Genomic DNA, 115,343 nt, shown 5'->3' with positions numbered 1-115,343 from the left:
TTTCTTCACTGATAAAAGTATATAGGATAATCATTTTTCTAATTTTCTTTTGATAACAGAGCAATTACTTTTCACGTTAAAAATAAGCTTTTTTCCTGCCTTTTTAATTAAGTTATAAACCTTCGGGATATTCTCTATAATATAACAATTAAAACTGCCATAAACGGTGGTTTCTCAAAAAAAGACCGGAATCATAAAGTGCTTTGGAAAATCTTTTTTAATTTTATAGATAAAATCACTTTAAATCATTTAAAAATGAAAGTACAAACATTAGCATTATTGGCAGGGTGTGCGTTTTTAGCAGCTTCATGCGGAACAACAAAAACGTACTCTGTAAATGCCAAAAGCGGAACACAGACAGGAGGAACAGCAAAGTTTACTCAAAACGGAAATGAAGTAACCATGAAACTGGATATTACCAATCTTACCCCCGGAATTCATGCGGTACATATTCATGAAAAAGGAGACTGTTCTGCTGCGGATGGGACATCTACCGGCGGACACTGGAATCCTTCCAAGAATGATCACGGTAAATGGGGTGCTGAGCATTTTCATATGGGAGATATAGGAAATCTGGTTGCTGACCAGAGTGGTACCGCAACATTGACTTTCAAGACAGACAAATGGTGCCTGGGATGTACAGATGAGTCTAAGAACATTATCGGAAAAGGCCTTATTGTACATGCTGCAGCAGATGATTTTCACACTCAGCCTACCGGAAATGCAGGAGGAAGAGTGGGATGTGTAGAAATCAAGTAACCCTATTACTCAATAAAAAAACCGCTGATCAAAATATCAGCGGTTTTTTTGTATTTATGATTTAGTACCCATATCTGCTACAATATTCATTGCTTCCTGCAGGTAAAGATCTTTTCTCAGATTTTTGATCCACATTTCAGATTTTTTCTTGAAAGCTTCGTCTTTTTTCTCTCTTTCAATTTCGCTTGGATACATGATAAACTGAAGTCCATTCTCGAATTTAGTTAAAGCTTTAAACTTTTCGATCTGAGATTTTCTGTTTTTCATCAGCTCATTGAACTTCGTTATATTCAGGGTAATTGTTTCTTCTTTATCCAGCTTCTCTCTCCACTGAGCAGACTCCAATAACAATTGGTAGTTGTTGTTTTTAGCCATTCTGTCTGCACTTGCTTTCTCCAGTGCCTGAATATTGAAGTAATTCAGCTTCTGGAATTTTGTAGGAGAAATCTTATCCCATGCCAATGCATAATCATCATATCTCTCTCCTACCTCTGCATACGTAAAGAAGTCCTTCATCTGAATATCAGAAACAATTCCTTTTCTCTGGGTAGATTCTCCGGTGATTCTATAGAATTTCTGGATAGTAAGCTTTAAAGATCCGAAATCATCTTCTGTGTTCAGGAATCTGTTCAGATCTACAAAGGTCTGAACGGTTCCTTTTCCGAAAGACTGCGGAGATCCGATAATCATTGCTCTTCCATAGTCCTGCATCACTCCTGCAAGGATTTCTGAAGCGGAAGCTGAAAGCTCATTCTGCATGATTACCAATGGACCTGTCCAGATAGGCGTTTCATTTTTATTCTTAAGCGTCTGTATTTTTCCGTTTCCGTCTTTTACCTGAACATAAGGTCCGGCTTCCATGAAAAGCCCCATAATATCTCCTACTTCAGTTAAAGATCCTCCTCCGTTATTTCTGAGATCAAGAATAATCCCTTCAATATTCTGAGCTTTAAGCTTAACAATCTCATTTTTAATATCATCAGAAGCATTTCTTCCTTTGGCATTTTCAAAATCTGCATTAAAACTTGGAAGATTGATGAAGCCATATTTCTTACCGTTTGGAGCATTTACAACAATACTTCTTGCAAAAGTATCCTCAATGGCTACTTCCTCACGGATCATTGTTACATCCTTGATCGTCCCGTCTTTCTTCTGAACAGTCAATGTTACCGGAGTTCCTTTTTCCCCTCTGATCAGTCTTACCGCTTCGTCAGAAAGCATTCCTACAACATTTACCGCATCTTCTTTCGGTTTGGATTTTACTTTCAGGATCTTGTCCCCTTCTGAAAGCTGCTTAGACTTCCACGCTGGTGCACCGATGGTAAGGGCTCCAAGATAAAGGTTTCCTTTTTTCTCCTGAATAAGCGCACCGATCCCGATTACTTTTCCGGTAAACTGAGTATCAAAATCCTCTTTATCTTTTGGAGAATAATAATTGGTGTGCGGATCAAATACTTCTGTATAGGCATTCATATAAACCGTAAACCAATCCATCTTTTTTCTCTTTTTGAATCTGGTAAAGGTATCTTTTACAAGATCTTTTACTTCATCAGTTGCTTTTTTGATCTTTTCGTCCTGGGTAAGAACTTTCAGTTTGATCGTATCTTTAAGTTTATACTTCTGAACAGAATCTTTCTTTTCTTTCTGCGCTTCTTCTTTACTGTTCATCGACTCAACTTCCTGAAGAATATTGTATTTGATGAATTTTTTCCACTCATTATACTGCTCCTGTTTGTTGGCAGGTACTTTTTTAAGCTTTGGCTCAAGAGTAAGGGTTTCATCTTCCTGAAGATTGATCGGCTTACTGAAAATATCCTGAGTGATTTTATCAATTTCATCCACTCTCTGGTATAATCTGTCAATCGTAAGTTTATAGAATGTGAGATCACCCTGTCCGATATAATCATCAAGCTTTGTTTCATGCTTGCTGAACTCATCCATATCAGATTGGAGGAAATATCTTTTGGCTGGATCTACCAATTCGAAATAATGCTTATAAACGTCTTTCGAATAGGCATCATTGATCGTCTTCGGGCTATAATGCAGATAAGAAAGTGTGTTTTTTACGCTCACCATAATCGTCTGCATCTTTTCATCGTCATTCTTTGGCGAGTTGAAACAAAACATTAGACTGGTTAATGGAATAAGAAGTAAAAATTTATTCAGTTTGAAATTTTTCCACATAAACTGTCTTTATTTATTAATTTTTTTAAAATAAGTATAATAATTAGTAGCAGTAAGTTTAGTACTGTTACAAATGATCAAATTTAAGACCTTATTTACAAATACCGAACAATTTTACTTATTTTTATTGAAAGTAATGTGCAAATAATAAAGAGATTGTCAGTGAGCTCCTATTATCAGGCAGTTTATCCTTCAACGAAGCGAACATCTTCTTTTTTATTGAATCTTTCTGAGTATATTTTTCATTAAAAGTAAAAAAAACACATACCACAAAAATCAATTTCCAGTCATAAAGGCACAAAATATGATAGTATTCTTATATACAAATTCAAAATATTAAGTTATGAAAAGTTTACTATGGTTAGTGGCAGTTATCTGCATCGTCGTTTGGCTTTTAGGAATGTTAGGAATAGTTCCGGGTATGAGTACTGGCTATTTAATTCATGTCTTACTGGTTATTGCCATTGTTGTTATTCTTTATAACATCATTTCCGGCAGAAAACCGCTTGATTAATTCTTTTTTAAGGCACTCAACAACAAATCCCAGACTTTGCAGGTGTTTTTCCAGCAGAATTATACAGATTCCTCGTGAAAAGACACCTGTAAAGTCATAAAAACACCAATAGATGAACATGGCTATTTAAGAATTCAAATATTCAACCCCATGTTAATTTTGCTTCACTTATATTCCGTATTTCTGAGCTCACCAATCTCCTTTCTCTCGGTTTCCATCTGCTTTTATGGTAAAATATGGCAGTCTTCATTCTGAAAACTTAGCAATTAATAAAAAATCAGCTGTTTTATCGCTTCTTATTTTTACCTACATTTGATGTGTTGAAATCTATTTGTTCTGTTCTCAAATGAGCAAATTCACTCTGTTTAAATAAAAAATTAAATATAATTTATGGAAAGACCGCTTATTCTGGTTACTAATGATGATGGAATTACAGCTCCTGGTATCAGAAATCTAGTAAGTTTTATGAACGAAATCGGAGAAGTTGTTGTTGTCGCACCAAACTCTCCTCAAAGTGGAAAAGGCCACGCCATTACCATTAATTCTACCCTAAGCTACGAAGAAGTTACCCTTGACGGTCCGCAAACAGATTTTTCCTGCAGTGGAACGCCCGTAGACTGTGTCAAAATGGCTCTTGACAAAATTCTTAAAAGAAGACCAGATATTGTAGTCTCAGGAATCAATCACGGCGCCAATTCTTCCATTAATGTGATCTATTCGGGTACTATGTCTGCTGCTGTAGAAGCCGGTGTAGAAGGTATTCCTGCTATTGGTTTCTCATTGCTGGATTTCAGCTGGGAAGCTGATTTTACCCAGGCGAAGGAATTTATTCAGAATATTGTAAGAAAAACTTTGGAAAACCCGATGCCGAAAGGAATCGTTCTGAATGTAAACATTCCTAAACTTCCTGCTGAAGAAATAAAAGGAGTAAAAGTATGTAAACAGGCTCATGCAAAATGGGAAGAAAGCTTTGATGAGAGAATAAATCCACATGGTAAAAAATATTACTGGCTGACAGGGTATTTCAATAATATGGATGATTCTGAAGATGCTGATGAAACGGCATTGGCTAACGGATATATTTCCATTGTTCCTGTGAAATTCGACCTTACAGCATATGAATATATGAAAACGCTGGAAGAAGTAATGACTTTTGAAAATGTAAAAGAGACAAAATAAGAGCCTGTAAAAATAATAAAAGCGTGAAATCAGATTTCACGCTTTATTTTTGATATTGTTTAAAATAACACTTTATCTTCTTTCCTGAGCTCTTCCAGATAAGCCTTTTTTTCATCTCTGTAAAAAAGATTCATTGTTTCAAAAGGTATGAGCTTCAGGTCTTTATTGACAATATGCACACAGGATTTTTTCACTGCCCTTACATCAAAATCATGTGCATCCATAAAGTTCATAATTATTATTCTGAAAAGGTTATCATAGTCAAGATCCGGAGCGCATACTTCCGGAAGACAGCAGAGTAATTGATTAACTTTAGGTTTTACCTTATCTACAGAGATTCCGGTACTGAAAATATCCAGCAGCTGCATGTGAAGTCCTTTATCCTGCTCGTAAACGATGGTATTTCTAGATTCATTATTCAGAAGATCGGCAGGGTTAATGTATCTCGTTAAAGGAATAATTTCTTCCTGAAGTTTTAAAATATATCCCATCGCCAAAGCATCCGGATTACATGGAACAGGAATAATATCATCGGCGTTCAGAAGTGGAAATTGGTTCAGAATCTCCTGTCTTACTTCTGTTAATGTAATTTTTTCATGTGCCGAATCATCTCTGTTTCTTCCGGCAATTTCTACCGGTTGAAAAGTGATTCCTCTTACGCATTTTTGCTTCAGGGCAAACTCAATGATTTTCCCGATCTCGTCAATATTTTTCCCTTTCTGAAGGACAATTACCAGTGTCGTAGAAAGGTTAAGCTCATTAAGTTTTTCCAGCGCTTTCATTCTGACCGCGGTAAGATCCTTCCCTCTGAAATCTTCCAGGACTTCCGGTTTAAAAGAATCAAACTGAAGGTATATTTCAAATTCAGGGGCATAAGTCGCCAGTCTTTCAGCAAAACCGGGATCATTGGCTATTCTTATCCCATTGGTATTCAGCATCAGATGCTTTATGGGCTTTGATTTGGCAATATCCATGATCTTAAAGAATTCCGGGTGGATTGTCGGTTCTCCCCCACTGATCTGTACAACATCCGGCTCTCCTTCATTTCTGACAATAGTGTCAAACATGGCTTCAATTTCTTCAAGACTTCTATGGCTGCCATAATGTGGCGATGACATGGCATAACAGGTAGGACAGGTAAGGTTACACCTGTCGGTAACTTCCACGATTGAAAGACAGCTGTGCTGTTCATGATCTACACATAGTCCGCAATCATAAGGACATCCATATTCCACATCAGTCCCAAAGTGAAGGGGCATTTCCGAAGCTTTGTTATAATTTCTTATGTTTTTATAGTAGAGTACGTCTGAAGCGATTTTGGTTTTAAAAAAACCATGATCAGGACATCTCTTGGTCATAAAAACAGCTTCATCCTCTATGATAATCTTTGCTCCTATCCTTTTCAGGCACTCCGGGCAAAGACTGATGGTATAATCGTAATAAGTATAGTTTCTTACTGGCATAGTTATTATTTAAAATGCTTATCCACAGATATATCCGCTTATTAAGCCACAGACCAATAAACAAATAACAAAAGTCTGTATAAACTGCTTTTTGCTGAATTTCCTGTTGTCATTACTTTCATAAATCAGTTTTACAATAAATGTAACAATAACAGACAAGAATGCACCGCCTACAATCATTACACCAATGATTATGATGACCAGACCGGTCATATCTCCAACCTCCAAAAGTGTTAATAAATTCATCTTGAATGTTTTAAAGTGGTTTGAGTATTTTTAATAGTATAAATGTAGTAAATAATTACACAAATACATACAAGTTGAATCGTTCCCAGATTTCCTGCAATTTCAACCCTTGGTTTAATAAAGTCTAATAAGAATCTGAATGTAAAATAGCTCAGCATAAAGATCTGAAATAGAAAACCTGAGGTATATTTCTTCTGTTTCTGAATATATTTAAGAACACCCCAAAGGCTAATAAGGAAAACTATTTCGTACAGGGCAACAGGATGTCTCAGGTATTCATCCCCCAAATGCATTCCAAAAACAGAATCTGTAGGAATACCGTAAGTTTCCTCATAAACTCCCGTAAGAAAGCAGCCAATCCTCCCAATTATCATCGCCAACATTAAGGGAAAAACCACCAGGTCGCCTGTGCTTTCTTTATGACTGACTATTTTTTTTGCCAATTCAACCCCTAATAATCCAAAGGCCAGGCCTCCTACAATTGTATTGCTGGACCAAAGCTTCTGAAAACTGAAATTATCAAATATTGTATAAGGATTTTCCAGATTTCCTATAAATTTTGAGCCCAGTAATGCCCCTGCGGTTGCTCCAATCAAAACTGCAGCAGAAGTATTGAATGACAATTTCTCAGAAGATTTTCTTTTGAGGTAAAAATAATATCTCATCCCCAGAAACATTCCGGCAGCCTCAAAAAGCGGATGCGCAAGAATTGTTTTACCGAAAATATGAAAAGCTACGGGAAAATCCATAGCATCAAAAATAATCCATTTCAGATAATTTACTACCTTTATTCTGACAAATAATTACAAAATGCGTATAGAATATGACATAAAACTGGGGTTCAAGGATGTAATGTTCCGCCCTAAGCGTTCCACTTTGAAATCCCGTTCAGAAGTTAATCTCCAGAGAGAATTTACCTTTAAGCATACCAAGAAAAAATGGACGGGTATTCCTGTAATCGCTGCCAATATGGATACAGTAGGGACTTTTGAAATGGCAGTAGAGCTGGCCAAAGAAAAAATTATTACAGCAGTTCACAAACATTATACCCCCGAAGAATGGAGCCAGTTTCTCAACAGCCAGCCTGAAAGTATTCACCAGTATATTGCTTTAAGTACGGGAACGGGAAAAGCAGACGAGGAAAAAATAAGACAGATTCTCGAAAAGCATCCTAAAATCGAATTTCTCTGCATAGATGTAGCCAATGGATACTCTGAACATTTTGTTGAATTTGTGAAGAAAGCAAGGGCTAATTTTCCTGATAAAATTATTATAGCCGGAAATGTCGTTACCGGAGAAATGGTGGAAGAACTTCTGCTGGTAGGTGCAGATATTATTAAAGTAGGTATTGGCCCGGGGTCAGTATGTACTACCAGAGTAAAGACAGGCGTGGGATATCCGCAGCTTTCGGCTATTATTGAATGCTCTGATGCTGCTCACGGACTGGGCGGCCATATCATCGCAGATGGCGGATGTAAAGTACCTGGTGATGTAGCAAAAGCCTTCGGTGGTGGTGCAGATTTTGTGATGCTGGGCGGAATGTTTGCCGGGCATGATGAAAGCGGTGGAGAAATGATTGAAGAAAATGGCAAAAAATACCGTCTTTTCTATGGGATGAGTTCTAAAACAGCCATGGATAAACATTCCGGAGGTGTGGCAGAATACCGTGCTTCTGAAGGAAAAACAGTGAAAGTGGCGTATAAAGGCCCAGTTTCAGAAACGGTAAAGGATATTTTAGGGGGTGTCCGATCTACTTGTACCTATGTAGGAGCTTCAAAGCTTAAAGAACTCTCTAAAAGAACCACTTTTATCAGGGTTCAGGAGCAGGAAAATCAGATTTTCAGTGAGCACTGATTCTAAAAAGAATAAAAAAACTGGCTGCACTATTTGTGCAGCCAGTTGTATTTTAAGTTAACATCCCACCGTCAACGTTTAACGTCTGCCCGGTAATGTATGCTGACATTTCGCTTCCTAAGAATACACATGCATTGGCAATATCCGCAGGCTGTCCTCCTCTCTTCATCGGAATTTCTTCTCTCCATCCCTGAACTGTTTTTTCATCCAGAACGGCAGTCATTTCTGTTTCAATAAATCCTGGTGCAATCGCATTACATCTGATATTTCTTGATCCTAACTCCAGCGCCACAGATTTTGTAAATCCGATTACTCCTGCTTTAGAGGCTGCATAGTTGGCTTGCCCGGCATTTCCTTTCACTCCAACTACAGAAGTCATATTGATGATAGATCCTGATCTTGCCTTCATCATCGGCTTGATCACCGCTTTGGTAAGGTTAAAAACCGAATCTAAATTTACTTTGATTACTTTATCCCAATCTTCTTTGGACATTCTCAACAGCAGGTTATCTTTTGTAATTCCTGCGTTATTTACCAAAATATCAATCTGCCCGAACTCTGCCATAACTTCCTCCACCAATTGCTGAGCAGCATCATAATCTGATGCATCAGACTGATATCCCTTAATTTGGGTTACAGAACTTAAAGCTGCTTCTAATTCTTTTGCTTTGTCTACAGAACCGGCGTAAGTAAATGCTACCTTTGCTCCCTGCTGGGCAAACATTTCAGCGATACCTTTCCCGATTCCTCTTGTAGCTCCGGTAATTAGTGCTACTTTTCCTTCTAATATTTTCATATCTATTGACAATTATTTTCTTTTATAACTCATTCAGCTACTGATAGCTGACTTTCATAACTTCTCCAATTCCTTTCCGGAATTAAACGGTCTGCAAAGATATTATAAATTGTTATTCAACCCATTTAAATTGTCAAAATACTGATTTTTTTTAATGCTTAATCTGATTTTTCACTAAAGCGGCACAGAATTATTTTTAAATCTGGAGAAATAAATAAAGTCCGTTTTTTTATTTTTATCAAGCTTCAGTACTTCTTTCTGCCAAAAATATTTATCATAAATAATTTCCTTCAGGGGCTCATTCTGAAAATTGGAAACACCGAATTTTCCTCCTCTTTTAACCACGATTTCGTTTTCAGCATTCCCGAACGTTATAATATCTTCGTAAACAAAGGGTACAATTTCTGTTCCTTTCCCATCCAGAATACCATAAAAATTATCTGTATTTCTGCACACCAGAGGTTTTGAGTACTGATTAAGAGGATTAAAGTATTCAAAATCCTCATTCTTTATCCCGCTGATATTTTTTAACTCTGTCGACGACTGGTCCGTCACTGAAAATATATAATATTTACCTTCCTTTCCAATGATAAGGTTATCAGGATAGAAACCAAAAATCTGAACTCCATCACCTACAATATTCTTAAGATCCTTATCAAGAAATTTCTCTTCACTTCCTTTTTTAAGGAATATAAAATCTTTCCCGGAAATGGTGAAACTTCGGATAAAATCATATTCCTGAGGATAAATAATATTCCCTTCCAGGTCTATAATCCCGGATTTCTTTACCTTATCATTATAGACACTGAAATATTTATCCAATAAAGGATTTACATATTTAAAAGTCTGGGCGTACAGCTTTCTGCTTTTCTTACTGAAAACTGTAGTTTTTCCGTTTTTTGTAAGATAGATATACTCCTTTTTACCAAAATATTCCGGAGTAATATCGTTATAGATTTCTTCAGCAATCGTATTTTCATCTGTATCAATCAAGCCATATTTTCCTGTAGCTTTATTTTGAGTAATCAGATAAGGATAGGCATTAATATCTACCACTTGCTTTGAAAACTTGTGCAGAGTCTGGCCATTATTTCCAATGATTTCTTTTTCATTGTCTTCATTGATAATCAGTGCTCTACCCTGTTCAAAGCTATAATCTTCCTTAAATTCACGATTACTGAGCTGCTTTCCTTTAAGGTCATACAGAAACCATTTTTTATCTTTTAAAACAAAAAGTCTGTTCTTTCCTGAAAAACGGATCTTTTCTGAATATGGAATAATTTCCTTTCCGTTAAAATCATATACAGCCTCAGCATTCTGTTTTGATGAGATGATACAATCTTTACTCCACCATGGTGTATTAAATTCCTGATCATTTAAAGGGATAATTTCATTTCCTTTTTCGTCAATAACTGCTGATTTTTTAGCATTTCCTTCCTCAGAATAAAGAATAAACCGGTTTTTGAAAACATGCAGAATACCTCCTTTGTCTGAAGACTGAAATGTAATCATTCCTAAAGAATCTACAATGCCCTGTTTCTTATCACCAGTATCATAAAATGTTCCATAACCTTCGGAATAAGAGCTGATCTCTTTACCTGTTTTTTTCGAAAGGATTACCTTCATATATTGGTTAGTCTGTGCTGTACAGACTACAGAACACAATACAAAAACTAATTTTTTCAAAGAAAATTAAATAGAATTATTGACAATAAGAACGATCTCCCCTTTTAAAGTTTTACTCTTGGAAAACTCAATTAATTCATTGATTGTTCCACGTTTGGTTTCTTCAAATTTCTTAGAAATCTCACGGCTTAAGCTTACTTTGGTTTCTTCTCCGAAGAATTCTTTGATTTGCTCCAGCGTGGTATTGATCTTATGAGGACTTTCGTACAAAACGATGGTCTTTTTTTCTTCAGCAAGCTGTTTCAGCTTGGTTTGTCTTCCTTTTTTCTGCGGCAGAAATCCTGCGAACAGGAATTCATTATTAGGAAGCCCTGAAACCACAAGTGCCGGAATGAGCGCTGTAGCTCCGGGAAGGCAGATCATGTCAATATTATTATCTGCTCCTGCTTTGGCCAGCAAATATCCGGGATCTGAAATACCAGGGGTTCCCGCATCGGTAATAATAGCGATATTCTGACCGTTTTTAAGGTCTGTAATCACTTTCTCCGTTGCCTGGTGCTCATTGTGTAAATGATAAGATTTTAAAGGCTTGGAGATCTCAAAATGTTTTAAAAGTATTCCGGAAGTTCTAGTGTCTTCACATAAAATATAATCTACTTCTTTCAGGACATTTACCGCCCTGAATGTCATATCTTCCAGGTTCCCGACAGGTGTGGGAACAAAATATAGGATTCCGCTCAAAATTATAAGAATTTATTTTCCACCAATATCCAAAGTCTCTGTGCATATTCATCCACTCTGTTCCATTTTCTTTCGTAATACAGATCGCTGAGATATTCTTTGGCTTCTTCCAGTGTTTTGAATTGATTCAGCTGGTATACCGTATCGTTAAGATCAGACTGGCTTCCTTCAAAAAGCATTTTAGAGAATGCAATTCTGTCATTCAGATCCAGCTTAAATTCCGGCTTCTGCTTTTCTGCTTCCATAAAATGAGTAGGAATGTTGGATTTCAGAATACTTCCGGTATCTTCCTTCACAATAACAGGTTCTTTTTCCAGAGGAATATCTCTTTCCAGAGGGTCATCATCAAAAAGTGACTGAACAGCTTTCAATCCTTTGATATTGGCTAATTTTATTTTTTTCTCCTGATGATATTCGTCTAAGTTTTCAAAGCTTTCATCAGAACGGTGCTTTTCAGTATCTTCAGGAACAGGTTTATCAATTTCCACAATTTTTCTTCGGTCGTAGACTTCTGCAAGAATACTTTCTTCTTTTGTGTCTTCTTCTGAATGGTCATTTTTTATCTCGCTCAGAATATTTTCCACATTGGAAGTTTCTGTAGCCAACTCTCCCTGTTCTATTGAGACGTTCGAAACAATGAACTGTTCTTCATTTTCTTCAATCAGTATTTCATCTTCCAGGGTTTCGGCGTCAAAAATACTTGGAATGGTTTCTGTCACCTGTGTTTTGGTGTCATTTACCACGGCAAAATCAGTTTCTTTTTTAGCTTCCGGTTCAGGGATTTCCTCTTCCTCTATTTCGGTAAGCTGATTGCTGAAAACCGTTTCTTCTTCAGTTACTTCATGATAAAACAGGTCTTCATTAAGATCTTCATCCGAATCCGGTGTAGATTCAGCAAGAATTTTATCTTCATCTACAAAATTCAGAACAGCCTTCTCCTGTGCAGTAATTTCCGTTTCATCAATTTCATTGAGTTGGTTGTTAAAAGCAGCTTCTTCTTCCAGTGATTCCTGATCAGAAGTTTGTTTCTGAAGAATCTCAGGCGTTTTTTCAGTATAGCTTTCTTCTACAAAACTTACGATATTTTCATGGAATTCATTTTCAACAATTTCATTGAGCTGATTATTAAAAACAGCTTCTTCTTCAGATCTGTCCGAAAAAATTTCATTTTCATCTATTTCGTTCAGTTCATTATTGAAAATAGCTTCCTCTTCCGTTACTTCATTGGTATCATGATGTTCCGTTTCCCCTGTTGCAAAGGAGTCATATTTGTTCTCCTGATTCTGCTCCGGATTATCTGATACAAAGTATTCAATATTTTTTTCCAGCAGTTTCAAAAAAGAAATCCTGTTAGCAAGCTCATCCACAAGATCTTGCTTAGAAAGTAATTCGTCTATATGACTTATTTTGTCCAGATTATCAATGATATTCATGGATTCAAAAAAAATCTTTTCCTTTAAATCTTGGATATTCTGCATAATAAGATTCTTATTAAAATTGCTTACTTTTGATGTTAAAAATATACGGCTAATTTAACAAATGTTTTTAGAAAATACAATTAATCATTCCAAACAAAGCGGTTGGATGGAAGTGATTTGCGGCTCTATGTTTTCCGGTAAAACAGAGGAACTTATCCGCAGATTGCGAAGAGCAGAAATGGCAGGACAGAATGTGGAAATTTTTAAACCCAAACTGGATGTACGGTATTCTGAAGAGGACGTGGTTTCTCATAATCAGAATAAAATACGCAGTACTGCAGTAGAAAATCCGAATGAAATTCTTCTGCTGGCTTCTAATTGTGATGTGGTAGGAATTGATGAAGCTCAGTTTTTCGATGAAAGTATTGTTGATATTGCCAATCAGTTGGCCAACAGTGGTATCAGAGTGGTAATTGCAGGATTGGATATGGACTTTCTGGGCCGTCCGTTCGGGCCAATGCCGAATCTGATGGCTACGGCCGAATATGTTACAAAAGTGCATGCTATTTGTAAGAGAACGGGTAATCTTGCCAACTATTCCATGAGAATTTCCCAGGGGGATAATCTGGTGGAATTGGGAGAAACTGAAAGCTATGAAGCAGTAAGCCGCCGTGTTTTTATTGATGAAGTACTTTCAAAAAGAAAATAAATGGGAGACAAGCAAGTAAAACTACTGTTTGCATCAAACCATAAAAATATATTCACTTAATTTAAAATGAAAAGCGGAAAAGCTCTGTAAAATATTTAAAAAGGAAACACCAGATGATGTTATAAATCTTAGCCCTTTTACTATTTTACCTTTTTGCGGTTTCGCTCAAAATAAAGCAGAAAGGGTACCAATGAACTATACAGTACAACACATTGCAGAGATCACCAATGCACAGGTTATTGGAGACGGAAATTTACTGATTAAAAATATAGCGTATGACAGCAGGATTATTTATGCTATCAAAAATACAGCCTTTATCGCGATCAACACCCATAAAAATTCCGGTGAAAAATTTATTGAATCTGCAATAGACAGAGGTATCAAAGTCATTATTTCTGAACACCATTATCCTGAGTTTGAGAATATAACCTGGATCATTGTTGAAAATTCAGTAGCGTTTCTCCAAAAATTAGCAAAATATCATTTCGAAAATTCTCATTTACAGTCTGTCGGAATCACCGGAAGTAATGGTAAAACGATTTTGAAAGAATGGTTATATCAATGTCTGTGGAATGAATTCCCTACTGTAAAAAGTCCAAAAAGTTTCAATTCTCAGATTGGATTGCCCTTGTCTCTTCTTCAGATCAACAATTCCCATCAGCTGGGAATCTTTGAAGTGGGAATTTCGAAACCGCATGAAATGGAAAAGCTTGAAAATATTTTCCACCCTCAGATCGGATTACTGACTCACATAGGAACAGCCCATGCCGCCAACTTTTCATCTGAAGAAGAATTGATTGATGAAAAAATCAGACTTTTTAAAAATTCTGAAGTAATCATTTATAATGGAGACCATACTCTGGTTGATCAGAAAATTAAAAAATCCTATTCTGATAAAAAATTAATTGCTTATGGTTTCAAAAAAGAGAACCAGGTTTTCATCAGCAGCAATATTTCCAGAGATGAAAATATAGTTGTTGATTATTTTGGTGAAGAAATCAGTTTTCCGGCCCATCAGAGAGACGAAGCGACGTTAACCAACGCTATGGCGCTTATCACAGTCCTCAAGGAACTGAATATCGAAAATAAAAAGATCGTCGAAAAAATCAATCTTTTAAAGGCCGTTGAAATGAGGCTTGAAGCAATCGAAGGAATTAAAGGAAATATTATCATCAACGATTCTTTTAATCTTGACCTCGATTCTTTAAGAACTGCCCTGCAGTTTTTGAATGAATATAATAAATCTAAAAAATCGCTGGTCTTAACTGACATTGTAGGAGTGAGCACCAACGCTAAAGAATTATACGAAGAAGTTTCTGAGCTGGTGAACGAGCAGAATTTTGATTCGCTATTTCTGATCGGTGATGAAATTTCAAAATATAGTGAATTATTTAAATCTAAAACATATACTTTCATTGACACCAAAGAGCTTATTGAAAGTAAATACCTTACTGAATTAGAAAATCAGATTATTTTACTGAAAGGGGCCAGAAAGTTTGAGATCGAAAAGCTTAAAGATATTCTTGAACTTAGAAAACATGATACAGTACTGGAAGTCAACCTCAATGCAATTCTTCATAATATTAACTATCATAAATCTCTCCTGAAACCGGGAACTAAAATGATGGCGATGGTAAAAGCCAATGCTTACGGACTGGGAAGTTTTGAAGTTTCTGAATTTCTGCAGCATCATCATATCGATTATCTTGGCGTGGCTTATGCAGACGAAGGAGTAGAACTGAGAAAAAAAGGAATCACTACCCCGATTATTGTGATGAATCCTGAACAGCACAGCTATCAAACCATTATTGAATATAATCTGGAACCTGAAATTTACAGCTTCAGGGTATTGGATCTTTTCTATGAGGCAGTTCAGAAATCCGGATATGATAAGAAATATCCTATTCATATCAAACTGGAAACAGGAATGCACCGACTTGGTTTTAAAGATTTTGAACTGGATCAGTTAAGCGAAACTTTAAGCCATATCAATGTAAAAGTACAAAGTATATTCAGTCATCTTTCTTCATCTGATATGCCTGAAGAAAAAGAATTCACTTTGAAACAGCTGAATTTTTTCGAAAAAAATTCCAGTTACCTTATCGAGAAATTAGGTTACACCCCTATCCGTCATATCCTGAATTCTTCCGGAATAACGAGTTACACAGATCACCAGTATGATATGGTAAGAATTGGTATAGGAATGCTTGGAGAATCGGCCGATCCTGAAATTCAGAAGCAACTACGTTCTGTGGTAAGCTTTAAAACCGTAATTTCACAGATATCAACGGTAGAAGACGGTGAATCTGTAGGCTACAGCAGAAGATACAAGGCAGATCATCCCACAAGAATTGCAACCATTCCGGTAGGATATGCAGATGGAATTCCGAGACTGATAGGAAACCAGGTAGGAAACGTCGGAGTAAACAAAACACTGGCACCTATCGTTGGAAATATCTGTATGGATATGATGATGATCAATATTGATCATATCCCAAATGTAAAGGAAGGCGATACAGTAACTGTTTTCAACGCTCACCCTAGTTTAAAAGAATTCGCAGGATACTGCAAAACGATAACTTATGAAGTTTTAACCTCCATTTCGCCCCGGGTGAAGAGGATTTATATAAAAGATTAACGATGAAAAAACTCCTGATTCTACTTTTCATATTCCCACTGTTATTGATCCATTCTCAGGTAAAAAAAGATCTGGTGATTCCGAAAAACGCAAAGATAGGTCTGTCGCTTGCCGGCGGTGGAGCTAAAGGTTTTTCACATGTCGGAGTTCTTAAAGTATTGGATTCATTGGGAGTGAAAGTAGATTATATTTCAGGAACCAGTATGGGAGCCATCGTTGGCGGACTGTATGCTGCCGGTTATTCAGGAAAAGAAATAGAAAAAATAGTCATGGACACAGACTTCTATTCACTGATTATGGATCCAAAGTCACGTCAGGAAGCAAGTTTTTTCAACAAGTCCGTAGACAAATATCTTTTATCCATTCCACTAAAAAACGGTAAAATCAACCTGCCCTCTTCTATAAGCACCGGCCAGAGAAATGTTTATCTGCTAAAAGAGCTTTTTAAAAATGTTTCCAATATAGAAGATTTTTCCAAAATGCCTATTCCCTTTTTATGTGTTGCTACCAATCTTGAAAGTGGCAATATGCAGATTTTTGAAAAGGGAGATCTCGTACAGTCAATCATGGCGAGTTCTGCTTTTCCTTCTTTAATGGATCCGGTAAAAATTGGTGACAGTATTTATATTGATGGGGCTATGACGGTAAACTATCCTTCAAAGCCATTAAAAGACAAAGGAATCGATATCGTCATCGGAGTGGACCTTAACCAGGATCTTTCAAAAAGAGAGGATTTAAACAATATTATAGCCATCCTGAACCAGGTTATTGATTTTGGAATAAAAAGAGATACCAGAAGGCAGTATAAATATACAGACATCAATATCAAACCCAATCTTAAAGGAATGTCTGCTACAAGCTATGATGATAAAAAGAAAATTCTGGACAGTGGCTACGTGGAAGGCCTGAAATACTCTCAGATACTGGATCAGCTGCCAAAGCGACCTTTTGAACGTCTCAGACAACAAATAAACCCGATATACTCCAATGTATATAAGATAGACAGCATTTCTATTGAAGGAAGCAAAATCTACGGTAAGAACTATACACTGGGAAAAATGGGGCTGCGTCTCCCCTCTCTGCAGACTTATGGAAGCATCAATAAAATGATCGATAAGCTGGTTGCTACGAATAACTACCGTTTTATTAACTATGATATCGTTCAGCAGAATGATGCCAACTATCTGAAGCTTTATGTCACTGAAGATGATGCGCGACACTTTCTAAAATTCGGGTTGCATTATGATGAAGTTTTCAAAACCGGGCTTCTTTTAAATTATTCTGCCAAACGACTTTTATTCAAAAATTCAAATCTCTCCCTGGATGTTGTTGTTGGAGACCGCCTGAGATATTATCTGAATTATTTTATCGATAACGGCTATATCCCGGGATTTGGTATTTATTCATCAGGAATGAGCTTTGATTTGAAGAATGTAGATAATTATGTAGTTGACCGATGGGAATGGTTAAGAAATGAAGCCTATATACAGTCCATATGGAAGGATAAATTCGCTATTGGAGGTGGTATTAGCCACGACTATTTTAAAGCAGAAAACACCAATGGAGACAACAGACGTTACAGCCGTTTTCTGAACCCTTACATCTTTATTAAAACCGATACACAAGATGATAAAGAATTTCCGACAAAAGGGGTATATTTTGCTGCAGAAGGAAAAGTAATAGATCTTTTAAAATCTGAAGTAGATAAAAGGATTGTTCAGATAAAAGCAGATCTAAAGGTCAATATACCGCTTGGTAAACAATTTACTTACCGTCTTAATATTTTTGGAGGAGTTACAATTGGTGAAAACCTTCCACCCTACTACCAATATCGATTGGGCGGAATTTTTGAACAGAACCTTATTAATTTCAAAAGCTTCGGGGGATTCTATTTTGCCCAGCTCTATACCAATAATGTAATACTGGCATCCAACGATATCCAGTTTAAATTCAATAAAAACTATTTTATCAGTGGAAACTTCAGCTTTGCCAACCTGTCAAACGATATCAAGTTTGAAGATGCAGTTAAAGTAAATTATAGTTCACTGGGAATAACGGCAGGTTACAAATCTCCTTTCGGGCAGATAAAAGTAAACTTCAGCCACTCACTTAAAAATAACCAAAAAGGTATATTCAGTGTTATTTTAGGACACTGGTTTTAAAAAAATGATACAGTTCTTTTATGAAAACTTGCCAGAATCGGTAAGTACAGATTACAAAAAATGGCTGGAAGATCTTATTCTTTCAGAAGGAAAAAAACTAGGAGAAATCAATTACATTTTCTGTGATGACGAATATCTTCTTAAGATCAATCAGGATTATTTGCAGCATGATTATTATACAGATATCATCACTTTTGATTATGTCAAAGGAAAGACAATAAGCGCTGAGATTTTCGTATCTTTGCAGCGCATTTCTGATAACGCCTCTACCCTTTCCCGAGATTATGAAGAAGAATTGAGAAGGGTTTTAGCCCACGGAATTTTACATCTCGCAGGCTATAAAGACAAGACGGAAGAGGAAGAAAAAGAGATGAGGAGAATGGAAGATCTGTACCTGGATAAATACAGAGATTTAAAGTTTTAAAATTGAACAATCACTTAAAGTCTCATATCTAAAGTACTCAATTCTAGCAATAATATACATTTATCTAGAGTGTATTCTCCAAAAATGTTTCACGTGAAACATTGGTTATAAAGATAAGATTTAAAGCTTAAAACAAGCGATATAAAATGATTTCAGAAATATATGATGTGATCGTAGTAGGTGCAGGACATGCAGGTTGTGAAGCGGCGGCAGCGGCGGCCAACCTCGGTTCAAAAACATTACTGATCACAATGAATATGCAGACCATCGGACAGATGAGCTGCAACCCGGCAATGGGCGGAATCGCAAAAGGACAGATCGTAAGAGAGATTGACGCAATGGGAGGATACTCCGGAATTGTAGCAGACAAATCTGCTATCCAATTCAAAATGCTCAATCTTTCAAAAGGTCCTGCGATGTGGTCTCCGAGAACCCAAAATGACAGAATGCTTTTTGCTGAAGAATGGCGATTGGCATTAGAGAATACCCCCAATCTTGATTTCTTTCAGGATATGGTGAAACAACTGATTGTTGAAAATAATAAAGTAACCGGCGTTGTTACTTCTTTAGGAATTGAGATCAAAGGAAGATCTGTAGTTCTTACTAACGGAACTTTCCTTAATGGATTAATTCACGTTGGAGATAAACAATTAGGCGGAGGAAGAATGGGTGAACCGAGAGCATTTGGAATTACAGAACAATTGGTCACTTTAGGTTTCGAAGCAGGAAGAATGAAAACCGGTACTCCACCAAGAGTAGATGGAAGAAGTTTGGATTATTCAAAAATGGAAGAACAGAAAGGAGATGAAAATCCACAAAAGTTCAGCTATCTTGATACACCAAAACTTACAAAACAATTAAGCTGTCATATCGTATATACCAATGAAACGGTACACGATATTTTAAGAGAGGGCTTTGACAGAAGCCCTATGTTCAATGGTACAATTCAAAGCTTAGGCCCAAGATACTGTCCAAGTATTGAAGATAAGATCAATCGTTTTGCTGAAAGAAACAGACATCAGCTTTTCGTAGAACCGGAAGGATGGAAAACTGTTGAAATCTATGTAAACGGGTTCAGTTCTTCTCTGCCAGAGGATGTACAGATTAAAGCAATGAAACATATACCGGGATTTGAAAACGTAAAAGTATTCCGTCCGGGCTATGCCATTGAATATGATTACTTCCCCCCTACCCAATTAAAGCATACACTTGAAACAAAAATAATTGATAATTTATATTTCGCCGGCCAGATCAATGGAACAACGGGATATGAAGAAGCAGCAGGACAAGGGTTAATTGCAGGGATCAATGCCCACAATAAAGTACACGAAAAAGGAGAATTCATTCTAAACAGAGATGAAGCCTATATCGGAGTATTAATTGATGACTTGATTACCAAAGGGACTGAAGAACCTTACAGAATGTTTACTTCCCGAGCAGAATACAGACTTCTTCTAAGACAGGACAATGCAGATATCCGACTGACAGAAAAAGCCTTTCAATTAGGATTAGCAAAAGAAGACAGATTAAGACGAGTAGAAACAAAAGTATCTGAAAGCCAATCACTTGAAGAATTCCTTCGGGAAACTTCTTTAAAACCAGGCATTATCAACCCAATCCTTGAATCTATTGAAAGCAGTCCGGTAGATCAGGCATACAGAGCAGCACAGATTCTTACCAGACCTAATATGACATTAGAAAAACTGGATGAGATTGATTTTATTAAAGAAGTCTCTACCCAATATAATGATGAAGTAAGAGAACAGGCAGAGATTAATATCAAATATAAAGGATATATCGAAAAAGAAAAAGAGAACGTAGCCAAGCTAAACCGTCTGGAAAACATCAAAATTCCTGAAGATTTCGATTATACAAAACTTTCCAGCCTTTCGGCAGAAGCAAAGCAGAAGATGTCTAATGTACGTCCTAAAACTATTGCCCAAGCAGGAAGAATAAGTGGGGTTTCACCTGCCGATATCAACGTTTTATTAGTATATCTGGGACGTTAAAAAGAATGTTTCACGTGGAACATTAAAAATAAAAGTAAAAAATTAAGGTATTTATAAGCTAGTTTAGAATACCTTAATTTTTATATTAAAAAGATATTTACTTCAATGAAAATAAAAGATCATTTTCTTTCTCAGGAAATATTTGAAATTCAGGAAACGGAAACTAAAGGAGTTTTCAAGACCTCCCCTATCCCATCTGATATTTCCAGATATTATGAAAGCGAAGATTACATTTCTCATCATCAGGATTCCGGAAGTCTGAAAGAAAAACTGTATAAATTCCTTCAGTCTTTCAATCTGCAATACAAAAAAAATATACTGGTAGACAGAATCAAAAAGGGATCAAAAGTACTTGATTATGGATGCGGTGCCGGAGAGTTTGTAAAATATATAGAGAATGATTTTGAAACTTTCGGCTTTGAACCGGATGCAGATGCAAGAAAAGCAGCACTGGGGAAAATAACAAAAGCTTCAATTATAGATGACATTCATAAGATTGAAGAACACAGCCTGGATGCCATTACACTTTGGCATGTATTTGAGCATATTGAAAATCAGGATGAGATGCTGAAGATCTTCCATACAAAATTAAAAGAAAAAGGATTGCTTGTTATTGCCGTTCCCAATCCTACTTCATATGATGCAAAACATTATAAAGAATATTGGGCGGCTTATGATGTACCAAGGCACATCTATCACTTTTCAAAAAATGGTATGGAAAATTTAATTTCTAAAAACCGGGACTGGAAAATGAGAAAGATCAAACCATTGGTCCTTGACTCATACTACATTTCTATGTTGAGCGAAAAATACAAAAAATCACCTTTATTTTGGCTAAAAGCTGTTGTTTACGGAACGATTTCTAACGTAAAGGCTTTATTTTCGGCTGAATTTTCAAGTTTGATATATATTATCGAAAAAAGATAGAAAATCGATTTTAGAGCCATTTCTGAAGGTCGATTTTTAACGTTTTTATCTTTAAAAATAAAAAACTCAGGAAATATCCTGAGTTTTACTTTTTATATCAAACCTGACTTTAATAATATAAAGAAAATATTTAAGTCAAAATATTCTCTTCCTTTATTTAAGAAATATCTCTCCTACTCCATTTTACAAATTGAACGATTAATTATTTTCAGAGCTATTCTCTTAAGCATTACTTTAATTTAAAAAATCATTTTATACATCTATATCTATCAGTATGTATAAAAACATAAAAAATTGGTTTCAGAGAGCCAATTCTTTCAAAAACAGGTATAATTTCAACTCAAAACGAACAGAGAGATAAACATTTAAAAAAATATAGAACTTCGATTTTTAAACTATTTCTGAAGACCGATTTTTAACACTTTCATAGAAAAAAATAAGTTGATCAGAAACTATATAGATATTCAAATCAAAAAAATTTAAATGGTCTGTTTATTCTAAATAATTTCACAGAAATTAAGTGAATGAAAAAAATTAAGACTCCCCTACTCCATCTTTAAATATTTATAAAAAATTTGAAATGCCCTCAAATTATAATTCTCAAAATAATATTTATCAAGTTTTTAAATACAAAAGAATTTGACAGCAAATGAAAATTGACGAAGTAAAAAAGATTTAAATACTGATCTAAAAATATAGCACTTAGAAAACAAAAAAATTTTAATCATCAAATCAATTCTAAGTTTAAACGGAAAATATATAAAAATGTATCTAAAAATTCATAACTTATTCATTCAATGGTATTTAATGAGTAAAACAAACAAAAATAAAAAAACAAAAAATTAGCTTATTTATTGATATTCAACAAAATAAATCGTATTCACACATATATGAAATAAAATAAAACCTTTAAGCCGAATTTTAAAAAAGAAAAATAGCCATAAAATCTCTCCAGAAAGATAAAATTTCAGAAACAAAAAATAAAAACATAAAATTTAAGATTATGCTTAAAAAAAAGAAATTAGGGAAAAATACTTCGACTTATATAGAATATTTTGTATGAATTAATTCAAATATAAACCCAGATTTTCTATAAAACATACTCCAAAATTATCTGGAAAAGATCACCAGAACTTACAATAAATTCAAAATCTCAGCGCTGAAAAAAGAATCAATTCTATCAAAAATTCACAATAAAAAGCTAAAATAAAATCTTAAATAACGTACAAATTTAAGGGCAGATTCTAAATAGAGATTTTTGAAAAACTTAAGTAACTGAAAGAGAATTCAACACGAAAACACATAACTATAAGTTATATCTAAATTTCTTTGAGGATGCAGATCAATACAGAATATTCTAGTAAATTCAAAAAGAAAAAAAGCCTGCTAATTATATTAGCAGGCTTTAAAATATTACTTATTTTTCTCTTAATTGTTGATAGCAGCTACCCCTGGCAACTCAAGTCCTTCAAGACTTTCAAGCATTGCTCCACCTCCGGTAGAAACATAACTTACCTGATCAGCATATCCGAATTGCTTAACAAAAGCAACACTGTCACCACCCCCAACTAAAGAGAAGGCACCAAGTCTTGTTGCTTCTGCGATACTATCGCCTAACGCTACGGTACCACCGGCAAAGTTTGACATTTCAAAAACTCCAATCGGACCATTCCAAAGAATAGTTCTTGAATTTAACAATACATCGTTGAACTGATCTCTCGACTTATGACCGGCATCAAGTCCCATCCATCCTTCAGGGATAGCATAGATATCAGCTTCTTTTCTTTCCGCATCATTACTGAAGCTTTCTGCAATGATAGTATCAGAAGGAAGGTAAACTTTCACCTTATGCTCTTTAGCTTTTCCTAAAATTTCAAGAGCTAAAGGAAGCTTATCCTCCTCAACAAGAGAATTACCGATTTTTCCACCAAGAGCCTTAATAAAGGTAAATGCCATACCTCCTCCAATAATCAGATTGTCAACTGCAGGAAGAATATTTTCTATAATGGTAATTTTAGTTGAAACTTTAGACCCTCCCAGAATAGCGGTAACAGGTCTCTCACCACTTTTTAATACTTTATCAATAGCTTCAAGTTCTTTAGCCATTAACAAACCGAAATATTTAGTTGATGGAAAATATTGAGCAATGGCTGCCGTAGAAGCATGAGCTCTGTGTGCCGTTCCAAATGCATCATTCACATAAGCATCTCCAAGCTTGGAAAGCTTTTCTGCAAACGCAGCATCTCCTTTCTCTTCTTCATTATGAAAACGTACATTTTCCAATAATAAGATCTCACCAGGTTTTAATTCAGCAGCAGCCTGCTCTGCTTTCTCTCCTATACATTCATCAACAAACTTTACCTCCTGTCCTAAAACATGAGAAACTTCGCCAACAATATGTTTAAGTGAAAATTCATCTTTAACCTCTCCCTTAGGTCTTCCAAGGTGTGTGATCAAAATGACAGAACCGCCATCATTAAGGATTTTCTCTACTGTAGGTTTCACAGCAACAATTCTTGTGTTGTCTGTCACCTTCAGCTGGTCGTCCTGAGGAACATTGAAGTCCACTCTTACCAGTGCCTTCTTATCTTTAAAATTAAAATCATTGATTGTTTTCATAAATAGATTTATTTTTTCTAAGTCCTGTGAAACCGCCATACCCAATCTGTTTTCATTTTCAGCAAATCCGGCAGGAACAATTTCATAAATTTCATTCAATTTTTGTTTCACAAATGTAAGGTTTTAAACTTTTTCAACAGATTGATTAAAATAAAAGTTTTCAAAAACTTTCCCCGAACCCAATCATCCACTAATCAACAATTTCTTCTTTCTTAAAAAAAAGAATAATGTAGTTGTTGTTATGTATTGTTAGTTTCGGGGATAAGTTTTAAGGTAAAAATTGATAACATTCAACTTTTATTGAATTCATATTTAACTCACAATATAAATCCTTGTAAACCCGCTATTTCACACACTTATTAACAAATGTTGATAACTTTGAATAGAACAGATTATTAGTTATTTTGTTATGGAAAAATCTGGGGATAGCTGAAGAAAACATCTGGAAAGTTGTGGTAAAAAATTGCTGAAAGCTTTTCTATTACGAAATAAATTGATCTTTAAAAATAGAAAGTTGAGAAAAGTTTTCCACAGTTATTCACATTGCTTTTCACAATTAACTCCCGCTTTACTAACACGAATTGTTATTATTCTTACCTTTGTCATGAAATAGAATCTAATAAAGCTTAATAAGAGTATTATGAAAAGAAAAATTGCTATCGCAGCGGACCATGCAGGCTATGAATATAAGGAGATTGTTAAAAACTATCTTTCAGAAAGGTTTGAAGTTCAGGATTTTGGCACGTTTTCCACAGAGAGTGTGGATTATCCGGACTTTGTACACCCTGCTGCAGCTTCTGTGGAAAACGGAGAAAATGAGCTGGGAATTTTGTTCTGTGGAAGCGGAAACGGAGTTCAGATCACGGCCAACAAACATCAGAAAATAAGATGTGCATTGTGCTGGATGCCGGAGATTGCAACACTGGCAAGACAGCATAATGATGCCAACATGATTTCAATACCGGCAAGATTTATATCAAAAGAACTGGCGATTGAAATAGCAGATAAATTTCTTTCAACCGATTTCGAAGGAGGAAGACACCAGAACAGAGTTGACAAAATCGCAGTTTGCTAAAATAGAATAAGGCTTGTAAATCTCATTACAAGCCTTATTTATTTTTTATTCGTACATTTGCAGTGTCCAATAGAAATTATACTCTATTATTCTCCAAAGCCTTTCTTATATTTGAAACATATTTAATAAAAGGTTTTTCTCTTTTCTTCTCCAGAATTGTATTAAATTTATACAAAACTAAAGCTCCCGTTGTAAGCAAACTGAAAGATGACTTCTGAGTTGATACGGAATGAATCTATTGATGAAATTGAATAACCTTATAAAGGAATGGATAAGGAAGATTTAGAAAAAGGTTTTACTTGTATTAAGACCAAAACAATTAAAAAAGAAAATTAACATGCCAAAAAAAAGAAAATATATAAGTCATAAAAATGATTTAAAACTGATGGAGATCGGAAGACTGATCCTCCGTTTTATGAATGCTAATTCATCAAAAATTTATAATTATAAGCAGATCGCTGACGGAATAGATTACAAAAATCCAAGACAAAGGGAACTTGTAATTCAGGCGTTACATAAGCTTCAGGCTTCTGAAAAAATCAAAGAAGTGGAGCGTGGAAAATATATTGTCAACCTGAAAATAGCAGGAACATTAACCGGAGTAATCGACTTTAACCAAAGCGGAAATGCTTACGTAAGTGTGGAAGGAATGGAAGACGATATCTTCATTCATGCCAAAAATGTAAAGGATGCACTGCAAGGTGATAAGGTTCTTATTATAACTTATCATTATAAAGGAAAGAAACTGGAAGGCTCAGTTCTGGAAGTTTTGGAACGTAACAGAACAGAATTTGTAGGGACATTTCAAAAGGTAGCCCACAAAGATTTTGGGTTTGTTGTTTGTGATAAGAAATCAATCAATACGGATATTTTTATTCCGAAGACCAAATTCAATAATGCGGAAGACGGAGATAAGGTGATCGTAAAAATGACAGAGTGGAAACCGGGGGATAAAAATCCTGAAGGTGAAATTATCCAGGTACTGGGTGCTCCGGGTGAGCATGAAACTGAAATCCACTCTATCCTTGCAGAATATGGTTTACCGTACGAGTTTCCACAGGAAGTAGAAGCTGATGCAGATAAAATCGACAGAAGCATTACTGACGAAGAGGTGGCGAAGCGTTGGGATATGCGTAAAATATGTACTTTTACAATTGACCCTAAAGATGCCAAGGATTTTGATGATGCCTTATCCATAAGAAAACTGGAAAACGGAAACTGGGAAATCGGGGTGCATATTGCAGATGTATCTCATTATGTGGTTCCCGGAACTATTCTTGATGATGAAGCGTATCAGAGAGCTACTTCGGTATATCTTGTTGACAGGGTGGTACCGATGCTTCCCGAAGTATTGAGCAACGATGTCTGTTCCCTGCGTCCAAACGAAGATAAATATACTTTTTCAGCAGTCTTTGAACTGAATGATCAGGCGGAAATTCAGAAACAGTGGTTTGGAAGAACAGTGATCCACTCAGACAGAAGATTTACCTATGAAGAGGCTCAGGAACGTATAGAAACCGGAAAGGGAGACCTTGCAGAAGAAATCAATACGCTTGATAAGCTGGCAAAAATCATGCGTAATGAACGTATCAGAAAAGGGGCTATTACTTTCGACAGAAGTGAAGTAAGATTTAACCTGGATGAAAATAATGAACCGGTTGGGGTTTATTTTAAAATAAGTAAAGATTCCAATCACCTGATCGAAGAATTCATGCTTTTAGCTAACAAAAAAGTTTCGGAATTCGTATCGCTGACAAGGAAAGGTGAAATCACCAATAATACATTTATTTATAGGGTTCACGACGATCCGGATCCTGCAAAACTGGAATCTCTGAGAGACTTTGTAGCTACTTTCGGATATAAAATGAATCTTGCCAATACCAAAAAAGTGGCTGAATCTCTGAATAAGCTTCTTCATGATGTAAAAGGTAAAGGTGAAGAAAATATGATCGAAACACTGGCCATGAGAAGTATGAGTAAAGCGGTATACTCTACAGAACCTATCGGGCACTACGGATTAGGATTTGAATACTACAGCCACTTCACCTCTCCTATCCGTCGTTATCCAGATTTATTGGCCCATCGTCTTCTTCAGCATTATCTGGATGGTGGAAAATCTCCAAACAGAGGTGAGCTTGAAGAAAAGGCAAAACACTGCAGTGCCATGGAAAGACTGGCCGCAGATGCGGAAAGGGATTCTATCAAATACATGCAGGTAAAATTCATGGAAAAACATTTGGGAGAAACTTTCAAAGGTGTGATTTCCGGCGTGGCAGAATTCGGATTCTGGGTTGAAATCCCGGAAAACGGAGCGGAAGGTCTGATCAAACTGAGAGATCTTGTTGATGATTCGTACATGTTTGACGCCAAAACACATGCTGTATATGGAGTGAGACATGGTAATAAATACCAGTTGGGAGACGAAGTTCAGATTAAAGTGGTGAAAGCCAATCTGATTCAGAAGCAGCTGGATTTCCAGATTGTGAAGTAAATGATGTTTTCAAAGTCTATAAATAAAAAGGCTGATTGTTCAATAACGATCAGCCTTTTGTTTTTTCAGATTTAGAGTTTTCTAATATGCCTCCCTCTCCTATTTCTTGAAATTTTTACATTAAAGTCTGATTAAAATCCATTTGATAAATCACAAGTTTATTGAATAATTAAATCATAAAGTATAACTTTGTATTAAACGAAATGAATTTTTTTCATTTTAAAATACTACTTAATGTTTGAACTTGTACTATCTGCCATCATATTAGGATTTATGCTGAGCCTGGTTTTTATAGGACCTATATTTTTCCTGTTAATTGAAACCAGCTTTTCCAGAGGCCCCAGACATGCCCTATCACTGGACCTTGGTGTTATCACAGCAGATTTATTATGCATTGTGGCAGCATATTATGCCAGTACAGACATTGTAACATTAATAGATAAGCATCCCGGTTTTTACAGAATCACTTCCATTCTTATTTTTATCTATGGGATCGTGATGTTGGTTACCAAGACCAAGATGCATATGCCTGGAGAGGAAAAGATCATTGGCCAAAATTATATCAAGACATTTTTCAATGGTTTTTTCTTTAATCTTCTCAATGTTGGGGTCATCCTTTTCTGGCTGGTAACGGTAATTTCCGTAAGGAATCAATATCCGGACACCAGCAGTTTTATTTTATACATCGGGATCGTTCTGGCCACTTACCTTTCTATAGATCTTGCCAAGATATTCCTTGCCAAGCAGTTTCATGATAAATTGACACAAAAACTGGCCAACCAGATCAGAAGAGTGGTTGGCTGTATTCTTATCATCTTCAGCTTCTTTATTTTCCTGCAGAGTTTCAAAAAGTTCAATCAGTTTGACAGACAGCTGGAGGAAGCCGAAAAAAAAGAAGTAAAATATCAAAAAACAAAATGAAAAAAATGATCTTTCCGAAGTCTCTTAAAAAGGGAGACAAAATAGCTGTTATTTCCCCTGCCGGAGCGGTAGATGCCTCTCAATTGGAAAAGGGAATAGAAATGATTAAAAGCAGAGGTTTTGAACCCGTTCCGGGGGAACATCTTTACACTAAATTTTCAAACGGATACAATTATGCCGGAACAGAAAAGGAAAGAATTAAAGATATTAACTGGGCTTTAAATGATAAAGAAATAAAAGCCGTGTGGGCCTCCAGAGGAGGCTATGGATGCCAGCACCTGATACAGCATCTGAAAATGAAGGACTTTACAGAAAATCCGAAATGGTATATCGGGTATTCTGATAACACCGTTATACAAAGTTATCTGCTGAAAAAAGGTTTTGTTTCTATACATGGGCAGACCATCAAAACATCTAGTTTTGGAGTCACAGGTGAAAGTTATGATCTGATTTTTGACATCCTGAAGGGAAAAATGCCAAAATACAGCTTAAAATCCCATCCGTTGAATAAAGAAGGGTATATTAAAGGAGAACTGATCGGAGGTAATTTAGCCCTTATTTATGCCCTTTTAGGAACCCAATATTCTTTCGACTTTAAGGACAAAATTCTTTTCATCGAAGATATCGGAGAAAACTTCTATGCCCTGGATCGGATGATCATGAGCCTGGAGCTGGCGGGAGTTTTCAAGAAAATCAAAGGACTCATTGTAGGAGGTATGACCAATATGGGAGATGAAAAAGAAAACAAAAGCTACGAAGAAAGCTTTGATGAGTTTGCTTACAAGCTGATCTCTGACAGAATCTCAAGATATAAATTTCCTGTGGTATTTGCTTTCCCGAACGGACACATTAAAGACAACCGCCCATTGATTATCGGAAGTGAAGTTAAAGTAAAGATTGATACTAAAGTAAAGGTAGAGTTTTAAAATAATCATACTACTACTCTATTTCTTAATTTCTAAATACTAATATGGCTGACCATAACGATTTTGGAAAAATAGCAGAAAATCTTGCTGCTGACCATCTTAAGAAATATGGCTATAAAATTCTGGTCAGAAATTTCCGTTTTCAGAAAGCAGAGATTGATATCATTGCTGAAAAAGATGATCTGATTATCATTGTGGAAGTGAAAGCAAGATCTACAAATGCATTTATGCTTCCTCACGAAGCTGTGACCAAAACAAAAATAAAATCAATTGTTTCTGCAGCCAATCACTATTTGGAAGAATTTAATAGGGATAATGAAGTAAGATTTGATATTATTTCCGTTCTTCCTGATAAAAACAAAAACTTGGCAATTGATCATATAATGGATGCATTTCAGGCATTTGATGCCAATTGAAATACTAATTGATTAAATACACGATGTAATAATATAAGAGTGAATGACACACCGGTTATATTTTGATACATCGTTAGATTAAAAATAAACTTATGAAGACAATATTCATTACCGGAGCAACTTCAGGTATAGGAAAAGCCACTGCGGAACTTCTTGCAAAACAAGGAAACAGAATTATTATCTGTGGAAGAAGAAGTGAGGTACTCGAGACAGTGAAGACAGGACTTTCTCATTATACCGAAATATTTAGTTTAAAGTTTGACGTCAGCAATCTTGAAGAAGTGGAAACAGCTATCAATTCTCTTCCTGAGAACTGGAAAGACATTGATGTTCTGATCAATAATGCTGGGAATGCACATGGATTAGATCCTCTTTCGGCAGGAAAAACAGATGACTGGAATTCTATGATCGACGGAAATGTAAAGGGATTACTCTATGTTTCGAAAATGATTATTCCAACTATGAAAACTAAAAATTTAGGTCATATTGTAAATATCAGTTCTGTTGCGGCAAGACAGACTTACGCAAATGGAGTAGTGTACTGTGCAACGAAGAAAGCAGTAGATGTTATTTCTGAGGGGATGAGATTAGAGCTTACAGAATTTGGAATCAAAGTAACCAACATTCAGCCGGGAGCTGTAGAAACAGATTTCTCTTTAGTAAGATTCAAAGGGGACAGCGAGAAGGCTTCTACCGTGTATGCAGGGTATGAAGCTCTGAAAGCTGAAGACATCGCTGATGCTATTGCCTATTGTGTAAATGCACCAAAGCACGTTACCGTTTCAGAAATGACTATCTATCCAAGTGCTCAGGCGGAACCAAGAACGATTTATAGAAAATAGTCCAAAATAATGGAGTAAATTTGCAGAATATTAAAATCAATTTTGTCTTTTGCAATATTGCGTTTACCTTAAAATCAAAAAATGAAAATTCTATATCTGGAAACATCTTCAAAGAACTGTTCAGTAGCGGTATCGGACAATGAGAAGCTGCTGTGTCTGTGTGAAGAAGTTTCTGAAAATTACAAACAGTCTGAAAGTCTCCATACTTATGTAGAATGGGCAATGGAGGGAGCGGGAATTTCTCTGAAGGATATTGAAGCCATTTCTTTAGGAAAAGGTCCAGGATCATATACGGGGTTAAGAATAGGCGCGGCTTCTGCAAAAGGCTTCTGCTATGGGCTCAGAGTTCCGCTGATCGCAGTAAATTCTCTTGAAAGCATGATAGAGCCTTTTTTAGGAGATAACTATGACCTGGTAATTCCTTTAGTTGATGCGAGGAGAATGGAAGTTTATACGGCCGTTTATGATGGGAAAACAGGCCAGGAATTATCGGAGACCGAAGCCAAAATTCTGGATGAAGCTTCTTTTGAAGAATTTAAAGATAAAAAAGTGCTGTTTGTAGGAGACGGAGCGAAGAAAGCAAAAGATATACTCAATCTTCCTGGTGCTGTTTTTAAAGATGACGTTTATCCGTCTGCCCAATATCTTATCAGTAAAACGATGAAAAAAATACAAAATCAGGAATTTGAAGATATGGCTTATTTTGAACCTTTTTATCTTAAAGATTTCCACGGGGTAAAGAAAAAGCCTTCGTAATTGATATTTTATAAAAGAAAGATAATAACCGTATTATAAAGTAAAAAAGCAACTCAATTTGAGTTGCTTTTATTATTTTTATTGAGGTCTTGGCGGCGCTTTTGATGCGGGCTTATTTCCGCCGGATTTGTCATTTTTTTTCTGCTGGGCGGGATTACCCTGCTGCAAACCCGGATCTACGTTCAGGGTTTGTGTGGCTATGTTTTCCTGCTGCTGTACTTTCCCGTTATTCATTGGCGGGCTTCCTGTATTTTGTGTATTAGGCTGAACAGGAGCTCCTCCAGGTTGTTGGGGAATTGCATTTCCTTTATTATCGGTCGCCTGAAAGCTGAGATCACTTTTCAGGTAATTCAGCATTTCCTTAGCCCTTATTCCTTCGGGGGTTTTAGAATAATTCAGGGCAATCTGTTCAAGCTGAAGAATCATTACTTCCTTTCCGCTGGATTTTCCTGCATTGAAAGCATTGAGCAGATACAGTTTCGGAACCAGTGCATCCTTTGGATATTTTTGAAGGGCCTGGTCTATGAGATCTTTACTTTCTGCAAATTTTTCCGATTCAAAAAGGGCATATGCTTTTTTATACTCGTTTTCAACTTCCTCAGTTGATTTTACAAATGATTTGTTTTTAGGATTTCTGGCAAATTCAGCATAGGAAGTATAAGGATAATCTGATAACAGAATTTGTTTTGCTCTTTCAGAAGCCTGTGGATTTTTTTGATAATTCATGGCAAAAATCTCATACAATGCCTGCAGCATTACCTTTTCTTCAGGCTTTACATCTACAAGCTCATACAGCGTTTTGGTAGCCAGGGGAGTATTGGTAAAGTAATTCTGATACATAATACCCAGGCCTAGTGAGGCAGTATCTCTGTCCTTTTTCAATTGGGATAATTTACCCTGATCCGTAGGAATCTGTTCAATATAATAAGCCGGTTCAAAACGTCTCGGATTAGGAGCAGAAGTCACTCCAAGCGCTTCATTTTTCATATCTTCTATAGAAGCCATTTTCTTGGAAAAACGCCAGTTATCCGCAAGTGCACGGTCTCCCCAGATCTGTTTAAATGTAGAGGCTCCTTTGCTTACTGTTCCGGTATTACTGAAGTAGAATCCTTTAGTAGTGACCCCAAAGTCTTCAAAGGAATTAGAAGAACCGTTGGCAAAAACAGAGTTGGCACTATAGTCCCCGGTATCAAATCCTTTATTTCTTTCTGCACGTCTTCTTTCCAGTTCTTCTTTCTCCTCCTTGGCCTTTAATTTTGCAATATATTTCGTGAAATAATCTGTTTTCTGGGCATCATTCATCTTGGCAAGAGAAAGAATACTGTCATTCTTCTTGATGAGATAGTAGTTTCTGGAAATCTTTTTAATATACTCGGATTGATCTTTTAACAGGATCTTTGAAGGTTCATAAGTCATTACAGCAAGTGCAGAATCATAATAGCTTCCGGCTCCGATATAATCATTTTTTTCCAGGTAGCTTTTTCCTATTTCATAATAAGCCAGCCCACGGATTTGAGGGTCGGATACCTTTTCAAACAATGATTTTCTGAAGAACTGCTGAGCCTCCTCTTTTTTTCCTGCCTTGTTGGCCATTAAACCTAAAGCATAGTAAAATTCATTTTTTCTGGAACCATAAGTTCCTTTCTTGCTGATTCCCTCCAGATAATTTTTAGCGCCTGCATAATCTCCTTTACCGTTAAAAGTTTTAGCAATAGCAATCTGTGATTTTACTTCGAATTCAAAATCATTGGCATATTTGTATGCTGCAGTATAGCTTTCCCTTGCTTTATCATTCTGCCCCAGATTTTCCAAAACCTGACCTCTCAGATAAGCGATTCTGCTTTTCAGTTTCCTGTTGCTGTTCAGCTCAAAAGCGTCATCAAGCTCTTTAGCGGCTTCTTCTTTTTTTCCCGCATCCAGCAAAGATTCAGCATAGTAGATACTGAGCAGTTTTGCATAGCTTTTATTAATATCTTCTCCTTTCAGTTTTGCAAAAGTTTCATGCGCTCTGTGATAATCCTTGATTTTATCATAAGCCAGTCCCTGATAAATTCTTGCCAAAGCAATCCTCTTATCATCTTTCATATGAGTGAAAACATAATTAAGTGCGTCCAGTGCCTCCAGAGATTTACCACGATAAATTCTCGCCTGAGCCAGGATCATATAGGCGTCAAAGATCTGTTTATTTTTCTCTTCACCGTTCCTGGTTACAGAATATTTATTAATAGCTTTTAAAGCTTTAGCCTCTGCAATTTCAAGGGTGGTTGCTCCTTTTGCCTGTTCTCCATCCGGTCTTGCCGGGGCATTCCCTGAAGGTCCGCCAGGTATATTCGGTACTCCGGAATTACTCCTTCCTGAAGGTCTGTTAGCTACTTCAGCCATTTTCATAGAGTTCTCTGCAAAAGCCTCAGACTGTCCGAGGTCACTTCCTAAAGGCTGTTCTTCATAAGTCAGAATAGGAATATAAGGCGCATAAAAGTTGTCTTTATGGCCCTTATCCCGGGTCGTAAACTCACTGTTTAATGCGTCTTTGGCATTAAAAAGAGTGTTGTAATATGTTGAAAATCCTTTCAATAGCTTTGAACGCTGCTCCGGCTTTTTTGTTTTGGTAGCACAGGAAGCGACAAGGCATATTACCAAAAGGAATAATATATTCTTTTTCATTATTCAATATAACTCGCTAATCTGCTTTTTATTATCAGCAGTTTGATGATTTTGTAAAAATAATAAAATTTTATAATGAATAATATTTATATTTCCGAAGGAAATATTTTATTTCTTCTTAAATGGATGTCAGAACCTCAATAATTTTTTTAAATCAGAGCGGTTTCTTTTAATATTTTGTAAACAAGATGGGTGGGAAGTCCCATAATGGTGTAGAAACTTCCTGTGAGGCTTCTAATCTTTGCCATTCCCAGCCATTCCTGGATACCGTAGCTTCCTGCTTTGTCAAAAGGCTTATAATTTTGAATGTAATAATTTATTTCTTCATCAGTAAGTTGATCCAGAGTGACATCTGCTACATCTGTTTCTGTAAAAGATTTATTGGCTGTTTTGATAGTAATTCCGGTATACACCTGATGCGTTCTTCCCGAAAGGCTCTGAAGCATTTTAAAGGCATCCGCTTCATCTTTAGGTTTTCCCAGAATCTGATGGTCAACAGCTACTACTGTATCAGCAGTCAGCAGAACTTCATCTGCTTCCAGACTCCTGAAAGCTTCCGCTTTTAGATCAGAAAGATAAGCCGCGGCATCTTCTATTTTGATATTTTCCGGCAGAATTTCTTCACAGTCTATTTTTACAACTTCAAATTTAAAACCAAGGCTGGAAAGAAGTTCTTTTCTTCTTGGGGATTGTGATGCTAAAAGTAATTTCATGCCTGTAATTATACGGATTGTGTATTATCATCATGCCAGTTTCCCTGAACTTTCATCACCTGTTCTATCACATCGCGCACAGCACCTGTTCCTCCTTTTTTCGGGGAAATATAATCAGAAATTCCTTTTACTTCAGGAACTGCATTTTCAGGGCATGCGGCAATAGCTGAACGCTCCATGATATGAATATCCGGAAGATCATCACCCATGGTCAGGATTTCTTCATTTTTAAGGTTGTATTTTTTCTTAAAATCTTCAAAATCATCTATTTTATTGTGAGACTTAGGATAATAGTCCTGAATCCCAAGATAATTGATCCTGTGTTTTACCATCTCATCATTTCCTCCTGTAATAACACCGATCAGATAATTGTTTTTTAATGCTTTTACAACAGCATAGCCGTCCAGGACATTCATTACCCTGCACATATTTCCTCCGGGAAGAAGATAGACGCTTCCGTCCGTGAAAACTCCGTCAACATCAAATACAAATGCTTTAATATCTTTTAGTTTCTCTTTATAGCTCATACATTTTCTGAATAGAATGATTCATTGTTTTATAAATTTCAAGACTCTCATCTTTTAGCAACTGTTCATGCAGCTGTAAGATCCTTAGATCATTTCTTACAGCAGGTCCTGTCTGCGCTGCTTTAGGTTCAATTTCATGGATTTTCTGAACGGTTTCATCAATCAGCGGTAAGAAATAATCAAACGGGATATCCTGAGCATCTGAAATTTCTTTAGCCCTTGAAAAAAGATGATTCACAAAATTGCAGGCAAAAACAGCTGTAAGATGGATATATTTTCTTTTTTCATAAGTACTTTCCATTACCTTTTCTGAAATCTTTAAAGCAAGGTCAAACAACATTTTTTGATCTTCTTGATTTTCAGCTTCTACAAAAAACGGAATTTTTTCGTATTCCAGTTCTTTTGATTTTGAAAAGGTCTGTAAAGGGTATAGGCTCGCTTTCCGATAATCGCCGGCAAGAACTTCTTTAGGAAGAGATCCTGAAGTATGAACAACCAGGCAGTCTTTTTCGGTAATAGTTTTTGAGACTTCCTCTACAGATTTATCACTCACGCAGATGATATAAAGATCTGCCTTTTCCAAACGATCAGTAGAATAGGGAATGTGTAATTCCTCAGAAATCTTACTTAATTCTTTTTCGTTCCTGCCAAATATCTGAACAAGAGGAATGCTTTTCAAAATGAAAGCTTTTGCCATATGATAGGCTACATTTCCGGAACCGATGATTACAATTTGCATATAACAAATATAAGATTTTAAGCTGAGCCGGAAAAGACAGATGGCTTCAGAAATGCTGTCGCTCAATATAGGCACGTTTATTGCGTAAGTGTCTCATAATATTTTTAATATTTAAATTGAAAATTAGATTTTTAATTTAACTTTCAGCTATTTTTGTAATCCAAAACAATGAAGGCATCTTATGAAGATTAAGGACGCGGAAATTATTTCGTTGATGCAGAATCCACGGACCCAGGATAAAGGAGTCCGTGCCTTGATGGATGCCTATCAAAGCAGATTGTACTGGCACATAAGAAGAATTATTGTGGACGGAGATCTTGCACAGGATACTTTGCAGGAAACTTTTATTAAAGCTTATCAGAATTTTCATCAGTTCAAAAATGATAGCCAGCTGTATACCTGGTTGTACAGAATTGCTACCAATGAAGCACTACAGCAGGTCAATAAAATGAAAAAAATGCAGAAGACTGATGAAGATCCGGAGTATCACATGCAGAATCTTGTAGCAGATAATACAGAAGGAGATGCAGAAGAAATACAGATTTTACTGCAGAACGCTATACAGAGCCTGCCTGAAAAGCAGAAACTGGTATTTATGATGCGGTATTATGATGATTTGCCCTATGAAGAAATATCAAAAATAGTTGATATGTCCGTAGGGACCCTGAAAACAAATTATCATTATGCCAAACAGAAAATAGAAGATTATATTAAAGAAAATTACGAAAAATAATTTTTGACCCTACAAAGATGAAAGAGTTCGACATAGAAAAATTAGAACGTAAAAACATTTACACAGTTCCTGAAAATTTGTTTGAAAATATTCAGGAGAACGTTATGAATGATATAAAGACAAGTAAAAAAGCGCCTGTCTTTAAGCTGAACTGGATGTATGCAGCAGCGGCATCACTGGCTTTGATCTTTGGAGCAACTTATGTTTTCAATTCAGATAATGACTCTGCCGATCAGACCCTGAATTCTAAAACAGCCTATGTTGCCAATAATGGAGAGCCCAAAACAGAAAGTGAGCTGGCTTATGAAACTTTAAAATCTGATTTAACTTCTGTTGAAAATAATAATCAAACAGTTGAAAATCAAAAAAATAACAATATATACGCTTCTGAAAGTGTAAATAAAACTGAAAAAGCAACAGAGACACCCAAACCGGTGAAAACTGTAAATAAAAAAGAAGAAACACGAATGAATGACTATCTGGATTCGTTTTCTAATTCTGAAATTGCAGAATTAGCAAGTAATTCGACCCAGGACGTTTATTTGGATATTTATAATTAAAAGAAGATGAAAAAGATATTATTGACGTTTTTGATTATTTACGGCTTTGGATTAAATGCCCAAAGAACTGATTATGACTGGAAAAAGATGGATCCCAAACAAAGAAAGGAAGTCATCAACAATCTTTCCCCGGAAGAAAGGAAAGAGCTTCTGAAGAAATTCAGAAACAATATGATCATGGATAATCTGAATGTCGATCCGGAGGATAAAGCCGAATTTACACAATTGTATAACGAATATCTGGATAGCCAGAAACAAATAAAAAGTCAGTTTAATTCAAACTTTGATCCTGAAACTTTAACGGATGAAGAGGCTAAAGCCAAATTACAGCAAAGTTTTGAAGTGGGACAAAAGCTTTTGGATAACAGAAAAAAATATGCAGATAAAATGCAGCAGGTAATTCCCTGCCAGAAAGTTCTGAAGCTGTTTCAGTCAGAAAAAATGATGAAGGATAAAATGGAAGAAAGAAAACCTCACGGAAACAATAACACTGCTTCGGGACCTAAACAAAACCCATAATAGTTTATTTTTTTAATGTTGGACGGCTCTTACAGATCTTTTCTGTGAGAGCCGTTTAATTTTGCTTCAAATTCCTATTTTTGCCGAAAATTTATAGATGAAAAAATTATTTTTCTTTTTTTTACTTTCGTCTCTATGGTCCGCACAAAAAACTGAAATAATTAAGATTAATGATAATCTTAGAGACAGAAAAGGACTTACAAAATCACTTACTTTTATTGATAACAGATCAGATAAAAATATTGGAAGTATTCCGGATAAAAAAGATATAGTTGAACTGAAATTTGCAACTAATGATCTTCAGGGATTGATCGAAAACAAATTCAGAGAAGACAATAAAACAATAGGAAATAATGATATTGTCCTGATGTTGGAAGACCTTAAAGTCTATGAAGAACAGGATAATAACCGTACATTTACTTATGCAAAAGCGAGAATTAAACTTTCCAGCTTTATTAAAAGAAATGATAAATACTATTTTATCGGAAGATATAGTAATGTAATTGTCTGTAACCCGAATATTACAGTACATCCTTCTATATTTTTGGCTGGACAGATTTCTGAAATATTTACACAGTTTATAAAAGCGTCTTATTATCCAAATATTAATCCCGGATATTATATTCCTGAAAATGAAATAAACAGATATGAAGAGTATTTAAACAAGGAGTATAAAGCATTTAACAATCCTATTCTAAAGGAAGGTATTTACACAAACTTTCAGGAATTTCGTAACCAGAATCCAAATCCTGAGTATTCCCTCAAAAAAAATAAGAAAGGAAAAGTAGTGCAGTTAATAGATAAAGGCCTTGAGACTTCGCTCTCTAAAGTATATTGCTATGTAGAAAATGGAATAGCTTATAAAACGACACCTGTGGGCTTTGATGAAATAAAGAAAGATAATAAAGGCTTTTATATTTATTCTTCCAGAACCAATCTTTTTGCTTCAGCCCAAACCGGAGGCTTATTCGTTGGAGCAGTTACAGGAGGTTTGGTAGGAGCTTTAATCGGTGCTGCAATTGATTCCTCATCCAATACCAATGCTGGAACAGTTCAGGGAGTCGGTTTCAGATCTACTATGGAATCCAATGTGTATCTTGATTCTTTAACCGGGAGTTATATATTTGAAAAATAAAAAAATCAGCAGTAAAAATTAAATAAATTCATACAATAAGATAATGAAAGACAATAATCTCTCGCTTTTTTTTATCTTTGCAAACTACAAGATTCTTAAATGAAAAACATACGAAATTTTTGCATAATCGCCCATATCGACCACGGTAAAAGTACCCTGGCAGACCGTCTGTTGGAGTATACCAATACAGTTACCCAAAGAGAATTACAGTCTCAGACGCTTGATGATATGGATCTGGAAAAAGAACGTGGGATTACGATTAAGTCGCACGCTATCCAGATGGATTATGAATATAAAGGAGAAAAATATATTTTAAACCTTATCGATACACCGGGACACGTTGACTTTTCCTATGAAGTTTCCCGATCTATTGCTGCCTGTGAAGGAGCGCTTCTAATCGTGGATGCTGCACAGAGTATCCAGGCACAGACCATCAGTAACCTTTATTTAGCACTGGAAAATGATCTGACAATCATTCCGATTCTGAATAAAATTGACCTTCCGTCTGCCAATCCTGAGGAAGTAACCGATGAGATTATGAATCTGATCGGGTGCGACTATGAAGATGTACTGAGAGTTTCCGGAAAAACAGGAGAAGGTGTTCATAACCTTTTAGAACAGATTGTTGAGAGAATTCCTGCACCGGAAGGAGATCCTGACGGTCCGCTTCAGGCCTTGATCTTCGACTCTGTTTATAACCCTTTCAGAGGTATTGAAGCGTATTTCAAGGTAGTGAACGGAAGTATTACTAAAAATGAAAAGATCAAATTCTTCGCTACAGGCAAAGAATATGGGGCTGATGAGGTAGGAACGTTAAAACTTAAGCAGGTTCCTAAGAAAACAATCCATTGTGGAGATGTAGGCTACCTGGTGTCGGGAATCAAAGATGCCCGTGAAGTAAAAGTAGGAGATACCATCACTTCTTTTGACAGACCTGCAGCGGCTCCTATTGATGGATTTGAGGAAGTAAAACCAATGGTATTTGCCGGTATTTACCCAATTGATTCTGAAGATTTTGAAGAGCTGAGATTCTCTCTTGAAAAATTAAGACTGAATGATGCTTCTCTGGTTTTCGAACCGGAAAGTTCTGCTGCTCTTGGTTTCGGTTTCCGTTGCGGATTCCTGGGAATGCTTCACATGGAAATTGTACAGGAACGTCTTGACAGAGAGTTTAATATGAACGTGATCACTACGGTACCGAACGTATCTTATTTTGGATATTCCAAAAAAGAACCAGAAATTCCGATTCTGATCAACAACCCTTCGGAAATGATGGATCCGTCTATTATGGACAGAGTGGAAGAACCGTTTATCAAGGCTTCTATCATTACCAAATCTGATTTCGTGGGGCCGGTAATGACTCTATGTATTGAAAAAAGAGGAGAAATTGTTAACCAAAGCTATTTAACTTCTGAAAGAGTGGAATTGGTGTTCAATATGCCGCTTGCTGAGGTAGTATTTGATTTCTATGACAGGTTAAAATCAATCTCTAAAGGATATGCTTCATTTGATTATCATCCAATCGGATTCAGAGCGTCCAAGCTTGTAAAAATGGACATACTGATCAATGGTGATATGGTAGATGCCCTTTCATCTTTGATTCATGACAGTAATGCCTATCACATTGGTAAAAAAATGTGTGAAAAACTTCGTGAGCTGATCCCGAGACAACAGTTTGATATTGCTGTTCAGGCTGCCTTGGGTACGAAAGTAATTGCAAGAGAAACCATTAAAGCCTTAAGAAAAGACGTTACTGCAAAATGTTATGGTGGTGATATTTCCAGAAAGCGTAAGCTATTGGAAAAGCAGAAAGAAGGTAAGAAGAAAATGAAGCAGATTGGTAGAGTAGAAGTACCGCAATCAGCGTTCATGGCTGTATTAAAGCTAAATGACTAATTCATTATAAAAATAAAAAACCGCTTCTGATAATGGAGCGGTTTTTTTTGTTGATTTATTTCTTACGGGTGTATTTTATTTCCATGGTTTTGTACTCTTTTCCTGTCTTGGAGTCCGGGCCGTACATTTCCAGTTTTTGATTGTTGTCATCTACAAATGTGAAAACCTCTCTGAAATCACAATCTTTCCCAGGTCTTGAAGGATCCGTCATTTTTCCTTTAAATTCAACCGATTTTGTAGAGGGACTCCATTCCCCTTCACCATGCATGATACCGGTTCCCATATTGTCGATCCATGTACTGATAAATTTCTTTTTGGAGTTGTCATATCCCACAATGCTCATTCCTTCGAAAGGCATTCCCATAAAGTTGCCTTTATGATTACTGATCTGGTAGCGTCCGCCATACATCATTTTATTGATAGTCTCAGATTTACTCATCATAGGTTTTCCTCCGTTTTCCATCCACATGGTGGTTTCTCCCGTCCAGATTCCGTCAGATTTTGCCAGCATCTTATGCATTTCTCCCGGAGTAGAGTACTCCATCCACGCTTTCATAGCTGTTGCTGAATCTACTGGTTTCCATTCAGGTTCTGAAGCAGCAGGGTCTGCTTTATCGGAACCATTGACTGCTGTTGTTTTTCCTTTCTCACAGGCTGTTAATAAAAAAGCAGCGATAAGAATTGATAATAAATTTTTCATAATGGTTTAGTTTTAAGATGGTTAGAATGATAACTTAAAGATAGGAACTTTTATTATACCTCTGATTATTTTTTTACTTTGCACATAAATCGTAACTTTGTGTATTCATAACGCAAATCAATTTATGGAGTCTCCAAAAAAATTACAGGATATAAAAGTGGCTGTAGATGCTGTCATCTTCGGATATTTTGATAAAAAAGACCTTCAGATTCTTCTGATTAAAAGAAATATTGAACCTTTTAAGGGAGGATGGGCTCTACCGGGAGGACTTGTTCTTGATGATGAGAGTGTAGATGATGCAGTAAAAAGAGAACTGTATGAAGAGGCAGGTATAAAACCCGATTTTCTGGAACAACTGTACACCTTTGGTAATCTGGGGCGCGATCCAAGAAACAGAGTGGTTTCTGTAGCTTATCTTGGGCTTGTGAACCCGTCTTATCATGAACTTTTTGCAGACTCTGATGCCGAAGATGCACAATGGTTCAGTATTAATAAACTCCCTTCTTTGGCTTTCGACCACAAAACGATCATTGATACTGCCTTAAAAAGACTTCGTACAAAAATTCAGTATCAGCCGATCGGCTTCAATCTTCTCAATGAAGAATTCCCCTTTTCTGATCTTGAAAATCTTTATAAAACCATTGTGGGACAGGAAATCGACAGAAGAAACTTCCGTAAGAAAATTATGAGCTACGGTCTGCTTAACGAAACCAACAACGTTAAAAAAGAAGGCAGCGGCAGACCCGGAAAACTTTTTACTTTCAATAAGGAAAAGTATAAAGAGCTTGAAGAGCAGGGCTTTTATTTCGAAATTAAATAGATTTCTAAACACAAACTTCACAAATGTTTTGCACAAATATCCACTAATATTTATGACATTCTTGAAGCCACAGTATAAGATATCAATTGAAAACATTCAATAAGAACGGGCTTTAGCCCGTTTTTTTATACCATATCATTCCATTGGCTTCAGCCTAAACGAATCAAATTTGTGTCATTTGTGATCAAAATTTGTGTTATTCGTGTTGATTGGAATTAAATTTTTATCCCTGAAAATCAATTTATTATATTTATTAGCGTAAAATTAACACAAATAAATTTGGTGCAAAGACTGATATTATTTTAAATTTGTGTCAAAATAACGCAATCATGAAATACACCATACAAAATATTACAGAACGCTTTCAAAAAAAGGAAAAGATAAAATATCTCTTTTTCTGGGGGCACACGGCAAAGGATATTGTGACCAAATCATGCTTCAGCCAATGGTTTCCCGGAAAATTTGAAGAAAACGGGATCATCTATAAGACTGCAGAACATTATATGATGGCAGGGAAGGCCAGATTATTTAATGACCCTGAAACAGAAGAGGAAATTTTAAAGGCAAATACTCCTAATCAGGCAAAAGCCTTAGGCAGGAAAGTAAAAAACTTTGACCCGAAACGCTGGGATGAACATAAATATGAAATTGTAACCCAGGGAAATCTTTTAAAATTCTCGCAAAATCAGAAATTTAAAGACTTTCTTTTATCAACTGGAGATAAAGTTCTGGTAGAGGCAAGTCCTTATGACAGAATCTGGGGTATCGGAATGCTGGAAACGGATAGCAGAGCAGAAAATCCATTACTATGGAACGGAGAAAACCTGTTAGGATTTGCTTTGATGGAAGTAAGGGATGAATTAAGAAGGTAAAAACACAATCAGGCACAAAATAGGAATTATGGAAAAAATAGAACTGCACCCACAGATATTTCTGATTGAAGATTTTCTGACCGAAGCAGAATGTGATCATTATATCAGTCTTTCGCAGGAGAAAGTTTTTGAAGAGGCCAAGATCAATGTATTCGGACGCCAGCAGATGAATAAAGGAATCAGAAATAATGACCGATTGATGATCTTTAATACAACAATTGCTGAAGAGCTTTTTAACAAGGCTGTAGAGTTTCTGCCTCAGAAACAGGATGGATATCAGATTCTTAACTTTAATGAAATGCTCAGGATTTATAAATATGCGTCCGGACAGCAGTTTAAAATGCACAGAGATGGAAGTTACATACGGAATGAAAATGAAAAAAGCTTTTACACCTTTATGATTTATCTGAATGATGATTTTGAAGGTGGAGAAACAGAATTTGAGAACTTATTTACTGTAGCTCCAAAGAAAGGAACCGCTCTTATTTTTTATCATCCCCTGAGACATGAAGGAAAGACTTTGATCAGCGGGCAGAAATATGTGTTGAGAACAGATGTAATGTATTTAAGAAAAAGACCATGAAAAAGATATATGTTTTTGGGAACGGAAATATATCGTGGGATAATTTCCATCAGTTTTATATAGAACCTATCAAACAATTTGATTGGTCAAAGTGCGAATTTCTTATCGGAGATTTTAATGGTACAGATACCTTAATGATGGAATTTTTAAAAGATAAGACCTCTAATGTTACCATACTTCATATAGGAGAGAAACCTAGATATTTCGTAAATAGATTCAATTTTCAGGCTGGAAATTGGAAAACAATTGGAGGATTTCAGACGGATAAAGAAAGAGATCAATATGCCATGACAATGTGCACTCATTTCTTAGGCATTGATTTCAATTCTGATGAGAGAAGGAAAAGCGGAACTCTGCAGAACATTAAAGCATGCTTTGATTTAGGAAAAATAAAAATATAAAACTATGCTTTCTCTTTTTTGCGTAATAATAACACAAAAGGATATTAATTATGGAAGATGAATTAAAACCCAGATTTATCGAATCATTACAAAGAAATAATGATCAAATCAGAGAAGACCGGGCAAGAATCATCGGAGCAGATTCCGAATTGATTTACAGACGGAGAGTTGAAGATATCGAATTAAAAATTAAAAGACTCGAGCGTGAACAGGAAGGGCTTATTGATATCAGTCCTTTAGACAGAAACAGTCTGACTTTTGCGGATTTCAATCCCGAAGCATTCGTTCAGAAAGACATGGAATTATCATTAACAATCAGAAATCTGAATATTCAGCTTGAAGTTACCCAAAAGAGATTTGAATATTTATTTGGAAAAACACTGTAGTCATGGGAAGTACAAGATACGATTTAGACGCTCGTTATGACAGAGCAAGAAAAGCAGGTTACGGAACCAAATCCGCGGGTGAGATTTTTACCCAGAATGCCAAAAGAATGGCTCATGAATCCATGAATCCTCACGGAATTTCTTTCAGGGAATCCAGAGACTCAGAAGTTCACCCTAACTCGGTTCCGATTATTTTAGGGCTGGATGTTACCGGAAGTATGGGGCATATTCCTCATGAACTGATCAGAGATGGATTGCCTAAGCTGATGGGCGGAATTATTCAGGGAGGCGTTCCCGATCCGGCCTTATTGTTCCTTGGAATCGGGGATCATGAATGTGATGGCTACCCACTTCAGGTAGGGCAGTTTGAATCCGGAGATGCAGAACTGGATATGTGGCTTACGCGCACTTATATTGAGTCAGGCGGTGGCGGAAATGCTGGTGAAAGCTATCTGTTAGCATGGTATTTTGCTGCATTTCATACGAGAACAGATGCTTTTGAAAAAAGAGGTCAGAAAGGATTACTGTTTACTGTAGGTGATGAACCTTGTTTAAAAACACTTTCCGCATCTGCTATCAGGGAAATTATGGGAAAAGGGCAGCAAACCTACACCCATTCTGAGCTGTTGGAAGAGGCAAAGAAAAAATATGAAGTATACCACATCAGTGTTTTGCATTCCGATCAGGCATTGAGAGCGGACAGGGGCTGGAAAGAATTATTAGGACAAAATTGTGTATCTATAACAGATCACAGAGAAATTCCGAATGTTATTAAAAACATTATCTGTGATAAGTTTAAAAATCAAAGTTTCGGAACAACGGGAACAGGAGGGTTAGATCAGTTTCAAATGCTTTAAAAATCTGTCAATGTCATGAGCAAATAGGAATGACAGAGACAAAAGATTAAAAAAAATAAAAGTCATGAAAAAGGCACAAATAGTAATAGGACTTGGTTTTGGTGATGAAGGAAAAGGAATTACTACAGATTTCCTGGCTTCTCAGAATCCGGAGACCATTGTGATCAGGTTTTCCGGAGGCCAGCAGGCAGCACATACCGTGATGATTGATGATAGAAAACATGTGCATTCCAGTTTTGCGAGTGGTGCACTTCGTGGTCTGCCTTCTTATTTCACGGAGCATTGTACCATCCATCCGGTTTTTCTGCTCAATGAAAGAGAAGAATTAAAAGCAAAGAATGGAAATATTGAGGTCCATATTCATCCACTGGCGAAAGTTACGACTCCTTTTGATGTATGGCAGAACAGAACGAATGCAAGAAACCTCGAACACGGAACCTGCGGAAAAGGAGTAGGAGCCACCATGAAAAGAAATGAAAGTCCCTATAAACTGTTTGCTATAGACCTGATTTCACCCGGAGAAATGCTGATGGAAAAGCTGAAAGGAATAGCCTATTATTATGGCTTTACAGATGAAAACGAAATTAGTGAACTTTTACAGCCTTTTTTAGAAGCTATTGATAGTATTGATTGGAGAATAAATGATTATACCTGGTTGGCTTCATTCAATCACCTTATTTTTGAAGGAAGCCAGGGTATTTTACTCGATATGGATCACGGTGTTTTTCCCAATGTGACCTATGCTCATACCACTTCAAAAAATGCCTACGAAATCTGTAAGCTTTTAAAAATTGAAGACATTGAAATGTATTATGTCACCAGAACCTATGCAACCCGACACGGAAACGGCTGGATGAGCAATGAAAAAGAAATGAACCTGAGACACAATGAAGAAGAAACCTGTACATTTAATGAGTATCAGAAAGAATTCAGAACCGGGGAAATAGATTACAAACTGCTTAATTATGCCTTAAAGCTGGATGGAGCATATGTATTTCCGACTAAAAAGAATTTAGTTGTTACCTGTCTGGATCAGATTGATGAGCAATTTAAATTAGAAAACTTGAGTGTTGAATTTAATGCTGTTTACGGATCCTATTCTCCGTATTCAAAAGATTTTAAAAAGATTTTTTAATTTCAAAAGGGAATCAGGAATAAGATAAAAAAGCATTAGTTTTATATCGAATGATAGGATAGAGAATGATTAATGATTGAGAAATAATAACCATGAAAATAATACAATATATAAAAGGAGATGCTACCCGTCCCAATGCCGAAGGAAATATAATAATTGCTCATATCTGCAATGATATAGGAGGCTGGGGAAAGGGATTTGTCACTGCCATTTCCAGAAGATGGAAACAACCGGAAAAAGAATACAGAGAGTGGTTTAGAAACAATAAAAATTTTAATCTTGGAGAAATCCAGATCGTTCAGACAGAGGATGATATCTGGGTATGCAATATGATTGCTCAGCATAAAATTATCACTCATTCAGAAGTTCCACCTATCAGATATGATGCTGTAGAAGAGTGTTTATTAAAGCTCGCGCATGAAGCTATCCAACAAAAAGCTTCGGTGCATATGCCGAGAATCGGATGTGGACTGGCAGGAGGGAAATGGGAGGAGATAGAACCTGTTATTGAAAGAGCACTGCTTGCAAAGAATGTGGAGGTGTATGTATATGACTTTGAATAAATTAACAAGCAATGAAAGAATTTGAAATAAGAGCAGACTATAAAAATGATACTCTCATCGTTTACCAGGCTTATAATAAAGCCATTGCACAATCAGCTGTGGAGCATCAGAAATTTACTGCTCCGTTTTCGTTCAACAGGATGACCTGGATAAAGCCTTCTTTTCTCTGGATGATGGAACGGAGCAACTATGGACAGAAATCCAATCAGGAATGTACTCTGGCAATACATATTAAAAGAGAAGCCTGGGAAAAGGCTTTGGGCAAAGCGATTCTTACTTCACCAGAAAAAAGAGTCTATCCCGATCCCCGAAATTGGGAAAAAGATTTTGAAAATGCTGAGATTTATGTGCAGTGGGATCCTGAAAGGAATATTAAAGGGACAAAACTGAATTACCGTTCCATTCAGGTCGGGATTAGCCGGTCGATGATTGAGGAATTCAATGAAGAATGGATTGTAAAAATAGAGGATTATACTCCTTTGGTTAAGAAAATCCTGAATCTTACCAAATCGGGAGAATTTGACAAGGCAAAGAAACTGCTGCCTGTAGAAAAAAACTATCCTCTGTCAGAAGAACTGGCTCACAGAATTGGAGCTTCAGTGTAAAAAAAGAAAACATCATGAAAACAACAACATTATATAGACCAGTAGGAGAAAAAGAAATGATTCTAATCTTAGAAAGCGGATTTAAAGAATTTCCTCCCAGATTAGATTGGCAGCCCATTTTTTATCCGGTTCTTAACGAAGAATATGCTTCTGAGATTGCTGAAAAATGGAATACCAGAGACGAAGCAGGAAACTATCTTGGTTTTGTAACTCAGTTTGACGTATTGGAAGAAGTGGCAAATCAATATCCTGCACAGAATGTTGGAGCCAGGGACCACAATGAATTATGGGTCCCTTCTGAAGAGCTGAAAAGCTTTAATGAGGCGATTGTAGGAGATATCAAGGTAACCAAAGTATTTATAGGAGATGATTTTAAGAAAGCCGGAAATACTGGATTGGAAGAGCTGATGTTGAACATAAAAAAACTAACTATGACCAATAAAGGAATGGCAAAAGATACTTTAGATATCCTTGCTAAAAAATATTATATCAACGAACATAACGAGAAAATAAATATAGAAAACGAGCTGGAAATCAGTAAAAAAGAAACGGTTCTTTTCACTCAGGAACAGCTTTCAGAAATGGCAGAATCCTCAATGCCAGAAAATACTTTCGAAACACAGTTTGAAACAAGAAACTGCAGTTCTTTAAAAGCAATTTTAGAATTGGCTGAAGAAGAAAACCAGGAAAAACTCATGTGTCTGAACTTCGCTTCGGCAAAAAATCCTGGAGGTGGATTTATCAACGGAGCGGAAGCACAGGAAGAAAGTCTGGCAAGAACTTCTGGTTTATATGAAAGCTTACTTCAGGTATGGGATTATTATACAATTCACCGGGCAATGGAATCCTGTTTTTATACGGATACAATGATTTACAGTCCTAAAGTTCCTGTTTTCAGGAAAGATAAGGGAGAGCTGCTTCCTAAGCCTGTTCTGTGTAATTTCATCACGTCTCCGGCAGTCAATGCAGGGGTGGTAAAACGCCAGGAACCGGAAAGGGCACATGAAATTCTTAGTGCAATGGATGTGAGGATGGATAAAATGCTTTCTCTTGCGTTGCATAAAGGAAATGAGGTCTTAATTTTAGGAGCATGGGGCTGTGGAGTATTTAAGAATGATCCAAAAGAAATTGCAGGATTGTTTAAAAAACATTTTCAGGGGAAATATAAGAATAAATTTAAAAGAGTGGTTTTTGCAGTGCTTACCAGGAAAGAAGAAATGCTGAAACCTTTTGAAGAGATACAATGAAAATAGAATTAATAAAAGGTGACATTACACAGATACAAACCGATGCAATTGTCAATGCTGCCAACTCATCCTTACTCGGCGGTGGCGGAGTAGACGGTGCTATTCACAGAGCGGGAGGCCCTCAGATTTTGGAAGAATGTAGAGAAATAAGGAACAGACAGGGCAAATGCAATACTGGTGAAGCTGTAGTAACCGGTGCGGGAAATCTTCCTGCCAAATATGTTATTCATACAGTAGGCCCGGTTTGGAATGGAAATGAAGAAAAAGAATCTAAGCTTCTGGCAGACTGTTATCGTAATTCTTTGAATTTAGCAGAAAGTCTTGGTGTGAAAACCGTTGCTTTTCCTAATATCAGTACAGGAGTCTATAGATTTCCAAAAGATCTCGCAGGAAAAATTGCTGTAGATGAGGTCAGAAAATTTAAGTCAGATATTATTGAGAAAGTTATTTTTGTTTGCTTTGATGATGAAAATGAAATGATTTATAAAGATCTTTTAAAACTGTGAATAAATATAATTTCAGATTTGTAGATCATCCGGAAGATCCTAATATGGGATTGGCAAATGAAGAGATTGCTTTTCTTCAGAAAGAGTTGAATCTGCAGTTTCCTGAAAACTATATTTACTATCTTCAACATGCAGGAAAGAGATCAAATATTTTTCCCGTAGAATGTGATATTGTAAAGTTGAAAAAATATCAAAAACAATTAAAAGACGCTTTGAAAGAAAGAGATATATTGAGTGCGGAAAGTCTTTTTTGTTTCCAATATAATATCGAATATGAACCTCTGGTTGGACAGGATTTTGAAACCTTTTATTTTTTTAATTTATCTGATCCTAAATCTCCTGATCTGTATATTTTTGGAGACTTTATCACAAATTTTGACTGGCTGGGATATGATAAAGAGCTTACGAATAAAGAAAATTTTGTAGATTTTATTAACTATAAAACGGAAGAAAAATTTAGAATAAAAGAAAAAATAAAGATATGGGATATTCTTGTATGGATAATATTAATTCCTGTTTTTATAATCATTTTGATCATTATTGTTTTTCAGAATGTAAAAGAAAAAATTAAAAACCTATGAAAAAGCTAACCATATTAAGCGGTGCCGGAATCAGTGCCGAAAGCGGAATAAAAACCTTCAGAGACGGAGACGGTCTTTGGGAAAATCATAATGTAACGGATGTAGCCAGTCCGGAAGGATGGAGAAAAGACAGAGCGTTGGTCCTGGAGTTTTACAACCAGAGAAGACGCCAGCTTCACGAAGTACAGCCCAACGAAGCGCATCAATTATTGGCAGAACTGGAAAAACATTTTGATGTTCAGATTATTACCCAGAATATTGATGACCTTCACGAAAGAGCAGGATCCACCAACATTCTTCATATCCATGGAGAGCTGTTCAAATCTTGTTCGTGCAACAATAAAAGTCTGATTTATGAGCAAAAAGGGGATATCAATATCGGCGACAAAGCAGAAGATGGAGCGCAGTTAAGACCTTTTATCGTTTGGTTCGGAGAAGATGTTCCTTTATATCAGACGGCAAGAGAAATCGTAAAAGAATCGGATATTTTACTGGTAATAGGAACTTCTCTGCAGGTATATCCGGCAGCCGGGCTGATTCATGATATCAAAGACGACTGTCTTTTAATTGTGATCAACCCTAATGAAACAGGATTTGGTTACGGACAGAGAGCTGTTGTAATGAAAGAAACCGCAACACAGGGAATGAAACTGTTGTTTGATAAACTGGTCAACCTTGCCTGATGGAAAATAAAGTGAAAGCAGGAATTATGGGTGTTTGTATAGGAGACGCTCTTGGGGTTCCGGTGGAATTTAAAAGTAGAGAAGATTTAAAACGTTTTCCGGTAACAAAAATGCTGGAATACATGTCCTGGAACCAGCCCAAAGGAACCTGGAGTGATGACAGCTCTCTTACGCTTTGCCTTGCGGATGAACTTTCCAAAAGATATGATCTGGAAAAAATCGGGCAGAGTTTTGTAAAATGGAATAAATACGGTCACTGGACTGCTCATGGAAGGCTTTTTGACATTGGTGGAACGACAAGACATTCTCTGGCGAGATTAATCAAAGGTGAGAGTGCCCGATTTTCAGGAAATATTTTTGAAGAAGATAACGGAAATGGTTCTTTGATGAGAATCCTTCCCCTTGCTTTTTATCTCGAAAAAGAAGATGATATTCAGAAGTTTTATCTGACGGTAAAAGAGGTTTCCGCAATAACTCACGGGCATTTCCGTTCTGTTTTTGCCTGTTTCATCTATGTGATTTTTGCTATTCAACTGTTGAAAGGGAAGAATAAAAAAGAAGCATATGGGCAAACACAGAATATCACTTTGAAATATGCTGAAGAACAGGGTTTTAATCCAAAAGAAATTGAACTTTTCAACAGGGTTTTAAAAAATGATATTTCCGGATATGCTGAAGATGAAATCAGTAGCGGCGGTTATGTCCTTCACAGCCTGGAAGCCTCTTTATGGTGTTTTTTAAACTCGGAAAGCTATGCTGAAGCGGTTTTAAAAGCAGTCAACCTGGGAGAAGATACAGATACTACCGGAGCAATCACCGGAGGAATAGCCGGAATTTATTACGGATATGAAAATATTCCTCAGGAATGGGTTTCTGAGCTGGTGAGAAAGGATGATATCGAAGAATTGTGCAAAAAATTGGCTAAAAAATTATATCACATTGATAACCCTTTATAAATTTATTTCAGAACAGGAACTGTTTGAAATTGCAACGAATAATTTTAAAAAATTTCCGTCTCATTTCCCATTGTATTTTTATACTAGGAAAATGTCGGAAACAAGTGAAGAACAGTTGCAATTTATTGTAAAGTTTGAAACAGAAGAAAAAAAAATATTGAATCTTACTACGCTTAATGAAGGGAAATTAATTATTGATAATAGTAATAAATTAGATAGGATTAATGGTTTGATTAAAGATAAAATTAAGATAATTGAAATTGGCGGAAAAAACATTGAACTTAGCCAGAATAGCATAAGAATATTGGAGAAAGAAAAAAGGTTCTTCGAATTCAGATTAAAGACCTATCTGCATACCAATAACAGAAAAATTATTGCTTATGATTATTTTGAACAAAATTTTGATGAAAATGATATAACAGAATCAACTGAAGAAGAAATTTCAATTCAATATTATGATGAAAAGCGATCAAGAATAAATACAGTTGAAGAAGCCGTTGATTTTTTAATCAATGAAGAACTGAATGAAGGTCAAATCAATGAAATCAAGAATAAATCACTAGCTTCAAAGTTTGATGATATGGATAGTCTTTTCGGCCTAGGAATGTATCTTAGGAACGTATTCATTTATCCCAATAAAAATGAAAATTTTCTACAATATCTCAATAATTATAATCCACATTATATGGTAAATAGAGGAGAATTTGGAGAAGGTAGTATTGAAGACTTATTATGGAGAAAACTGAATTGCTGTCTGATAACAGATGAAAGTAAAAATAAAATTACGGAACTGAAAAAGGAGCAATATGAAGAGAATTCTTTTTGGAATAACTATATAAAAGAGCAATTGCTTTCATATAATCTTGATGAAGAGGATATCAGATTATATTTAGAAATGGAAGATAAAAAAGATTCTGACGATGAAGATTTTGAACGCAATTATTATGAACAGAAAAGACTTTTGGCAAAAATATCAAACGATGAAAGACTTATTTATAATCAGTTAAGTGAGGACTATTTTAATGTAAGAAATCTTATTGAAAAATTAAAACACCAACCATGAACGAAATAGAAAAGAAAAAAATAAGTAAATTTTTAAGCCTGATCTTACGGCATCAGCCGGAAAGTATAGGACTTACACTGGATGAAAACGGCTGGGCAGATGTTGAAGAGCTGAGAGAAAAATCTGCGAAAAGAAGGATACATTTTACTCCCGAAGAACTGGATGAGGTAGTAGATACCAATAATAAAAAGCGTTTCGCTTTTAATGAAGATAAAACCATGATCAGAGCAAGTCAGGGACACTCTATTGATATTGACCTGGCTTTGGAAGCCAGACAGCCTCCGGAATTTCTGTACCATGGAACAGCAGAAGCCAATATTTCTTCTATTTTAGAAAAAGGAATTGAAAAAAGAACTCGTCAGCATGTACACTTAAGTGCTGATAAAGAGACGGCTGCAAAGGTGGGGATGAGACACGGCAAACCTGTGATTCTTACCATCAGAACCGGAACAATGTATCAGGAAGGATTGTCTTTCTACCAGTCTGCAAATGGAGTATGGCTTACGGATTTTGTTGATGTAAAATATATTTCTAAGTAAAATGAGCCGAACATTAGTAATAGGTGACATTCATGGGGGATTTAAAGCTTTACAGCAGGTTCTCGAAAGAGCAACAGTAACACCTGATGATCAACTGATCTTCCTCGGAGATTATGTAGACGGATGGAGCGAATCTTCCAAAATCATACAGTTTTTAACAGAGCTGTCCCAGCAGCAGGAATGTATTTTCATTAAAGGAAATCATGATGCATGGTGCGAAGACTGGCTTGAAGTGGGACAAAAACCTGATGTGTGGCTTTTCAATGGAGGGAAAAGCACCGTAGAAAGTTATGCAGATTATTCACTTGAAGATTTAGATAGTCATCTCAAATTCTTTCAAAGGATGAAAAATTACCATATTGATGATCAGAATCGACTGTTTATTCATGCCGGATATTCTTCGATGCACGGACCGGAAAAAGAAGTCTATTCCAGCAATTACCGTTGGGATAGAACCCTGTGGGAAACTGCCGTGGCAATGGATAAAAAGCTGTTGAAAAATTCAGCATTATATCCCAAAAGATTGCTTTTGTACACAGAAATATTCATCGGGCATACGCCGACTCTTGATATCGGAATTACAGTTCCGGCCAACAAAGCTAACGTCTGGAATATGGATACCGGAGCAGCTTATACCGGAGCCTTATCCATCATGGATATTAATACTAAAGAATTCTGGCAAAGTGATCCGCTTCCCTCCTTATATCCTAAAGAAAAGGGTAGAAATTAATACTATCAAGAACAAACCTAACAGGTTTTCAAAATCTGTTAGGTTTCTATTTTAAAGTAATTTTGCATTTTCACTTTTTCGCAATTTTGCCTGTCAACACATTCCTATTTCTCACAAAAGATAACTACTTTTAAAGTCTGAAAATATGACTTCAATGAAACTGAAATATCTTTTATTCACGCTAAGCTCTACCTTATTTTTTGCACAGAAATCATTTCAGACCCCTTTTGAAAAAGGAAATGGCAACCAGACCGTTACCTATGATGAAATGAATAGTTATTACCAGGATCTGGCTAAGAATTTTAATACCATTCAGTATCTTAAAAAGGGGGAAGATGATAATGGAAAACCAGTTTATGTTGTCGTTTATAATCCTTTTGCTGAAAAAGACCTTGAAAAATTAAGAAAAACCAAAGCCATTCTCTTTGTGAACAATGGAATTCACCCTGGGGAGCCGGATGGAATAGATGCTACCATGATGCTGATGAGAGATCTTGCCACTAAGAGGATCAAAACTCCGCAGAACTTTATTGTTGCGGCTATTTCCGCTTACAATATCAGTGGAATGCTTAACAGAGGTTCTTACTCCAGAGCCAATCAGAATGGGCCGGAGCAGTATGGTTTCAGAGGAAATGCAAGGAATTATGATCTGAACAGGGACTTCATTAAAGCAGATTCCAAAAATGCCAGAAGCTTTCAGGAAATCTACCAATGGCTGAAACCGGATGTTTTTATTGATAATCATGTCAGTAACGGAGCAGACTATCAGTATACTTTTACTTATATTTCTACCTTTAAAGAACGTCTTGGAAACACTCTTGGAAATTATTTTTATAATGATTATCAGGCTAAAAATCTTGAGGATATGAAAAAACTGGGCTATGAAAGTACTCCTTATGTAAATATTCATGGTGATGTTCCCGAAGTAGGATTTGCGTCATTTGAAGATTCTCCGAGATATTCCACAGGATATGCCTCCCTTTTCAATTCTTTAGGAACCGTTCCCGAAACCCATATGCTGAAGCCTTACGACAAAAGGGTGGATGCTACTTACAAATATATGCTGGTGAATCTGCAGAATTTAGATAAGGACTATCAGAAAATAAAACAGCTTCGCATTGAAAATTTAAAACAGTACCAGGCCGGAAAACAATACGGAATCCGCTGGAAAATTGATTCTACAAAGTTTTCTACGATGGATTTTAAAGGCTACGAAGGGAAATATAAACCAAGTGAAATTTCCGGGAAACCAAGACTGTATTATGACAGAGACAAACCTTTTACAAAAAATATAAAGCTCTTTACAACAGCTGTTCCGACGGGCTATATAACCATTCCGAAATATTATGTGATTCCGCAGTCACAGTACCGTGTGATTGAAGAATTTAAAAGAAATAATATTCAGTTGAAACCGATTCAGAAAGATAGTACTTTGTCCGTTGAATCCTATAAAATCAAAGATTTCAAGACCGTTAAAAATCCTTATGAAGGGCATTATCTGCATTTTGAGACTACTGTGGATACTTTCCGCAAAAACATGGCATTTTCAGCAGGTGATTTTCTGGTTTCTACCAATCAGCCTGGGGTAAAATATATCATAGAAACGCTTGAACCTGAAGCACTAGACTCCTTCTTCAACTGGAATTTCTTTGACGGGATTCTGGCTCAGAAAGAATACTATTCCGCTTATATTTTCGAAGATACAGCTGCAGAACTTCTGAAAAAGGATAAAAAACTGAAAGAGGCTTTCGAAGCCGCTAAGGCGTCTGATAAAAAACTGTCTGAAGATGGAACTGCACAACTGGACTGGATTTACAGGCATTCACCCTATTTTGAAGAAAAGACCTTTAGACAGTATCCTGTTTACAGATTGTTATAAGTAACTGATATTACGGTTTTTAAATTAAAAAGACGTTTCATTTGAAACGTCTTTTTATTATCTTGGTAAGCCTTTTTTTAAGGCTAGCTCAGCTCTTTTAATTGCCATTTTTTCTTTCCAGTCCATATATTTATTTTTAAAATTGGACTTCATAATGTCGTCGAATTTACGCTGTACCGTAAGGTTCCACAGAGAATGTGCCTTTACTGCCCATGATTTGTCCCATGCTCTCAAAGAAATAGAGAAACTTCCGTCCAGATATTTCATCCAGTGCCACCATCCGGTAGGCATGAATAAAGTATCTCCATGCTCAAGATAACATTCAATTCCTTCTACACCATCCAGTGCCGGGAATTTGGTAAAATCAGGATTTTCAATATCATAATCTTCCAGTGCATAGGTTGCATACGGAATCTGGTAAAGCCTTTCTTTCCATTTATAGTCAAAAAGAAGAATATGCTTTCTTCCGTTGAAGTGAGTATGGAAAATATGAGCCATATCAATATCGAAGTGAAGGAACGTTACTGATCCTTTACCTCCAAAGAACATGTTTGGATATTTATCAAGAAAGCCTCCCATTAACTCTTTAGGAGAAATATAATCTTCAAGAAGTTTCGGAGCATATTTTATAGGGTCGAAAAGAAAGATTCTGAGATCAGTAGGCTCTCTTTGTATAAGATCTATATAATCTCCAAACTTCATTTTTGCTGCAGATGCATTGATGGGAGCAGAAGGGTCTGCCTTTGAGCTGTCATATAGCGGGACCTCTACATCTCCTACAACCTCCTTCATATATTCCATCGTCCATTTTTGATAAGCAGGCCATTTTTTTGCCATATTTTTGATGACAACGGGCCTTCTTGGCTTCAGATATTTTTCGTAGAAATCTTCTTTCGAAATGTCATCTACAACATCTATAGGCTTTAAAATAATTCCCATTTTATAAATTTTATGTTACAAAATTATTAAATATATATTGATGTACCAGTGTTTAATTTTTTTTTAATCTATGATTCAAATCAGATTTTACTATCTGGAACAGATAAAAATATTAAAATTTCTATTACCGTTAAACATGTTCCTTTGTTACTCAATAAGACAAAATGCCTATAGATTTTGTTACAGATTTTAAAAAAATAGAAAGACACCCATTTTTGAGGAATTGATATGCCAAATACAGTTTTTAAGAAAAAATAATCAGTTGAGTCAATTTTATAACTTGTCCATAATTGATTTTAAATAAGGATGTTACTTTAAAAGCTGAAAATTGTAAAAAAATATAACTATGTTTGTAGTGATAAAGGTTTAACTTTTATCTATAAAATTCATCTTTATAAAAAGTGTAACAAAAAACAATATCCATTAACTAATTGAGCAAATAATAAGTATGAAAAAAAATATTTCCTTATTTCTGATGCTTTTCTTTACGGTGCTTACTTTCGCCCAGAAAACGATCTCAGGAAAGATCACGGATGATGATGGGGTAGCAATACCAAGTGCCAGCGTTACGATAGAAGAGCCGGGGAAAGATGCCATTCTGGCTTATGCTATTACCAATGCCAAGGGAGAGTACAAGGTAACATTTACTTCTGCAGAATCCAATGTGGATCTTAAGGTGAAAGCATTTAATCAGAAACCTCTTACAAAACAGATCAGTAACAGTGATCAGACCCTGAATTTCAAAATGCAGTCGGAAGCTACAGAAATCAAAGAAGTACAGCTGAAAACGAAAATGATCACAGCAAGAGGAGATACCATTTCTTATGATCTTAAAGCATTCAACAGTAAAAATGACAGAACTCTTGCGGATGTAATGAAAAAAATTCCGGGGATTGAAGTGAACAACGATGGTACGATCCTTTACCAGGGGAATGCCATCAATAAATTCTATGTCAACGGAAAAGACCTTATGGAAGGTGGTTATGGCACTATCAACAACTCTCTTCCCAAAGATGCAGTACAGAAAGTAGAAGTTCTGGAAAATCACCAGCCGGTAAAAATCCTTCAGGATAAAGTGCCTTCAGATCAGGCGGCTATCAATATCAAGCTAAAGAACTCTGTAACCATGACGGGAAGAGGAGAAGTAGGAACCGGATTTGGAGACCCGTGGCTCTGGAATGTAAAGCTGACCCCAATGTTTTTCGGACAGAAAAGCCAATGGGTAGTCAATTATAAAACCAATAACATGGGTGAGCAGGTGGAAAATGAAGGAAATATCCTGGCATTCGGGAGCTCATGGGAAGGAAGAAGAAGTAATATTTCTCAAAATAACTGGTTGAATGTAGAGAATGCAGAGACCCCTAACCTTCCGGTAAAAAGATATTTAATGAACAGTGTTCATTACCTTTCTGCAAATTACCTTACCAACATTGATAAAAAGAAAGAATGGGAGCTTAAGGCCAATGCAAACTACACTAATAACGCAGTGGAAAGAGAATCAAACAGTATTACCAGAGATATCCAGCAGGGAACGCAATACACAACAAGGTTCCTGAATAATTTTTATACGGATAAACTAAAAGGAGAATTGATCTTTACAAAAAACGCTAAAAAGGGATTCTTTAAAAATACGACTACATTTTCACAGTTTTGGAATGGAGATAGGGCTTTTGCAGAAAGAAATGATAAAAATGGTTACAGGATAGGAAATGAAGCTTTGGAATCACCCACAACATCTTTCCAGAACTCTCTGAGTACCATTATTCCATGGAAGGAAAAAATGGTAAATTTTAAATCTTATATCAGCTATCAGAATGATAAGCAGACCCTAGAAATTTCTCCAGCCGATTATTTGCAGTTTCCTTACAAAGAAACAAATAGTACAGATTTAACTACGATTAAATTTACGCCAGGAAGCACAGCTTTGCAATATTTCAGAATTAAATCTTTAGATACTTCGCATTCTGCAAATATAAGTTTCTCTTCTAAGGGTTGGACTTTTACACCGCAAGTAGGACTCGACTTTTCAACAGATAAACTGATAACAAATTTCGATGGAAGCACAGTTAATGATAAACCAGACTTTGCAACATTAAACTACGAAAATGATTTGAAATTTACGAGAATCAATCCATCTGCTTCGGTGGGAATTAATTATAAATCTGAATCATGGAGCTTATTTTCAAGTTTCCCTGTTAATTTTAATAATATCAAAGCTGAAGATGCTTTCAGAAATGTTTCGAAATCTTTGAGCAAAGTAACATTTACTCCTAATATTTTTGCACAATATTCATTTGCTTCATTCTTCAAAGCCAGCGTGAATGGAGGAATCAGTAACAATTTTGGAGATATTCAAACAGCTTATGCCGGATATATTTTAATAAGTCCAGGTGGATTTAATAAAATGAACCCTAAAAATCCAATACCTGAAACCAATACAAAAAATGGAGGATTACGATTGGAATACAGAAATCCGCTGAATAATCTATTTTTTAATGTAGGCTATAGGCTAAGTGATACAAAAAATAACCTTTTGGCTTCAAGCATAGTTAACGAATCAGGATTTAGTGAAATTGAATATATAGAAAAAGAAAACAAAAGAACAAACAACAGTTTATATGCAGAAATTGGAAAATATTTTCCGAAATTTAAGACGAATGCATCATTCAGCTATAATAATAGCATCTCAAAATCTCAATCAATAAGAAATACAGATCTTATTGATACTAAAACTAATGGTAATACATTAGGATTTAAATTCAATAATACCTACTTCTCGTGGATGAGCGTTGATTTCAATATGACCAAATCATGGAATAAGCAAAGTAATGACATCATCCAGGCTGACCTTGGTAAAACTGAGGGGTATACCCATAATTTAAATGTATTTTTCTATCCTTTGGAAAATCATACTATTGGTTTTTACTGGGATCAGATCAATTCAAAATTAGGGCAAACAAAATTGAACAATGGTTTTTTTGATGTTTCTTACCAATTCAGCTGGTCTAAGAAAAAAGTCGATTTTGAATTAAAATGGATGAATATTGCAGACAGAAAAGTATTTGAAAAAATAAATGTTGGGGATGCAACTATTGCCCAGACAACTATGCAACTCCGCCCTAGCCAAGTGATGTTTACTGTAAAATTCAACTTTAAATAAAATAAAAACCAATCCATCCGGATTGGTTTTTTGTTGAGATATACTTAAATATTAAAATTAAAAACTTTGCTGGTCTGCTGAAGGCCCATAGCTTCCCGGCAAAGGAATGTTGTTCAGTCTGTAATACACTCCCAGTTGAGCCCTGTGATGGGTAATCTGGTTCAAAGCATGTCGTATTGCCCCGTATTTGCTCCAGCTTGCCAGTTCATGGCCGTCATTTTTAATGGTCCAGCTTGGATTCAGATCTTCTTCGTTGCTGCTTTCCAGGGCTGTTTTTGCTGACTGATAATCTTCCTCCAGTTTTTTCATGAGATCAGCTTTTGTAGAAAGAACGGTAGGTTTATAGTCTCCTTTGGCAAAATCCAGTTCAGACGTTTTTAAAATAGTGTTAGGCCATTCAAAAACTTCTACCAGGTGGGTGGCAAGAGGCATCATTTTCATGCTTTTTTCATGGGGAGCATAATCGTTTTTCCCTTCAGGGAACAGTTCAATAAATTTTTTTGTGGTTTGGAACTCTCCCTCCAGTTCGGATTTTAATTGAGATAAGGTATCCATAATATTTTGTTTTTTAGAAACTTAAAGATAAGCGTTTTGAAAATGAAAATGTTTTAAGAGAATCATAATTTTTCAGTCATCAGAGATTTGAAAACACAGAATATTTTTAGTAAAAAATAAAATTTCAAAAAAAATGTAACAAAAGAAGACATATGATTACTAATTATATAAACTTGTTTACAATGAAAAAGTTATTGTCCGTATTTCTTATCGCTCTTTTTGCTTTTGCAGGAGCTCAGGAATCAAAGGAAACAGCCAACCGTTTCTTCTATGAACTGACTTTTAAACCGAAGAAAGATTCGGCAAAATTGGATAAAATAATAACCATTCTTGATATCACACCAAAGAAATCAATCTACCAGGATTATACCATGCCAGCCCAGGATTCTATCATTAAAGTACAGATAGAAGAAATGGAGAAGACCAAATCTTTTAAGGACATGACTAAGCTTATTAAATGGCCGAAGTTTTCCTATAAAATCATTAAAACTTATCCGGATATGAAGGTTCAGTATGTAGACAGAATCAGCAGAAACCTTTTCTCATACGAGGATGATCCTAAATTACAATGGAGTATTTTGCCGGATAAACAAAAAATAGGAGAATATAATGCTCAAAAAGCGACTACAGAATTTGGTGGCAGAAAATGGACAGCATGGTTCAGTTCAGATATTCCTTTCCAGGATGGACCTTATAAGTTTAAAGGACTTCCAGGACTGATAGTAAAAATTGAAGATGCGGATAAAAACTATTCATGGCAGCTGAGCGGAAATAAGAAGATCGAAAACTATGATGAACTGTCATACGCAGACAAGATCAATGCTAAGATGGGAATGACGAGCAATACGGTAACTCCTACTTCTAAGGAAAAATTTCTGAAGTCTTATGAAGGGTACAAAGCAGATCCATTTGCTGAATCCCGTCCATATATGACTCCGGAAAATATGAGCAGACCAATGCCGGGAACAGACGGAACTGTAGGTGATTTCATGAAAAGACTGGAAAAACAGGTAAAAGATTTCTTTGGGTCTAATGATAATCCAATAGAAAAAGATCAGCCTTCTGACAAGAAGAAAAAATAAGACTTCATATCAACTAAATTATATTTCGAATCACCCCAGATACAGCAATGTGTTTGGGGTGATTTCTTTTATGTTAAAACGTTATTTAGATTAAATTTAAATAACGTATATTTGCAGGACTAAAAATCAGGCTTTGAACGAGAAAGGTTTACATAAATTAAGTGGATTCCCTAAAAACAAAATGGGGAAGATATTGGGATATGATAATGACCATCTGAAAATGCCCAATAAAATCATTGAAATGGGGCTTCTTCCGGAGACTGTTTTCAGGGTTTTGTATCAGGCACCCTTCAGCGGGCCTATGTATGTGGAATTTGGAACAGAGAAAAGCAGGATTGCTCTTCGTGAGGAAGAAGGCGATTACATCATTGTTGAAGAATTGAATTAATGCAGGAAAACAAAAGAAAACAGGTACTTTTAGTCGGAAATCCTAATGTAGGAAAGTCAACGGTTTTCAATACGCTTTGCAACAAAAAGCAGAAGACCGGAAACTATGCCGGCGTTACCGTTGCCAGTCATTCGGGGAACTATGTTTATAATAATGAGGAGGTTGAAGTCATTGATCTTCCAGGTTCCTACAGTGTATATCCGAGTTCAGAAGATGAAGCTATTTTTTCCAAATATCTGCTTGATGAGCAGAAAAACTATGCAGGAGTTGTTTATATTCTTGAAGCACTAAGTTTAAAAAGAGGGCTGCTTCTGTTTCAGCAGATTCAGGACCTTGGAATTCCGATGATTTTGATTGTCAATCAGATTGACCAGGCAGAAAGAAGAGGAATTACTATCGATATTCAGAAGTTTTCTGAAGCATTGGGCATTAAAATTATTCAGACCAATGCCAAAGAACAGATTGGGATTGATGAAGTAAGAAAAGCTGTTTATAACAATGAATTTGTAAAAGCAGATAAAGTTTCTTTTGAAACACCGAACGAGCATCGTGATTTTATTCAGAAATTGGCTGCTCATAAAGGTTTCGACAACGAATACAAAGCGTGGATGAGCCTTTCATTAGGAACAGACCTGGGAAGAATAGGATCTGTCCTGGAACAGCTTAACGAACCTGATGCGAAAAGCCTGGTTCCAAAGAGATTACAGGTTCAGGAAACCGTAAGAAGATATCAGAATGTAGACAGAATACTGGCTGATGTTATTTCTAAAAAAGCCCAGTTCAAGGAATTACTGACCGAAAAGCTGGATAAGGTTTTAGTGCATAAATTCTGGGGGTATGTTGTCTTTTTAGCTATTTTACTGATTATTTTCCAAAGTGTTTTCTTCCTTGCAGAATATCCGATGAGCTGGATTGAAAGTACTTTCTCATGGCTGGCGGCATTTACCGGGGAACATCTTCCTGAAGGACCGGTTAATTCTTTGATCTCAAACGGGATTATTCCGGGAATAGGCGGAATTGTTGTTTTTGCGCCGCAGATCGGAATTCTGTTGTATTTTCTTTACCTGTTGGAAGACTCGGGCTATATGGCAAGAGTGGTATTTCTGATGGACAGATTGCTTCGACCGTTCGGACTTAACGGTAAAAGTATTGTTCCGCTTGTATCAGGAACTGCCTGCGCTATCCCGGCGGTGATTTCTACCAGAAACATTGAGAATGTAAAAGAAAGATTGCTGACGATACTGGTAACACCATTTATGACATGTTCAGCGAGGCTTCCTGTATACAGCATTATCATTGGACTGATTATTTCAGAAGGAACATTTTTAGGTATAAAATATAAAGCACTGGTTCTGATGGGAATGTACCTTCTTGGCTTTCTGGTTGCTTTATTCTCAGCTGCTATTCTTAAAAGATTTATTAAAAGTAAAGGAAAAACGTATCTGGTGATGGACCTTCCGGCCTATAAAAAACCACTTTTCGGATATGACTTTAAAATGGTCCTGGGAAAAGTATGGGACTTCATTACCGGAGCCGGAAAAATAATTTTCATTGTCAGTATCATCATCTGGTTCCTGAGCTATTTCGGACCGAGCCAAAAAACGAATGAGTTTGTCGCTACTGACGTTCACCTCGATCATTCTTACCTTGCAAAAATGGGTAAAGGAATAGAACCTGTTATCGCTCCGCTTGGCTACGACTGGAAAATGGGGGTGGGAATCCTTACAAGTTTCGTGGCAAGAGAAGTTTTCGTAGGAACAATGTCTACATTGTACAGCCTGGAAGACGATGCTCCGGAAGTAAAAGTGATTGATAAAATGAGAAGAGATGTAAAGCCCAACGGAGAAAAAGTCTTCAGTTTTGCCACCGGAATTTCGGTTCTTCTTTTCTATGCATTTGCAATGCAGTGTGTTTCTACACTTGCAGTAGTCTACAGAGAAACCAAAAGCTGGAAATGGACCGGATTTCAGGTAGTCATGATGACCGGTTTGGCATATTTTGTGTCGATGATAGTATATCAGATTTTAAAGTAATGGACTCATCATTAATTATTCAATACGTACTTGTTCTGTTTATTGTAGCATTCGCCTGTTACTCTTTATTTAAAGTGCTTAAAAAGAACTTTGCCCCTAAGAAATTCAGTTCCAAAAGAACCAACTGCGATAAAGACTGTGGCTGTTCTTAATATTGGGATGATCCGATAATTGAAAAAAATGTAGTAATTTCATTTTTCTAATGTAAATTATTAATTTGAATTACTTAAAAACAGGATTACTAGTATTATTTTCTTTATTTGCTTTTCTGCTAAAAGCACAGTCAGATACGGCCGGTATCAGGTCTTATGCAGACCAGGTAATGATTCGTGTGAATCTTGATACCAATCTTGAGAACTACGTTTTTTCTGCAGGAGAGGGGAAAGATGCTTTCGAGATGGACCTGTCAATCAATAACAAAACGAAAACTTCTGTTTCAATTGATTATAGAATTATAAGTGCAACAATATCGTTTGCACCCAGGTTTTTAGAGGGAAATAATGATGATGAAATGAAAGGGAAAAGTTCTTATACTGATTTCAGCTTCAGGTTTTTTCCAGGGAGATTCATCCAGAATGTTTATTATAAAAATGTAAAGGGCTTTTATGTAGAAAATATGAAAGACCTGTCCCCTGGCTGGCAGGAAGGAAGAGATCCCTATATTCAGTTTCCGGATTTACGGGTGCAAACCTTTGGAGGTTCCACATCTTATATGCTCAATAAAAATTTTTCAGCAAGAAGTATCTACACTCAGGGAGAGTGGCAGGAAAAAAGCAGTGGAAGCTGGGTTCCGTTTGTGGATTATGACCTTACGGTCTTCAGAAATAAAATTGATGGTGTAAGAAGTAAAGAGATACAATACAATATCGGAGGCAATATGGGGTATTTCTATAATTGGGTGATCGGAAAGAAGGTCAATATTTCACCTTATCTGGCTGTTGGAATTGGAGGAAAATTTTCCAGCTATAGAGATATTCAGAATGGAGGAACCAAAGAAAATGCACAGTATGCTACCATAAGAATGCAGGGAGGCCTTCATATAGGCTATAATACTGACCGGTTTTTATTCGGAGGCAGAATGAATTTTAAAGCCTATTCCTATGATCAGAAAAATAACCAGACGATAGAAAATAATAATCTTTATGGACTGTTATATATTGGGTATCGCTTTGCGCCACCGAAAGTTGTAAAAAATACCTACGATAAAATTCAAAAAAAGATCCCTGTTCTATAAGTTCAATGGTCTTTTAAGTATCTTTGCGCTGGAAAATTTAGAAAGAACAAAATAAAAGTAAAAACATCATGTCATTAATAAAATCTATTTCCGGAATTCGCGGAACCATTGGAGGAAGAGTAAATGATAACCTGACACCGCTGGATGTGGTAAAATTTGCATCCGCATTCGGAACATGGCTTCAGAATAATAAAAACAAAAAAGATCTTACCCTTATCATCGGAAGAGATGCCAGAATCTCCGGTCAGATGGTTTCTTCTTTAGTCACTGCAACATTGCAGGGATTGGGAATTAATGTAATAGACCTTGGCCTTTCTACAACACCAACAGTAGAAGTAATGGTTCCTGAGCTGAATGCCGACGGAGGAATCATCCTTACGGCTTCCCATAACCCAAAACAATGGAACGCCCTTAAGTTATTGAACGAAAAAGGAGAGTTCATCAGTGGTGACAACGGTGCTGAGGTTCTGGCTCTGGCGGAAAGTGAAGACTTTAACTATGCAGAGGTGGATGATCTTGGAAAATATGAAACAAGAGATGATGCTTTTGATATCCATATCCAGCAGATCCTGAATTTACCAATGGTAGATGTGGAAGCAATCAAAGCGAAGAATTTTAAGGTAGTCCTTGATGCTGTCAATTCTACAGGAGGAATTGCGATTCCTATGCTTTTAGATAAACTGGGTTGCGAAACCATCAAATTATACTGTGAACCTACAGGACACTTCCCGCACAATCCTGAACCGTTGAAAGAACATTTGGGTGATATCTGCGAATTGGTGAAAAAAGAAAATGCAGACTTAGGAATTGTCGTGGATCCGGATGTTGACAGACTCGCTTTAATTGATGAAAAAGGAGAAATGTTCGGGGAAGAATACACTCTGGTAGCAGTGGCAGATTACTTATTGAAACATAAAAACGGAGTAGCTGTTTCCAATCTTTCTTCAAGCCGGGCTTTGAGAGACGTGGCACATGCCCACAACTCAGAATACTTTGCAAGTGCTGTAGGAGAAGTAAATGTAGTTACCTTGATGAAAGAGAAAAATGCGGTGATCGGAGGAGAAGGAAACGGAGGAATTATCTATCCTGATTTGCACTTCGGAAGAGATTCTTTAGTAGGGGTAGCCCTATTCCTGACCCATTTAGCCAAAGAAAACAAAACCGTTTCCAAACTAAGAGCAGGATATCCAAGCTATTTCATGGGTAAAAAGAAAATAGAGCTGACTCCGGAGATTGATGTAGATGCTATCTTAAGCAAAATGGAGCAGGAGTATCAGAATGAAGAAGTTTCTACCGTAGATGGTGTCAAAATAGACTTTGAAAATAACTGGGTTCATCTTAGAAAATCTAATACGGAGCCGATCATCAGAATTTATACTGAAGCTAAATCTCAGGAAGAAGCAGATCAGTTAGGTGATGATATCATTGCTAAAATCAAGAGTTTAATTTAAAAATATATGAAGAACGGATGCATTGTCCGTTCTTTTTTTATCATAGAAATGTTTGAACATCTCAAAGAAAATTTTCCTTTCCCTAAAGAAAAGTGGAGAAAATTTCTAGGCAGCTTCGAACGGATGGAAGTTCCTGGTAAAACATTGCTTTTAAAAGAAGGTGAGGTTTCCTGTAATGCCTATTATATTGAAAAGGGTATTGTTAGAGCCTGGTATAATAACGATGGGAAAGACGTTACATTCCAGTTTTTTCTTGAAAACACGATGTTTTCTTCCCTTGAAAGCTTTAAAAAAGGGTTGCCGAGCATGGTTTCATTTGAGACCATAGAATCCTGTATCTTATACAAAATAAGCAAACCTGATGTGGACGCTTTCCTGGAAGAAGTCTATGAAAATCCTGAGCTCAGAGATTTCTTTATGGATGCTCTTTTTGAAAGAATATTTGATTATATGAAGCATTTCTTTTCATTCATTAAAGACACACCGCAGCAACGATATTTAAATCTGATTAAACAAAAACCGGAGATTATCAAAAGAGTTTCCCAACATTATATTGCCTCCTATCTTGGTATTACCACCGTACATCTCAGCAGAATCAAAAGTAAAATATTGAAAGAAAGATTGGAATAAGCGGGAAGCCGGAAGTTTACAAAGAAACTGCATAAATTCTGACTCATCTTAAACGCAATGTTCGCAAAGAATAATAAGTATTGTTAAAAATGTTCGCAAAGGCGTTCCTCTCAGCGATGTTCATTGTTATTTGCTGAATGAAGTGCCCTTGCGAACACATTAATACTTACTCTTATTTCCTGGCGTCCTCTGCGTTTTTAATCTTTTGCCCGTTTATAAACTTCCGGTCTCCTACTTTGGGCTTCCTTTCCCGAAATCCAAAACTGATAACAAATGTTATCGCTCCATAGCGTTCACTCCTCATAATTTTGTATAAAAATTAAAAAGAATGAAAGCAGCAGTAGTATTTGAAAAAGGAAATATTCCTCAATACACCGATTTTCCGGACCCTGAAGTACAGGGAAATGAGATTTTAGTTTCAGTAAAAGCAGCCTCTGTTAAAAATCTGGACAGAGCCAGAGCGGGAGGAAATCATTATTCTACAGATAATCAGGAACATCAGCCAGCCATTATTGGCACAGATGGAGCAGGATATCTGGAAAACGGAGATAAAGTCTATTTTTTCAGCAAAAAAGGAACCGTAGCAGAAAAAGCAGCAGCAGATAAAAAAATGATCATTCCGATTCCTGAAGAACTGGACTTCTCTATAGCAGCAGCATTGCCCAATGCGGTGATGGGATCAGCTATGGCATTAAAATTCAAAGCGGGATTACAGCAGGGGAACACTGTTCTGATCAATGGAGCAACGGGAATTACGGGTAGAATTGCGGTTCAGATTGCCAGGCTATATGGAGCGGGTAAGATTATCGTTACAGGAAGAAATGAAGAATCCCTGCTGGTTCTACGTGAGTTAGGTGCCAGTGAGGTGATTTCTCTCAAGGAGGAAGGTGGTGATTTTAAGCAAAAAATAAAAGAGATCCATAAGGAAACCCCTATAGATATTATTGTGGATTATATCTGGGGACATTCTGTAGAAATGATATTATCTGCCCTTAAGGGAGACGGAAACTTTTCTCATACAACAAAGCTGGTAAACGTAGGAGGAATGAGCGGAGATAACATTCAGCTGTCTTCACAGATTCTGAGAGGAACTGATATTCAGATTTCCGGATCCGGATTAGGAAGCTGGACCAAAGAAGAAACAATGCTTTTGTTTTCAGAAATTATCCCCGGAATTTTTCAGGCAGCCGTAGAGGGAAAAATTAAAATGGAAACACAAGATATTGATATTAAAAATATCGGAACTGTTTGGAATAGTGAGATACAAAGCGGAAAACGCCTGGTCATAAGAATTTAACCCCAATTTCCATTTTTTTATCCACAATCCTTTTATCGGTTTTCTTTTTTTACTATTTTTATAATAGAAATTTATGAAATGGAAAATTCAAAAAAAAGTTGCAACTTTGCATAAATATTTGAATATCAGTTTCAGATGTATTATTAACTAAACGTTTGCCGAGGTTTGCAAGTAAATTCAGACATCAGGCCGACAAAGAGGACACTATTGGAAGAGTATTTTGGAAATGAACTTGTAAAGAAGTTCGAGGAAATGATGGAAAACAATGAGGAATTCTACTTTGATACAGAAGAGTTGGAAGACATTATTGTTTATTATTTGGAGCTGGGTGATTTTAATTACGCTGACATGGCCGTTAATTATGGACTCAAGCTTCATCCTAATTCGTTGGATATTAAGATCAAAAGACTTGAGATCCTTCTGGAGTGGGAAGAGTATAATACGGCGAAAGAACTTATTGATGAACTGAAAGGGGCTTCTATGGAGAACACAGACTTTTTGGTTTGTTACGCCAAGTATTATTCGAACTTAGGAAATCCCAGAAAATCCATTGAAATCTGCAAAAAAGCTTTGACATTAGAGGAAGAAGAAAACTTTCTCCACAACTTTATTGCGGATGAATATGTGAATCTCGGAGATCCTTTTAACGCTCTTAAACATTACAGAAAAGCACTGAAAGAAGATCCGGCAGATGAATATGCGCTGGAAAACTGTATGGTGTGCTTCAGTGACCTGAATAAGAGTGAGGAGGCAATAGCCTTTCTTAATGAATATTTAGATGATTTTCCTTATTCTGAAACCGCATGGTTTGAATATGGGCAATTCTATTTCAACAGAAAAAATTACGATGAAGCCATCAGAGGCTATGACTATCTGCTGGCCATCAACTCAAACTCTGTAGGAGTGTATGCCAATAAAGCAGCCTGCTATGAGGCCCTGGGACAATATCAAAAGGCAATCGAGACTTATGAGGAGATGCTTGAGCTGGAATATACAAAGGCATTTACTTTTTATAAGATCGGATTGTGCAACAAGGCATTAAAACAGCCTATACTTGCACTGAATGCATTTCAGAAATCGTTAAGAGAAGATCCTCAGTTTTATCTTGCGATGATGGAGCAGTCTTATCTTTATGAAGAAATGGGAGGAATGACTGAAGCATTACATTATGCCAAAGAAGCTACCCAGCTGAATGAAAATAACCTTGATTATCAGAAAAGATTAGCTTTTCTGTTCATAGATTCAGGGAAATTTGAAGAAAGTCTTTCCTGCCTGAAAAAGCTGGTAGATGCTGAGCCTACAAGGTTTTATAACTGGTATGCCTATTCAGAAGTTTTGATGTTGGTAGGAGAGTATGAAGAAGCAATAACGGTCTTGAATAAAGCTATAAAGAAACATCACAGAGCTGAGCTGTTTTATCAGCTGAGCAATTGCTTTTTCAATCTGAAAGATCAGGATAAAGGAATGGAAGCACTTCAGAAAGCCTTAGACCTTGATCCTTCTTTGGTGAAAGATATGCAGAAAAAATATCCTTTTATTAAAGATGAGGTGAAAAAGGTAAAAGCAAATAAAGTGAAGAAAAAGAATTAATCAGTCTAATAAAATAAGGAAAACCTGCAGTAATGCAGGTTTTTTTTATTGGTAGTTGTATTCATAAATAAATTTATCAGAAGCACTGCCCGTCGGGTTTCCGTTGGCATCGAGCGCCTGTCTGTCTTCTACAGATGGATAGCCGGCAGTATTGAATGTGGTTGTATACTTATGACTTGTGGTTCCGGTAGCAGTTCCGCCTCCGGCTGTTGTATTGGTAAATTCACCCTTATAGCTGCTTAAGCTGTTTTTTATATTCGAAAATAACATGCTTACACCATCACTTTCGTTTCCATTGAATATGATTTTATCAAAACCCTTTACATTTTTAAAAGGATAATTTTTGTCTGTGTACGTATAAGTCTCTTTTTCGGTATAGCTAACGGTATTTCCATTTACGGTTCCTGTTCCTGTTCCTATATTGCTTACCATATTTCCATTATTATAGGTAAATACACTGTTGATCGTAGAAGAACCGGCAGCTCCGGAATTCGTCTGTCTCTTTACATTGATTTCTGAATTGCTGGTGTAGGTATAGGTAAATGTGACCGTGTTTTGCACTGTCCCGATGGTAGAATATTCCTTGGTAACAGCTGTTGCCATACGTCCGTTATTGTAGGTATATTCAACTGTGCTTTCCAGAACATTATTTTCGTAGTTTTTAATACCGGTCACATAATCATCGGTATAGGTGAACTCAATCCTTTGTCCATGATTAATATTGTTGATCATGCTGATGATTTTGGTGCCGTTGTAATTGATTTTCATTACAATCCCATCCTTGGTCATCTTTGTAGGAAGGATCACATTTTGATTGGAAGGGTCGCTGTTGTCAAAAGGAGTATCATCAGAGCTGTAACATGAAAGGGTAAATAAGGCTATATAGCCACAAAGTAGAATTTTTTTCATAGTTATAAGTTAAATCATTCAAATATAATTTAATTTATAATATGATTTTACTTTTTGGGATTCGCTCTTAAAAATAAAAGTCCGCCAATAATAATAGCTGTCCCTACAAACTGTAAATAAGTCAGTTTTTCACCGTCTATAATCCCCCAGATAATCGCAACAATAGGCATTACCAGAGTTACGGTTGAAGCAAAAAGAGGGCTTGAAACTTTCAGCAGCCTGTAATTCATCATCATGGCAAGTCCGGTACCGAAAACGGATAAAAGGCTGACAAACATAAGACCAAGCAGGTTATCTTTTGAAAAGGTGAATTCTGAGAAGAACCCTGTACATGTCAATGCAATAACAGATGGGAAAAATAAAACAAAAGAGAAAACAAAAGCAGATAAAACAGTAGAGGAAACCTCCATGAGTTTTGATTTTACAGTAGTTGTACTCAAGGCATAACATAACGTTGCCAATAAGAGCAGTAGAATGGGGATCAGTTTAAATTCCCCACTGTCGCCTCCTCCAAATGCCAGGATACAAACACCTGTAAAGCTTATGAATGTCCCTATAATCTGTTTTTTGGTTGTTTCAAACCTCCATACCAATGCTCCTACAATAATCACAAAAATCGGCATCATAGAGTTGATGATTCCTGCAATGCTGCTGCTTACTTCAGTTTCGGCAATCGGAAACAGGAACATCGGAATAAAGTTTCCTGTAAAAGCAGCCAGAATTAACCACTTGATATGTTTTTTAGGAAACAGCTTATAATTTGAAATAGCAATCGGAAGCAGAATAATCCCGGCAATAAGAACTCTTAAGGATCCCACCTGAAAAGGATTGAAATGTTCCAGTGATTTTTTGATTAAAATAAAGGAAGATCCCCAAATGATGCTCAGGATAACCAGAAGAACCCACTTTTCTTTATCTGCGTTCATTATTTTCGTGTAAAATTTTTAGAAATTCTTTTTTAGGAATCATTTTTGCGCCCAAGCTCTCAAGGTGTTCTGTATGGGATTGGCAGTCAATTAACTCTAATATGTTTTTGTTGTTTTCTACAAAATGGATAAACCCTGCTTTGGAAGCGTTGCTCACCTTTGCGAACATGCTTTCTCCACAGAAAACACCGCCGATCTGCAGGCCATAAAAACCACCGACAAGCTCTTCATCCTGCCATACTTCAATGCTTTTTGCCAGTCCATACTCATGAAGCTGAATAAAAGAATCCATCAGTTCATCAGAAAGCCATGTTCCTGTTTGTCCTTTTCGTGCAGCTTGCTGGCAGTTTCTGATCACTTCCCTGAAATTCTGATTCTCAGAGAAAGTAAAAACATTTCGGTTCAATATCTTTCTCATTGATTTCGAAACCTTTAATTCTGCCGGAAAAAGAACAAATCTTGGATCCGGGCACCACCAAAGGATTTCTTCTCCTGGATTGTACCAGGGAAAAATACCTAACTGATAGGCAAACCAAATACGTTCTACGGAAAGGTCACCTCCAAAAGCAACCACTCCTTCGTGACCGTCATACAGCTCAGGGTCTGGAAATGAAATCTCGTTTTCGTCTAATCGGACCATTTTTAGAAAAAAAATCCCACTTCAAAAAGCAGGATTTATATTGATCTTTATTCTTTAATTAAAAAGGTAAATCATCATCATCGTCTCCGGCAAAAGGATTCTCATTAGAAACAGGAGAGGCAGATTGCTGAGGCATTGCCTGAGTAGGTTCTGAAGCATTATCAAATACTTTTTCTACTCTCCACCCTGTAATAGAGTTGAAATATTTCGTTTCACCCTGAGGAGAAACCCATTCTCTACCTCTGATGTTGATTCCTACTTTTACGTTTTCTCCTTCTTTAAGGTTATCTAATAAACTGATTTTATCAGATAAAAATTCTATGTTTATCGGCTGTGGATACTGTTCCTGGGTCAAAATAACCATTTCTCTTTTTTGAAACCCGCTCGCAAATGTTTGAGCATCAAAAAGTTTCTTTACCGTTCCTTGTAATTCCATATCGTAAATATTAACGATGTAAAAGTAAGAAAATGAAATGTAATAAAAGGTGCCGTGAAAAAAAAATGTATAAATTTTAATTTTTTTCTCTGAAAAGTTTGGTACTAAAGGAAATTGTCCTATATTTGCACTCACAAAAACGAAGCAAGCTCTTTAAAACTTACAATATAAAAACCAGCGGATGTGGTGTAATTGGTAGCCACGCCAGACTTAGGATCTGGTGCCGTGAGGCGTGGGGGTTCGAGTCCCTTCATCCGCACTATGCGAAAATAGCTCAGCTGGTAGAGCACAACCTTGCCAAGGTTGGGGTCGCGGGTTCGAATCCCGTTTTTCGCTCCACACCATGCCCTGGTGGTGGAACTGGTAGACACGCAGGACTTAAAATCCTGTGCCTCTTTTGGCGTGCGGGTTCAAGTCCCGCCTGGGGTACAAGACCCTCTGTACGATCATACGGAGGGTTTTTTGTTTTTATAGAGAGAGTTCTTTAAAAAAAAACTTATATTTGTAAGAAATATAGCTGATGCTGCACAGGTAATCGGTAAAAACCAGCGGATGTGGTGTAATTGGTAGCCACGCCAGACTTAGGATCTGGTGCCGTGAGGCGTGGGGGTTCGAGTCCCTTCATCCGCACTATGCGAAAAGACTCCTGGAGTCACAGAGAAGATTGGAACTCTTGGTTCGAATCTTTTTTTTCGCCCACACCATGCCCTGGTGGTGGAACTGGTAGACACGCAGGACTTAAAATCCTGTGTCCGCAAGGACGTACGGGTTCAAGTCCCGTCTGGGGTACAAAGCCCTCTGTAAGATATTACAGAGGGCTTTTTTGTTTTTTAATGATCGTATTTCTCATTGATTTTATATTGAATTCATTATAATTTTAAAATATTCTACCAAAAAATAGAAACCATAGAATGTCTTTTGGTACATTTGCTTCAGAAAAAACAAAACCATGAAATTATTCAATACTGTTGTAGTCGTTAGCATGATAGCTGCTTCTAACCTATTATTCTCACAAGTATCCAGCGAAAACAAAGCCAGGGAAATTATTGAAAAAGCTATTCAGGCAGAAGGTGGAAAAAAACTTCTGAGCAGTATAAAAACGCTTTATACCAAATCTGAAACGGTGATGGACGGGCGGAATGTGAATTGGATTACAAAGGAAATGGTGCCCAATAAAGGAAGTTTTGAAATTGAATATCAGGGAAGGATTGTTTACAGATCGTGGTTTGATGGTAAAACAGGTTATGAATTGGTAAACGGGGAAAGAAAGGTGGCTGACCAGGCTGAATTTAAAGATAAGGCTGACAGAAAGTACATCATGAATGAACTTGCTTATACAGATCCCAAGTTATATAAGATTGAACTTATTGAAGAAAATTCCGAAAAGATGTATTATAAAATAAAGGCCACTTATGTAACCGGAAAAGTGACTTATCTGTACTATGATGTAAAATCATTTTTTCTGAGTAAAGAGGAAACAGTGGAAAATGGTGAAAAGAATGCTTTTTCAACAGTTTTACAGAGTGATTATAAAAAATTCGGGGAACTTTGGTATGCTACTAAATCGACTTTTATTTCTGAAAGCGGAAATCAGGAAGTTCGACTTGTAGATTTGTACTATAATAAAAATATTGAGGAAAAAGATTTTAAATAAATCTTTTAGCTCTAAAATCTCACTTAATAACACCTCTAAGTAATCATTTACTTAGAGGATTTTTATTTCTGACCTGGTTAATGACGGATTTCTCATGATTTACTTTCCAGTTTTTCCAGTCTTTCAAAAATGCCTGTGAAAATATTTTTCTCAGCAGTTGAAACATATCCTACGATCTTATAATATTCCTGGTTGTTTTTGTTTATAGACTGATGGTCAGTTGCATACTGAAGGTTTTTGTTGGTGTACATCAGCAAATTGTTAATAGGTTCCGTTTTCAGATCTGTTTTATTCAGAAATAAAATATCACCATATTGATAGTGTGGGAGCGGATGTTTTTCAGCAGTAAATTCATAAACGAGATCAACAGATGCTAATATTTTTTGCAAAACTGCTGAATTGGGATTATTTTCTTCAGTTTTTACCTGTGCTTCTTTGCTGTTTTGAATGGCCAGCTCAGGAAAAAGCATCAATTGATCAATATCAGAAACACTTACCAGTTGATTTACCTGAATGGTTTCAGTCAGTAATTTGTCAAGATTAAGGTTAAAATGATTCGCAACCTTTAATATGGTTTCAATCTTAGGTTCGGCACGGCCTTCCTCATAAGAGCTTATGACTCCTCTGTTTAAATCAAATAAATCAGCAAAAGCCTTTTGGCTTAGTCCTTTCACCTGTCTTATTTTCTTAATATTAGTTCCGAAGAAGCTCATTTTTGTCTAATCTTTTTTGCAAAGATAGAGAATCTGAAATAAATAATTGCTAATAATATTTGCATTTTGAAAATTTTATTTTATATTTGTGTAGAGAAAATAAAACACTAAACCAGCCATTATGAGAAATCAAATATTCAGAACGGTCAAAGAGTGGTTGTTAGATTATGAGTTTAACATCACGCTGGAAGATGAAACTCAGAGAATCTTAATCATTGAAAAAGAATCCAACGGGATAAAAAACATGATCCTGATCATTTCAGACTCTATTCTGATCATGGAGCAGTTTCTTTTTGAAATCAAAAATCCATCCGAAAAAATATTTCTGAGACTGCTTCAGAAAAACAGAGACATTGTTCACGGGGCATTTGTACTGGACGGAACCGGAAGACGGGTGATTTTCAGAGATACGCTTCCAACTGATAATATGGCACAAAACGAAGTGATGGCTTCCATCAATTCTTTAGGGATCCTTGTGGGGGAATTTACAACAGAAATGCTGGAAATGAGTAAGTAATTCACAAAAGATATTTAAAATGAACATTTTCAAAAGATTGTTAACAATAGGAAAAGCGGAGATCCATTCTGTGATCGAAAGCTTTGAAGACCCAATCAATTTAACGGAAGAGGGTATCCGTGAAATGAAAGAACAGCTGGCAAAAAGCATAGAAGCGCTTGCTCAGTTAAAAGCTCTTGCTATTCGGAAAAAGAATGAAGCAGAAACAGAAGAGCAAACGGCTAAAGATTATTATAATAAGGCTGTTGTCATTGTGCAGAAAGCTGAAAAAGGAGAAGTGGAAGCTGCAGAAGCAGACCGCCTTGCCAAAGAAGCCCTGAAAAAACAGACTGCTTCCCTGGAAAATGCAAAAACTCTTCAGAAAGAACATGAAAAGCAATACGATGAATGCGAAAAGATGCAGGGAAGTATCAATCATCTGAAGTCCAGTATCGCCAAATGGGAAAATGAGCTGAAAACCCTGAGGGCAAGAGTTCAGGTAAGTGAAGCCACGAAAGATATCAATCAGAAGATGACTCAGATGGATACCGGAAGTACAGTAAGCATGCTGGAAAAACTGAAAGATCGGGTGGTACAGCAGGAGGCCCTTGCAGAAGCCTATTCTGATATTTCGAAGTCAGCAAAAAGTATTGATGAGGAAATAGATGCCATGGTAAACAATAACGATACAAAAGCTGAAGAAGCTTTAAACAGATTAAAAGAAACACTAAAAAAAGGCTAAAATGACCTTTCAGGAATTTTTAAATGTAGCATTTTCTCCGGTGAATACAGTGCTGACGGTCCTGCTTGGGCTATCAGTGATCTATTGGCTCTTTACCATTCTTACAGGGCTGGATATCGATGTAGGCATTCATTCTGATCTTGATGCAGATGCAGATATAGATGTTCCGGACGGCCATCTTCACACGCCTGATCATGATCCTTCGGCATGGATGCACTTCCTGAAATTTTTGAATCTGGATATCGTTCCGGTGACGTACTTTCTTACGCTTTCACTGCTGATCACATGGCTGGGCTCATTTTATCTGAATTATTTTATACCACTACCAACATGGGCCGGAATACTGATTTTATTCCCGCTAATGATAGGAGGAATGCTGTTAACCAAAATCATTCTTAAACCCCTGAATCCCTTTTTTAAAGAGATCAATCATAAAGGAGAATTATCGTATGCTTTTTTAGGAAGAGAGGGCCGTTTGAAATCAAGCATTCAGGATGATAAAATAGGAATGATGGAAGTCTTTATCGGAAGTGATCCTATGACTCTGATGGTGAGAAGTCAGGACGGTAGCAGGCTGGAATACGGAAGCCGCGTCATGATTGTAGATGAAGAACCTGAAAAAAGGATTTACTACGTAAAGCGGTCAATGAGATATTAAAATAAAAACTAATAACCATGATAACTATTTTTTTGATCCTGTTAGCCTATATCCTGGATATCGTCTGCCAATTTTTATAAACAAAAACACAATCTATATATAACTATAAACTTATAAAACTATGAACTTACCTTTAATTGCTGGAATAATTGTTGCCGTAGTAGCAACAGTCGGACTGATTTTCTGGATTTTATCGATGTATAAAAAGACCGTTCAGGGAATCGTTATTTTAAGAACTGGTTATGGAGGTACAAAAGTCTTCTTTAATGCGGGTATTGTCATTCCCATCATCCATCGTATGGAGTCTATGGATATCTCCGTAAAAAAGCTGGAGATTTCAAGAGAGGGAAGAGCAGGATTAATCTGTAAAGACAATATGAGAGCAGATATTCAGGTGGCGTTTTTTATCCGTGTCAACAAATCAGTAGATGATATCGTGAATGTAGGTCAAACCATTGGTTGTCAGCGTGCTTCAGATGCCCAGACATTAAGAGAACTGTTCGAAGCAAAATTTTCAGAAGCCCTTAAAACAGTAGGAAAGAAATTTGATTTCACCGAATTATACGAAGCAAGAAGCGAATTCCGTCAGGAAATCCTTGATATTATAGGGACAGACCTTAATGGGTATGTTCTGGATGACTGTGCGATAGACTATCTTGAGCAGACTTCCATTGATAAATTAGATAAAGACAATATCCTTGATTCTGAAGGGATTAAAAAAATTACAGAGCTTACAGCCACTCAGAATATTAAGGCTAATCAGGTTCGCCGTGATGAAGAAAAAACCATTACAAAACAGAACGTAGAAGCCCGCGAAGCTATTCTTGAGCTTGAAAAACAGCTGGCAGAAAAAGAAGAATCTCAAAAAAGAGAAGTAGCCAATATCAAAGCCCGTGAAAATGCAGAAATTCTGAAAGTAGAAGAAGAAGAGCGTCTGAGATATGAAACCGTTCGGATTGCAACAGAAGAAAAACTGCAGATAGCTGAAGAAAACAAGCTTCGCCAGGTTGTTATTGCTGCTAAAAATAAAGAACGTGCAGATCTGGTAGAAACAGAAAGAGTACTAAAAGATAAAGCGCTTGAAGCTACGGAAAGAGAAAGAATTGTCTCTCTTGCCCAAATTGAAAAAGAAAAAGCCATAGAACTTGAGAAGAAAAGCATTCAGGATGCGATCCGTGAGCGTCTGACCATGGAGAAGACCGTTGTGGAAGAGCAGCAGGGAATCAAAGACCTGGAAGCCTTCAAAACAGCAGAAAGAAACAAGCAGGTAGAAATTACCGTTGCCACTCAGGAAGCTGAGAAAAAACTGATTGAAGAAACAAGAGCCGCAGAATCCCGCAGATTGGCTGCCGAGAAAGATGCCCAGAAATACGTCATTGAAGCACAGGCAAAAAGAGATGCTGCCGAAAAAGAAGCAGAAGCCCGAAAAATCATCGCGGATGCAAAAGCCAAAGAAGAGGCTACCGTAGGATTATCTGAAGCTCAGGTAATGCATGCAAAAGCAGATGCTGCAGAAAGACAGGGAATTGTAGAAGCCGTGGTGATTGAGAAAAAAGCAGATGCCTCCAAGAAAGAAGGAATTGCGCAGGCAGAAGTGATCAAAGAAAAAGCATTGGCAGAAGCCGCAGGAATTACAGAGAAGGCAGAAGCCATGAAGAAACTGAACGATGCCGGAAAAGAACACGAAGAATTCCGTCTTCAGCTTGCTAAAGAAAAAGATGTGGAGCTGGCTCAGATTGCAATTCAGAAAGATATTGCAGAAGCACAGTCTATGGTACTGGCAGAAGCCTTCAAATCTGCAAAAATTGATATTGTAGGAGGTGACAATACTTTCTTCGACAACGTTATCAGGCAGGTTTCTGCAGGAAAAGGGCTTGACAAATTCATCAGCCACAGCGAAAACGCACAGATTGTAAAAGAAAATCTTCTGGGCGATGGAGAAAATATCATCGGAAAAGTGATGGGAATGGTAGACAAATACAAAATTTCCTCAGACGATATCAAAAATATGAGTATAGCTTCCCTGATCTTTAAACTGAACAGTGTTGCCACTCAACAGGAAAAAGGAATTCTGGAAAGAGCGCTTGATATGGCTAAACACCTCGGTGTGGAAAATAAACCGGTGAACAATAACCACGTTTAATACAAAAGTCTTTTAGATGCTTTAAGAGACTTTAAGCCTCAAACCTTATAGGTTTTCAAAACCTATAAGGTTTAGATTAAAAAATTTTCAAAGTACCAAAGTTATACAAAGACCTGCAGACCTGCAGCAGTCATGACAACCTAAATAAAAATGATGTCAGAACAACTTAATTCCGGAACTTACGAAATTATTCAGAACCGTTTAAATGAGCAGAAGAATGACCTGATTCAGAGACTTCAGCAGCTTAACGAAAGCCGTAAAAATATATTTGGCGGAGTAGATTTTTCGCTTGTAGCCAATGAAAGAATTTCTACGGATCACAGCTGTATTGCCAAAGATATCTATTCACTGGGTGACCACCTGATATTCGGATCAAATGCACACCTTGGACTTCAGACGGAAATCCATATTTCGGATGTTTTCTCAATATATACAATTAATAATGACCGGTTTGAACCTCAGGATTACACCCTGATCAATGATGAGGTTTTCATTGACGAATTCAAAAATCTTTACAAATATTACAGAAATACTTTCTTTGCCAGATTTGCTTTCACAGAAAACTACCTTTATATGGTTTTCCAGCTGTCAGAAAGTACTACAGATATCAAAGCTTTTAAATGGCTGATCAAAGATAATCAACTGATCTATGTAGATTCAAGAAGTGCCTCCGAGACCTCATACCCTCAGCAGCATGGTTTTGCATGGACAAAGGCAACGAGAGATATGCAGAGATCCGGGAAACATCCTCATATTTCTCTTGCAGATAAAGTCTTTGTAGAAAGCATTGGTGGCGATATCACCATCAAGGTAGAAGACAATACAGATACTGGGAAAGGAATTTATTCTGAAGACGTGATTCATAAAGACCAGAATCTGGACGATGCCGAGATTCATTTCTGTGATCTGGATAATCTTGTTCTGTTTAAAATAAAACCCTATCAGGAAACAGAACGTTATTTCATTTATAATCACAAAGAAAAAACAGTTTCCAGAGCAGATGCGCTTAAATATTCGGGACTTCTGCTTCCGGAAAACCAGGGTGTACTATTTTCAAACGGTTATGCTCTTCAGACAGGAGGACTAAAGGTAATTTCCCAGGATCAGAACAGGCTTTACTATCTGAAAACGGTTATAGAGCCCAACGGTGAAAATTTTTTATACGTTTTTTATGATGATAAAACCAATAATTATCAGCTGATCTCCTATAATATTATCACCCAGACCATTGAAACACCCATCCGATGCAGTGGCTTTACTTTTCTTGATGATGGAAAACTGATTTATCTTCGGGAAAGTACAGAAACCACAAAGAATCACCTTGCACAGATCTGGCAGACTCCTTTTTCTAAAGAATTGCTGCCAAATACTGAAAAGGCAGACAGCTTAATTTATAAAATCGGAAACAAGGATATCGTAAGAGTGATGGCGGAAAGCCAGGAACTGATCACCCTTCTGAACAAAAAAGATTCTTACAGCGGTCTTTATAATGATATTGTAAAGCTTTCTACATTTATTCTGGATACCTATTATTTCCTTGGTGAAGATGAGGTCCAGAAGCTGGACGTTCCATTGAAGGAGATCAGAGCCATTGCTCATTCTGCCATCAATGAATACGAAAAAGTAGTAGAACAGAGGAAAAATACAGAAGAAGCTTTAGAAAAAATAAAACAGGCCTGTGAGAAAATTCTGGATGATACCAGAAGACTTCACTATTCTCAGCTTACAGAATACATTGATGCCCTTTCTCATATCAGAGTATTAAGAGGAGAAGTTACAGGAGCAAGGGAACTCAAATATGCAGACACAGTTCTGCTGGATACACTGGAAAAATCGCTTGCAGACCGCTATACAGAACTGTCAAATGCCTGTGTGGAATTTCTGCTTCAGGAAGGAGCATTATTGCCATATGAAGAAAGAGCGCAGCAGATATCAGCAGACATTATTGAGCTGCAGAAAGCCATAGACGCTAAAACAATAGAAGAAAATATCAATACCCTTTCCGGGAAGCTGGAATTATTGGTGGATATTGTCAACAATCTTAAAATAGAAGATACTTCCCAGTCTACTCAGATCATTGAAAACATCTCAGTGATTTTTGCCAGGCTGAATCAGGAAAGGCTTGAGCTCAGCAAAAGAAAAAGAGAAATTTCAGGAAAAGAGCTTGCTTCGGATTTTCAGGCCCAGATTACTTTATTTGATCAGTCTGTAATCAACTTTCTTGAACTTTCACAAACCCCGGAAAAATGTGATGAATATCTGACCAAGCTTTCCATCCAGCTGGAAGAAATGGAGACGAAATTTATTGATTTTGAAGAATTTATAGGGCAGATTGGAAGCAAAAGAGAAGAAGTTTACGGACATTTTCAGAATAAAAGAGTACAGCTTACCGAAGCAAGAAATAAAAGGACTCAGAATCTCTTTGATGCAGCACAGAGAATTCTGAAATCCGTACAGACCAAAGCAGAATCCTTTGATTCTGAAAATGAGATCAATGGCTATTTTGCAGCAGATCTTATGGTAGAGAAAGTGAGAGACCTATCCAGACAGCTTGCAGAATGGGAAGATTCAGCAAAGTCGGAAGAGATTCAGACATTGTTAAAGACTCAGCAGCAGGAAGCAGTAAGAAAACTGAAAGATAAAAAAGAGATCTATGCGGACGGGCAAAGTATTATTGCGTTAGGAGACTATAAATTTGCCGTCAATCAGCAGAAACTGGATCTTACGCTGGTGCTGAGAAATGCCCAATACTACTATCACCTTACCGGAACAGGCTTTTATGAGCCTCTGAATTTCACTGCAGATGAATTCAAAGATGTATGGAATCAGGAATTTGTTTCAGAAAACAACAAGGTAAAAAGATTTGAATATCTTGCCTGGAACGTATTTTCCGCTCATCAGGAAATAACCTCGGAAGCAGAGAATGAAAAGGCTGTACAGGATTTTACCTCACAGCATTTTGGGGAAGGACTGGTAAAAGGGGTCCATGATAAAGATGCCGAAAAAATTGTTCTCAAACTGCAGCAGATACACAATGAGCTGGGACTGATGAGGTTTACAGCACAGGAAAGAGCACTTGCCCAGCTTTTCTGGTTTTTCCTTGGAACCGAAAGAAAGGAATATTATACCAAACAGTTTGCGGCTGCATCTATTATTGCCCAATCATTCATTGTAAAACAGGAATTTGAACATCTGAGCAAAGAGCTTTCAGAAGAAATGAAATCATTTGCATCGGCCCATGGTATTTTTAAAGAAACAGATTGTATCAATGCTGCCATCTACCTGAAAAAAGAGGACAAAGAAAATTTCCTGATCTCAGAAAAAGCAGCCATTCTGTATGAACTGTTCATGAAAGAACTCAAAGAAAAAGGCAAAGACCTGGAGTTTATGGCTCAGTTACAGGCTATGTATCAATATCCTTCGGCATGTTATTATATTGCTGAAGGCGCATTACAGGCATTTGACTCTAATGCTGATCAAAATACGGTACAGGAAGCAGCAGGATTTTTGATCACCCAGAAGTTTGATCCGAAAAATATCAAACACATTGCTTGTGAAGTAGCGCTAAAAGAGCTAAAGTCTCTGGAAAAAGATACAGAATATCATGTGAACTATTTTGAATTTGTATCCCGGCTGAACTATTTTAATACCGTTACCGTTCCCCAATATAAACGTCTGCAGGAACTGAAATACAGTTGGGTAGATGAAAAGAAAAAAGCACTAAAACTGGATACCTTTAAACCTCAGATATTAAGCTCATTTGTAAGAAATAAACTGATCAATGATGTTTATTTTCCTCTCATCGGAGCGAACCTTGCCAAGCAGTTGGGAACAGCGGGTGCCGACAAAAGAACAGACAGGATGGGAATGCTCCTTCTGGTATCTCCTCCTGGATACGGAAAAACAACCCTGATGGAATATATGGCAGAACGTATGGGATTGGTATTTATGAAAATCAACGGTCCGTCTTTAGGATATGATATTGTGTCAACGGACCCTTCCGAAGCCAAAAATGCAGGTGCGAGACAGGAGCTTGAAAAACTGAATCTTGCGCTGGAAATGGGAGATAATGTTATGCTTTATCTTGATGATATTCAGCACTGTAATCCTGAGTTTTTACAGAAATTTATCTCTCTTGCTGACGGACAGCGAAAAATCGAAGGAATCTACAATGGAGAAAGTAAAACTTATGATCTTCGGTCCAAAAGATTCTGCCTTGTCATGGCTGGAAACCCTTATACGGAGAGTGGAGAAAAGTTTAAAATCCCGGACATGTTAGCCAACCGTTCAGACACCTACAATTTGGGAGAAATATCCGGCTCGAAAACAGACCTTTTTGACCTGAGCCTTATTGAAAATGCCCTGATGTCTAACGAGTATCTCACCAGATTAACAAATCCGGGAATGGAAAACCTTTATGAGCTCTATGATTGTGTGATTACAGATAATCCTGCCGATAACCTGAAAGGAAACTTTAGTTCCAGTGAAATATCAGATTTCAGAGCAGTAATGAAAAACACGATCATGGTGAGAAATATGGTGTTGAAGGTGAACAAAGAATATATTGCATCCGCAGCCATGTCAGACGATTACAGAAGTGAACCGCCATTCAAGCTGCAGGGATCTTACCGTAATATGAATAAACTGATTGCACAGATACAGCCGATCCTGAAAGACAGCGAAGTTACTCAGATTGTCCTGAATCACTATCAGAACGAATCCCAGACGCTGACAACAGGGGCAGAATCTAATATGCTGAAACTAAAAGAGCTGATAGGAATTCTTTCGGTAGAAGAAACAGAGCGATGGAATGAAATAAAGAAAACCTTTGTTAAAAATAAAACTTTAAAAGGATTGGGTGAGAATGATAGAATGTCACAGATTGTAGCACTGCTTGCCCAGTTTGGTGACGGATTGGAAGGAATCAAGGAAGCCCTTAAAAAAGCTGAACAATAACCATGAAACTTTAAATAGTAGCAGACAGGCTGTTTCAAAATAGAAGCAGCCTGTTTTTTTATATGCGTTTTTCTCACGTTTTTAAAAGTGAGCATTGATTGTAAATGAATCACACTTAATCCACAATAGATAAAGGTAATGAAGTAAAAAATCTGTACCCATAATATTGTATAGTTCTGTATCTGTATCCAGGATCAAATACTCCATAATTTTGTTTAGCTAAAGAAGAAAATATGGAAACAATCATTCAACATCAGAAACCGTTTCAATATGCTGAAGCTTATATATCAGACATGTTGATGCTGAAAAATATTTTTCTGGAAACGCAGAATCTGAAATTAGCAGATCCAAGTTTCGGACTTCCTTTTCTTTTGGCTAAAGAAGGAAAGGATGCTATTGCTTTTGCCAGCCTTATCGTGAATGAAAAAGATGAAATTTCTTTCAAAATCTATGATAAAAACAGGATGACAGAGGGAGAAAAGAGAAATTTCTTTTCCCGTGCCGAAAGATATTTAAAAAATAATAATACCGCCAATTTCAAAGATCCGAAACAATTAAAAAGCAGCATCAGCAGTATGATCAACTGGCTGAATCCTGAATAAATACGGGATAAAATTGTACATTTACGTAAAACCCAGATTCTATGTCTAAAGATGTTCTGTACCTTAAAATAGCCAATTCTGTCACAGAGCAGATCAAAAGTGAAACCCTGCAGTTTGGAGACCGGTTGCCTTCATTGAGAAGCGCCCAGAAGTTATATAATGTAAGTCTGAATACCATAAAACAGGCGTATATGGAACTGGAAAGTCGCTCTCTGGTAGAATCCCGTCCAAAATATGGATATTATGTAAGCCAGACTTCCCAACGAAAACTGGCGCTGCCTTCCGTAGCTCAGATGAAAGGTTCAGAAAAAAAGAATACCCCGCAGGATCTTATTGATAAAGTATTTGGAGTGATTGGAGGAACAGATATCACACAGTTTGGATTGGGAGTTCCAGGTAAAAGTCTTCTTCCGGTTGCCAAAATGAAAAAATGCATGATTGATGTGATCAAAAGAAAAGGTGACAGCGGAACAAACTATGAACCCGTACAGGGGAGTGAAGTGCTTCGCCGGGAAATTGCCAAATGGTCTATTGTAATGGAAGGCAAAATCACGGAAGATGATCTGGTGATTACCTCGGGAGCAATGAATGCGGTTTACAACTGTTTGATGGCTGTTACAAAGCCTGGGGATTTGGTAGCGGTAGAAAGTCCTGTTTATTTCGGAATCCTTCAGGCCATTCAGTTATTGGGACTCAAGGCAGTAGAAATTCCTACTCATCCTATTACAGGAGTAGATTTGGATGAGTTAAAGAAAGTGCTTCCAAAGCTTTCCGCGTGTTGTTTTGTGGTCAATTATAATAATCCGTTAGGGTTTCAGATGCCTGATGAAAACAAAAAAGAGCTGGTAAAAATGCTTACGGAATATAATGTTCCTCTCGTTGAAGATGATGTGTATGGAAATATTTACTTCGGAGCAGGGAGGCCCAAGCCCTGTAAGTTTTATGATGAAGCGGGAATTGTGATGTGGACCGGCTCAGTTTCGAAAACACTGGCTCCGGGCTTTAGAGTGGGATGGGTGGCTCCGGGAAAATTTAAAGAAAAGATTATCCGTCAGAAAATCGTTCAGACTGTTTCCGGGCCGTCTTTATTTTCAGAGGTCATTGCAGATTTCCTTGCCCATGGGCGGTATGATCATCACCTGAGAATGTTCAGAAAAAAACTGTATGCCAACTATCTTCAGATCCAAAAATCGGTGATTGATTACTTTCCTGATAATACAAAAATCTCGGAGCCCAAAGGAGGGTTTATGCTCTGGCTGGAGCTGGATAAAAGGATCTGTACAGAAGATCTTTATGATATTGCGGTAAGCCAGAAAGTAAATTTTGCTCCCGGAAGAATGTTTTCACAATATAACCAATATCAGAACTGTATGCGTCTGAACTACGCTCTGGAATGGACAGACAGAGTGGAAAGTGACCTGGAAAAGCTGGGGAAAATGATAAAAAACAGAATTTAATAAACCTTATAGTGATGAATGATATTAAGAATGTAGTAAAAATTGTAGCCTATGACCCTCAGTTTAAAGAAGCCTTCAAAGCTTTGAATGAAGAATGGATCAAAACATTTTTTGTAATGGAAGCAGGTGATTATAAACTGCTGGATCATCCCGAAGAAGAAATTTTAGATAAAGGAGGACACATTGTTTTTGCTTTGCTGGACGGGGAAGCAGTAGGAACCTGTGCATTGGTAAAAACAGAAGATCGTCCTCTTACTTTTGAACTCTCAAAAATGGCAGTAAGTCCTAAAGCTCAGGGAAAAAAATTAGGCTATCTGCTGGGAAATGCCTTAGTGGAAAAAGCAAGAGAATTACATGCAGAAAAAGTCTTTTTAGTGACCAATTCTATCCTGGTTCCGGCGATTAAGCTTTATGAAAAATTAGGGTTTATTCATACTCCTATCGGTAAAGCCGAGTATGACCGTGCAGATGTTCGGATGGAGTTGATTTTCAGTAAATAAGAAAAAATATTAGAACTCGGATAGAAATATCCTTGTTCTAATATCAAAATTTAAATCTAATTGCTTTACTGTTTTATTTCTTAATAAAAGTCTTGGTCAGTGATTTTTTGCTTCCATTGATTTTAATGTAATATACACCTGCCGGAAGATTTCCCATATTGATTTTTTCATCGTAAAAACCTCTTGAAGACTGTAAATGTGATGTTGAAACAACCGCTCCTTTACTGTCAATGATTTCTGCTTTAATTTCCTTATCCTCAGATTGATACCGGATTCCTATGAATGTTGAAACAGGATTCGGATAGATTTTAAAGTCATCAGCGATTACCTTGGTCTCTTTTGCGGCCAATATCTCTTTGGAACATGCCGGAATTCTATTAACTCCATCGATTCCCCATGAAGATTTTACCGGAATACAAAGCCAGTTCAATACCGTAGGGAAATGATCTGTTTCTCTTGTTGTTGAGGTATAATCGTACACCTTAAAATTATTCACTGTACCCGCATTATAAGTAGGAGAACCCGTCACAGTCATATGATTGGCGTTTGGACCAGAGTCTGCCAATGTATTTCCTGAAGTTCCATTACATTTCCAATCGGCTAATAATTGAGAATAATAAGGATGCGAAGGCGTAATGTCCTGATTGGCCCAGTTTACGATGACATCGTTCGGAAGAACAGATTTCCAGATTCTTACATCTTTATAAGAAGCCGCCAGATTAATGCCGTAAGCATTCGTTCCGTCCTGGTTTAAAGTTAAAGGAAGCCCGGAATCAATATTTCCAATCGTTCCCATTTTAGCAAAGGTTACAGGAACACCATCTTCATATAATGTTACAAGACCATCTCTGTCAAAACTTGCAGCAATATGTTTCCACTTATTCGTTTCCACTTTTCCGCCCACAAGGTCAATTCTGTTGGTTCCATCTCCAATATTCATCTTAAAGGTCTGCCCTGAATAGCCTGAGAACACAAACCCTTTATTTTTTCCGTTCGCCCAGTTTTTATTACTGATCATCACCGGATCACTGGAATAAGCTGTGTTAGGTTTTACCCAAAATTCAATGGTGAAATCCTGATTGGCCCCGAAATTAAAAGCAGACTGGTTTGTTGGTTTTGCGTATGTTCCTGCCGGAAAGGTCAGCTGATTAAAGGTTATATTGGATTCCAGAACGGTTTTACTGATCTGCTGAGGAGTAAATCCCGGATTGGAATACACGGTAAAAATATTTCTTTCAGTAAGATTTCCGCCTCCATGAGAGCTTTCAATTGCACCATGATCTGTTGTTAACACAACCAGCCAGTCTTCGTTGCTGTAAGAAGGCCTGTTTTTCATCGCAGCAACAATCTCTCCGATATAAGTATCCGTTGTCTTGATAGAAGAAACGTACTGAGGAACTGTTGACGCAAACCCATAAGAATGTCCTGCATGATCTACATCGTCAAAATCTACGAAGAGAATATCTGGGTTGTCATTCTGTAAAGCCGTTACCGCTGCATTTTTTACTGCAAGGTCCGTTGCCAGATTGGTTTTTACATCTGCGGTTTGGATGATTTTATCGTTAATAGGCGACCAATGAGCCAGAGAAATGGTTCTTAAATTAGGATTAAAGGTCTCTGCTCTGGTTAAAAAATCAGGATAGTTGACGAAGTTCGGGCTGGTAAAGTTATTGTCCTGAACATTGTGTTTGGTATGCCATACTCCGGTAAGCATAGTGCTCCATCCGTTTCCGCTCCAGGTAGTGGCAGCACAAAGCCCATCGGTAGAGTAGATTGACTGACTGATAAGGTTTTGAATGTTGGGAGTAGGAGTAGACATCATCACATCTGCACGGCATCCGTCAATACCGATAAAAAGTACTTTTTTGGTCTGAGCTCCAAGGAAACAGCTCATGACAACAGACATTGAGAATAGTTTTGTTTTCATAAGGAAAAAGAGTTTTTTAAATATAGAATGTTTACAAATAGTAATTTATTTTCAACTATTGTAAAATTAATTTACTATTTGTAAACATTCGTGAACTGAAAGTTAATTAATTGATAATTAAAAAGTTCACAGAAAGAAGCTTATAGATTAACCACAAAAGTCAAAAAGAAAAATGACTTTATTTATTTTAAGTTATATGCTTTACGAATATAAAGTTCAAAAAAGTTTGCCGGAAGTTTAGGCTATAACAAATATCAAATGATCCGTACGATATTCCCCTCCTCCGGAGGGGTGTCGAAAATTCAAAGAATTTTTGACGGGGTGGTAAAAAAACACAAACATTTCCAATAGAAAAACCATGAAAATATTTGTGTCAGGAAGTATTTAAAAATATGTTGAAAAAGAAGTTGCTAAAGAATTCCCGCTGCCTCAGAAATCGTATTCAGAATATAATCAGGAGATGCTTTTTCAAGCTCTTTTTTACCTTGTGCTCCGGAAAGAACCGCTACTGTCAGTCCGCAGCCTGCATTTTTACCTTCTTCAATATCAATCACAGAATCACCCGCTTTTAAAACTTTACTGGCTTCCGTAATATTGAATTTCTTCATGGCAAGATGGATCATCTCTGGGCTTGGGCGGCTTTCTGAAACATCATCCGCAGTAATCAAAGCATCAAAATGAATGTTTTCCTTCCAGTTCAGTTTGTTCAAAAGCTGATGAGCGATTTCTGAGGTATACCCTGTATTTAAGACGATCTTCTTGTTTTGAGACTTCATGTTAAGCAGGAAATCTTCCGTTCCGTTGATGGGCTTTACATCCAGATTTTGATAAGATTCTTTCAGCTGATCAGAAAAATTCTCAAAAATAGCAGGAGCATCCTCCACATTTCCATTGATTTCCTTTAAAAGACTTGTGATGGCTTCCAGTTTTTCCATCCCGGCACAGCTGGATAATACTTTTTCCAGACTTACCATATAGCCATAATCATTTACGGCATTGGTAAGTGTTTTGTAAACTACATTGTCTTCATCAATTGTTGTTCCGGCCATATCCAGAACGAGTAATTCTATATTTTTCATTTCAATGTTATGCGTAAATTTTTTCAATATTAAACTTAGAGAAGCCGCCGCTTCCCGTCATTCCTTTTCCTCCGATACCCGTTACAATATGAATATTGGAAGATGGACTGTGCTCAAAAATATCTTTTGTTTTGCATTGGGAGTAGATGCCGAACCATCTTCTTTGTATCTCATATGTAGGAAGATCAATGATTTTTTTTGCTTCATGAATCATGAATTCATCAATCTCCATATTAAGATCATAGCCAAGATCATCCGCATTTTTAGCGTCTGCATATTCATGAGAGTCTCCTATTATGACAGAACCGTCAAGAGCCTGCTTGAATAAAATATGAACTCCGTATTTCTTCTCAAATGAGTTAGGGTCTTCTAAAGCCTTAATTTCCTGGAAAGAAGGACACTCGCTGAATGATTCGTATCTTCTCACGGAAAGCCCGGTAAGAATATTTCCCTGAAGCGAATAGATTCCCTGCGGTTTGGTCTGCAGCATCTGAAGTTTGCTTACTTCCAGATCGCTGTCATTGAATACTTTAGGGTATAAGGTTTTGAACTCATGTCCGCCACAGATTATGATTTTAGAGGCATTGAATGCTGTTCCGTCTGCAGCTACTGCAATACATTTCTGATCATCTTCAAGGGTTTCAAGAACTGTGGTGTTATAAAAAATATGTAATCCCATTTTCTCCTGAAGCAGCCTATGAAGTTTTACAATCATATCTGCCGAATCTACTGAAAGTTCCTGCGGAAAAAATAGTCCCCCTTTACAATAGTCAGAGCGAAGTCCGTCAAATTTCTTAATGCAGTCGCTTTTGGATAATAAAACAGATTCATAATCATTATTTCTGTTGATTTCATAAAGTTCTTCAATCAGCTGGAGCTCTTCATCATTTGAAGCGATATATACAGATCCGTTTTGTCTGATGGTAAGATCTGCCTGATCATGAAGTTCATTATAGATGGCAAGGCTTTCTCTTCCGAAATTCTGCCATTTAAGATCCATGCCGGAAGGTACTACCTGTCCGAAATTTCTTACGGTGGCACCCTGAGGAAAAGAATTTCTTTCCAGTAAAGCTACTTTAAGATTTTTCTTCAGCGCATGATAAGCGTGGAATGTTCCTAAAATTCCACCTCCTACAACGATTAAATCAAATTTTGTTGTCATTGTACTATAGTTTATAAAATTTTCGACGTATCGAAATTGATGAATTGATTAGAGTTAGATTTGGGTTTTGACTTTTTTCTGAATGCCAGAAATGCAATCACCGAAAGAACGAAAACCGTAACGGTGATGATATAATTTAAATTGATATAGAAATTTAACCAAGAAGTCTGAGCTGAACCGAAGTTTTTATACAGCAGGATCAAGACACTTCCAAGGTACCCGAAGGAATCTACAATATAGATCAGGAAACCTACATTTCCCTTGATTTCAAATGCGGCAATCATCCGGTCAAAATAAATTCCATTGAAAGGAATATAGCAAATGTACATTCCGAAGCCTGAAACCGTCATCCATAAAAAAGGCGACAGAGAACCCTGCTGAAACAGATAGGTGGAAATTCCTACCGTAAGAATTCCCGCAAAAAGGATGTAATGATAATAGGCAAATGCCTTTTTATTGTTTTTGACTTTTACCATAAAACTTAAAATCACCAGAACCATTACGGCGATAGGAATTTCTGTTAAGGTGAAAACAGAACTGTCAAAAGTAAAATGCAGTCCGTCCCAGATCTCACGGTTGAAATTATCTCTGAAATCCCTTAGAACCGTTAAGCTGATATATAAAAAGATGATACATACGATCGGAACAAAAAATTGTTGGATCAGGGCTTTTCTTTCTTTACCATTCAATGGTTGTCTCTTGTTTTTAAGCAAAATATCTTCGTTTGAAGGTTGGGGAATTCTTTCAAGAAGCAGCCCGAAAAGGATCAGTGGAATTATGAAAATAAGTCCGGCTGAAAAAGGCATCCAGAATTCTGTAACCGAGAAAGTATCCATCAGAAATTTTCCTACAGATTTTGTAAAACCTGAAGAAATCACAAAGCTTGAACATAAAAAAAGTCCGATGATTTCTGTGGTTTTTCGTCCTTCAATATAGGAGAAAACAATTCCCCAGACCATTCCCAGCGGAATACCGTTGATGAACATAAATATAATATTGTAAGGAGCGGGAACAGCTGCAAATCCTAACAACGCAAGTTCTGCAATGGCAATGAAAACAAACAGATAAGTGAGTCTTTTCTGAGGTTTCAGCTCTGAGATAAATTTGATCCCAATGAATTTTGAGATAAAATATCCTACAGCCTGGGCAATGATAATAAGAATCTTATAATCAACCCCGAAATAAGAAAGCCCCTCGAAAGAGGCTACGGTAAAAGGTTTCCTGAAACCGTACATGCAGAAGTAAACACCAAAAGCAGCAAAGGCAGCTTTCAGTGTTACTAATGTTTTTTTACTGATGGTTTTGGCCATGGTAATGATTTAGAAGTTCAGTTTTATTCCAAGATTGAATCGTACTCCATAATATTCTACCTGCTCCGGACGGTCTTCACTTTTACCGAAATGATAGATTAGGGGTTTGTTCAGAATATTGTTTACATCCGCATACAGAGTCAGGTATTTGGTAAACTGATAAGAACCCCCGAAGTCCAGATTGCTGTATTTACCATAATAAGAATCATTAATATCCTCTTCAGCATATTCTACGGCATATTTTCCTTTGTAATTGTAAGCCAGCCTTGCGTTGAATCCTTTTTTCTCAAAGAAAAGCTGGGCATTATACAACTCCTTTGCCTGATAAGGAAGGGCTACCTTTCTTCCACTTGGCTTTTCCATTTCGGAAGTCATGAAGGTGGCATTCAACTGTACCCCGAAGTACTGTAAAAACCCTGGCAGGAAATCAAATCTTTTATTAATTCCCAATTCAATTCCCCCTAACCATGCTGCTTTTCCATTGTTTGGAGCTGTAAACTGTACTCCATTGATTCCGTTATAATTTCCGATAAAAGAGTCCTGGAAAATAGGATCTGTAATGGATTTATAGAAAACACCACCGCTCAGAATCCCGACATTGGAAAAATAATATTCTCCCATCAGGTCAAAATTCAAAGAATACGTAGGATTAAGATTTGGGTTTCCCCCTTTGAACTCGTTGTCTGCTTCAATATAAGTTCCTCCCGGGGTCAGATCACCAAAATTCGGTCTTGAGAAAGTTCTTGTCGCAGCAAAACGAAGATTGGTTTTATCATTCAAAGTATATTTTAAATGAACCATTGGAAGAACAGCCAGATAATTTTTGGTATTTTCTACAGGGGTCAGTACATTATCATTTACACTGTATCCTTTTACTTTTGTATTGGTATTGGATAGTCTGATTCCTCCTAAAATGGTAATCTTATCATTCAGTTTATAGGTGGCCATCCCATAAGCGTCTGCATGTTTTTCAAACACATCAAAGTTTCTTCCTAAGGCTTTGTTATATTCTAATGCTTCAGAATCTGCAGTATTGATCTTCAGATTTCCCTGATGATCATACCAGAACTGGTTCATTCCTGTGGTTGAAAGTACCGGGCCAAACGTATTGCCGATGTGTGCATTCATTTCACTTAAATATTTAGGTCCGTTAGGTTGTGTCGTGATATATTGAGAATAATCGGACAGAAGAGGTGCGGTTCCGTTGCTCCAGTTGTAAAAAATATCGGAGAATTTTGCATTACGTTCCTTATCTCTGTATTTAAAACCATATTTTAAGGTCAGCTTATCAGAAGCATTAATTTCGTGATTGAATGCTGCTACAATCTTATCCTTTTCCTCTACAAATACCTTATAGAATTCAAGATCTGTAAATCTCATCTTGGAAGCATCCATTTTAAAGTTAGGGTCGCTATAGAAGCCGAATAATGCATCCGGGTTTTTGTAATCTAATTTCCCACCATCTGCTTTCCAATAGGCTCTTGGGCCATTTCCATGATCTGAAATATAATCAGGATTGATGCCTACACCAGATTGGGAATATTTGATCACATAATAAGAATTGTTCTGTTTATCGGGAATATTTCCATATTTGAATTGGTTGTCATAGTAAGATAGATCCCAGTCTATTTTCCCTTTATTGAAATGATGAACGGCACCCAAAGAAACAGAGGTAAGTTCTGTGATCAGTAAATTGTGGATGTTCTGAAGTTCCACTCTTGCTGTATTATTGGCGCTGCTGAATTTATCAAACCTTATTCTGTGTTTGTAATGGGTTTCGTCATCCGATAATGTGCCATACATTCCCTTTAAATAGAAGGTCGTTTTTGGAGACAGTACATATTCAAAAGCTGTATTGATCCCTGTTGTCTTTCTTACCCCATTATAATCGCGGAGTTCAAGTCTGAAAACACCTTCATCACCACTTCTTCGCGCTTCAAAATTATCCGTAGACCAGTTTCTGATGAAATGGGCAAAATTGAATAAATACCCGAATTTTTTATCCTTCGTTCTGCCTCCATATAAAAATCCAAGATTGTAAACTCCCTTATCAGACTTTTCATTATAACCGCTTCCTACAGTGGCCTTGAATTCTGTTTTCATAGGCGGAGTTTTAGTGATGAAATTGACACCGCCGCCTATTCCGTCAGCTTCAATATCTGGGGTAAAAGACTTATTTACATGTACATATGAGATCAGTTCTGTGGGAAAGAAGTCGAATGCGGTGGCTCTGGAAGTCGTTTCCTCCTCTGCGGTGGGAAGCCTGTTTCCGTTAATGGTTGTAGATGCCCAGAATGGAGGAAGTCCTCTCAGGGAAACAAACCTTCCTTCTCCCTGGTCTCTTTCAATAGAAACTCCCTGTACACGCTGTACGGTTTCTGCTGCATTCCTGTCCGGTAATTTTCCTATCCCGTCTGAGGCGATTACATTGGTAATATTGATGGCATTTTTCTGAAGACTTAAAGCTCTTGCTTCCGTATTTTTTAAGGTTCCGGTTACTACAACTTCGTCAATTTTTTTTCGGGGTTGGGAAAGTTTGATGATTCCCAGATCAACTGTTTGTTCGGGTTTCAGATCAACCGTAATGTCTGAAGAATCATATCCTATATAGCTGATCTGTAAAGTATACTGGCCTTCTTTGATGTCGTTGATGGTGAATTTTCCTTCAATATCAGTGGTTATATTTTTAGATAAGCCTTTTATTTTGACTGTAGCCCCGGGAAGAGGCTGGCTGTCATCAGCTACAGCTCCTATAATTAACTGCTTTTGTGCTGAAACACAGACCATGAAACAGACAAAAAAAAGGGTAAGTAAGTTCTCTAAATTTGTTTTCATTTTTACATATATTAAATTTTTTATGCAAATCACGCTAATAATTTTAATATATATAAATATTTCGTGTTAAGTATTGTTTAACAAATGAGCAAGGTTTGTTACGTCTTTTTTACTTTAAAACCAATAGTAGTTAACCTTTGAAAATTCAAAAAAAGCAGCTTTAAAGTGACTGTTTCAACGTTTTTAGTAAATATTTACCAAAAATAACAGGAATAGAAACCAGCTGAAAAAAGGCTTGTTTTAGTTCATATTCCGTTCATCTTGGAAGAAAACGGAAAAACAAAAGTTGCATATTTGTAAACTTTTGTGTGTGCTGAAATTAAAAATTGAAGAATGATGTAAAAATTTGAATATGATTTAAACGCAAAGTCTAAAGAATCACAGGATATACTTTGGGATGCAAAGACTGCGACGTTGTAACTGATTAAGCGTGAGTATTATGCATACGCTTAGAAAGAATCAATTTTATTGATTCCATTCTTTGCACCCTCAAAATTATAGGATTTAGTAATAAAAGCTTTGCGTTAAAAAAGAATCAGTTAAGCAGTATAAAAATAAAGAACAAGCATCACACAACTCTCATCACTAATGCTTACCGGAACGTGTGGAAACTTCCCATTGAAATAAAGGGAATCTCCTTCTTTAAGAATAATTTCTTCATTATCAATCACATATTTCACTTCTCCTTTCAGAATGTATTTGAATTCCCAGGCATCTGTAATGACCTTTTCCCTTTTAGAGTGGGGCTCAAGAGTTAGCAGCACAGCTTCAAAACCTAAAGAATGAAGACTCTTGCTGAAGATATGCATATACTTGAATCCTTCAGCTTCTACTTCTTTTTCAATGACTTGCTGGCTTTCTTTAGGAACATAGATGAATTTGGCGTTGGATTTTTTCTCAACCCCTTCAAAGAAATAACTGGCATCAATCTCAAGCGACTGAATCAGATCCAATAAAACGGGAAGTGAAGGAATCGTTCTTCCGTTTTCAATCCTGGAAACAAGACCGTTGCTCACATTGGCTTTGAAAGCCAGTTCATTAATGGTTAAATTATTCTTTTTTCTAATATCCTTTAATCTCTTGCCGATACCTATTAAAAAGTCATTCATACTGTGTGTAATTTAACCTGAATTATTTATCATCATTATATTGAAACAAAGGTAATATTATTCTATAGAGTTTGGATACAGGAGGGAATCAATTCATTGAAAATTATTATTTGCAGTTCGCTTTCTCGGATTCTTTCTCTTTTTCTCCCCAAGAAAATTTCCCTATTTTTGTAAAACTCCTTATTTCATCTATGAAAAAAATTATTCTCATCGAAGACGAAACCAGTGTAGTTTCCTTTATTAAAAAGGGACTTCAGGAAAACGGGTATGAAATTTCTGTGGCTTTTGACGGGCGTACAGGAGTACAGCTGGTGCAGGCTAACGATTTTGATCTGGTAATTTTAGATATTATGCTTCCGGAAATGAATGGGCTGGATGTATGTAAAGAAATAAGAAAAACTAATCAGAGTGTTCCTATTTTGTTTTTAACGGCATTAGGAACTTCAGAAAATATCGTTCTCGGGCTGGAAAGCGGAGGAGATGATTATCTGGTAAAACCTTTTAAATTCATTGAGCTGGTAGCCCGCGTGAAGTCTTTGCTGAGGAGAAGCAATCATAATGGTCCACAGGAAATTGCCGAACCGGAGCCCGATAATGAACATGTTTTCCAGTTTTCGGATCTGATGGTGAATGATTATACCAAGAAAGTAACCCGTGCAGGAGAAGACATTTCGCTTACTTCTACAGAATATAAACTGCTGCTGTATTTTCTGAATAATCCGGAAAAAGTAATTTCCAGAGCGGAAATTCTCGATGCTGTTTGGGGCGTGAATTATGAGCTGGGAACCAATGTGGTGGATGTATATGTAAATTATTTAAGAAAAAAACTGGACAGTCAGGACGATAATAAACTGATTCATACCGTTATAGGAATGGGTTATGTTCTGAAAAAGACATAATGGATGTTTAATAAAGTCATTACAAATCAGACCAAAACGATGGTGCTTTTAATGTTGGTTTTTACTGCCATCATTTTGCTGTTCAGTGGTTTGGTGTACTTTTCTATCGTTAATTTTTCACATCAAAGATTCTATGAGCTGCTGAAGATCAGGACTGCGACTATTGTTCAGATCGAAAAAAGTAAAGACCATCTCGATCTGCCGGAAAATTATGTTCTCAACAGTTTAAATGATGAGGAACTTCCAATGGAAAAGGACTATGTTTTTGCCGTTCCTGCAGATTCCAATTTCAAAAAAATATCTCAGGAAGTGCATATCCCTGATTATTTCTTTAAAAACATTATTAAGGAAGGGGAATCCAATTATAATGACAAGGAATTCTATTATATAGGACAGAGCTTCAGACATGATGATAAAGATTATATAGCAATCGCTTCAGCTAAAAATCACTATGTTGTTTATTATCTGGGCTTTTTAAAGAGAACATTAATTACCTGTATTGTACTTTCTCTGTTCTTCAGTATGATCTTTTCTTTTTACCTGTCCAAAACCTTATTCAGACCGATCTTGAAAATAACCGGTAAAGTAAAGGAAATCAGTTCTGAAAATCTTCACTTAAGACTTGAGTCCCAGCCTGATAATAAAGAACTGAATGAGCTGGTAGATACCTTCAATGATATGCTCAACCGTATTGAAACTTCATTTGAAACCCAGAATCATCTTATCGGAAATGTTTCCCACGAATTGAGAACCCCGCTTACCTCTATCATGGGAGAAGCCGATGTTGCCCTTTCTATAAGCAGAACGACTGATGAATACAAAGAAACCCTGGGAATCATTCTGGATGAAGCTGAAAAGCTGGATAAAAAGATCAAGGCTTTGTTGATGATTGCCCAAACCGGATTCGACGGAAAGATCCAGAAAATGGATAAAGTAAGAATAGACCAGCTGCTTTGGGACGTTATTGAAACACTCAGAAGAATTGATTCCCGGAATAATATCTATCTGGATATCAGCATGCTTCCGGATAATCCAAAGAAGCTTAAAGTACAGGGGAATGAGCAGCTGTTGCATCTTGCAGTGGCCAATATCATCAGTAATGGCTGTAAATATTCTAATTTTCAGCAAGTTAAAGTTTCCCTGGGAGCTACCAATACAGACGTTTATATCATCGTAAAAGATAACGGTATCGGAATTCCGGAAGTGGAAATGAATAAAATCTACGATCCGTTTTTCAGGGCTTCTAATACGAATAACTATGAAGGCTACGGAATTGGACTTCCACTGGCAAGAAACATCGTAAGAATGCATCATGGTGAACTGATCGTAAGCTCGCATGAAAACCAGGGAACAACAGTACAGATGAAATTCCCGAATTTCTATAGTATGCAGAAAGGGGAAGAAACAAAAGGATAATCCGCAAGAACAATAGGAAAAATCGCAAAATGGCAAATTTGCTGTTTTGCTTTTTCGCCATATTAACTCCCCTTAACAATTTTCTAATCTCATTTTAATCTCTTTAATCACATTTTAATTCTATTCCAAAGATCTTCTAATATGGTCGTTCTAGTTTTGTATCATCAAAAAAGATAAACACAATACAAAATAATAAGAACATGGCTAAAACAATTTTAATTGCAACAGATTATTCTCTTGAGTCATTGAATATATTGAAAAAGGTTCTTAAAGAGAAAGACGCAGCAGAAGATCAGAACCAATATAACATCTTTCTGACTTCCGGATATGATGCCGGAGATTCTATCAGAGATCTTTTATTCAGTACCAAAACAACTATTTTCAATAAAATCAGACCTGCTGAGTTCTGCGATGCTTTAGGAATTATCAGCAATAAATATCCTCATCTGATTAATAAAATCATCTGCGACATTTTTACAGGAAGTTTCCAGAGAACATTCAACCAGTATGTGAAGGCAGAAAATATTGAGGAAGCTTATTATTCTCTTTCTGTCAAAAGCAGAGGGAAAGGGAAATTCGATCTGATTCCTTATATCAAAAAATGCAAAGAACTGAATTCTCAGGAAATTACCATCGAAGCCAGAGAAAGTCTCCCGGAAAGAGGCAGATTGGCAGAGATCTTTGTAGAGGTCTAAAATTAAACACAATTTAAAAAAATAGAAAATGTTAAGAAATTATAGTAACAGCAGAACATTGGGAGACAATATCAGATTGGGGACGCTGACTGCTTTCACAGCAGGTACTATAAATATTGCTTCCCTGTTGATATTTCTCTCTTTTACATCGAACGTAACAGGACACTATGCTATTTTAGCAGCAGAAATCAGTAAAGGAAACTGGACGCAGGTAGCTGTAGTGGGAGGATGGATTTTCCTCTTCTTCTTCGGAAGCTTTGTTTCCAACTTTATTGTTATTAATTTTAATAAGAAAAGTAAATACTTTGCCCATGCCATGCCGATTGTGCTGGAGATTATATGTCTTCTTTTCGTAGGAGTATACGGGCAGTTTTACTACCAGAAGACATTAGAAGAAACAGAATACCTTGTAGCCCTGATGCTTTTTGCGACAGGATTACAAAACGGATTGACAGCAAGTATCTCTAATTTCTCTGTGAAAACCACCCACCTTACCGGAACAACCACCGACCTGGGAATTCTCGTATCTATGTTTACACAGAAGAAGTACAGAAGAAACGGAGAACTGATCGGCAGAGCAAAGCTTCTGATGAGTATTATGCTTGCTTATGTGATGGGAGCTGTTTTCTCTGGATTAACTTATTACTATCTGGAATTCAGAGTGTTCTATGTGATCAGTATATGTCTGTTGATTGTCATCGGGTATGATGCCTATAAAATTCATGTAAGGCACTTCAATACAAAATACAGGTACAACAGAATTTACAGAAAGCCCAATATTTTTGCTTATCTGTATGAAAAAATTCATGGAGCTCCTAAAAAAGAGAAAAAGAGAAAGCTTGTCTTTGAGGATTAAAATATAAACACACTATTAATTTTTTGTATAAACTAGCTGTAAGTGCCCTTATTTTATCATAGAATAGGGGCATTTTTCTTAAAAATTGACTTTAATAACTATAAATTCATTGTTTTTTATTCTGTTTTTCATGGCTGCAGAAATGGAAATTTCCCAATGGGATCAATCAACTTGCTAACGCCCTTCATTACAAACATTAAAAAAAACAGATGGGGATAAATAGGTAAAAATGTTGATAATTAAATATTAAATCACGGTTTTAGTATTTTAATTCCCGATTCCATTGACTATTTTTGTAAGTTGATTTACGTTTTTATGTCAGATATTATTCAGCTTTTACCGGATCATGTAGCCAACCAGATTGCAGCAGGAGAGGTGGTGCAGAGACCTGCATCCATCGTGAAGGAACTTTTGGAAAATGCTATAGATGCAGATGCAACGAAAATTGAACTGATCATCAGGGATGCCGGGAAAAACCTTATTCAGGTGGTAGATGACGGAAAAGGAATGTCTGAGACCGATGCCCGCATGGCGTTTGAAAGACATGCTACCTCCAAAATCAAAGGAACAGAAGATATCTTTAAAATTGCTACAAAAGGATTCCGTGGTGAAGCTTTGGCTTCTATTGCTGCTGTTTCTCAGGTAGAGCTGAGAACGAAACAGAAAGATACTTCCATTGGCACCAACATTTATATCGAAGGTGGAGTTTTCCAGTTTCAGGATCCGGTTCAGACTGCGGACGGTTCCAATTTTTTAGTAAAAAATCTTTTCTATAACGTTCCTGCAAGAAGGAAGTTTTTGAAAAATAATAATATCGAATTCAGACACGTAATTGATGAATTTCAGCGTGTGGCATTAGCTCATGAAAATCTGGAATTTTCGCTGTTCCATGACGATGAGGCTGTTTTCAGATTGAGAAAAGGAAGCCAGATGCAACGTATTGTAGATGTTTTTGGCAGAAAACTTCAGCCGCTTCTGATTCCTATCAAAGAAGATATCATCTGGTGTAGGCTTCATGGGTTTGTTGCCAAGCCCGAAGGAGCTAAAAAAGCAAGAGGGGAGCAGTTTCTCTTTGTAAATGGCAGGTATTTCAGAAGTCCCTACTTTAATAAAGCAGTACAGGAGGCTTTTGAAGGGCTTCTTCAGCCGGGATATGTGCCTTCGTTTTTCCTTTTTCTGGAGCTTGATCCTGAGAAAATCGACGTGAATATTCATCCGCAGAAAACAGAGGTGAAATTTGAGGATGAACATCTTATTTTTGCTTTGCTCCGTTCAACGATTAAAAGATCTTTGGGTATTTATAATGTGTCTCCAAGCCTCGATTTTGACAGAGATCCGGAGCTGGATGAAATGATGAATAAACCGATTCCAAGTAAAAGCAATGGCGGCGGTACCGGTGGAGGAGTTATCAAAATGCCTGAGATCATTGTAGATAAAGATTATAATCCTTTCCTTGAAGAAAGGAATGTAGTACACCCGGAGGAAATTCAGAATCTTACAGAAATGTACCACCAGAATATCACAGCTGAACCTTCAAAGATCAATCTGTTTGAAGATGAGGATTTTGACGAAGACCTGATGAGGCTCCCGAACGGCTACTGGCTTTTCAATAAAGGTGATGTAACGCTTATGCTTGATCTGGGAAGAATGCACCGGCTATTGGTATCTGAGAGTAACAAATCTGTCAGAAAATCAAGCACAAACAGTCATGCTCTTCTTTTCTCTCTGGAGTATCATATGAATGAGATTGAGAAGACAAAATACAATGCGATAAAAAAATATCTTCCGGAATTAGGGTTTGACATGAAAATTGCTCATGAAAGTGTACTTCGGATAGATTCACTTCCTGAAGGGCTGAAAGAAACCCAGGCGATGAAGTTCCTGGAAAACCTTTTTGAGATCCTGGAATACAAGACGGAAGAAGAATTTATGCTGTATTACCATAATCAATGGAATAAAATGCAGTCGAAGTCAAGATTTGACTTTATTTATAAAAAAGATGCGGAACAGCTTATTAAAGACTTTACAGCATTAGGATTTCCGGAATTTTTACCGGATGGTAAAAGATGCTTTTATGAAGTTCCGTTTAATGACTTTAAAAACAAATTTTAAAAATTATGTTTAATAATATACCGCCTATTACAAGGAACATCATTATCATAAATGTGGTAGTATTTATTGCTACTTACTTTATGGGAAATCAAATGATTGGCTATCTTGCAGGCTTTTATCCTTTCTCACCATTTTTCCATTCATGGCAGATTATTACCCATATGTTCATGCATGGAAGTATCATGCACATCTTATTTAATATGATGACGCTTTTTAGTTTTGGGCCTATTCTGGAACAGACATTAGGAGACAGAAAATATTTGCTTTTATATTTTGCGAGTGGCTTAGGTGCGTTTTTTCTTTTTAATGCGTGGAATTTTGTGGAAGCCCAACAGATTTCTAATGAATTACAGCAGCTGGGATTTAATGTAAACGCTTATCTGTCAGGAGCAAGTGTCCAATTTGCAGGAGGCACTGAATCGATTCTTAAACAAAAAGAATTATTGGAAAGTTTAAAAGCTATTGTAGCAACACCAATGGTAGGTGCATCGGGAGCTATTTTCGGCGTGGTTGCTGCATTTGCAACATTATATCCGGATTCTAAAATTGGGATTATGTTTATTCCGGTCCCGATTAAAGTAAAATATCTGTTGCCGATCATTGTAGTGATCTCTGTATATCTGGGAGTTTCCGGTAATGGAGGAGGTATTGCCCACCTTGCTCACGTAGGTGGGGCTTTGGTAGGGTGGCTGTTGGCACGAAACTGGAAAAAACACCTGTACCGATTTAACTAAAATAAATTTGTGAAGGTTTTCCGACTCATACTGTTCATCTTACATCTGGGAATTCTGTTTATGCTGCTGGGTACTTTACTGAATGCCTATGTTCCGCCTAAGATTTTTCCGTGGTTTAATTTACTGTCACTGGGATTCCCGATTCTCATCGTTATCTACATCATTCTGACGGTATTCTGGGTCTTCAGCTGGAAAAAAAGAGCTTTTTTATTTATGCTGGCGGGTTTAGCATTTATAAATCCCGTTAAAAGATGGGTTAACTACTCTTCTGATTCAAAGAACAGTTCAGATTTCAAGGTTGTTTCTTTCAATACAAGAAGCGGAATTGTAAAGAAAAAAGAAGTTACAGATTATTTAAAATCTCAGAATGCAGATGTGATTCTTTTACAGGAGGATGCAGGGAAAGAATATGAATTTGAAGGTTATCAGAAGACAAATCCGGGAGGAGGACTGACGATTTTGACCAGGCATAAAATCATTAAGCAGCAGATCATACATCCACTGGATGAAAGCGTGAGAATTCCTGGATTGATGGCTGATATAGAAATTAACGACAGGGTATATAGGTTCATCAATGTATATCTTAATCCGTTTCATTTCGAGAAAGAAATGGTGAAGCTCAATGGTAATACCGATGCCGATGAACAAAAGATAAAAGATGTCATAAAAAGACTGATTCCAACCTTTAAAAAACACCAGGATCAGGTAGATTTAATCAGCCCGGTAATTGAAAATTCGCCTTATCCGGTTATTCTTGCCGGGGACTTCAACTCTGTACCAAATTCTTATGAATACTATCATCTATCTGATGGGCTTGAAGATGCATTTTTAAAAGCCGGAAAAGGAAGTGGCACCAGTTTTCATGACTATAAATTTCCGATCAGAATTGATTATGTTTTTTCTTCAAAATCATTGCGGACAATATCTTATGAAGTTGACCGTTCTATAAGTGTTTCAGATCATTACCCGGTTGTAGCTAAGTTCTCCTCAACACGTAAATAATCATAAAAAGAGTTAAAGTTTACTTGCTTGGTAGGGTTTTTGATGAAAGAAAACCGTACCAAGACCGTTTTTCATGAAGTCGAATCAGATATTACTATTCATACATATCGTTGTTGCCGTTTTGCTGTTATGCACATTGGGGAATGCGTGGATTCCACCCAATATTTTGGGCAACCTGAATCTTCTCTCTCTTGGTTTTCCTTATCTTATCCTGACACACGTCATTCTTACGCTGATCTGGATCTTCAAAAAAGAAAAAATTGCAATCGCTTTTGCGTTAGGTACCCTTATTTTCTATAACCCCATCAGACGATGGATTAACTTTTCCCCTAAAATAGAAAACTTAAAAACAATACGGGATATCAAAGTACTGACTTTTAATGTGAAATATGGAGAATATGGATGGGATAAGGTAAAGGATTATATCAAAGCACAGGATGCGGATATCATTCTCGTACAGGAAAAAGATACCAACCGTGTTATAAAACGCGATCTTATAAAGTACCCATCAGTAATTCTTAAAACCAAACATAAAATTGTAAGGCAGGCAGAACTGATTGATGAGAAAGCGCGAGGAAATTCATTCTATGCCGACATAGATATTAATGGAAAGGTAATCAGAATTATTAATGTTTATCTTGAACCTTTCAGACTTAATAAATCGATGTTTACGAAGCTTGACGGATTGGGTTTTGGAAATGTTTCAACATTACTTTCTCATATGACCCCTACATTTCAGGCTCATGAAGATCAGGTAAAAAGAATCAGAAAGATGGTGGATTTATCACCATATCCCGTCATTCTTGCCGGTGATTTTAATTCTGTTCCCAATTCATATGAGTATTATAATCTGGGAAAAGATCTTCAGGATGCATTTTTAGTAGCAGGAAAAGGAAGTGCGAGCAGCTTTCATGATTATAAGGTTCCTTTGAGAATCGATTATATTTTCAGCTCAAAATCAATCATTCCTTTAAGCTATAAAGTGGACCAATCTGTGAAATTATCGGATCACTATCCTGTAATTGCAGAATTTCTGTTAAATTAGTTCCATGAAAAATTTACTGGCTGCTATTTTTGTTTTTACAATTTTTTTTACTGCTTGTTCCAAAAAGGAATCTCCGGGCTTCGGAGATGAGCAGGAGGTTAAAATAACTTATGATACTGCTGCTGTTGATTCCTTTTCTACAGGAGCTGTTTCGGTAGATATTGCACGTAAAATAAGAATGTCTTCTCCCCAGTATATTGATTCTGTAAAACAGGCTAAAAAGCTTCAGGACGAAGAAAATAAAATGAAGGTGGAGCTTGAAAAAGAGAATAAAGCAAAACAAGAAGAGGAGAAGAAAAAAGCAGAAGCGGAAAAAAAGCAGAAAGCATCAGAAAAACCGGCTGCTCAGGAAGCCAAAACAGAATAAATCCAAAAAAACATTAAACAATAAACAATATGAAAAAGCAAATTCTGGCTGCAGTGGCCATCTCTGTATTCACGGTGGCATGCACAAAATCAACAACAAAAACAGAACAGGTAGAAAATCCTGACGGATCAGTTACTACAACCACCACTACAACTACTGAAACCCCTAACGTTGTGGATACTGCAAAGATCAACAATGCTAAAGAAGATGTGAAGGCTAAAGTAGATGCCGCAGGAAATAAGATTGACGAAGCTGCTCAGAAAGCGAAAGATAAAATTGATGCCACCGCAGATAAGACGAAACAGGATCTTAACAAAGCGGGTAAGGATATCAAATCTGAAGCTGATAAAGTAGGACAGGATGCAAAAGAAGCTGCAAAAAAAGGAGCTTCGAAAGTAGAGGAAGCTGCAAAGAAAGTTAAAGAAGATCTAAGTAAATAAACGAAAGCCGTAATTCAACTGAATTACGGCTTTTTAATACAGAAAAGAAATGACACCATCGGTCTCTCTTACTTATTCATTTCCAGTAATGGATCAATATATTCCCTGTCATTACTTAATCTCGGTACTTTATTTTGCCCTCCAAGCTTTCCTTTAGCTTCCAGCCATTGGTAGAAAAGGTTTTCCTTAGCGATATGAACAATAGGCCTTTTTAAGGTCATATTATTGTACCTTTTCGCTTCATAATCTGAATTGATGGCTTTTAAATGCTTGTCAAAGGCATCTATAAAGTGGTCCAGGTTATCCGGATGCTGGCTGAATTCAAAGATCCATTCATGAGCGCCGCCTTCATTTCCTTTCATAAAGACTGGAGCTCCTGTAAAGTCGGTAATTTGGGCCCCTGTTACTTCACAGGCTTTTGAAAGGGCAGATTCTACATTGGTAATCATCAGTTCTTCCCCAAAGGCATTGATGTAATGTTTGGTTCTTCCTGTTATTTTGATTCTGAAGGGATTGGTTGAAGTAAAGACTACCGTATCACCAATCAGGTATCTCCAAAGTCCCCCGTTGGTTGTAATGACCATAGCATAATTTTTTCCCACTTCCACATCTTCGAGATTGACAACCTTCGGATTTGAAAAATGAAATTGATCCATCGGGATAAATTCGTAAAATATACCATAATCCAGCATCAGAAGCATCTCATCACTGTCTGATCGGTCCTGGATGCCGAAGAATCCTTCAGAAGCATTATAAATTTCGTAGTAATTGATGTTTTTTCCGATGATCTGCCTGTATTGCTCCCTGTAGGGCTTAAAACTGATTCCGCCGTGAAAAAACACCTCCAGATTGGGCCACAATTCAGAAATACTTCCTACGTGGGTTTCCTTCAGTACTCTTTGAAGAAGGACCATCATCCAGCTTGGTACCCCTAGGATACTTCCCACATCTTCATTTTTTACTTCAGAAGTAATTGCTTTCAGCTTACTTTCCCACTCTCCCATCAGAGATACCTTCTTACTTGGGGTGGTGGTAATTTCTACCCAGAAAGGAAGATTATCAATTAAAATAGCAGATAAATCACCAAATTTAGTATTGAAATCCGCATACAGTTCAGAGCTTCCGCCTAACCGTAAATTTTTATAGTTGAAAAGCTGATTTTCAGGATGGTTGTTCGCATAGATGGAAACCATATCCTTTCCTGCCTTCATATGACAATATTCAAGGCTTTCTGTAGATATGGGAATAAATTTACTTTTAGCATTGGTAGTCCCCGACGATTTTGCAAAATGTTTAATGAGCCCGGGCCAGCTTACATCCTTATATCCCTGTCTTGCTTTTTCAATATAGGGTTCCATTTCTTCATAGGTAACAATCGGAACCTTATTTTTAAAATCCTGATAACTTGAAATGGAATTGAAACCGTAAAGTTTACCATATTCTGTATCCTCTGCATGAAACAACTGAGAAAAGAGTATACCTTTCTGTGTTTCAATGGGATGATCCATGAAATTCTGTATCTGGTCAATTCTTTGACGGATAAACCAGTTGACCACGGTATTGAAAAGTGCTTTGGTTGCCATTCCAACAAATATAATGATATTTGAATTTTCAGAAAATTTTTTATCTGATTAAATAAAAAAACCGCTACAGATTATGTAACGGTTTGATATTTAGTTTATTGTATATTAGCAATACTCGTCATAAGCAGCCTGAAGGTTGGCAGCAATAGCACCAGCCGGATTCCCTTCAATGTGGTGTCTTTCCAGCATGTGAACCAATTCACCATCTTTGAAAAGGGCAACACACGGAGAACTTGGAGGAAATGGAGCAAGGTGTTTTCTTGCTTCTACTACCGCTTCAGTATCATATCCTGCGAATACGGTCGTTAAATGATCTGGTTTTTTATCTCCTGTCAAAGAGTATACTACTCCTGGTCTTGCCGCTCCTGCAGCGCAACCACATACAGAGTTGATGACCAGTAATGTTGTTCCGGACTGCTTTAAAGCTTCTTCTACCTGAGCAGGAGTTGTTAAATCCTGAAAACCTTTATCTGTAAGCTCTGCCTTCATAGGCATTACTAAATCTGTTGGATACATATATTTTGTTTTTTATCACCACAAAGTTAAGCAATTCCTGGCGTTTGTTCAATATATAAAAACTATCAATCGTTTAGGTATATAAAATTAACCAAATATTAATACTTCAATAATATTCAAAAAAAAGTGAATTAAGACTAGGAATAATGAAATATTATTATTAAATTTGAAATGATTCTGAAAAACAAGGACCATGAAAAAAACATTTAAGGCTTTCCCTCAAGCAATCAATCACTTAAATACTGTCTGAAATATGGTAGTAGCTAAATTCTTTTTTCAGTTTAGAATTAAAACTGATTAACAAACTTTAATATCCAAAACGAAGTCCGGAACTGAACAGTTCCGGACTTCTTTAATCAAATCGATATGCAAAGGTTGTATATCCTTAGTTATGGAGTGAAACGTGTCTAAGAGATTTGTAAATCAGTTCAAATCTCAAAAAACGGATCACCTTAAGACAGGAGTTTCTTAGCCATCTCGGAAATACTTTTTCCATCAGATTTTCCGGCTAATGCTTTTGATGCCACTCCCATTACCTTCCCTAAATCTTTGATAGATTCAGCTCCGGTTTCAGAAATAATGTTTTTAATTTCTGTTTCCAGTTCTTCAGCAGAAAGCTGCTTTGGCAAAAACTGCTCAATAATTTTCATCTGAGCTTCCTCTACTTCTGCGAGATCATTTCTGCCCTGGGCTGTAAACTGGTCGTAAGAATCCTTACGTTGTTTTACCATTCTCTGAAGGATGGCAATTTCCTGTTCTGCAGTTACTTCTGCTCCTACAGCTTCAGTTTTAAGCAGTAATATCTGGGATTTTACAGCACGCAGAGAATCTAAAGCTACTTTGTCTTTAGCTCTCATTGCTGTTTTTATAGCTTCGTTTATTGTATTTTCTAAACTCATGGTTTCAAATTTAACAATGTATCAATGTAACAGTTTACCAATAAATGTCTGGTAATTGTTACATTGGTACATTTCTACATTGTTATATTATTTAGTCTACGTCTTTATTTAAAAATCTGTTTTCTCTGATCTGCATAGATCCATTGTTATCAGACAGGTATGTATTGATGTTCTGGTCTGATGCATTGTTTCCGTCGATCGAAATATTTTTTCTTTTGAAAGCCGGAATAGATTCAAATTCACTTGTGCTGTCAAAGCTCTGATAGCGTGAGTTGAATTCTTTTAATTTATTTCTTCTTTCAATCACTCTGTCCTGATCAATTGTTTTATTCACGAAAGTGAATTCTGATTCTTCAGTTTTCGGAGTTTCAATTTCTGTTTTGTTTTCAGAAGCTGATCTTATTTCAGCCTTTGGTTCTTCCTGTTTCTGATAGAATGTTTCTATTTTTTGAGCGGGTTCAGCTATGGCAGCGTTTGTTGGGGTATTAAATTCTGCCTTTGGCTGTCCAAAATCGGTATTGGGTTCGTTTCTTGTAGGCTCGTTGACAAAGAAGCTGAATTCAACAGGTTTTTCCTCTGAAAAAGAGCTTGTAAGCGGAGTTCCGGATTGTGGCTCATCTTTCTTGTTTTCAAAATCAAATGAGAAAGACTGGATCTCAAGATCGTTAGGATCGTCATGCTCTTCATCAATAGAGAATAAGCTGTATTCTTCTTCTGCACCTTCTTCATTTCTCCAGTTCTGTTCAGGAGTATTCACCGTATCTTCCTCTTTATCAAAGAATTTTATTTCAGTTCTGGGCTGTTCTTCTTCAATAATCATTTTTTTTTCAGTAGACTTCACATTGAATGAGATGTCGTGGTCTTCATCATCCAGCCTGAAAAGATTTTTCCCACCAAAATCATGCGTGGTTTCAGGAGCAGATTCTCTTTCTTCTCTTGTTTTGAAAGGAGAATTTTTGGGAGCTTCAAAACTGTCGTTAAGACTGATTCTGATTTTCTCTGTAGGTCCTGCAAACTTCTTATTATCGTTGGAGAATCCTGTTGCAATAACAAGAACGCTTACTGCATCTCCTAATTCTTCATCAGCACCCACCCCGAAAATGATATCCGCTGTATTTCCAGCTTCTTTCTGGATGTGGTCCATGATCACCCCGATTTCGTCCATGGTTACTTCTTCTGCACCACTTCTGATCAATAACAGTACGTTTTTCGCTCCTGTAATCTTGTTATCATTCAATAATGGAGAATCTAAAGCCTTTCTTACCGCTTCTTCCGCCTTATTTTCACCCGAAGCAATACCTGTTGACATCAGCGCAGTACCAGAGTTCTGAAGTACAGATTTAGCATCTCTAAAGTCAATGTTTACATCAAAGTAACCGGTAATAACCTCTGCCATTCCTTTGGCAGCATTGGTTAAAACTTCATCGGCTTTTGAGAATCCCTGTTTGAATCCAAGGTTCCCGAACTGCTGTCTTAGTTTATCATTATTGATGACAATAAGTGAGTCAACATTATTTCTTAATTTATCAAGACCGTTTTCTGCCTGTTCCAGCCTTCTTTTCCCTTCAAAGCTGAAAGGAACGGTAACAATACCTACCGTCAGGATTCCCATGTCTTTTGCGACTTTAGCAATGACAGGTGCAGCTCCGGTACCGGTACCACCACCCATTCCGGCAGTGATGAACACCATTTTGGTGTTTTGTCCCATAGCCGCTTTGATATCTTCAATACTTTCGATGGCAGATTTTTCTCCCACTTCAGGATCGGCACCAGCTCCAAGCCCTTCTGTGATAGAAGTTCCCAACTGAACTTTATTGGCTACCGGGTTGTTATCTAAAGTCTGGGCATCTGTATTACAGATCACGAAATCAACCCCGTGAATCCCTTTTTCGTACATGTGTTTCAGGGCATTGTTTCCACCGCCTCCTACACCGATTACTTTTATAATGGATGAATTTCCTTTTGGTAAATCAAATGAAAATCCTTGTGTACCTAAATTTTCCATAACTATACTTTTTATAATTATAATTGATCATTGATTGATGATAATTGATAAGGAAAAGATCGTTTATCGCTTATCATTCATCATTTATAATTTACTCTACTTCTTCAAAGAATTTTTTTACTTTTTCCATCAGCGACTGGCCGAAGGTCAATTTCGCTTTTCTGTTTTCCAGTTTCTCCTTTTCAAAAGACTGTTGCTCTTGAACGGGCGCAGCCTGCTGAACAGTTTGAACAGTTTCTGTCTGTGCTGCAGTAACTTCCGGTTTTGGCTGTTCAGTGACAACTTCTGCTATTTCATCAATATTCTGCTTTTTGTCCCTGATCTTTAAACTTTCCATCAGTAATCCGATAGATGTAGCAAATTCAGGGCCTTTCAGATACTGATTTTTATCGTTGGCAATATATTCATTCGCAAAACCGATTCTGCTGTCAAAACCTGTGGTATAATTGGCCAGCTGGCGAAGATGCTTTAAGTTTGAACCCCCACCGGTAAGAACGATTCCGGCAATCAGTTTTTTCTTTTGTTCAAAAGCACCGTAAGCCTTCAGCTCTGTATTTACCATTTCCAGAACTTCTTCTACTCTTGCATTGATGATCTGTGCCAGCGTTTTTAAAGAAATTTCTTTGTCCGGTCTTCCGTGAAGCCCGGGAATGGTTACAAAAGTACTGTCTTTTTCCAATTCGGGAACAGCCGAACCAAACTTTACTTTCAGTTGTTCTGCATGTTTCTCTATGATAGAACAGCCTTCTTTGATATCTTCGGTAATAATTCCGCCTCCGTATGGAATCACGCAGGTATGACGGATGATATTATCTTTAAAGATGGCAATGTCGGTTGTACCACCACCAATGTCAACGATGGCCACCCCAGCTTCTTTCTCTTCTTTGGTAAGGACAGCTTCTGAAGACGCCAATGGCTCTAAAGTAAGGGCTTCCATTTCCAGGCCGGCCTCACGGACACATCTTGCAATGTTTCTGATACTGCCCATTTGGCCTACTACAACATGGAAGTTTGCTTCTAATCGTTTTCCATGCATTCCGACAGGTTCCTGAATTTCCCCCTCGGAATCCACTTTATATTCTTGAGGAAGTACGTGGATAATTTCTTCTCCAGGAAGCATGACCAGTTTTTTTACCTGATCTTTTAATGCTTCAATGTCATCGTCTGTAATAAATTTGTCAGGATGTTCACGCATAATATAATCGGAGTGCTGCAGAGAACGGATGTGTTTTCCTGCAATACCTACCGTAACTTTGCGGATAGGAACTCCGGCGCTGGATTGTGCTTCGGATACTGCAGCCTTGATTGAATTAATGGTCTGTGAAATATTATTCACAATCCCTTTATGAACACCAAGACTTTTAGCTTTTCCTACACCGAGAACTTCTATTTTCCCGTGTGCATTCCTTCTTCCGACAATCGCGACTATCTTTGTTGTCCCGATGTCCAGACCTACTGAATACTCTTGATTTTCCATTTTATATCGATTTGATTTTTTCTACTTTTTTCCTTTTTCACTATAAGGATGATCTCTTATTTGTGCATTAAATGCCCTGAAGGGCCTATTCTATTTTTACTTTTGCCTTAGGCTTGGACTGTGCCTTGACGGGTGGCTTTTTCTCGGCTTTTTTCGTTTCTTTTGTATGTGTTTTCGTTTTTGTACTTTCTTTAGGCTTTACCGTGGTGGAGGCCTTTTTCGCTTCCGTTGTCTGGGGCTTACTATCCGTCTTTTTAGCTGCTGCTGTAGAAGGAGCTTTGGCCAGTTCCATTTTTCCTGCCTTTAAAATACTGTCATTTTCTTTAAAATAAGGGTTTAAAGTAGTGACAATCTGATTTTGATATTTCACAGAAACCATACTGTATTTCTGCGGATCCTGGTATACCAGGTATTTCTCAACAAAGGTTTTAAATCCTTTTACTTTAAAGTCGATATTATCAAGATCTCCTATTTCTACTCTATAGTTTCCTTCGCTTGTAAGCAGGCTATAACTGTCTTTATTTTTTGAGATTCCAATAAAATATTTTTTACTGAAATCATCTTTGTCAATCTTTTCTACCAGTTCTGCCAGTTTTTCATATTCATCCGGCTGTACATTTCCGGTTACCAGCATACATGGGTGTGAATAGGTTCTTGAAATCGGGAATTCAATCCCCTTTTCATCTACATAAAAGTCTCTTCCGTCTTTATTCAGCCTGAAGACAGGTACTCTTTGCTTGATATCCAGATTCAGTTTTCCATTCAGATTCAGATAGACATTGGCGCTATCCACTGCCGGAAGAGAATTGATCTTTTTTTCTAAAGAAGGAATATTTAGATCTCCTACTTTTCCTGAAGGGTTTTCTTTTTTTACAATCTCCCTGATATCTTTTTCATCCACAAAATACACCGGAGTTTTCTCGCTCATTTTTACAGAAATCTTATTGTCCGTAATCTCCTCACGGCTGAATCTTCTCAATGAGAAGCTCAGTAAAAATCCTAAGATGATTACAGTGACAACAATTTTTAATATTCTGTATTTATTTTTCATATTTTTTGTACAATGTAAAAAGTACAGTGTACCTGTATATTTTCTTTATTATTTCTTTCTCACAATACATTGTACATCTTACATTGTACTTTGTACAGCACTTATCCATTCACAGATAGGATCATACAGGGTATCTATATTTCCTGCGCCTACCGTAAGAAGGATATCAAAATCTTTTTCTTTTATTTTTTCAAAAGCATCGGATAAAGTCGATACCTCTTTTTTATCTAATGTCACTTTTTCCAGCAGCCAGCTTGAAGTAATTCCCTCAAAATTCTCCTGAAGCTCTCTCGCAGGATAAATATCAAGCAGAATAAGTTCATCGGCTTTGCTTAAGCTTTCCGCAAATCCGTCTGCGAAATCTCTTGTTCTGCTGAAAAGGTGGGGCTGGAAGGCTACCAGAAGTTTTTTATCAGGATAAAATGTTCTGATTGAGCTCATTACAGCATTGATTTCTGTAGGATGGTGAGCGTAATCGTCAATATAAATTTTACCGTTTGGATAAATATGTTTGGTATATCTTCTTTTAATTCCTTTAAAATTGGCAATTGCTTTTTTCAGCGTATCAAAATCTGCGCCTAAATTATGCAGAATAGCCAGTGCTGCAGTAGCATTTTCCACATTATGAATTCCCGGGATTTCCCAGACAAAATCCTTTATCGTTTCTGTTGGGGTATGGAAATCAAAATAAATTTTATCATGGTCCATACGCAGGTTGTCTGAATAATAGTCCGCAGACTCATTAACGGCATAAGTCTGATGTCCTCTGCCGATTTCCAGCCCCTTTCTTATAAAAAGCTGTTTGTCTTCAGGCACTAAGGCTGCAAACTGTCTGAATCCTTCTTCAATATGGCTCTTATCTCCATAGATATCAAGGTGATCCGCATCTGTAGATGTCACGACTGCCCAGTCCGGAGAAAGGTTCAGGAAGCTTCTGTCATATTCATCTGCTTCTACTACAGAATAGGTAGAACCATTGTACAGGAAGTTGGATTTAAAGTTTTCAGAAATCCCTCCCAGAAAACATGAGAAAGGAAGATCTGCTTCTTTGCACAAATGGGCAACAAGGGTAGACGTGGTGGTCTTTCCGTGAGTGCCAGCTATGGCGATGCAGTCTGTATTTTCTGTAATTAATCCTAAAACTTTCGCTCTTTTCAGAACTTCAAACTGATTTTGGCTGAAATAATCCAGTATTCCAAGTGTTTTGATAGCAGGAGTATAGATGACGAGTGTATCTTCTTTCTGAAGAGAGGTTATTCTTTCATCAATAAGATCCTCAAAAACAATATCAATGCCTTCGTTCATCAGGTTCTGGGTAAGTTTTGTATTGGTTTTGTCGTAGCCCA

General features: G+C 36.8%; 103 protein-coding genes and 5 tRNA genes (2 of these 108 only partly in view). 73 read left to right on the top strand and 35 right to left on the bottom strand.

What is annotated here, in order from left to right:
* Nucleotides 1-34, bottom strand: partial view of a 4'-phosphopantetheinyl transferase family protein gene (locus AC3FI7_RS16345; RefSeq protein WP_491460515.1) — the beginning only. It extends 617 nt beyond the left edge of the window; the window shows 34 of its 651 coding nt (coding positions 1-34); it begins with the start codon at nucleotides 32-34; its stop codon lies off the left edge, out of view.
* Between the two features lie 221 nt (nucleotides 35-255).
* Between AC3FI7_RS16345 and AC3FI7_RS16340 the strand changes: the two genes are divergently transcribed.
* Nucleotides 256-759, top strand: a complete 504-nt coding sequence (locus AC3FI7_RS16340) for a superoxide dismutase family protein (RefSeq protein WP_142723566.1) — start codon at nucleotides 256-258, stop codon at nucleotides 757-759.
* 54 nt (nucleotides 760-813) lie between these two features.
* Here the strand turns inward: AC3FI7_RS16340 and AC3FI7_RS16335 are convergent, their stop codons facing one another.
* On the bottom strand, nucleotides 814-2,943 hold the full coding sequence (locus AC3FI7_RS16335; protein ID WP_343660571.1) for a carboxy terminal-processing peptidase: 2,130 nt from the start codon (nucleotides 2,941-2,943) through the stop codon (nucleotides 814-816).
* 343 nt (nucleotides 2,944-3,286) lie between these two features.
* Between AC3FI7_RS16335 and AC3FI7_RS16330 the strand changes: the two genes are divergently transcribed.
* On the top strand, nucleotides 3,287-3,457 hold the full coding sequence (locus AC3FI7_RS16330) for a lmo0937 family membrane protein (protein WP_041461998.1): 171 nt from the start codon (nucleotides 3,287-3,289) through the stop codon (nucleotides 3,455-3,457).
* 390 nt (nucleotides 3,458-3,847) lie between these two features.
* A complete protein-coding gene (gene surE, locus AC3FI7_RS16325; protein WP_142723568.1) occupies nucleotides 3,848-4,636 on the top strand; it encodes a 5'/3'-nucleotidase SurE in 789 nt (262 codons plus the stop codon).
* A 59-nt stretch (nucleotides 4,637-4,695) separates the two neighbouring features.
* Here surE and AC3FI7_RS16320 read toward each other — a convergent pair whose 3' ends face one another.
* Genes AC3FI7_RS16320 through AC3FI7_RS16310 form a run of 3 tightly spaced genes read right to left on the bottom strand, consistent with a single transcriptional unit; the run spans nucleotide 4,696 to nucleotide 7,094 of the window.
* Complete coding sequence (locus tag AC3FI7_RS16320; RefSeq protein WP_491460514.1) at nucleotides 4,696-6,099, bottom strand: radical SAM protein; 1,404 nt, start codon at nucleotides 6,097-6,099, stop codon at nucleotides 4,696-4,698.
* A gap of 18 nt (nucleotides 6,100-6,117) precedes the next feature.
* On the bottom strand, nucleotides 6,118-6,345 hold the full coding sequence (locus AC3FI7_RS16315) for a hypothetical protein (protein WP_491460513.1): 228 nt from the start codon (nucleotides 6,343-6,345) through the stop codon (nucleotides 6,118-6,120).
* Nucleotides 6,342-7,094 (bottom strand): prolipoprotein diacylglyceryl transferase, encoded by a 753-nt coding sequence (locus AC3FI7_RS16310; RefSeq protein ID WP_491460512.1) that lies wholly within the window; start codon nucleotides 7,092-7,094, stop codon nucleotides 6,342-6,344. The genes AC3FI7_RS16315 and AC3FI7_RS16310 overlap by 4 nt, the downstream gene beginning before the upstream one ends.
* A gap of 61 nt (nucleotides 7,095-7,155) precedes the next feature.
* On the opposite strand from AC3FI7_RS16310, the gene AC3FI7_RS16305 reads away from it, so the two are divergent.
* Nucleotides 7,156-8,199: a GMP reductase gene (locus AC3FI7_RS16305; RefSeq protein ID WP_142723572.1), complete on the top strand. Its 1,044-nt coding sequence runs from the start codon at nucleotides 7,156-7,158 to the stop codon at nucleotides 8,197-8,199.
* 52 nt (nucleotides 8,200-8,251) lie between these two features.
* Here AC3FI7_RS16305 and fabG read toward each other — a convergent pair whose 3' ends face one another.
* The 4 genes from fabG to AC3FI7_RS16285 all read right to left on the bottom strand — a co-directional run bounded on the left by fabG (nucleotide 8,252) and on the right by AC3FI7_RS16285 (nucleotide 12,840).
* Entirely contained in the window at nucleotides 8,252-8,995 is a 744-nt protein-coding gene (fabG, locus tag AC3FI7_RS16300) for a 3-oxoacyl-[acyl-carrier-protein] reductase (RefSeq protein ID WP_105682929.1), read from the bottom strand.
* A 174-nt stretch (nucleotides 8,996-9,169) separates the two neighbouring features.
* On the bottom strand, nucleotides 9,170-10,681 hold the full coding sequence (locus AC3FI7_RS16295) for a WG repeat-containing protein (protein WP_491460511.1): 1,512 nt from the start codon (nucleotides 10,679-10,681) through the stop codon (nucleotides 9,170-9,172).
* 6 nt (nucleotides 10,682-10,687) lie between these two features.
* Nucleotides 10,688-11,362 (bottom strand): 16S rRNA (cytidine(1402)-2'-O)-methyltransferase, encoded by a 675-nt coding sequence (gene rsmI / locus AC3FI7_RS16290; protein WP_047377914.1) that lies wholly within the window; start codon nucleotides 11,360-11,362, stop codon nucleotides 10,688-10,690.
* A gap of 2 nt (nucleotides 11,363-11,364) precedes the next feature.
* Nucleotides 11,365-12,840, bottom strand: a complete 1,476-nt coding sequence (locus tag AC3FI7_RS16285; RefSeq protein ID WP_343660577.1) for a DUF8457 domain-containing protein — start codon at nucleotides 12,838-12,840, stop codon at nucleotides 11,365-11,367.
* Between the two features lie 61 nt (nucleotides 12,841-12,901).
* Between AC3FI7_RS16285 and AC3FI7_RS16280 the strand changes: the two genes are divergently transcribed.
* The 6 genes from AC3FI7_RS16280 to AC3FI7_RS16255 all read left to right on the top strand — a co-directional run bounded on the left by AC3FI7_RS16280 (nucleotide 12,902) and on the right by AC3FI7_RS16255 (nucleotide 21,649).
* A complete protein-coding gene (locus tag AC3FI7_RS16280) occupies nucleotides 12,902-13,489 on the top strand; it encodes a thymidine kinase (RefSeq protein ID WP_002982051.1) in 588 nt (195 codons plus the stop codon).
* 190 nt (nucleotides 13,490-13,679) lie between these two features.
* Nucleotides 13,680-16,127 (top strand): bifunctional UDP-N-acetylmuramoyl-tripeptide:D-alanyl-D-alanine ligase/alanine racemase, encoded by a 2,448-nt coding sequence (locus tag AC3FI7_RS16275; RefSeq protein WP_142723577.1) that lies wholly within the window; start codon nucleotides 13,680-13,682, stop codon nucleotides 16,125-16,127.
* Between the two features lie 2 nt (nucleotides 16,128-16,129).
* Entirely contained in the window at nucleotides 16,130-18,289 is a 2,160-nt protein-coding gene (locus tag AC3FI7_RS16270) for a patatin-like phospholipase family protein (protein ID WP_142723578.1), read from the top strand.
* Between the two features lie 4 nt (nucleotides 18,290-18,293).
* Nucleotides 18,294-18,713 carry an rRNA maturation RNase YbeY gene (ybeY, locus tag AC3FI7_RS16265; protein ID WP_034694045.1) on the top strand — a complete coding sequence of 140 codons (420 nt, stop codon included), beginning with the start codon at nucleotides 18,294-18,296 and terminating at the stop codon, nucleotides 18,711-18,713.
* Nucleotides 18,714-18,859: 146 nt separating this feature from the next.
* On the top strand, nucleotides 18,860-20,722 hold the full coding sequence (gene mnmG / locus AC3FI7_RS16260; RefSeq protein ID WP_142723579.1) for a tRNA uridine-5-carboxymethylaminomethyl(34) synthesis enzyme MnmG: 1,863 nt from the start codon (nucleotides 18,860-18,862) through the stop codon (nucleotides 20,720-20,722).
* 105 nt (nucleotides 20,723-20,827) lie between these two features.
* Nucleotides 20,828-21,649, top strand: coding sequence for a class I SAM-dependent methyltransferase (locus tag AC3FI7_RS16255; RefSeq protein WP_142723580.1), 822 nt, complete (start codon nucleotides 20,828-20,830; stop codon nucleotides 21,647-21,649).
* 1,428 nt (nucleotides 21,650-23,077) lie between these two features.
* Here AC3FI7_RS16255 and AC3FI7_RS16250 read toward each other — a convergent pair.
* Nucleotides 23,078-24,268 carry a phosphoglycerate kinase gene (locus AC3FI7_RS16250; protein WP_491462100.1) on the bottom strand — a complete coding sequence of 397 codons (1,191 nt, stop codon included), beginning with the start codon at nucleotides 24,266-24,268 and terminating at the stop codon, nucleotides 23,078-23,080.
* Nucleotides 24,269-24,908: 640 nt separating this feature from the next.
* Between AC3FI7_RS16250 and rpiB the strand changes: the two genes are divergently transcribed.
* From rpiB to tsaB, 7 genes are all read left to right on the top strand, one after another.
* A complete protein-coding gene (gene rpiB, locus AC3FI7_RS16245) occupies nucleotides 24,909-25,343 on the top strand; it encodes a ribose 5-phosphate isomerase B (RefSeq protein WP_142723581.1) in 435 nt (144 codons plus the stop codon).
* Between the two features lie 337 nt (nucleotides 25,344-25,680).
* On the top strand, nucleotides 25,681-27,834 hold the full coding sequence (rnr, locus tag AC3FI7_RS16240; RefSeq protein WP_491460510.1) for a ribonuclease R: 2,154 nt from the start codon (nucleotides 25,681-25,683) through the stop codon (nucleotides 27,832-27,834).
* A gap of 234 nt (nucleotides 27,835-28,068) precedes the next feature.
* Nucleotides 28,069-28,755 carry a LysE family translocator gene (locus tag AC3FI7_RS16235; protein WP_142723583.1) on the top strand — a complete coding sequence of 229 codons (687 nt, stop codon included), beginning with the start codon at nucleotides 28,069-28,071 and terminating at the stop codon, nucleotides 28,753-28,755.
* A complete protein-coding gene (locus tag AC3FI7_RS16230; RefSeq protein ID WP_343660582.1) occupies nucleotides 28,752-29,681 on the top strand; it encodes a S66 peptidase family protein in 930 nt (309 codons plus the stop codon). Before AC3FI7_RS16235 ends, AC3FI7_RS16230 begins: the two co-directional genes overlap by 4 nt.
* A 44-nt stretch (nucleotides 29,682-29,725) precedes the next feature.
* Entirely contained in the window at nucleotides 29,726-30,097 is a 372-nt protein-coding gene (locus AC3FI7_RS16225) for a YraN family protein (protein WP_343660583.1), read from the top strand.
* Between the two features lie 92 nt (nucleotides 30,098-30,189).
* Complete coding sequence (locus AC3FI7_RS16220) at nucleotides 30,190-30,939, top strand: SDR family NAD(P)-dependent oxidoreductase (protein ID WP_491460509.1); 750 nt, start codon at nucleotides 30,190-30,192, stop codon at nucleotides 30,937-30,939.
* An 81-nt stretch (nucleotides 30,940-31,020) separates the two neighbouring features.
* The gene (gene tsaB / locus AC3FI7_RS16215; RefSeq protein ID WP_343660586.1) at nucleotides 31,021-31,695 is read left to right on the top strand and encodes a tRNA (adenosine(37)-N6)-threonylcarbamoyltransferase complex dimerization subunit type 1 TsaB; all 675 of its coding nucleotides are present in this window, start codon (nucleotides 31,021-31,023) and stop codon (nucleotides 31,693-31,695) included.
* A 78-nt stretch (nucleotides 31,696-31,773) separates the two neighbouring features.
* On the opposite strand, the gene porW is transcribed toward tsaB, so the two are convergent.
* From porW to AC3FI7_RS16195, 4 genes are all read right to left on the bottom strand, one after another.
* Nucleotides 31,774-34,359 (bottom strand): type IX secretion system periplasmic lipoprotein PorW/SprE, encoded by a 2,586-nt coding sequence (gene porW / locus AC3FI7_RS16210; RefSeq protein WP_491460508.1) that lies wholly within the window; start codon nucleotides 34,357-34,359, stop codon nucleotides 31,774-31,776.
* Nucleotides 34,360-34,508: 149 nt separating this feature from the next.
* On the bottom strand, nucleotides 34,509-35,072 hold the full coding sequence (locus tag AC3FI7_RS16205) for a Maf family protein (RefSeq protein ID WP_491460507.1): 564 nt from the start codon (nucleotides 35,070-35,072) through the stop codon (nucleotides 34,509-34,511).
* 8 nt (nucleotides 35,073-35,080) lie between these two features.
* Nucleotides 35,081-35,599, bottom strand: coding sequence for a KdsC family phosphatase (locus AC3FI7_RS16200; RefSeq protein ID WP_142723589.1), 519 nt, complete (start codon nucleotides 35,597-35,599; stop codon nucleotides 35,081-35,083).
* Nucleotides 35,589-36,338 (bottom strand): Rossmann-like and DUF2520 domain-containing protein, encoded by a 750-nt coding sequence (locus AC3FI7_RS16195; protein WP_343660593.1) that lies wholly within the window; start codon nucleotides 36,336-36,338, stop codon nucleotides 35,589-35,591. Before AC3FI7_RS16195 ends, AC3FI7_RS16200 begins: the two co-directional genes overlap by 11 nt.
* Nucleotides 36,339-36,519: 181 nt before the next feature.
* On the opposite strand from AC3FI7_RS16195, the gene AC3FI7_RS16190 reads away from it, so the two are divergent.
* From AC3FI7_RS16190 to lepA, 5 genes are all read left to right on the top strand, one after another.
* Nucleotides 36,520-37,071, top strand: a complete 552-nt coding sequence (locus AC3FI7_RS16190) for an RNA polymerase sigma factor (protein WP_034694015.1) — start codon at nucleotides 36,520-36,522, stop codon at nucleotides 37,069-37,071.
* 17 nt (nucleotides 37,072-37,088) lie between these two features.
* Entirely contained in the window at nucleotides 37,089-37,631 is a 543-nt protein-coding gene (locus AC3FI7_RS16185) for a hypothetical protein (protein WP_142723591.1), read from the top strand.
* Between the two features lie 6 nt (nucleotides 37,632-37,637).
* Nucleotides 37,638-38,150: a hypothetical protein gene (locus AC3FI7_RS16180; protein ID WP_142723592.1), complete on the top strand. Its 513-nt coding sequence runs from the start codon at nucleotides 37,638-37,640 to the stop codon at nucleotides 38,148-38,150.
* A 97-nt stretch (nucleotides 38,151-38,247) separates the two neighbouring features.
* Entirely contained in the window at nucleotides 38,248-39,285 is a 1,038-nt protein-coding gene (locus AC3FI7_RS16175; RefSeq protein ID WP_491460506.1) for a hypothetical protein, read from the top strand.
* A gap of 99 nt (nucleotides 39,286-39,384) precedes the next feature.
* Nucleotides 39,385-41,181 (top strand): translation elongation factor 4, encoded by a 1,797-nt coding sequence (lepA, locus tag AC3FI7_RS16170; protein ID WP_142723594.1) that lies wholly within the window; start codon nucleotides 39,385-39,387, stop codon nucleotides 41,179-41,181.
* Nucleotides 41,182-41,236: 55 nt separating this feature from the next.
* Here lepA and AC3FI7_RS16165 read toward each other — a convergent pair whose 3' ends face one another.
* A complete protein-coding gene (locus AC3FI7_RS16165; protein ID WP_491460505.1) occupies nucleotides 41,237-41,881 on the bottom strand; it encodes a DUF1579 domain-containing protein in 645 nt (214 codons plus the stop codon).
* A 124-nt stretch (nucleotides 41,882-42,005) separates the two neighbouring features.
* Between AC3FI7_RS16165 and AC3FI7_RS16160 the strand changes: the two genes are divergently transcribed.
* The 18 genes from AC3FI7_RS16160 to AC3FI7_RS16075 all read left to right on the top strand — a co-directional run bounded on the left by AC3FI7_RS16160 (nucleotide 42,006) and on the right by AC3FI7_RS16075 (nucleotide 56,287).
* Nucleotides 42,006-42,701: an NUDIX hydrolase gene (locus tag AC3FI7_RS16160; RefSeq protein ID WP_142723596.1), complete on the top strand. Its 696-nt coding sequence runs from the start codon at nucleotides 42,006-42,008 to the stop codon at nucleotides 42,699-42,701.
* A 329-nt stretch (nucleotides 42,702-43,030) separates the two neighbouring features.
* Complete coding sequence (gene ybiA / locus AC3FI7_RS16155; RefSeq protein WP_343660596.1) at nucleotides 43,031-43,573, top strand: riboflavin biosynthesis intermediates N-glycosidase; 543 nt, start codon at nucleotides 43,031-43,033, stop codon at nucleotides 43,571-43,573.
* 28 nt (nucleotides 43,574-43,601) lie between these two features.
* A complete protein-coding gene (locus AC3FI7_RS16150) occupies nucleotides 43,602-44,156 on the top strand; it encodes a 2OG-Fe(II) oxygenase (protein WP_491460504.1) in 555 nt (184 codons plus the stop codon).
* Nucleotides 44,153-44,557 (top strand): hypothetical protein, encoded by a 405-nt coding sequence (locus tag AC3FI7_RS16145; protein WP_491460503.1) that lies wholly within the window; start codon nucleotides 44,153-44,155, stop codon nucleotides 44,555-44,557. Before AC3FI7_RS16150 ends, AC3FI7_RS16145 begins: the two co-directional genes overlap by 4 nt.
* Before the next feature lie 50 nt (nucleotides 44,558-44,607).
* Nucleotides 44,608-44,943, top strand: coding sequence for a hypothetical protein (locus tag AC3FI7_RS16140; protein WP_034693999.1), 336 nt, complete (start codon nucleotides 44,608-44,610; stop codon nucleotides 44,941-44,943).
* A 2-nt stretch (nucleotides 44,944-44,945) separates the two neighbouring features.
* Nucleotides 44,946-45,800: a hypothetical protein gene (locus AC3FI7_RS16135; RefSeq protein ID WP_491460502.1), complete on the top strand. Its 855-nt coding sequence runs from the start codon at nucleotides 44,946-44,948 to the stop codon at nucleotides 45,798-45,800.
* A 64-nt stretch (nucleotides 45,801-45,864) separates the two neighbouring features.
* Nucleotides 45,865-46,935: an adenylosuccinate synthetase gene (locus AC3FI7_RS16130; protein ID WP_491460501.1), complete on the top strand. Its 1,071-nt coding sequence runs from the start codon at nucleotides 45,865-45,867 to the stop codon at nucleotides 46,933-46,935.
* A gap of 92 nt (nucleotides 46,936-47,027) precedes the next feature.
* Nucleotides 47,028-47,498 carry a macro domain-containing protein gene (locus AC3FI7_RS16125; protein WP_491460500.1) on the top strand — a complete coding sequence of 157 codons (471 nt, stop codon included), beginning with the start codon at nucleotides 47,028-47,030 and terminating at the stop codon, nucleotides 47,496-47,498.
* Nucleotides 47,499-47,509: 11 nt separating this feature from the next.
* Nucleotides 47,510-48,103: a DUF4291 domain-containing protein gene (locus tag AC3FI7_RS16120; RefSeq protein ID WP_491460499.1), complete on the top strand. Its 594-nt coding sequence runs from the start codon at nucleotides 47,510-47,512 to the stop codon at nucleotides 48,101-48,103.
* A 14-nt stretch (nucleotides 48,104-48,117) separates the two neighbouring features.
* A complete protein-coding gene (locus AC3FI7_RS16115; RefSeq protein ID WP_491460498.1) occupies nucleotides 48,118-49,350 on the top strand; it encodes a TIGR02452 family protein in 1,233 nt (410 codons plus the stop codon).
* Nucleotides 49,347-49,856 (top strand): O-acetyl-ADP-ribose deacetylase, encoded by a 510-nt coding sequence (locus AC3FI7_RS16110; RefSeq protein ID WP_343660606.1) that lies wholly within the window; start codon nucleotides 49,347-49,349, stop codon nucleotides 49,854-49,856. The genes AC3FI7_RS16115 and AC3FI7_RS16110 overlap by 4 nt, the downstream gene beginning before the upstream one ends.
* Nucleotides 49,853-50,437 (top strand): hypothetical protein, encoded by a 585-nt coding sequence (locus AC3FI7_RS16105; RefSeq protein ID WP_343660607.1) that lies wholly within the window; start codon nucleotides 49,853-49,855, stop codon nucleotides 50,435-50,437. The genes AC3FI7_RS16110 and AC3FI7_RS16105 overlap by 4 nt, the downstream gene beginning before the upstream one ends.
* Nucleotides 50,434-51,120, top strand: coding sequence for an SIR2 family NAD-dependent protein deacylase (locus AC3FI7_RS16100; RefSeq protein ID WP_142723604.1), 687 nt, complete (start codon nucleotides 50,434-50,436; stop codon nucleotides 51,118-51,120). Before AC3FI7_RS16105 ends, AC3FI7_RS16100 begins: the two co-directional genes overlap by 4 nt.
* Entirely contained in the window at nucleotides 51,120-52,076 is a 957-nt protein-coding gene (locus AC3FI7_RS16095) for an ADP-ribosylglycohydrolase family protein (protein WP_491460497.1), read from the top strand. Before AC3FI7_RS16100 ends, AC3FI7_RS16095 begins: the two co-directional genes overlap by 1 nt.
* Nucleotides 52,077-52,167: 91 nt before the next feature.
* On the top strand, nucleotides 52,168-53,139 hold the full coding sequence (locus tag AC3FI7_RS16090) for a hypothetical protein (protein ID WP_491460496.1): 972 nt from the start codon (nucleotides 52,168-52,170) through the stop codon (nucleotides 53,137-53,139).
* On the top strand, nucleotides 53,136-53,678 hold the full coding sequence (locus tag AC3FI7_RS16085; protein WP_343660612.1) for an RNA 2'-phosphotransferase: 543 nt from the start codon (nucleotides 53,136-53,138) through the stop codon (nucleotides 53,676-53,678). Before AC3FI7_RS16090 ends, AC3FI7_RS16085 begins: the two co-directional genes overlap by 4 nt.
* 1 nt (nucleotide 53,679) lies before the next feature.
* A complete protein-coding gene (locus tag AC3FI7_RS16080; RefSeq protein WP_343660614.1) occupies nucleotides 53,680-54,408 on the top strand; it encodes a metallophosphoesterase family protein in 729 nt (242 codons plus the stop codon).
* Nucleotides 54,409-54,562: 154 nt separating this feature from the next.
* Entirely contained in the window at nucleotides 54,563-56,287 is a 1,725-nt protein-coding gene (locus AC3FI7_RS16075; protein ID WP_343660615.1) for a M14 family metallopeptidase, read from the top strand.
* A 57-nt stretch (nucleotides 56,288-56,344) separates the two neighbouring features.
* Here AC3FI7_RS16075 and AC3FI7_RS16070 read toward each other — a convergent pair whose 3' ends face one another.
* Nucleotides 56,345-57,226, bottom strand: coding sequence for a cupin-like domain-containing protein (locus AC3FI7_RS16070; RefSeq protein WP_343660616.1), 882 nt, complete (start codon nucleotides 57,224-57,226; stop codon nucleotides 56,345-56,347).
* A 448-nt stretch (nucleotides 57,227-57,674) separates the two neighbouring features.
* Between AC3FI7_RS16070 and AC3FI7_RS16065 the strand changes: the two genes are divergently transcribed.
* Nucleotides 57,675-60,386: a carboxypeptidase regulatory-like domain-containing protein gene (locus AC3FI7_RS16065; RefSeq protein WP_142723612.1), complete on the top strand. Its 2,712-nt coding sequence runs from the start codon at nucleotides 57,675-57,677 to the stop codon at nucleotides 60,384-60,386.
* Between the two features lie 57 nt (nucleotides 60,387-60,443).
* Here the strand turns inward: AC3FI7_RS16065 and AC3FI7_RS16060 are convergent, their stop codons facing one another.
* Entirely contained in the window at nucleotides 60,444-60,941 is a 498-nt protein-coding gene (locus AC3FI7_RS16060) for a DinB family protein (protein ID WP_142723613.1), read from the bottom strand.
* 182 nt (nucleotides 60,942-61,123) lie between these two features.
* Between AC3FI7_RS16060 and AC3FI7_RS16055 the strand changes: the two genes are divergently transcribed.
* The 8 genes from AC3FI7_RS16055 (at nucleotide 61,124) to AC3FI7_RS16020 (ending at nucleotide 70,646) form a co-directional block, all read left to right on the top strand.
* Entirely contained in the window at nucleotides 61,124-62,023 is a 900-nt protein-coding gene (locus AC3FI7_RS16055) for a GLPGLI family protein (protein WP_291900557.1), read from the top strand.
* A 181-nt stretch (nucleotides 62,024-62,204) separates the two neighbouring features.
* The gene (locus AC3FI7_RS16050) at nucleotides 62,205-62,411 is read left to right on the top strand and encodes a FeoA family protein (RefSeq protein ID WP_491462099.1); all 207 of its coding nucleotides are present in this window, start codon (nucleotides 62,205-62,207) and stop codon (nucleotides 62,409-62,411) included.
* On the top strand, nucleotides 62,411-64,444 hold the full coding sequence (gene feoB / locus AC3FI7_RS16045; RefSeq protein ID WP_142723616.1) for a ferrous iron transport protein B: 2,034 nt from the start codon (nucleotides 62,411-62,413) through the stop codon (nucleotides 64,442-64,444). Before AC3FI7_RS16050 ends, feoB begins: the two co-directional genes overlap by 1 nt.
* A gap of 217 nt (nucleotides 64,445-64,661) precedes the next feature.
* Entirely contained in the window at nucleotides 64,662-65,678 is a 1,017-nt protein-coding gene (locus AC3FI7_RS16040; RefSeq protein ID WP_491460495.1) for a DUF4421 family protein, read from the top strand.
* Between the two features lie 68 nt (nucleotides 65,679-65,746).
* Nucleotides 65,747-67,129 carry a phosphoglucosamine mutase gene (gene glmM, locus AC3FI7_RS16035; RefSeq protein ID WP_142723618.1) on the top strand — a complete coding sequence of 461 codons (1,383 nt, stop codon included), beginning with the start codon at nucleotides 65,747-65,749 and terminating at the stop codon, nucleotides 67,127-67,129.
* Nucleotides 67,130-67,135: 6 nt separating this feature from the next.
* Entirely contained in the window at nucleotides 67,136-67,759 is a 624-nt protein-coding gene (locus AC3FI7_RS16030) for a Crp/Fnr family transcriptional regulator (RefSeq protein WP_491460494.1), read from the top strand.
* A 328-nt stretch (nucleotides 67,760-68,087) separates the two neighbouring features.
* Nucleotides 68,088-69,056, top strand: coding sequence for a quinone oxidoreductase family protein (locus tag AC3FI7_RS16025; RefSeq protein ID WP_343660625.1), 969 nt, complete (start codon nucleotides 68,088-68,090; stop codon nucleotides 69,054-69,056).
* A gap of 207 nt (nucleotides 69,057-69,263) precedes the next feature.
* Complete coding sequence (locus tag AC3FI7_RS16020; RefSeq protein ID WP_142723620.1) at nucleotides 69,264-70,646, top strand: tetratricopeptide repeat protein; 1,383 nt, start codon at nucleotides 69,264-69,266, stop codon at nucleotides 70,644-70,646.
* Between the two features lie 45 nt (nucleotides 70,647-70,691).
* On the opposite strand, the gene AC3FI7_RS16015 is transcribed toward AC3FI7_RS16020, so the two are convergent.
* Genes AC3FI7_RS16015 through AC3FI7_RS16000 form a run of 4 tightly spaced genes read right to left on the bottom strand, consistent with a single transcriptional unit; the run spans nucleotide 70,692 to nucleotide 73,557 of the window.
* Nucleotides 70,692-71,555 (bottom strand): hypothetical protein, encoded by an 864-nt coding sequence (locus AC3FI7_RS16015; protein ID WP_491460493.1) that lies wholly within the window; start codon nucleotides 71,553-71,555, stop codon nucleotides 70,692-70,694.
* A 47-nt stretch (nucleotides 71,556-71,602) separates the two neighbouring features.
* Entirely contained in the window at nucleotides 71,603-72,481 is an 879-nt protein-coding gene (locus AC3FI7_RS16010; protein WP_491460492.1) for a DMT family transporter, read from the bottom strand.
* Entirely contained in the window at nucleotides 72,468-73,121 is a 654-nt protein-coding gene (gene aat / locus AC3FI7_RS16005; RefSeq protein WP_142723623.1) for a leucyl/phenylalanyl-tRNA--protein transferase, read from the bottom strand. The genes AC3FI7_RS16010 and aat overlap by 14 nt, the downstream gene beginning before the upstream one ends.
* Before the next feature lie 58 nt (nucleotides 73,122-73,179).
* On the bottom strand, nucleotides 73,180-73,557 hold the full coding sequence (locus tag AC3FI7_RS16000) for a DUF3127 domain-containing protein (RefSeq protein ID WP_041461994.1): 378 nt from the start codon (nucleotides 73,555-73,557) through the stop codon (nucleotides 73,180-73,182).
* Nucleotides 73,558-73,734: 177 nt separating this feature from the next.
* Between AC3FI7_RS16000 and AC3FI7_RS15995 the strand changes: the two genes are divergently transcribed.
* The 6 genes from AC3FI7_RS15995 to AC3FI7_RS15970 all read left to right on the top strand — a co-directional run bounded on the left by AC3FI7_RS15995 (nucleotide 73,735) and on the right by AC3FI7_RS15970 (nucleotide 75,211).
* Nucleotides 73,735-73,816: transfer RNA gene (locus AC3FI7_RS15995), tRNA-Leu, on the top strand.
* Between the two features lie 4 nt (nucleotides 73,817-73,820).
* Nucleotides 73,821-73,896, top strand: a tRNA-Gly gene (locus AC3FI7_RS15990).
* Nucleotides 73,897-73,902: 6 nt separating this feature from the next.
* Nucleotides 73,903-73,986 (top strand) — tRNA-Leu (locus AC3FI7_RS15985).
* A 119-nt stretch (nucleotides 73,987-74,105) separates the two neighbouring features.
* Nucleotides 74,106-74,187, top strand: a tRNA-Leu gene (locus AC3FI7_RS15980).
* Nucleotides 74,188-74,262: 75 nt separating this feature from the next.
* A tRNA-Leu gene (locus tag AC3FI7_RS15975) sits at nucleotides 74,263-74,346 on the top strand.
* A 160-nt stretch (nucleotides 74,347-74,506) separates the two neighbouring features.
* Nucleotides 74,507-75,211 (top strand): hypothetical protein, encoded by a 705-nt coding sequence (locus AC3FI7_RS15970; RefSeq protein WP_343660627.1) that lies wholly within the window; start codon nucleotides 74,507-74,509, stop codon nucleotides 75,209-75,211.
* 92 nt (nucleotides 75,212-75,303) lie between these two features.
* Here the strand turns inward: AC3FI7_RS15970 and AC3FI7_RS15965 are convergent, their stop codons facing one another.
* Nucleotides 75,304-75,924, bottom strand: coding sequence for a helix-turn-helix domain-containing protein (locus AC3FI7_RS15965; RefSeq protein ID WP_491460491.1), 621 nt, complete (start codon nucleotides 75,922-75,924; stop codon nucleotides 75,304-75,306).
* A gap of 121 nt (nucleotides 75,925-76,045) precedes the next feature.
* Here AC3FI7_RS15965 and AC3FI7_RS15960 point away from each other — a divergent pair, with 121 nt between their 5' ends.
* The 8 genes from AC3FI7_RS15960 to AC3FI7_RS15925 all read left to right on the top strand — a co-directional run bounded on the left by AC3FI7_RS15960 (nucleotide 76,046) and on the right by AC3FI7_RS15925 (nucleotide 87,478).
* Nucleotides 76,046-76,441: a type III secretion system chaperone family protein gene (locus AC3FI7_RS15960; protein WP_142723626.1), complete on the top strand. Its 396-nt coding sequence runs from the start codon at nucleotides 76,046-76,048 to the stop codon at nucleotides 76,439-76,441.
* A 19-nt stretch (nucleotides 76,442-76,460) separates the two neighbouring features.
* Nucleotides 76,461-77,162: a PspA/IM30 family protein gene (locus tag AC3FI7_RS15955; protein ID WP_491460490.1), complete on the top strand. Its 702-nt coding sequence runs from the start codon at nucleotides 76,461-76,463 to the stop codon at nucleotides 77,160-77,162.
* 1 nt (nucleotide 77,163) lies between these two features.
* Nucleotides 77,164-77,820: a hypothetical protein gene (locus tag AC3FI7_RS15950; protein WP_491460489.1), complete on the top strand. Its 657-nt coding sequence runs from the start codon at nucleotides 77,164-77,166 to the stop codon at nucleotides 77,818-77,820.
* Between the two features lie 121 nt (nucleotides 77,821-77,941).
* Entirely contained in the window at nucleotides 77,942-79,963 is a 2,022-nt protein-coding gene (locus AC3FI7_RS15945; RefSeq protein ID WP_142723629.1) for an SPFH domain-containing protein, read from the top strand.
* Nucleotides 79,964-80,116: 153 nt separating this feature from the next.
* Nucleotides 80,117-84,919 (top strand): DNA repair ATPase, encoded by a 4,803-nt coding sequence (locus tag AC3FI7_RS15940; protein WP_491460488.1) that lies wholly within the window; start codon nucleotides 80,117-80,119, stop codon nucleotides 84,917-84,919.
* Between the two features lie 233 nt (nucleotides 84,920-85,152).
* Entirely contained in the window at nucleotides 85,153-85,521 is a 369-nt protein-coding gene (locus AC3FI7_RS15935; RefSeq protein WP_291900523.1) for a hypothetical protein, read from the top strand.
* A gap of 41 nt (nucleotides 85,522-85,562) precedes the next feature.
* Nucleotides 85,563-86,978 (top strand): aminotransferase-like domain-containing protein, encoded by a 1,416-nt coding sequence (locus AC3FI7_RS15930; RefSeq protein WP_142723632.1) that lies wholly within the window; start codon nucleotides 85,563-85,565, stop codon nucleotides 86,976-86,978.
* A 14-nt stretch (nucleotides 86,979-86,992) separates the two neighbouring features.
* Entirely contained in the window at nucleotides 86,993-87,478 is a 486-nt protein-coding gene (locus AC3FI7_RS15925; RefSeq protein ID WP_491460487.1) for a GNAT family N-acetyltransferase, read from the top strand.
* Nucleotides 87,479-87,551: 73 nt separating this feature from the next.
* On the opposite strand, the gene AC3FI7_RS15920 is transcribed toward AC3FI7_RS15925, so the two are convergent.
* From AC3FI7_RS15920 to AC3FI7_RS15895, 6 genes are all read right to left on the bottom strand, one after another.
* Nucleotides 87,552-89,405, bottom strand: coding sequence for an alkaline phosphatase family protein (locus tag AC3FI7_RS15920; protein WP_491460486.1), 1,854 nt, complete (start codon nucleotides 89,403-89,405; stop codon nucleotides 87,552-87,554).
* 410 nt (nucleotides 89,406-89,815) lie between these two features.
* Entirely contained in the window at nucleotides 89,816-90,484 is a 669-nt protein-coding gene (locus AC3FI7_RS15915; RefSeq protein WP_491460485.1) for an HAD-IA family hydrolase, read from the bottom strand.
* A 7-nt stretch (nucleotides 90,485-90,491) separates the two neighbouring features.
* On the bottom strand, nucleotides 90,492-91,646 hold the full coding sequence (locus AC3FI7_RS15910; RefSeq protein WP_491460484.1) for a TIGR03364 family FAD-dependent oxidoreductase: 1,155 nt from the start codon (nucleotides 91,644-91,646) through the stop codon (nucleotides 90,492-90,494).
* Between the two features lie 11 nt (nucleotides 91,647-91,657).
* Nucleotides 91,658-92,956: a DUF5690 family protein gene (locus AC3FI7_RS15905; RefSeq protein WP_491460483.1), complete on the bottom strand. Its 1,299-nt coding sequence runs from the start codon at nucleotides 92,954-92,956 to the stop codon at nucleotides 91,658-91,660.
* Between the two features lie 9 nt (nucleotides 92,957-92,965).
* Complete coding sequence (locus AC3FI7_RS15900) at nucleotides 92,966-95,791, bottom strand: TonB-dependent receptor (RefSeq protein WP_491460482.1); 2,826 nt, start codon at nucleotides 95,789-95,791, stop codon at nucleotides 92,966-92,968.
* 539 nt (nucleotides 95,792-96,330) lie between these two features.
* Nucleotides 96,331-96,900 (bottom strand): helix-turn-helix domain-containing protein, encoded by a 570-nt coding sequence (locus AC3FI7_RS15895; protein WP_491460481.1) that lies wholly within the window; start codon nucleotides 96,898-96,900, stop codon nucleotides 96,331-96,333.
* A gap of 191 nt (nucleotides 96,901-97,091) precedes the next feature.
* Here AC3FI7_RS15895 and AC3FI7_RS15890 point away from each other — a divergent pair, with 191 nt between their 5' ends.
* From AC3FI7_RS15890 to AC3FI7_RS15845, 10 genes are all read left to right on the top strand, one after another.
* A complete protein-coding gene (locus AC3FI7_RS15890) occupies nucleotides 97,092-97,799 on the top strand; it encodes a response regulator transcription factor (RefSeq protein ID WP_343660651.1) in 708 nt (235 codons plus the stop codon).
* A gap of 3 nt (nucleotides 97,800-97,802) precedes the next feature.
* Nucleotides 97,803-99,215, top strand: a complete 1,413-nt coding sequence (locus AC3FI7_RS15885) for a sensor histidine kinase (RefSeq protein ID WP_491460480.1) — start codon at nucleotides 97,803-97,805, stop codon at nucleotides 99,213-99,215.
* 200 nt (nucleotides 99,216-99,415) lie between these two features.
* On the top strand, nucleotides 99,416-99,910 hold the full coding sequence (locus AC3FI7_RS15880; protein ID WP_491460479.1) for a hypothetical protein: 495 nt from the start codon (nucleotides 99,416-99,418) through the stop codon (nucleotides 99,908-99,910).
* Between the two features lie 28 nt (nucleotides 99,911-99,938).
* Nucleotides 99,939-100,766, top strand: a complete 828-nt coding sequence (locus tag AC3FI7_RS15875) for a YoaK family protein (RefSeq protein WP_142723643.1) — start codon at nucleotides 99,939-99,941, stop codon at nucleotides 100,764-100,766.
* Nucleotides 100,767-101,081: 315 nt separating this feature from the next.
* The gene (gene mutL / locus AC3FI7_RS15870) at nucleotides 101,082-102,878 is read left to right on the top strand and encodes a DNA mismatch repair endonuclease MutL (RefSeq protein ID WP_142723644.1); all 1,797 of its coding nucleotides are present in this window, start codon (nucleotides 101,082-101,084) and stop codon (nucleotides 102,876-102,878) included.
* Between the two features lie 5 nt (nucleotides 102,879-102,883).
* Entirely contained in the window at nucleotides 102,884-103,612 is a 729-nt protein-coding gene (locus AC3FI7_RS15865) for a rhomboid family intramembrane serine protease (RefSeq protein WP_142723645.1), read from the top strand.
* Between the two features lie 9 nt (nucleotides 103,613-103,621).
* Entirely contained in the window at nucleotides 103,622-104,614 is a 993-nt protein-coding gene (locus AC3FI7_RS15860; RefSeq protein WP_491460478.1) for an endonuclease/exonuclease/phosphatase family protein, read from the top strand.
* A 73-nt stretch (nucleotides 104,615-104,687) separates the two neighbouring features.
* Nucleotides 104,688-105,659, top strand: coding sequence for an endonuclease/exonuclease/phosphatase family protein (locus AC3FI7_RS15855; RefSeq protein WP_343660660.1), 972 nt, complete (start codon nucleotides 104,688-104,690; stop codon nucleotides 105,657-105,659).
* A gap of 4 nt (nucleotides 105,660-105,663) precedes the next feature.
* On the top strand, nucleotides 105,664-106,026 hold the full coding sequence (locus tag AC3FI7_RS15850; protein ID WP_142723647.1) for a hypothetical protein: 363 nt from the start codon (nucleotides 105,664-105,666) through the stop codon (nucleotides 106,024-106,026).
* Between the two features lie 29 nt (nucleotides 106,027-106,055).
* On the top strand, nucleotides 106,056-106,466 hold the full coding sequence (locus AC3FI7_RS15845) for a hypothetical protein (RefSeq protein ID WP_291900485.1): 411 nt from the start codon (nucleotides 106,056-106,058) through the stop codon (nucleotides 106,464-106,466).
* 68 nt (nucleotides 106,467-106,534) lie between these two features.
* Here AC3FI7_RS15845 and AC3FI7_RS15840 read toward each other — a convergent pair whose 3' ends face one another.
* From AC3FI7_RS15840 to murC, 7 genes are all read right to left on the bottom strand, one after another.
* Nucleotides 106,535-108,049, bottom strand: coding sequence for a GH3 auxin-responsive promoter family protein (locus tag AC3FI7_RS15840; protein ID WP_343660663.1), 1,515 nt, complete (start codon nucleotides 108,047-108,049; stop codon nucleotides 106,535-106,537).
* A gap of 105 nt (nucleotides 108,050-108,154) precedes the next feature.
* On the bottom strand, nucleotides 108,155-108,565 hold the full coding sequence (locus AC3FI7_RS15835; RefSeq protein WP_002981903.1) for a BrxA/BrxB family bacilliredoxin: 411 nt from the start codon (nucleotides 108,563-108,565) through the stop codon (nucleotides 108,155-108,157).
* 452 nt (nucleotides 108,566-109,017) lie between these two features.
* A complete protein-coding gene (locus AC3FI7_RS15830; protein WP_142723650.1) occupies nucleotides 109,018-109,464 on the bottom strand; it encodes a GatB/YqeY domain-containing protein in 447 nt (148 codons plus the stop codon).
* Nucleotides 109,465-109,555: 91 nt separating this feature from the next.
* Complete coding sequence (gene ftsZ, locus AC3FI7_RS15825; protein WP_142723651.1) at nucleotides 109,556-111,469, bottom strand: cell division protein FtsZ; 1,914 nt, start codon at nucleotides 111,467-111,469, stop codon at nucleotides 109,556-109,558.
* Nucleotides 111,470-111,560: 91 nt separating this feature from the next.
* Entirely contained in the window at nucleotides 111,561-112,946 is a 1,386-nt protein-coding gene (gene ftsA, locus AC3FI7_RS15820) for a cell division protein FtsA (RefSeq protein WP_142723652.1), read from the bottom strand.
* 85 nt (nucleotides 112,947-113,031) lie between these two features.
* The gene (locus tag AC3FI7_RS15815) at nucleotides 113,032-113,997 is read right to left on the bottom strand and encodes a cell division protein FtsQ/DivIB (RefSeq protein ID WP_142723653.1); all 966 of its coding nucleotides are present in this window, start codon (nucleotides 113,995-113,997) and stop codon (nucleotides 113,032-113,034) included.
* 78 nt (nucleotides 113,998-114,075) lie between these two features.
* Nucleotides 114,076-115,343: the 3' portion of a UDP-N-acetylmuramate--L-alanine ligase gene (murC, locus tag AC3FI7_RS15810; protein WP_491460477.1), read on the bottom strand. It continues 103 nt past the right edge of the window; the window shows 1,268 of its 1,371 coding nt (coding positions 104-1,371); the start codon falls outside the window, past its right edge — the gene reads right to left on this strand; its stop codon occupies nucleotides 114,076-114,078.

The organism is Chryseobacterium sp. TQ-BC-N36, from assembly GCF_058382295.1.
The sequence above is the reverse complement of the archived record's forward strand: the minus strand, read 5'-3'. Positions and strand labels throughout refer to the sequence as shown.

Coding starts and splice junctions, on each gene's coding strand:
- rnr (WP_491460510.1), top strand. CDS start 25,681: ATGCCAAAAAAAAGAAAATATATAAGTCATAAAAATGATTTAAAACTG.
- AC3FI7_RS16335 (WP_343660571.1), bottom strand. CDS start 2,943: ATGTGGAAAAATTTCAAACTGAATAAATTTTTACTTCTTATTCCATTA.
- AC3FI7_RS15965 (WP_491460491.1), bottom strand. CDS start 75,924: ATGAGCTTCTTCGGAACTAATATTAAGAAAATAAGACAGGTGAAAGGA.
- AC3FI7_RS16080 (WP_343660614.1), top strand. CDS start 53,680: ATGAGCCGAACATTAGTAATAGGTGACATTCATGGGGGATTTAAAGCT.
- AC3FI7_RS16200 (WP_142723589.1), bottom strand. CDS start 35,599: ATGAGCTATAAAGAGAAACTAAAAGATATTAAAGCATTTGTATTTGAT.
- mnmG (WP_142723579.1), top strand. CDS start 18,860: ATGATTTCAGAAATATATGATGTGATCGTAGTAGGTGCAGGACATGCA.
- AC3FI7_RS16140 (WP_034693999.1), top strand. CDS start 44,608: ATGGAAGATGAATTAAAACCCAGATTTATCGAATCATTACAAAGAAAT.
- surE (WP_142723568.1), top strand. CDS start 3,848: ATGGAAAGACCGCTTATTCTGGTTACTAATGATGATGGAATTACAGCT.
- ybeY (WP_034694045.1), top strand. CDS start 18,294: ATGATACAGTTCTTTTATGAAAACTTGCCAGAATCGGTAAGTACAGAT.
- mutL (WP_142723644.1), top strand. CDS start 101,082: ATGTCAGATATTATTCAGCTTTTACCGGATCATGTAGCCAACCAGATT.
- AC3FI7_RS16205 (WP_491460507.1), bottom strand. CDS start 35,072: ATGAAATTACTTTTAGCATCACAATCCCCAAGAAGAAAAGAACTTCTT.
- AC3FI7_RS16150 (WP_491460504.1), top strand. CDS start 43,602: ATGGAAAAAATAGAACTGCACCCACAGATATTTCTGATTGAAGATTTT.
- AC3FI7_RS16000 (WP_041461994.1), bottom strand. CDS start 73,557: ATGGAATTACAAGGAACGGTAAAGAAACTTTTTGATGCTCAAACATTT.
- AC3FI7_RS16055 (WP_291900557.1), top strand. CDS start 61,124: ATGAAAAAGTTATTGTCCGTATTTCTTATCGCTCTTTTTGCTTTTGCA.
- AC3FI7_RS15905 (WP_491460483.1), bottom strand. CDS start 92,956: ATGGCCAAAACCATCAGTAAAAAAACATTAGTAACACTGAAAGCTGCC.
- glmM (WP_142723618.1), top strand. CDS start 65,747: ATGTCATTAATAAAATCTATTTCCGGAATTCGCGGAACCATTGGAGGA.
- AC3FI7_RS15840 (WP_343660663.1), bottom strand. CDS start 108,049: ATGGCAACCAAAGCACTTTTCAATACCGTGGTCAACTGGTTTATCCGT.
- AC3FI7_RS16015 (WP_491460493.1), bottom strand. CDS start 71,555: ATGAAAAAAATTCTACTTTGTGGCTATATAGCCTTATTTACCCTTTCA.
- AC3FI7_RS15960 (WP_142723626.1), top strand. CDS start 76,046: ATGAGAAATCAAATATTCAGAACGGTCAAAGAGTGGTTGTTAGATTAT.
- AC3FI7_RS16160 (WP_142723596.1), top strand. CDS start 42,006: ATGGAGTCTCCAAAAAAATTACAGGATATAAAAGTGGCTGTAGATGCT.
- lepA (WP_142723594.1), top strand. CDS start 39,385: ATGAAAAACATACGAAATTTTTGCATAATCGCCCATATCGACCACGGT.
- AC3FI7_RS15910 (WP_491460484.1), bottom strand. CDS start 91,646: ATGACAACAAAATTTGATTTAATCGTTGTAGGAGGTGGAATTTTAGGA.
- AC3FI7_RS15900 (WP_491460482.1), bottom strand. CDS start 95,791: ATGAAAACAAATTTAGAGAACTTACTTACCCTTTTTTTTGTCTGTTTC.
- AC3FI7_RS15875 (WP_142723643.1), top strand. CDS start 99,939: ATGTTAAGAAATTATAGTAACAGCAGAACATTGGGAGACAATATCAGA.
- AC3FI7_RS16135 (WP_491460502.1), top strand. CDS start 44,946: ATGGGAAGTACAAGATACGATTTAGACGCTCGTTATGACAGAGCAAGA.
- AC3FI7_RS15855 (WP_343660660.1), top strand. CDS start 104,688: ATGAAGTCGAATCAGATATTACTATTCATACATATCGTTGTTGCCGTT.
- AC3FI7_RS15945 (WP_142723629.1), top strand. CDS start 77,942: ATGAACTTACCTTTAATTGCTGGAATAATTGTTGCCGTAGTAGCAACA.
- AC3FI7_RS16070 (WP_343660616.1), bottom strand. CDS start 57,226: ATGGGAATTATTTTAAAGCCTATAGATGTTGTAGATGACATTTCGAAA.
- aat (WP_142723623.1), bottom strand. CDS start 73,121: ATGGTCCGATTAGACGAAAACGAGATTTCATTTCCAGACCCTGAGCTG.
- AC3FI7_RS15880 (WP_491460479.1), top strand. CDS start 99,416: ATGGCTAAAACAATTTTAATTGCAACAGATTATTCTCTTGAGTCATTG.
- AC3FI7_RS15970 (WP_343660627.1), top strand. CDS start 74,507: ATGAAATTATTCAATACTGTTGTAGTCGTTAGCATGATAGCTGCTTCT.
- AC3FI7_RS16220 (WP_491460509.1), top strand. CDS start 30,190: ATGAAGACAATATTCATTACCGGAGCAACTTCAGGTATAGGAAAAGCC.
- AC3FI7_RS15865 (WP_142723645.1), top strand. CDS start 102,884: ATGTTTAATAATATACCGCCTATTACAAGGAACATCATTATCATAAAT.
- AC3FI7_RS16275 (WP_142723577.1), top strand. CDS start 13,680: ATGAACTATACAGTACAACACATTGCAGAGATCACCAATGCACAGGTT.
- AC3FI7_RS16255 (WP_142723580.1), top strand. CDS start 20,828: ATGAAAATAAAAGATCATTTTCTTTCTCAGGAAATATTTGAAATTCAG.
- AC3FI7_RS16315 (WP_491460513.1), bottom strand. CDS start 6,345: ATGAATTTATTAACACTTTTGGAGGTTGGAGATATGACCGGTCTGGTC.
- AC3FI7_RS16195 (WP_343660593.1), bottom strand. CDS start 36,338: ATGCAAATTGTAATCATCGGTTCCGGAAATGTAGCCTATCATATGGCA.
- AC3FI7_RS16225 (WP_343660583.1), top strand. CDS start 29,726: ATGGCTGACCATAACGATTTTGGAAAAATAGCAGAAAATCTTGCTGCT.
- ftsA (WP_142723652.1), bottom strand. CDS start 112,946: ATGGAAAATCAAGAGTATTCAGTAGGTCTGGACATCGGGACAACAAAG.
- AC3FI7_RS16185 (WP_142723591.1), top strand. CDS start 37,089: ATGAAAGAGTTCGACATAGAAAAATTAGAACGTAAAAACATTTACACA.
- AC3FI7_RS16095 (WP_491460497.1), top strand. CDS start 51,120: ATGGAAAATAAAGTGAAAGCAGGAATTATGGGTGTTTGTATAGGAGAC.
- AC3FI7_RS15830 (WP_142723650.1), bottom strand. CDS start 109,464: ATGAGTTTAGAAAATACAATAAACGAAGCTATAAAAACAGCAATGAGA.
- AC3FI7_RS16030 (WP_491460494.1), top strand. CDS start 67,136: ATGAAGAACGGATGCATTGTCCGTTCTTTTTTTATCATAGAAATGTTT.
- porW (WP_491460508.1), bottom strand. CDS start 34,359: ATGAAAAAGAATATATTATTCCTTTTGGTAATATGCCTTGTCGCTTCC.
- AC3FI7_RS16115 (WP_491460498.1), top strand. CDS start 48,118: ATGAAAACAACAACATTATATAGACCAGTAGGAGAAAAAGAAATGATT.
- ybiA (WP_343660596.1), top strand. CDS start 43,031: ATGAAATACACCATACAAAATATTACAGAACGCTTTCAAAAAAAGGAA.
- AC3FI7_RS15850 (WP_142723647.1), top strand. CDS start 105,664: ATGAAAAATTTACTGGCTGCTATTTTTGTTTTTACAATTTTTTTTACT.
- AC3FI7_RS16340 (WP_142723566.1), top strand. CDS start 256: ATGAAAGTACAAACATTAGCATTATTGGCAGGGTGTGCGTTTTTAGCA.
- AC3FI7_RS16330 (WP_041461998.1), top strand. CDS start 3,287: ATGAAAAGTTTACTATGGTTAGTGGCAGTTATCTGCATCGTCGTTTGG.
- AC3FI7_RS16280 (WP_002982051.1), top strand. CDS start 12,902: ATGTTTTTAGAAAATACAATTAATCATTCCAAACAAAGCGGTTGGATG.
- AC3FI7_RS16310 (WP_491460512.1), bottom strand. CDS start 7,094: ATGGATTTTCCCGTAGCTTTTCATATTTTCGGTAAAACAATTCTTGCG.
- AC3FI7_RS15930 (WP_142723632.1), top strand. CDS start 85,563: ATGTCTAAAGATGTTCTGTACCTTAAAATAGCCAATTCTGTCACAGAG.
- AC3FI7_RS16025 (WP_343660625.1), top strand. CDS start 68,088: ATGAAAGCAGCAGTAGTATTTGAAAAAGGAAATATTCCTCAATACACC.
- AC3FI7_RS15845 (WP_291900485.1), top strand. CDS start 106,056: ATGAAAAAGCAAATTCTGGCTGCAGTGGCCATCTCTGTATTCACGGTG.
- AC3FI7_RS16250 (WP_491462100.1), bottom strand. CDS start 24,268: ATGAAAACAATCAATGATTTTAATTTTAAAGATAAGAAGGCACTGGTA.
- AC3FI7_RS16145 (WP_491460503.1), top strand. CDS start 44,153: ATGAAAAAGATATATGTTTTTGGGAACGGAAATATATCGTGGGATAAT.
- AC3FI7_RS15835 (WP_002981903.1), bottom strand. CDS start 108,565: ATGTATCCAACAGATTTAGTAATGCCTATGAAGGCAGAGCTTACAGAT.
- AC3FI7_RS16010 (WP_491460492.1), bottom strand. CDS start 72,481: ATGAACGCAGATAAAGAAAAGTGGGTTCTTCTGGTTATCCTGAGCATC.
- fabG (WP_105682929.1), bottom strand. CDS start 8,995: ATGAAAATATTAGAAGGAAAAGTAGCACTAATTACCGGAGCTACAAGA.
- AC3FI7_RS15940 (WP_491460488.1), top strand. CDS start 80,117: ATGTCAGAACAACTTAATTCCGGAACTTACGAAATTATTCAGAACCGT.
- AC3FI7_RS16050 (WP_491462099.1), top strand. CDS start 62,205: ATGGGGAAGATATTGGGATATGATAATGACCATCTGAAAATGCCCAAT.
- AC3FI7_RS15920 (WP_491460486.1), bottom strand. CDS start 89,405: ATGAAAACAAAACTATTCTCAATGTCTGTTGTCATGAGCTGTTTCCTT.
- feoB (WP_142723616.1), top strand. CDS start 62,411: ATGCAGGAAAACAAAAGAAAACAGGTACTTTTAGTCGGAAATCCTAAT.
- AC3FI7_RS16125 (WP_491460500.1), top strand. CDS start 47,028: ATGAAAATAATACAATATATAAAAGGAGATGCTACCCGTCCCAATGCC.
- AC3FI7_RS15915 (WP_491460485.1), bottom strand. CDS start 90,484: ATGAAAAATATAGAATTACTCGTTCTGGATATGGCCGGAACAACAATT.
- AC3FI7_RS16235 (WP_142723583.1), top strand. CDS start 28,069: ATGTTTGAACTTGTACTATCTGCCATCATATTAGGATTTATGCTGAGC.
- AC3FI7_RS16320 (WP_491460514.1), bottom strand. CDS start 6,099: ATGCCAGTAAGAAACTATACTTATTACGATTATACCATCAGTCTTTGC.
- AC3FI7_RS15815 (WP_142723653.1), bottom strand. CDS start 113,997: ATGAAAAATAAATACAGAATATTAAAAATTGTTGTCACTGTAATCATC.
- AC3FI7_RS16060 (WP_142723613.1), bottom strand. CDS start 60,941: ATGGATACCTTATCTCAATTAAAATCCGAACTGGAGGGAGAGTTCCAA.
- AC3FI7_RS16120 (WP_491460499.1), top strand. CDS start 47,510: ATGAAAGAATTTGAAATAAGAGCAGACTATAAAAATGATACTCTCATC.
- AC3FI7_RS16130 (WP_491460501.1), top strand. CDS start 45,865: ATGAAAAAGGCACAAATAGTAATAGGACTTGGTTTTGGTGATGAAGGA.
- AC3FI7_RS16230 (WP_343660582.1), top strand. CDS start 28,752: ATGAAAAAAATGATCTTTCCGAAGTCTCTTAAAAAGGGAGACAAAATA.
- AC3FI7_RS15890 (WP_343660651.1), top strand. CDS start 97,092: ATGAAAAAAATTATTCTCATCGAAGACGAAACCAGTGTAGTTTCCTTT.
- AC3FI7_RS15925 (WP_491460487.1), top strand. CDS start 86,993: ATGAATGATATTAAGAATGTAGTAAAAATTGTAGCCTATGACCCTCAG.
- AC3FI7_RS16065 (WP_142723612.1), top strand. CDS start 57,675: ATGAAAAAAAATATTTCCTTATTTCTGATGCTTTTCTTTACGGTGCTT.
- AC3FI7_RS16305 (WP_142723572.1), top strand. CDS start 7,156: ATGCGTATAGAATATGACATAAAACTGGGGTTCAAGGATGTAATGTTC.
- AC3FI7_RS16165 (WP_491460505.1), bottom strand. CDS start 41,881: ATGAAAAATTTATTATCAATTCTTATCGCTGCTTTTTTATTAACAGCC.
- rpiB (WP_142723581.1), top strand. CDS start 24,909: ATGAAAAGAAAAATTGCTATCGCAGCGGACCATGCAGGCTATGAATAT.
- AC3FI7_RS15885 (WP_491460480.1), top strand. CDS start 97,803: ATGTTTAATAAAGTCATTACAAATCAGACCAAAACGATGGTGCTTTTA.
- tsaB (WP_343660586.1), top strand. CDS start 31,021: ATGAAAATTCTATATCTGGAAACATCTTCAAAGAACTGTTCAGTAGCG.
- AC3FI7_RS16175 (WP_491460506.1), top strand. CDS start 38,248: ATGAAAAAATTATTTTTCTTTTTTTTACTTTCGTCTCTATGGTCCGCA.
- AC3FI7_RS16190 (WP_034694015.1), top strand. CDS start 36,520: ATGAAGATTAAGGACGCGGAAATTATTTCGTTGATGCAGAATCCACGG.
- AC3FI7_RS16085 (WP_343660612.1), top strand. CDS start 53,136: ATGAACGAAATAGAAAAGAAAAAAATAAGTAAATTTTTAAGCCTGATC.
- AC3FI7_RS16090 (WP_491460496.1), top strand. CDS start 52,168: ATGTCGGAAACAAGTGAAGAACAGTTGCAATTTATTGTAAAGTTTGAA.
- AC3FI7_RS15935 (WP_291900523.1), top strand. CDS start 85,153: ATGGAAACAATCATTCAACATCAGAAACCGTTTCAATATGCTGAAGCT.
- AC3FI7_RS16110 (WP_343660606.1), top strand. CDS start 49,347: ATGAAAATAGAATTAATAAAAGGTGACATTACACAGATACAAACCGAT.
- AC3FI7_RS16100 (WP_142723604.1), top strand. CDS start 50,434: ATGAAAAAGCTAACCATATTAAGCGGTGCCGGAATCAGTGCCGAAAGC.
- AC3FI7_RS15950 (WP_491460489.1), top strand. CDS start 77,164: ATGACCTTTCAGGAATTTTTAAATGTAGCATTTTCTCCGGTGAATACA.
- AC3FI7_RS16180 (WP_142723592.1), top strand. CDS start 37,638: ATGAAAAAGATATTATTGACGTTTTTGATTATTTACGGCTTTGGATTA.
- ftsZ (WP_142723651.1), bottom strand. CDS start 111,469: ATGGAAAATTTAGGTACACAAGGATTTTCATTTGATTTACCAAAAGGA.
- AC3FI7_RS16075 (WP_343660615.1), top strand. CDS start 54,563: ATGAAACTGAAATATCTTTTATTCACGCTAAGCTCTACCTTATTTTTT.
- AC3FI7_RS15955 (WP_491460490.1), top strand. CDS start 76,461: ATGAACATTTTCAAAAGATTGTTAACAATAGGAAAAGCGGAGATCCAT.
- AC3FI7_RS15895 (WP_491460481.1), bottom strand. CDS start 96,900: ATGAATGACTTTTTAATAGGTATCGGCAAGAGATTAAAGGATATTAGA.
- AC3FI7_RS16270 (WP_142723578.1), top strand. CDS start 16,130: ATGAAAAAACTCCTGATTCTACTTTTCATATTCCCACTGTTATTGATC.
- AC3FI7_RS16285 (WP_343660577.1), bottom strand. CDS start 12,840: ATGCAGAATATCCAAGATTTAAAGGAAAAGATTTTTTTTGAATCCATG.